The sequence below is a fragment of the Bordetella sp. genome (assembly GCF_057362025.1).
Genome location: NZ_JBMQQZ010000059.1, coordinates 1 through 115,343 on the forward strand (window position 1 = coordinate 1; position 115,343 = coordinate 115,343).

95 protein-coding genes and 1 pseudogene (1 of these 96 running past the window's edge) are annotated in these 115,343 nt (G+C 67.5%); 54 read left to right on the forward strand and 42 right to left on the reverse strand.

Translation table 11 applies throughout. The features are described 5' to 3' along the window. A partial coding sequence (locus ACO1P8_RS11205) for an ABC transporter permease subunit (RefSeq protein WP_486295964.1) occupies positions 1–372 on the forward strand: 372 nt, incomplete at its 5' end. A gap of 122 nt (positions 373–494) precedes the next feature. Here the strand turns inward: ACO1P8_RS11205 and ACO1P8_RS11210 are convergent. Further along, positions 495–1,013 carry a DUF2127 domain-containing protein gene (locus ACO1P8_RS11210; protein WP_486295965.1) on the reverse strand — a complete coding sequence of 173 codons (519 nt, stop codon included), beginning with the start codon at positions 1,011–1,013 and terminating at the stop codon, positions 495–497. 86 nt (positions 1,014–1,099) lie between these two features. Continuing rightward, entirely contained in the window at positions 1,100–1,798 is a 699-nt protein-coding gene (locus ACO1P8_RS11215) for a glutathione S-transferase family protein (RefSeq protein ID WP_486295966.1), read from the reverse strand. A 146-nt stretch (positions 1,799–1,944) separates the two neighbouring features. Here ACO1P8_RS11215 and ACO1P8_RS11220 point away from each other — a divergent pair, with 146 nt between their 5' ends. The 7 genes from ACO1P8_RS11220 (at position 1,945) to ACO1P8_RS11250 (ending at position 10,255) form a co-directional block, all read left to right on the forward strand. Then, entirely contained in the window at positions 1,945–2,427 is a 483-nt protein-coding gene (locus ACO1P8_RS11220; protein ID WP_486295967.1) for a YajQ family cyclic di-GMP-binding protein, read from the forward strand. 292 nt (positions 2,428–2,719) lie between these two features. Beyond that, a complete protein-coding gene (locus ACO1P8_RS11225; RefSeq protein WP_486295968.1) occupies positions 2,720–3,304 on the forward strand; it encodes a winged helix-turn-helix transcriptional regulator in 585 nt (194 codons plus the stop codon). A 152-nt stretch (positions 3,305–3,456) separates the two neighbouring features. Next, positions 3,457–4,563 carry an HlyD family secretion protein gene (locus tag ACO1P8_RS11230; protein WP_486295969.1) on the forward strand — a complete coding sequence of 369 codons (1,107 nt, stop codon included), beginning with the start codon at positions 3,457–3,459 and terminating at the stop codon, positions 4,561–4,563. Between the two features lie 116 nt (positions 4,564–4,679). Then, complete coding sequence (locus ACO1P8_RS11235) at positions 4,680–6,215, forward strand: DHA2 family efflux MFS transporter permease subunit (RefSeq protein WP_486296058.1); 1,536 nt, start codon at positions 4,680–4,682, stop codon at positions 6,213–6,215. A gap of 188 nt (positions 6,216–6,403) precedes the next feature. Continuing rightward, entirely contained in the window at positions 6,404–9,295 is a 2,892-nt protein-coding gene (locus tag ACO1P8_RS11240; protein WP_486295970.1) for a hypothetical protein, read from the forward strand. A gap of 50 nt (positions 9,296–9,345) precedes the next feature. Continuing rightward, positions 9,346–9,675, forward strand: coding sequence for a DHCW motif cupin fold protein (locus tag ACO1P8_RS11245; RefSeq protein ID WP_486295971.1), 330 nt, complete (start codon positions 9,346–9,348; stop codon positions 9,673–9,675). 163 nt (positions 9,676–9,838) lie between these two features. After that, positions 9,839–10,255: a hypothetical protein gene (locus tag ACO1P8_RS11250; RefSeq protein ID WP_486295972.1), complete on the forward strand. Its 417-nt coding sequence runs from the start codon at positions 9,839–9,841 to the stop codon at positions 10,253–10,255. Positions 10,256–10,313: 58 nt separating this feature from the next. On the opposite strand, the gene ACO1P8_RS11255 is transcribed toward ACO1P8_RS11250, so the two are convergent. The 4 genes from ACO1P8_RS11255 to ACO1P8_RS11270 all read right to left on the reverse strand — a co-directional run bounded on the left by ACO1P8_RS11255 (position 10,314) and on the right by ACO1P8_RS11270 (position 16,168). Continuing rightward, the gene (locus ACO1P8_RS11255) at positions 10,314–11,165 is read right to left on the reverse strand and encodes an oxidoreductase (protein WP_486295973.1); all 852 of its coding nucleotides are present in this window, start codon (positions 11,163–11,165) and stop codon (positions 10,314–10,316) included. A gap of 177 nt (positions 11,166–11,342) precedes the next feature. Next, positions 11,343–13,064 (reverse strand): hydantoinase B/oxoprolinase family protein, encoded by a 1,722-nt coding sequence (locus tag ACO1P8_RS11260; protein ID WP_486295974.1) that lies wholly within the window; start codon positions 13,062–13,064, stop codon positions 11,343–11,345. Further along, a complete protein-coding gene (locus ACO1P8_RS11265) occupies positions 13,057–15,114 on the reverse strand; it encodes a hydantoinase/oxoprolinase family protein (protein ID WP_486295975.1) in 2,058 nt (685 codons plus the stop codon). Before ACO1P8_RS11265 ends, ACO1P8_RS11260 begins: the two co-directional genes overlap by 8 nt. Positions 15,115–15,181: 67 nt before the next feature. Beyond that, on the reverse strand, positions 15,182–16,168 hold the full coding sequence (locus ACO1P8_RS11270) for a Bug family tripartite tricarboxylate transporter substrate binding protein (RefSeq protein WP_486295976.1): 987 nt from the start codon (positions 16,166–16,168) through the stop codon (positions 15,182–15,184). Between the two features lie 197 nt (positions 16,169–16,365). On the opposite strand from ACO1P8_RS11270, the gene ACO1P8_RS11275 reads away from it, so the two are divergent. Both ACO1P8_RS11275 and ACO1P8_RS11280 read left to right on the forward strand, forming a co-directional pair. After that, complete coding sequence (locus ACO1P8_RS11275; RefSeq protein ID WP_486295977.1) at positions 16,366–17,298, forward strand: LysR family transcriptional regulator; 933 nt, start codon at positions 16,366–16,368, stop codon at positions 17,296–17,298. Positions 17,299–17,405: 107 nt separating this feature from the next. After that, positions 17,406–19,403 carry a hybrid sensor histidine kinase/response regulator gene (locus ACO1P8_RS11280; protein WP_486295978.1) on the forward strand — a complete coding sequence of 666 codons (1,998 nt, stop codon included), beginning with the start codon at positions 17,406–17,408 and terminating at the stop codon, positions 19,401–19,403. Between the two features lie 99 nt (positions 19,404–19,502). Here the strand turns inward: ACO1P8_RS11280 and recD are convergent, their stop codons facing one another. From recD to recC, 3 genes are read right to left on the reverse strand one after another with little or no spacing between them, the layout of a single operon-like run. After that, on the reverse strand, positions 19,503–21,731 hold the full coding sequence (gene recD, locus ACO1P8_RS11285) for an exodeoxyribonuclease V subunit alpha (protein ID WP_486295979.1): 2,229 nt from the start codon (positions 21,729–21,731) through the stop codon (positions 19,503–19,505). Next, a complete protein-coding gene (gene recB, locus ACO1P8_RS11290; protein ID WP_486295980.1) occupies positions 21,731–25,696 on the reverse strand; it encodes an exodeoxyribonuclease V subunit beta in 3,966 nt (1,321 codons plus the stop codon). The genes recD and recB overlap by 1 nt, the downstream gene beginning before the upstream one ends. Further along, positions 25,689–29,453, reverse strand: coding sequence for an exodeoxyribonuclease V subunit gamma (gene recC / locus ACO1P8_RS11295; protein ID WP_486295981.1), 3,765 nt, complete (start codon positions 29,451–29,453; stop codon positions 25,689–25,691). The genes recB and recC overlap by 8 nt, the downstream gene beginning before the upstream one ends. Positions 29,454–29,566: 113 nt before the next feature. Here recC and ACO1P8_RS11300 point away from each other — a divergent pair, with 113 nt between their 5' ends. Further along, positions 29,567–30,490, forward strand: coding sequence for a LysR family transcriptional regulator (locus tag ACO1P8_RS11300; RefSeq protein WP_486296059.1), 924 nt, complete (start codon positions 29,567–29,569; stop codon positions 30,488–30,490). 38 nt (positions 30,491–30,528) lie between these two features. On the opposite strand, the gene ACO1P8_RS11305 is transcribed toward ACO1P8_RS11300, so the two are convergent. Further along, complete coding sequence (locus ACO1P8_RS11305; protein ID WP_486295982.1) at positions 30,529–31,305, reverse strand: GntR family transcriptional regulator; 777 nt, start codon at positions 31,303–31,305, stop codon at positions 30,529–30,531. Then, positions 31,302–32,195 (reverse strand): polysaccharide deacetylase family protein, encoded by an 894-nt coding sequence (locus ACO1P8_RS11310; protein WP_094840556.1) that lies wholly within the window; start codon positions 32,193–32,195, stop codon positions 31,302–31,304. Before ACO1P8_RS11310 ends, ACO1P8_RS11305 begins: the two co-directional genes overlap by 4 nt. A 370-nt stretch (positions 32,196–32,565) precedes the next feature. On the opposite strand from ACO1P8_RS11310, the gene ACO1P8_RS11315 reads away from it, so the two are divergent. The 9 genes from ACO1P8_RS11315 to ACO1P8_RS11355 all read left to right on the forward strand — a co-directional run bounded on the left by ACO1P8_RS11315 (position 32,566) and on the right by ACO1P8_RS11355 (position 45,129). Further along, on the forward strand, positions 32,566–33,753 hold the full coding sequence (locus ACO1P8_RS11315; RefSeq protein ID WP_486295983.1) for an ABC transporter substrate-binding protein: 1,188 nt from the start codon (positions 32,566–32,568) through the stop codon (positions 33,751–33,753). Positions 33,754–33,780: 27 nt separating this feature from the next. Next, positions 33,781–34,659, forward strand: coding sequence for a branched-chain amino acid ABC transporter permease (locus ACO1P8_RS11320; protein WP_486295984.1), 879 nt, complete (start codon positions 33,781–33,783; stop codon positions 34,657–34,659). Between the two features lie 61 nt (positions 34,660–34,720). Then, positions 34,721–37,243, forward strand: coding sequence for a branched-chain amino acid ABC transporter ATP-binding protein/permease (locus ACO1P8_RS11325; RefSeq protein ID WP_486295985.1), 2,523 nt, complete (start codon positions 34,721–34,723; stop codon positions 37,241–37,243). Continuing rightward, on the forward strand, positions 37,240–37,950 hold the full coding sequence (locus tag ACO1P8_RS11330; RefSeq protein WP_486295986.1) for an SDR family oxidoreductase: 711 nt from the start codon (positions 37,240–37,242) through the stop codon (positions 37,948–37,950). The genes ACO1P8_RS11325 and ACO1P8_RS11330 overlap by 4 nt, the downstream gene beginning before the upstream one ends. 32 nt (positions 37,951–37,982) lie before the next feature. Beyond that, a complete protein-coding gene (locus ACO1P8_RS11335) occupies positions 37,983–38,981 on the forward strand; it encodes an isopenicillin N synthase family dioxygenase (RefSeq protein WP_486295987.1) in 999 nt (332 codons plus the stop codon). A 132-nt stretch (positions 38,982–39,113) separates the two neighbouring features. After that, a complete protein-coding gene (locus ACO1P8_RS11340; RefSeq protein ID WP_486295988.1) occupies positions 39,114–40,124 on the forward strand; it encodes a Bug family tripartite tricarboxylate transporter substrate binding protein in 1,011 nt (336 codons plus the stop codon). 21 nt (positions 40,125–40,145) lie between these two features. After that, positions 40,146–41,753, forward strand: coding sequence for a gamma-glutamyltransferase family protein (locus tag ACO1P8_RS11345; RefSeq protein WP_486295989.1), 1,608 nt, complete (start codon positions 40,146–40,148; stop codon positions 41,751–41,753). A gap of 287 nt (positions 41,754–42,040) precedes the next feature. Next, positions 42,041–43,012, forward strand: a complete 972-nt coding sequence (locus tag ACO1P8_RS11350) for a TAXI family TRAP transporter solute-binding subunit (protein ID WP_486295990.1) — start codon at positions 42,041–42,043, stop codon at positions 43,010–43,012. Positions 43,013–43,080: 68 nt separating this feature from the next. Further along, complete coding sequence (locus ACO1P8_RS11355; protein ID WP_486295991.1) at positions 43,081–45,129, forward strand: TRAP transporter permease; 2,049 nt, start codon at positions 43,081–43,083, stop codon at positions 45,127–45,129. Here ACO1P8_RS11355 and ACO1P8_RS11360 read toward each other — a convergent pair. Beyond that, entirely contained in the window at positions 45,012–45,905 is an 894-nt protein-coding gene (locus ACO1P8_RS11360; protein ID WP_486295992.1) for a helix-turn-helix transcriptional regulator, read from the reverse strand. The two genes, ACO1P8_RS11355 and ACO1P8_RS11360, sit on opposite strands and share 118 nt — an antisense overlap. Positions 45,906–46,050: 145 nt before the next feature. Between ACO1P8_RS11360 and ACO1P8_RS11365 the strand changes: the two genes are divergently transcribed. Then, complete coding sequence (locus ACO1P8_RS11365) at positions 46,051–47,565, forward strand: MFS transporter (protein WP_486295993.1); 1,515 nt, start codon at positions 46,051–46,053, stop codon at positions 47,563–47,565. 31 nt (positions 47,566–47,596) lie between these two features. Here ACO1P8_RS11365 and ACO1P8_RS11370 read toward each other — a convergent pair whose 3' ends face one another. Then, on the reverse strand, positions 47,597–48,799 hold the full coding sequence (locus ACO1P8_RS11370) for a cytochrome P450 (RefSeq protein WP_486295994.1): 1,203 nt from the start codon (positions 48,797–48,799) through the stop codon (positions 47,597–47,599). Positions 48,800–49,302: 503 nt separating this feature from the next. Here ACO1P8_RS11370 and ACO1P8_RS11375 point away from each other — a divergent pair. The 4 genes and pseudogenes from ACO1P8_RS11375 to ACO1P8_RS11390 all read left to right on the forward strand — a co-directional run bounded on the left by ACO1P8_RS11375 (position 49,303) and on the right by ACO1P8_RS11390 (position 55,484). Further along, on the forward strand, positions 49,303–51,534 hold the full coding sequence (locus ACO1P8_RS11375) for an NADP-dependent isocitrate dehydrogenase (protein WP_486295995.1): 2,232 nt from the start codon (positions 49,303–49,305) through the stop codon (positions 51,532–51,534). 194 nt (positions 51,535–51,728) lie between these two features. Continuing rightward, positions 51,729–54,698, forward strand: coding sequence for an autotransporter outer membrane beta-barrel domain-containing protein (locus ACO1P8_RS11380; protein ID WP_486295996.1), 2,970 nt, complete (start codon positions 51,729–51,731; stop codon positions 54,696–54,698). Between the two features lie 102 nt (positions 54,699–54,800). Further along, positions 54,801–55,165 (forward strand): annotated as a pseudogene (locus ACO1P8_RS11385) (type II toxin-antitoxin system RelE/ParE family toxin). Beyond that, positions 55,158–55,484 carry an XRE family transcriptional regulator gene (locus tag ACO1P8_RS11390; RefSeq protein ID WP_094839625.1) on the forward strand — a complete coding sequence of 109 codons (327 nt, stop codon included), beginning with the start codon at positions 55,158–55,160 and terminating at the stop codon, positions 55,482–55,484. The pseudogene ACO1P8_RS11385 and the gene ACO1P8_RS11390 overlap by 8 nt, the downstream one beginning before the upstream one ends. Positions 55,485–55,583: 99 nt before the next feature. Here the strand turns inward: ACO1P8_RS11390 and ACO1P8_RS11395 are convergent, their stop codons facing one another. After that, the gene (locus tag ACO1P8_RS11395) at positions 55,584–56,357 is read right to left on the reverse strand and encodes an IclR family transcriptional regulator domain-containing protein (protein WP_486295997.1); all 774 of its coding nucleotides are present in this window, start codon (positions 56,355–56,357) and stop codon (positions 55,584–55,586) included. A 172-nt stretch (positions 56,358–56,529) separates the two neighbouring features. Here ACO1P8_RS11395 and ACO1P8_RS11400 point away from each other — a divergent pair, with 172 nt between their 5' ends. The 6 genes from ACO1P8_RS11400 (at position 56,530) to ACO1P8_RS11425 (ending at position 61,488) form a co-directional block, all read left to right on the forward strand. Continuing rightward, positions 56,530–57,003: a MaoC family dehydratase gene (locus tag ACO1P8_RS11400; RefSeq protein ID WP_486295998.1), complete on the forward strand. Its 474-nt coding sequence runs from the start codon at positions 56,530–56,532 to the stop codon at positions 57,001–57,003. A gap of 10 nt (positions 57,004–57,013) precedes the next feature. Continuing rightward, entirely contained in the window at positions 57,014–57,448 is a 435-nt protein-coding gene (locus ACO1P8_RS11405) for a MaoC family dehydratase (protein ID WP_486295999.1), read from the forward strand. Between the two features lie 166 nt (positions 57,449–57,614). Next, positions 57,615–58,601, forward strand: coding sequence for a Bug family tripartite tricarboxylate transporter substrate binding protein (locus ACO1P8_RS11410; protein WP_486296000.1), 987 nt, complete (start codon positions 57,615–57,617; stop codon positions 58,599–58,601). A gap of 7 nt (positions 58,602–58,608) precedes the next feature. After that, positions 58,609–59,874: a CaiB/BaiF CoA transferase family protein gene (locus ACO1P8_RS11415; RefSeq protein ID WP_486296001.1), complete on the forward strand. Its 1,266-nt coding sequence runs from the start codon at positions 58,609–58,611 to the stop codon at positions 59,872–59,874. Positions 59,875–59,905: 31 nt separating this feature from the next. Continuing rightward, a complete protein-coding gene (locus ACO1P8_RS11420) occupies positions 59,906–60,280 on the forward strand; it encodes a Zn-ribbon domain-containing OB-fold protein (RefSeq protein ID WP_486296002.1) in 375 nt (124 codons plus the stop codon). Then, the gene (locus tag ACO1P8_RS11425; protein WP_486296003.1) at positions 60,277–61,488 is read left to right on the forward strand and encodes an acetyl-CoA acetyltransferase; all 1,212 of its coding nucleotides are present in this window, start codon (positions 60,277–60,279) and stop codon (positions 61,486–61,488) included. Before ACO1P8_RS11420 ends, ACO1P8_RS11425 begins: the two co-directional genes overlap by 4 nt. 50 nt (positions 61,489–61,538) lie before the next feature. Here ACO1P8_RS11425 and ACO1P8_RS11430 read toward each other — a convergent pair whose 3' ends face one another. The 7 genes from ACO1P8_RS11430 to ACO1P8_RS11460 all read right to left on the reverse strand — a co-directional run bounded on the left by ACO1P8_RS11430 (position 61,539) and on the right by ACO1P8_RS11460 (position 69,408). Continuing rightward, positions 61,539–62,603, reverse strand: coding sequence for an ABC transporter substrate-binding protein (locus ACO1P8_RS11430; RefSeq protein WP_486296004.1), 1,065 nt, complete (start codon positions 62,601–62,603; stop codon positions 61,539–61,541). 82 nt (positions 62,604–62,685) lie between these two features. Beyond that, positions 62,686–63,789 carry a GTP-binding protein gene (locus tag ACO1P8_RS11435; RefSeq protein WP_486296005.1) on the reverse strand — a complete coding sequence of 368 codons (1,104 nt, stop codon included), beginning with the start codon at positions 63,787–63,789 and terminating at the stop codon, positions 62,686–62,688. Next, on the reverse strand, positions 63,767–65,380 hold the full coding sequence (locus ACO1P8_RS11440) for an amidohydrolase family protein (RefSeq protein WP_486296006.1): 1,614 nt from the start codon (positions 65,378–65,380) through the stop codon (positions 63,767–63,769). The genes ACO1P8_RS11435 and ACO1P8_RS11440 overlap by 23 nt, the downstream gene beginning before the upstream one ends. Before the next feature lie 3 nt (positions 65,381–65,383). Beyond that, complete coding sequence (locus ACO1P8_RS11445; protein WP_486296007.1) at positions 65,384–66,631, reverse strand: metal-dependent hydrolase family protein; 1,248 nt, start codon at positions 66,629–66,631, stop codon at positions 65,384–65,386. A 27-nt stretch (positions 66,632–66,658) separates the two neighbouring features. Then, positions 66,659–67,558 (reverse strand): ABC transporter permease, encoded by a 900-nt coding sequence (locus tag ACO1P8_RS11450; protein WP_486296008.1) that lies wholly within the window; start codon positions 67,556–67,558, stop codon positions 66,659–66,661. Between the two features lie 10 nt (positions 67,559–67,568). Beyond that, positions 67,569–68,645 carry an ABC transporter ATP-binding protein gene (locus ACO1P8_RS11455; protein WP_486296009.1) on the reverse strand — a complete coding sequence of 359 codons (1,077 nt, stop codon included), beginning with the start codon at positions 68,643–68,645 and terminating at the stop codon, positions 67,569–67,571. Between the two features lie 4 nt (positions 68,646–68,649). After that, positions 68,650–69,408 carry an ABC transporter permease gene (locus ACO1P8_RS11460; protein WP_486296060.1) on the reverse strand — a complete coding sequence of 253 codons (759 nt, stop codon included), beginning with the start codon at positions 69,406–69,408 and terminating at the stop codon, positions 68,650–68,652. Positions 69,409–69,962: 554 nt separating this feature from the next. On the opposite strand from ACO1P8_RS11460, the gene ACO1P8_RS11465 reads away from it, so the two are divergent. From ACO1P8_RS11465 to ACO1P8_RS11475, 3 genes are read left to right on the forward strand one after another with little or no spacing between them, the layout of a single operon-like run. Beyond that, entirely contained in the window at positions 69,963–71,117 is a 1,155-nt protein-coding gene (locus ACO1P8_RS11465; RefSeq protein WP_486296010.1) for a COG1470 family protein, read from the forward strand. Next, complete coding sequence (locus tag ACO1P8_RS11470) at positions 71,114–72,076, forward strand: ABC transporter ATP-binding protein (protein WP_486296011.1); 963 nt, start codon at positions 71,114–71,116, stop codon at positions 72,074–72,076. The genes ACO1P8_RS11465 and ACO1P8_RS11470 overlap by 4 nt, the downstream gene beginning before the upstream one ends. Further along, positions 72,063–73,028 (forward strand): ABC transporter permease, encoded by a 966-nt coding sequence (locus tag ACO1P8_RS11475; RefSeq protein WP_486296012.1) that lies wholly within the window; start codon positions 72,063–72,065, stop codon positions 73,026–73,028. The genes ACO1P8_RS11470 and ACO1P8_RS11475 overlap by 14 nt, the downstream gene beginning before the upstream one ends. Positions 73,029–73,656: 628 nt before the next feature. Here the strand turns inward: ACO1P8_RS11475 and ACO1P8_RS11480 are convergent. The 7 genes from ACO1P8_RS11480 to ACO1P8_RS11510 all read right to left on the reverse strand — a co-directional run bounded on the left by ACO1P8_RS11480 (position 73,657) and on the right by ACO1P8_RS11510 (position 80,716). Further along, the gene (locus ACO1P8_RS11480) at positions 73,657–75,006 is read right to left on the reverse strand and encodes an FAD-binding oxidoreductase (protein ID WP_486296013.1); all 1,350 of its coding nucleotides are present in this window, start codon (positions 75,004–75,006) and stop codon (positions 73,657–73,659) included. After that, on the reverse strand, positions 74,996–76,213 hold the full coding sequence (locus tag ACO1P8_RS11485; protein WP_486296014.1) for a class I SAM-dependent methyltransferase: 1,218 nt from the start codon (positions 76,211–76,213) through the stop codon (positions 74,996–74,998). Before ACO1P8_RS11485 ends, ACO1P8_RS11480 begins: the two co-directional genes overlap by 11 nt. 147 nt (positions 76,214–76,360) lie before the next feature. Continuing rightward, entirely contained in the window at positions 76,361–77,695 is a 1,335-nt protein-coding gene (locus ACO1P8_RS11490) for an NAD(P)/FAD-dependent oxidoreductase (protein ID WP_486296015.1), read from the reverse strand. A 9-nt stretch (positions 77,696–77,704) separates the two neighbouring features. Next, complete coding sequence (locus tag ACO1P8_RS11495; protein WP_094839605.1) at positions 77,705–78,436, reverse strand: amino acid ABC transporter ATP-binding protein; 732 nt, start codon at positions 78,434–78,436, stop codon at positions 77,705–77,707. Positions 78,437–78,449: 13 nt separating this feature from the next. Beyond that, on the reverse strand, positions 78,450–79,103 hold the full coding sequence (locus ACO1P8_RS11500; protein ID WP_486296016.1) for an amino acid ABC transporter permease: 654 nt from the start codon (positions 79,101–79,103) through the stop codon (positions 78,450–78,452). A 34-nt stretch (positions 79,104–79,137) separates the two neighbouring features. Beyond that, positions 79,138–79,902, reverse strand: coding sequence for an ABC transporter substrate-binding protein (locus ACO1P8_RS11505; RefSeq protein WP_486296017.1), 765 nt, complete (start codon positions 79,900–79,902; stop codon positions 79,138–79,140). Between the two features lie 109 nt (positions 79,903–80,011). After that, the gene (locus tag ACO1P8_RS11510) at positions 80,012–80,716 is read right to left on the reverse strand and encodes a helix-turn-helix domain-containing protein (protein WP_486296061.1); all 705 of its coding nucleotides are present in this window, start codon (positions 80,714–80,716) and stop codon (positions 80,012–80,014) included. Positions 80,717–80,944: 228 nt separating this feature from the next. Here ACO1P8_RS11510 and ACO1P8_RS11515 point away from each other — a divergent pair, with 228 nt between their 5' ends. Beyond that, the gene (locus ACO1P8_RS11515) at positions 80,945–81,265 is read left to right on the forward strand and encodes a PsiF family protein (protein WP_486296018.1); all 321 of its coding nucleotides are present in this window, start codon (positions 80,945–80,947) and stop codon (positions 81,263–81,265) included. A gap of 93 nt (positions 81,266–81,358) precedes the next feature. Here ACO1P8_RS11515 and ACO1P8_RS11520 read toward each other — a convergent pair whose 3' ends face one another. Then, complete coding sequence (locus ACO1P8_RS11520; RefSeq protein WP_486296019.1) at positions 81,359–82,474, reverse strand: VIT1/CCC1 transporter family protein; 1,116 nt, start codon at positions 82,472–82,474, stop codon at positions 81,359–81,361. A gap of 245 nt (positions 82,475–82,719) precedes the next feature. Here ACO1P8_RS11520 and ACO1P8_RS11525 point away from each other — a divergent pair, with 245 nt between their 5' ends. Beyond that, positions 82,720–83,454 carry a ribonuclease activity regulator RraA gene (locus tag ACO1P8_RS11525; protein ID WP_486296020.1) on the forward strand — a complete coding sequence of 245 codons (735 nt, stop codon included), beginning with the start codon at positions 82,720–82,722 and terminating at the stop codon, positions 83,452–83,454. 14 nt (positions 83,455–83,468) lie between these two features. Here the strand turns inward: ACO1P8_RS11525 and ACO1P8_RS11530 are convergent, their stop codons facing one another. Then, complete coding sequence (locus ACO1P8_RS11530; RefSeq protein WP_486296021.1) at positions 83,469–84,209, reverse strand: GntR family transcriptional regulator; 741 nt, start codon at positions 84,207–84,209, stop codon at positions 83,469–83,471. Positions 84,210–84,347: 138 nt separating this feature from the next. On the opposite strand from ACO1P8_RS11530, the gene ACO1P8_RS11535 reads away from it, so the two are divergent. Further along, a complete protein-coding gene (locus ACO1P8_RS11535; protein WP_094839598.1) occupies positions 84,348–84,779 on the forward strand; it encodes a VOC family protein in 432 nt (143 codons plus the stop codon). 31 nt (positions 84,780–84,810) lie between these two features. Here the strand turns inward: ACO1P8_RS11535 and ACO1P8_RS11540 are convergent, their stop codons facing one another. The 4 genes from ACO1P8_RS11540 to ACO1P8_RS11555 all read right to left on the reverse strand — a co-directional run bounded on the left by ACO1P8_RS11540 (position 84,811) and on the right by ACO1P8_RS11555 (position 89,497). Continuing rightward, positions 84,811–85,962 (reverse strand): HPP family protein, encoded by a 1,152-nt coding sequence (locus ACO1P8_RS11540; protein WP_486296022.1) that lies wholly within the window; start codon positions 85,960–85,962, stop codon positions 84,811–84,813. A gap of 120 nt (positions 85,963–86,082) precedes the next feature. Then, positions 86,083–87,123: a GlxA family transcriptional regulator gene (locus ACO1P8_RS11545; protein WP_486296023.1), complete on the reverse strand. Its 1,041-nt coding sequence runs from the start codon at positions 87,121–87,123 to the stop codon at positions 86,083–86,085. Between the two features lie 15 nt (positions 87,124–87,138). After that, positions 87,139–88,359 carry an MFS transporter gene (locus ACO1P8_RS11550; protein WP_486296024.1) on the reverse strand — a complete coding sequence of 407 codons (1,221 nt, stop codon included), beginning with the start codon at positions 88,357–88,359 and terminating at the stop codon, positions 87,139–87,141. Between the two features lie 253 nt (positions 88,360–88,612). Further along, the gene (locus ACO1P8_RS11555; RefSeq protein ID WP_486296025.1) at positions 88,613–89,497 is read right to left on the reverse strand and encodes a LysR family transcriptional regulator; all 885 of its coding nucleotides are present in this window, start codon (positions 89,495–89,497) and stop codon (positions 88,613–88,615) included. Positions 89,498–89,627: 130 nt separating this feature from the next. Between ACO1P8_RS11555 and ACO1P8_RS11560 the strand changes: the two genes are divergently transcribed. The 6 genes from ACO1P8_RS11560 (at position 89,628) to ACO1P8_RS11585 (ending at position 94,609) form a co-directional block, all read left to right on the forward strand. Next, positions 89,628–90,044: a carboxymuconolactone decarboxylase family protein gene (locus tag ACO1P8_RS11560; protein ID WP_486296026.1), complete on the forward strand. Its 417-nt coding sequence runs from the start codon at positions 89,628–89,630 to the stop codon at positions 90,042–90,044. An 87-nt stretch (positions 90,045–90,131) separates the two neighbouring features. After that, complete coding sequence (locus tag ACO1P8_RS11565; RefSeq protein ID WP_486296027.1) at positions 90,132–91,100, forward strand: tripartite tricarboxylate transporter substrate binding protein; 969 nt, start codon at positions 90,132–90,134, stop codon at positions 91,098–91,100. Positions 91,101–91,134: 34 nt separating this feature from the next. Further along, positions 91,135–91,908, forward strand: coding sequence for a GntR family transcriptional regulator (locus ACO1P8_RS11570; RefSeq protein WP_486296028.1), 774 nt, complete (start codon positions 91,135–91,137; stop codon positions 91,906–91,908). 66 nt (positions 91,909–91,974) lie between these two features. Next, the gene (locus tag ACO1P8_RS11575; RefSeq protein ID WP_486296029.1) at positions 91,975–93,240 is read left to right on the forward strand and encodes a 3-isopropylmalate dehydratase large subunit; all 1,266 of its coding nucleotides are present in this window, start codon (positions 91,975–91,977) and stop codon (positions 93,238–93,240) included. Next, the gene (locus tag ACO1P8_RS11580) at positions 93,237–93,749 is read left to right on the forward strand and encodes a LeuD/DmdB family oxidoreductase small subunit (protein WP_486296030.1); all 513 of its coding nucleotides are present in this window, start codon (positions 93,237–93,239) and stop codon (positions 93,747–93,749) included. The genes ACO1P8_RS11575 and ACO1P8_RS11580 overlap by 4 nt, the downstream gene beginning before the upstream one ends. Next, entirely contained in the window at positions 93,746–94,609 is an 864-nt protein-coding gene (locus ACO1P8_RS11585; RefSeq protein WP_486296031.1) for an isocitrate lyase/PEP mutase family protein, read from the forward strand. Before ACO1P8_RS11580 ends, ACO1P8_RS11585 begins: the two co-directional genes overlap by 4 nt. 12 nt (positions 94,610–94,621) lie before the next feature. Here the strand turns inward: ACO1P8_RS11585 and ACO1P8_RS11590 are convergent, their stop codons facing one another. Next, the gene (locus tag ACO1P8_RS11590) at positions 94,622–94,993 is read right to left on the reverse strand and encodes a DUF427 domain-containing protein (protein WP_486296032.1); all 372 of its coding nucleotides are present in this window, start codon (positions 94,991–94,993) and stop codon (positions 94,622–94,624) included. A 351-nt stretch (positions 94,994–95,344) separates the two neighbouring features. Between ACO1P8_RS11590 and ACO1P8_RS11595 the strand changes: the two genes are divergently transcribed. Continuing rightward, on the forward strand, positions 95,345–96,724 hold the full coding sequence (locus ACO1P8_RS11595) for an MFS transporter (RefSeq protein ID WP_486296033.1): 1,380 nt from the start codon (positions 95,345–95,347) through the stop codon (positions 96,722–96,724). Positions 96,725–96,801: 77 nt separating this feature from the next. On the opposite strand, the gene ACO1P8_RS11600 is transcribed toward ACO1P8_RS11595, so the two are convergent. Continuing rightward, the gene (locus ACO1P8_RS11600) at positions 96,802–97,197 is read right to left on the reverse strand and encodes a VOC family protein (protein ID WP_486296034.1); all 396 of its coding nucleotides are present in this window, start codon (positions 97,195–97,197) and stop codon (positions 96,802–96,804) included. A gap of 234 nt (positions 97,198–97,431) precedes the next feature. Between ACO1P8_RS11600 and ACO1P8_RS11605 the strand changes: the two genes are divergently transcribed. Beyond that, positions 97,432–98,826, forward strand: coding sequence for a hypothetical protein (locus tag ACO1P8_RS11605; RefSeq protein ID WP_486296035.1), 1,395 nt, complete (start codon positions 97,432–97,434; stop codon positions 98,824–98,826). 57 nt (positions 98,827–98,883) lie between these two features. Here the strand turns inward: ACO1P8_RS11605 and ACO1P8_RS11610 are convergent, their stop codons facing one another. Further along, positions 98,884–99,741, reverse strand: coding sequence for a DUF2242 domain-containing protein (locus ACO1P8_RS11610; protein WP_486296036.1), 858 nt, complete (start codon positions 99,739–99,741; stop codon positions 98,884–98,886). Between the two features lie 392 nt (positions 99,742–100,133). Between ACO1P8_RS11610 and ACO1P8_RS11615 the strand changes: the two genes are divergently transcribed. The 8 genes from ACO1P8_RS11615 (at position 100,134) to maiA (ending at position 108,481) form a co-directional block, all read left to right on the forward strand. Beyond that, a complete protein-coding gene (locus ACO1P8_RS11615) occupies positions 100,134–101,321 on the forward strand; it encodes a GGDEF domain-containing protein (protein ID WP_486296037.1) in 1,188 nt (395 codons plus the stop codon). A gap of 217 nt (positions 101,322–101,538) precedes the next feature. After that, positions 101,539–103,299, forward strand: a complete 1,761-nt coding sequence (locus ACO1P8_RS11620) for an MOSC domain-containing protein (protein WP_486296038.1) — start codon at positions 101,539–101,541, stop codon at positions 103,297–103,299. A gap of 136 nt (positions 103,300–103,435) precedes the next feature. Further along, complete coding sequence (locus ACO1P8_RS11625; protein ID WP_486296039.1) at positions 103,436–104,269, forward strand: alpha/beta fold hydrolase; 834 nt, start codon at positions 103,436–103,438, stop codon at positions 104,267–104,269. 142 nt (positions 104,270–104,411) lie between these two features. Continuing rightward, positions 104,412–104,879: a DUF305 domain-containing protein gene (locus ACO1P8_RS11630; protein ID WP_486296040.1), complete on the forward strand. Its 468-nt coding sequence runs from the start codon at positions 104,412–104,414 to the stop codon at positions 104,877–104,879. 22 nt (positions 104,880–104,901) lie between these two features. Beyond that, positions 104,902–106,377 (forward strand): YncE family protein, encoded by a 1,476-nt coding sequence (locus ACO1P8_RS11635; RefSeq protein ID WP_486296041.1) that lies wholly within the window; start codon positions 104,902–104,904, stop codon positions 106,375–106,377. A 19-nt stretch (positions 106,378–106,396) separates the two neighbouring features. After that, positions 106,397–106,936, forward strand: a complete 540-nt coding sequence (locus ACO1P8_RS11640) for a sigma-70 family RNA polymerase sigma factor (RefSeq protein WP_486296062.1) — start codon at positions 106,397–106,399, stop codon at positions 106,934–106,936. Next, positions 106,933–107,724 (forward strand): anti-sigma factor family protein, encoded by a 792-nt coding sequence (locus ACO1P8_RS11645; RefSeq protein WP_486296042.1) that lies wholly within the window; start codon positions 106,933–106,935, stop codon positions 107,722–107,724. Before ACO1P8_RS11640 ends, ACO1P8_RS11645 begins: the two co-directional genes overlap by 4 nt. A gap of 91 nt (positions 107,725–107,815) precedes the next feature. Beyond that, positions 107,816–108,481, forward strand: coding sequence for a maleylacetoacetate isomerase (gene maiA / locus ACO1P8_RS11650; protein WP_486296043.1), 666 nt, complete (start codon positions 107,816–107,818; stop codon positions 108,479–108,481). 113 nt (positions 108,482–108,594) lie between these two features. Here the strand turns inward: maiA and glmS are convergent, their stop codons facing one another. After that, positions 108,595–110,427 (reverse strand): glutamine--fructose-6-phosphate transaminase (isomerizing), encoded by a 1,833-nt coding sequence (gene glmS, locus ACO1P8_RS11655; protein WP_486296044.1) that lies wholly within the window; start codon positions 110,425–110,427, stop codon positions 108,595–108,597. Positions 110,428–110,602: 175 nt separating this feature from the next. Between glmS and ACO1P8_RS11660 the strand changes: the two genes are divergently transcribed. Then, the gene (locus ACO1P8_RS11660; RefSeq protein ID WP_486296045.1) at positions 110,603–111,082 is read left to right on the forward strand and encodes an Lrp/AsnC family transcriptional regulator; all 480 of its coding nucleotides are present in this window, start codon (positions 110,603–110,605) and stop codon (positions 111,080–111,082) included. A 14-nt stretch (positions 111,083–111,096) separates the two neighbouring features. Here the strand turns inward: ACO1P8_RS11660 and ACO1P8_RS11665 are convergent, their stop codons facing one another. From ACO1P8_RS11665 to glmU, 4 genes are all read right to left on the reverse strand, one after another. Further along, a complete protein-coding gene (locus tag ACO1P8_RS11665; RefSeq protein ID WP_486296046.1) occupies positions 111,097–112,185 on the reverse strand; it encodes a glycosyltransferase family 4 protein in 1,089 nt (362 codons plus the stop codon). Further along, positions 112,182–113,516 (reverse strand): UDP-glucose dehydrogenase family protein, encoded by a 1,335-nt coding sequence (locus ACO1P8_RS11670; RefSeq protein WP_486296047.1) that lies wholly within the window; start codon positions 113,514–113,516, stop codon positions 112,182–112,184. Before ACO1P8_RS11670 ends, ACO1P8_RS11665 begins: the two co-directional genes overlap by 4 nt. A gap of 239 nt (positions 113,517–113,755) precedes the next feature. Beyond that, positions 113,756–115,105, reverse strand: coding sequence for an MFS transporter (locus ACO1P8_RS11675; protein ID WP_486296063.1), 1,350 nt, complete (start codon positions 115,103–115,105; stop codon positions 113,756–113,758). Between the two features lie 89 nt (positions 115,106–115,194). Then, positions 115,195–115,343, reverse strand: partial view of a bifunctional UDP-N-acetylglucosamine diphosphorylase/glucosamine-1-phosphate N-acetyltransferase GlmU gene (glmU, locus tag ACO1P8_RS11680; RefSeq protein WP_486296048.1) — the end only. 1,222 nt of this gene lie beyond the right edge of the window; the window shows 149 of its 1,371 coding nt (coding positions 1,223–1,371); its start codon lies beyond the right edge, outside the window; it ends in the stop codon at positions 115,195–115,197.

Below are 115,343 nucleotides of genomic sequence, written 5' to 3' on the forward strand. Positions count from 1 at the left end.
CGCATTCTGATCCCGCTGATGCAGGCCCAGGGCTCGGACGAGGAATACGCCGCGCTGACGCTGGGCGCGAGCGGCTGGCAAATTTTCCGGCGCATTACGCTGCCCAACATCAAGTGGGCCCTGCTGTACGGCACCATCATCACGAATGCCCGCGCGGTGGGCGAATTCGGCGCGGTGTCCGTGGTATCCGGCGCGATCCGCGGCAAGACCGTGACCCTGCCCCTGCTGATCGAACAACTAAACGACGACTACAAGACGGTGGCCGCGTTTACGGCAGCAGGCTTGCTCGCCTGCCTGGCACTGCTGACCATGGTCGTGAAGACCGCCATGGAGTGGGGACAGCGCGTCACGGTGCGCGGGCCGGCGCATTGAAAACAAGGCCATGCGGGACACCGCCCGGCGCCACGAAGCGCAGCGCCATCGAGCGGTTGCGCGCCGGTTCCCGGCCCACGATCGCGCGGTGACGGCGCGGCATCGATGCCCGGGGAGATCGCTCAGCGCCGGACGAGCGCGGCGGGCTGGCGCCGGTGCCACAGTTGCCACGCCAGGAAAGCCACGATGGCCACATTGAACAGCACCACCGCCACGGCCAGCGCACCCGGCCGATGTATCAGGTGGCGGACTTCGAAGGGCACGTAGATGGCGCCTGACAGCGCGCCCAGCCATTCCCCCCACGCGCGGTCGCGCCACAGGCCGTAGGCCTCGGCCAGGCGCAGGATCACATAGCAGGAGGCCAGCGCGACCAGCGTGCGGACGCTGGTGTCCTGCAGCACCGTCGCGAAATGCAGGAGTTCCTCCGGATAATGGCCGCCGGGATCGAGGCCGAAATGGCCGATCAGTACCATGACGATACGCCGCAGGTCATGGTGCAGCAGGCTGAGCAGGCCGATACTGGCGGCCAGCGCGCCCACGCCCTTGGCGGCCTCGACCAGCGCGATCAGGCGCTGGGCGCGCTGGCGCGCCGACAACCTGCCGGCCGGCGCGGGATCAAGGACGGGGACGCGGTCGGTCATGGCCGGGGCCGGGCGGGCGGTTCAGGCACGACGCCAGGGGCCGCGGCGCAGCGCCGAACGCCACGGAAAGCGCCTCGGCGCCGGCATCACGCGGCACCCGCCTGCATGCGGGCCAGTTGCGGGAACATCTGCCGGCGCGCATCGTCGTCCATTTCCTTCTTGAAGGTAAAGCGCGTCTTCAGCGCTTCCGCCGCCACGCCCGCCGGCCGCGCGCTGATCTCGTTCAACAGCCGCTGCACCGCCGGAAAGCGCGACCATGGATCCTCGCCGCCGAAGATGTTGGGCATCATGCGCGCCCAGCCCCACATCGCCATATCGGCGATCGTGTAGGTATCCCCCAGCAGGTACGGGCGGCCGGCCAGGCGTTCGTCCAGGACCCGCCAGTGGCGCTCGGCCTCGAAGTCGTAGCGGTTGAGCGCGGCGGGATTGGGCTCCGGGGCGAAATTGCGGAAGTACACGGCCTGGCCGGAATAGGGCCCCACGCCGGTGGCGATGAACATCAGCCAGGACAGCAGCTGGGCACGGTCGGCGGGCGAGTCCGCGGGCAGGAAGCGGCCGGTCTTTTCAGCCAGGTACAGCAGGATGGCGTTACTGTCGAAAACGGTGGCATCGCCGTCGACCAGGGCCGGCACCTTGGCGTTGGGATTGATCGCCACGTACTCGGGACGATGCTGTTCCCCCTTGCGCATATCGACCGGCACGGTTTCGTAAGGCAGGCCCAGCTCTTCCAGCAGCAGGGCGACCTTCATGGGATTGGGGCCGGGATTGAAGTAGAACTTGATCATTTGCCTGGGACTCCTCGATGGCGGAACGGGATGCGCGTCCGGCGCGTCAGGCGAACGGGCCGGACCCTCCGGTAGCATAGCGGCTTTCCGTCCGGCCGTCGGCCGTGGGAAAATCGCGCCAGATATTCAGCAGAGAGGACTTCACCATGCCTTCCTTCGACGTCGTATCGGAAGTGGACAAGCACGAGTTGAGCAATGCCGTCGACCAGGCCAACCGCGAACTGGCGACGCGCTTCGACTTCAAGGGCACCGATGCCAAATTCGAACTCGAAGAATTCGTCGTGACGCAGACTGCGCCATCGGCCTTCCAGCTCAAGCAGATGATCGATATCCTGCGCGGGCGCCTGACCTCGCGCGGCATCGATCCGCGCAGCATGGACCCGGCCGACCCGCTGGTGAACCTGGGCGGCGCGCGCCAGAAGGTCACGATAAAACAGGGGATCGAACAGCCCATCGCCAAGAAACTGATCGCGGCCATCAAGGACGCCAAGCTCAAGGTGGAAACCCAGATCAACGGCGACAAATTGCGCGTCACGGGCAAGAAGCGCGACGATTTGCAGGCGGTCATCGCCCTGCTGCGCAAGACCGATGTGGACCTGCCGCTGCAATTCCAGAATTTCCGCGACTAGGTTTCCTTTTTCGGTAGAGATGCCCGGACGGCCCGCCTGCGCGCGGGCCGTTGCCATTCCTGGCGAGCTGCCGCGGGGGCGGTCTCGATCGGCGACTTGGCAACCAGCCTGGCGGCTTCGTATTTTTTTGCGCCGTTCGCGCCGATCGCGATCATCCGACACGGACCCCCACACCGATGCCGATGCCAGGCCGGGGCCGCCCCGCGCAGGCGTGCGACGGCGCGGGACCTATGACTTGCAAAATGCAAGTTAACTCCATTAGAATCACTTTCAACTTGAAAGTCACTACGCCATGACGCCCACCGATTTCGCCGAAATGCCCTGCCCCATCGCGCGCAGCCTTGCCCGGGTGGGCGAGCGCTGGACGATGCTGATCCTGCGCGATGCCTTCCAGGGCATGACGCGCTTCGACGAATTCCGTAAAAGCCTGGATATCGCGCCGAACATCCTGACGCGCAGGCTGGCGGAGCTGGTGCGGCTGGGCCTGCTGGAAAAGCGCGTCTATACGCGCCGCCCCACCCGCCATGAATACGTTCCGACGCCGATGGCGCACGATTTCCGCCCCGTCATGATGGCCATGATGGCCTGGGGCAATCGCTATTTCGCGCCGGAAGGCCCGGCCATGATGCTGGTCGCGCGCGACACCGGCGCGCCGGTCGAACAACGCTGGGTGGACACGTCCACGGGCCGCATCCTGGCGCCCGGCGAATACGCCGTGGTTGCCGGCCCCGCCGCGACGCCGCGAGCCCGTTACCGCATGGAATTCGCCGCGCGCAAACGCGAGGGGCTGGCGCCGGACGAACGCTTCGATCCGGAGGGGTATGACGACGCCGCGCCGGCCGCGTCCACCATTGCTGCCGCCGCCATCGGCGACTGAAGCGTTCCGCGCCCGAGCACATCCCATAACGTCCGCCCGCCTCTATCCGGAAACGTCCGCAGGGGCCTGCCCGGATACCCCGCCTGGACCTACCCGGAAACGCCGGCCGCCTTCACTATCCACCATCGACAAGCCCCCCAGAGAACGTCGTCATGCCTCCCCCCACCGCTGGCGCGGCCGCGCCCACGCTTACCCCGGGTTCCACCGCCATCCCCGCCGCGCGCGGTCGGGGGCGCCGGCTGGCCTATCTTGCCGCCATCCTGATCGCCGCCGCGGGCGCGACCGCGTATGGATACCGCTGGTGGACCGAAGGACGCTTCATCGAAGAGACGGACGACGCCTATGTCGGCGGCGACATCACCGTGCTGGGCACGAAAGTGCCGGGTTATATCGCGCAAGTGGCCGCGGGCGACAACCAGGCGGTGCGCGCGGGCGATCTGCTCGTCAAGCTGGACGACCGCGACTATCGGGCCGCCCTCGACAAATCGGATGGCACCGTGGCCGCGCAGCAGGCATTGCTGGCCAACCTGGACGCCAACCGGCGCCTGCAGGAAGCCATGATCCTGCAGGCGCGCGCGGGCGTGGCGGCGGCCGAAGCGGAGGCCGTGCGCACACGCCAGGACCAGGCGCGCTATAAGTCGCTGTCGACGAGCGCGGCGGTATCCATCCAAAGCTGGCAGAAGGCCGACTCCGACTACAAGCAGGCGGTGGCCAACCAGCAGAAGGCCGAAGCGGCGCTGGTGGCCGCGCAGCGCGAGCTGGACGTCATCGATACGCAGAAAGGCCAGGCACGCGCCGCGCTGGCGCAAGCCACCGCCGACCGCGAGCAGGCGCGCTTGAATCTTTCCTATACCGAAGTGCGCGCCCCCATGGACGGCACCGTGGGCAACCGCCGCGCGCGCCAGGGCGCCTATGTGCCGGCCGGGGCGCAGATGCTGTCGCTGGTGCCCGCCGCCGGGCTGTGGATCGATGCCAACTTTAAGGAAAGCCAGCTGGCGGGCATGGCGCCGGGCCAGCGCGCCATCATCGTCGCCGACGTCATGCCGGATCGCGTCTTCCATGGCCGCGTCGCCAGCCTGGCGCCCGCCACCGGTGCGCAGTTCAGCGTGTTGCCGCCGGAAAATGCCACGGGCAATTTCACGAAGATCGTGCAGCGCGTGCCGGTGCGCATCGTCCTGGACGACGCCGATGCGCGGCTGGGCCTGCTGCGTCCGGGCCTGTCCGTGCAGGCGGAGATCGACACGCGGCGGCGGCCATGAGCCCAACGGCCGCCGCCGGGCGGGACGACCGATTGCTGCCGGATGGCGGGGCCGCCACGGCCGCGCGCGCCCCCGCCGCCGGCCGTGGCGGCGCGGGACCGCGCTCTCCGGCCGATATGTCCACCGGCGAGAAGATCTTCGCGTTCTCGACCATGTGCGCGGGCATGTTCATCGCGCTGCTGGACATCCAGATCGTCTCGGCATCATTGAAGGACATCGGCGGCGGGCTGTCGGCCGGCGTCGATGAAACCGTCTGGGTGCAGACCGCCTACCTGATCGCCGAAATCATCGTCATCCCCTTGTCCGGCTGGCTGGCGCGCGTGATGTCGACCCGCTGGCTGTTCGCCGCATCGGCGGCCGGATTCACCGTGGCCAGCCTGCTGTGCGGATGGGCCTGGAACATCCAGAGCATGATCGCGTTCCGCGCATTGCAGGGTTTCCTGGGCGGCTCGATGATCCCGCTGGTCTTCACCACCGCCTTCGCCTTTTTCGCCGGCCCGCAACGCGTGCTGGCGGCCGCCACCGTGGGCGGGCTGGCATCGCTGGCGCCCACGCTCGGGCCGACGGTGGGCGGATGGATCACGGACCATTACTCCTGGCACTGGCTGTTCTTCGTGAACCTGGTGCCGGGCCTGTTCGTGACCGTCATGGTGCCCATGTTCGTGCGCGTCGACAGGCCCGACCCGTCGCTGCTGCGCGGCGCGGACTACCCGGGCATCGCCCTGATGGCGCTGTTCCTGGGTTGCCTGGAATACACGCTGGAGGAAGGCCCGCGCTGGGACTGGCTGAACGATCCCACCATCCTGACCACCGCCTGGATATCGGGGCTGGCCGGCGTGGGTTTCGTCTGGCGCAGCCTGACCTACGCCCAGCCCATCGTGGACTTGCGCGCGCTGAAGGACCGCAATTTCGCGCTGGGCTGCCTGTTCTCCTTCGTCAGCGGGGTCGGCATCTTCGCCACCATTTATCTCACGCCGCTGTTCCTGGGCCATGTGCGCGGCTACAGCGCCCTGCAGATCGGCACCGCCATCTTCTCGACCGGCCTGTTCCAGATCATGTCGATCCCGCTGTACACCCTGCTGGCCAACCGCGTCGACCTGCGCTGGCTGTTGATGGCGGGGCTGGCCTGCTTCGCTTTTTCGATGTGGAAATTCGTGCCCATCACGCATGACTGGGGCGGCGCCGAATTGCTACTGCCGCAGGCTTTCCGTGGCATAGCGCAGCAATTCGCCGTGGCGCCTACCGTTACGCTCACGCTGGGCAGCCTGCCGCCGGCCCGGCTGAAGCTGGCGTCCGGCTTGTTCAATCTGATGCGCAACCTGGGCGGCGCCATCGGCATCGCGGTCTGCGCGACGATACTGAACGACCGCACCAACCTGCATTTCTTTCGCATGGCCGAACACTTGAACATACGCAACGAAGCGATGGACGACGCGCTGGCCCGCATGACGGCGCAGGCAGCGGGCTGGTCGAACGACCCGGTCACGGCGGGACTGGCCCGGCTGTGGTCGCTGGCGTATCGCGAAGCGCAAACGCTGGCCTACTCGGATGCATTCCTGGCGGTCATGGCGTGTTTCGTCATGGCGACCGCGCTGGTGCCGCTCATGCGCAAGGTACAAGCGCCGAAAGCGCCTTCGGCCGACGCGCACTGACCGCGGCCGACGTCGCGCCGGCGGTGCAGACGTCCCCGGGGAAGGGAGAGGGGCGCGGACACGATAGGCAGGAACACCGGATGGTGCCCTGACACCTACGCACGTCGTAACGCGGTACGCAGTGCTTTCCTCTTCCTCCCTGCCGGTTCCCGCCCAGGATGCCGGTTCCCCTTCGGAGCAGGCACACCATGCCCATCGATGGCTGCAGCGACGCGCTGTCCGCTATGCTTTCCGCCAACGCGCGCGAGGCAACCGACGCCCATGCCGCCACGCTGCCGGCCCGGGCCCAAGCCGGTCCGGCCCGCCGCGCGTCGGATACGGGCCATCGGCCGGCCGCCACTGGCGGACTGAGCTATGCGATACGCTATATCGTGGCCGGCACCCAGCGGCGGGCCGCCATGCGGCAGGAGAAGGCCGAGACCCGCCTGGCCGACTCCACGCATCGCTTCATCGATCAATGGAGCCGGCGCCAGCTCGACGGGCTGTCCCCGCGCGATGGCGCAAGACTGCTCCAGGCCGTCTGCCAGGATGCAATGTCCGGCGGCATCGAACTGGAACAACCGGCGATCGTCGCCGTCCTGCAGCGCTGCCTGGATGCCATCAAGGACCCGGAACCGCTTTCGCAGCTGTACAACGACATGGCGGGAAGCGCGACGTGGACGCGCGCGCTCGCCGATCTTCAAACGGACAAACTGCGCCACACGGCCAACCGCTTCCTGGACACGCTGGAACAGGTCCTGGCGCGCACCCTCGCGGCGCGCATCGGTACGCCGTTGTTCGGACGGCTGTTCAAAACCAACGACTGCACGCCGGAAGCGGCGCACCAGGTGCGCGATACGCTGGAACAACTGCACGGCATCGGGCTATGGCTATCTTCGCCCACGCGTTCGGCCGCGCAGGTGCTGGGCGGCATGCTGGATATCCTGACCGACAAGGAACTGGGCAGGCTGGCGGCCCAGGCCTGGCCGGAGCTTTCCGTTCACGACGAGTTCTACGGCGCGTATCCGGACGAGGTGGACGCGGCCCTTGCGTTCAACGCCGTCTGCAGCGGCGACGCGTTGATGACGTGGCGCGCAGCCCTGCGCCTGCAGCTGGACAACCGTAAACGCGTGGCCGCCGTGCAAGCCGCGCGCACGATCGAGTGGCGCGCCGGCGGCCAACGGGTGGGCGAGGCCATGCAGGCGCTATACCATCGGCTGGACAGCGCGGCGTCCGAGTTGACCGGCTTTTTGCCCAACTCCAGCCTGTTGCGCGCCCGCATACGGACCGAAGCGCTGGCGCTGGTCATGAATCGCTTGCCGGACAGCTGGCGATCCGCGGGGTTGCGCGTGCTGCAGCCCCGCCAGTTGTCCTCTTTCAGGGCATCGCTGGATGCACGGCCCGATATGCCCGCGCTGAAGGAGGCGTCGATCACTGCGGCGGTGGCGGCGGTACAGGCCGATATGCTGGGTAGGGACCGGCGGGCAGTGGAAGAGGCGCTGGCCCGCCTGCACGAATCGATCGCCATGCAGGACAGGCCAGTGGCCTTGACCCATCTGGCGGCGCTTGGCCACGCGCTATGGGAACTGCGCAGGACGCTGGCGGCGTTCAATACCGCCATGCCGGATGAATTGGAAACATCCGTTCGACACGCCGTACGTTCCGTGCGCACCCTGTTGCACGGCGACGGCCACGATCCCCACGCGCATATCCTGCGCGGCATGTCCGATGCCGAACTGGGCAGGTTGCGTGACGCCAGCCGGACGCTATCCACCTTCGAAACCCTGGTGGACAAAGCGGCGTTGACATCGGCGATCGACGCGCGGCGCGCCATGCCGCCCAGGGCACGCGATTCCATGCGTCTATGGATCCGGACGCTGATGCGCGCCGACGCCGACATCCAGCAGGTCTGCTCGCAGCTGCGCGACGTGGCGGACATCCTGTTCCGGCATAGCCGGCGCCTCGCCGCCATGGGCGAGGACGTGTCCGCGGATACCAACTCCGCGCTCGCCCAGGATATGGTTTGGCCCGCGATCGAGAGCCTTGCAGGCCCCAAGTACGCGGGGACGGACGATCGCATGGACGCGGCGCTGGCGCGGGTCGGGCTGACGGTCCCATCCCTGCGCGAACCCATCGAGGCGCTGGCCGACTGGTCCACCGGGCAGCCCAAAGAACAATGCCAACGCCTGGACGCCTGCACGTCCACCCTGACGCTGGCGTGGTACGTGGAACGTAATCTGCGAGCCGCCGTCTCCACGGTTTACGCCCGCGCGCAGGCGGATGGCAGGCGCGATATCCACCGCCCGGACAGCCCGGCCATTCCGGAAGAAACCCATGCCGACGCATTGCGCGCCGCCATCGCCAGCCAGTTCGGCGTGGACTGGGATGCCGCGAACCAGGAGGCGAAACCCTGCATCGGATACGCCTTGCATTGCGCGTTCGACCGGTATCTGACCGCGCCGCCCGCCGGGGAGGTCCTGCTCTCGCGCCCCGTGGAACTGCATGCGCCGGACGGCGAGCCTTCCTGGTTCGTCGTCTGCGAAAGATTCGCGCGCGGCATGCTGGACCAACCGGGCATGGCGCTGGGCGTGGAGGGCATCGGGCCGCATGGACATGCGATATACAGCGCCGGTTTCCCGGCGACCCTGGACAAGGACGCCCGGCTTGCCGCCATGGGCAGGGCCATGCATGCGCTGCGTGAATTGGCGGGTGCGGCGATGCCCGCCCTGACGCGATGGATGCATCGCGGGATACCGGAAGGTTTCGTCGCCGCGCTCGCGTCGTCGACGGACACTTACGTGCTGCGCCTGCCGGACGGCTTGCAGGCACAAGGCCCGACGTCGGCGCCGAGCGCCACTGAATTCGTGGTGCGGCGGGAAGCAGACGGGCAATACAGCATCGCCACATCGCTGACATGGAGCGAGGTCAGAAGCCTGCCCTTGATCGCGGCGGATCCGGCGACGCCATCCGGCACGATCGCGCTGGATCCGTCGCGCAGCCGCATCACGGCGGCGTTCGACATGGGCGCGGATGCCCAGGGCGTTGTTTTCGGATTGCGAAGGGCGGTCGACATCCGCTATACGCTGACGCCTCTACAATAGCGATCCATCGTATCGTTTCCCGCCCACGCGCGCTTGCCCCCTGCCCCACGATGAAACTCTCCGACATTCCCTTTGGCACGACCGACTGGTCGACCGTAGAAACCACCGAACATGCCGGAACGACGGGCAAGGCGCTGTGGCGCACGCGCCAGTTCGGCGACATACGCGTGCGCATGGTGGAATACACGCCGGGGTATCTGGCGGACCATTGGTGCAGCAAGGGGCATATCCTGCTGTGCCTGTCGGGCTCGCTGGATACCGAACTGGAAGACGGGCGGCGATTCACCTTGCAGCCGGGGATGAGCTATCAGGTCGCGGACGGCGCCGAGGCGCACCGGTCTTCCACGTCCACCGGGGCGATGTTGTTCATCGTCGATTAAGGGTGTCGGCCGTCCACGTGCGGCCGGACGATAAGGATCGGCCCCGTCGACATGAATATCGTGCCGGCCCGCCGCTGTTTCATACGGCGCCAAAGAATTACTCCGGTCCATCCGTTGTGCACCCCTAGACTGTTCCGCGTTGCACGGCCAACCTGGAGACATCATGCGCATCGCTTACGGACTTGGTTCCATCGCTTGTTGTATTGCTCTGGCGGGAGTATTTCTGGCTTCCGACGGCTGGGCGGAAGACAAGCCTTCGTCGGCCCGAGAAAAAATACAAAACGCCGTAAAGTGCGACCTCGCTGTCACCTCGGTGACGTGCAAGGCCACCGACAACTCGTTCACCTTCCAGGCCGACATGGAACGGTCGGTATCCGCCGGCTCGAATGGCAACGGCACGATGACCTTTGAAAGCTCCGTCAACAACTATAAGAACGTTAACTGTTCGATAGATGTCGACCCCGACATCGGTGCCGTGGACGGCGATATCTGGTGCAACAGCCACCATGCCACGCTCGTTCAGCCCACATCCAGCCAGCTGTTTGCGAACCGGGTCCACGGCAACGGCGGTTTCCGGTAGGCCGCGGCCGCCCCCCGTAACCGATCCGCCATATACGTCGTGGGCCCGCCCGGCAAGCTTACGCCGGGAAATCGGCCGCCAGGCCGACATCCCGCCACGCCTCGATCTGATCGAGGCGTTCCTTCAGCTTATCGGTCACGGCCTTCACCCCGAAGGCGCCCAGGACCAGATGCCGCGGCGCCGTGTCGACTTCGGTGATATGAATCATCGCCTGCGCGGCGCGGTCCGGGTCGCCGATCTGCTTGCCGCTGTTTTCGCGCGTGGCCTGCATGCGTTTGGCCGAGCTTTCGGCATAGTCGGCGATCTGCGTAGGCGTCTGCCGCAGGGAACGCCCCGCCCAATCGGTACGGAAAGGGCCGGGCTCGACGCAGGTTACCCGGATGCCGAGCGAACCCGCTTCCGCCGCGAGCGAATCGGAAAACCCTTCGACGGCATGCTTGGAGGCCGCGTAATACGCGGAGCCCTGGAAGCCCACCAGGCCGGCCACCGATGTGATGTTGATGATGTGCCCCCGCCGCCGTTCCCGCATGCCGGGAAGCACCGCGCGGGTCATGGCGAACAAGCCGAACACGTTGGCGTCGAACTGCGCGCGGATCTCGGCTTCGACGCCCTCTTCCACCGTGGACTGGTAGCCATAGCCGGCGTTGTTGACCAGCACGTCGATGCGGCCGAAACGTTCCTGCGCCGCGCGCACCGCCGCGCTGATGGCGGCCGTGTCCGTCACGTCCAGGGATAATGCCAGTACGCGGTCCGGCGCCTGTTCCGCCAGGTCGGCGATGCGGGCCTGGTCGCGCGCGGTGGCCACGACCGGCCAGCCGCGGGCGATCACCGCCAGCGCCAGCGCGCGGCCGAAGCCGGTGGAGCAACCGGTGATGAACCAGACGGGAGGGGACTGCGGGGCGGTCGGCATGGCGGGATCTCCTGACGGGGCCGCGCGGGGCGGCGAACCCATCAAGGCTAGCGCACGCCCCTCCCCCACCGCAACCGCGCGTACGCGCATGCCGGGCCATCGCGGCCGCATCGGATCACATGTTGGACGCTCGTGGCCGAAGCCCCCCGCCCACGCAAGGAACTTGTCAGCAAACCGTCACGAAGACCGCACCGAGTCCACCACCACACCATAGACGTCCCGTGCCGCCCCTTCGCTGATCTTGCCATCCAGCAGATCGCGCCGCAGGCGCTCCGGCGCGCGGTGCGCGGGCCTGCCATAGCCACCGCCCCCAGGCGTTTCGATGCGCACGCTTTCGTCCGCGTCCAGCACGATGTTCGCGGTTTTGGAGAAGAGCTCTTCCTGGTTCGGCGTGCCGGGGTTGCGGACCAGGCGCGCGCGGCGTCCGTCCAGGCCGCCGTCGACGCCGGTGGCGACACCCACCGTATGGCTGTCCGAACGGGCGGAGAAGACGATGCCCGGCACCAGCGCGCGGATCTGTTTGGCGATGGCCAGGCCGCCGCGCGTGCGGCCCGCGCCGCCGGAATCCGCGATCATCGCGTACTCGTCCATCAGCAGCGGATATTCGTTTTCCAGCGCTTCCACGGGCAGGTTCGACGTATTGGTCATGTGCACGTGGATCGCATCCATGCCATCGCTGTCGTATCGCGCGCCTGCGCCGCCGCCCAGCGTTTCCAGGTACACGAACTGGCCCGGGCGCGTGGCCCATTTGCCGGAAAACACGATGGCCGGGCAGCAGTCGTTGCCCGAGGCCATGATTTTTTCAGGCGGCAGCAGGCCGCGAAACGCGCCGAAGATGGCGCCCGCCACTTTCTGCGCGGTGATCGAGCGCGCGCCGACGGCCGCGGGGTGTTCCGGATTGGTGATGGTGCCCAGCGGGGCGTAAATGTCGATGGGTTCGAACAGGCCCGCGTTGGGTGCGATGTCCGGGTCGAGCAGCGCCTTGACCGCGTAGTAGACGGAGGCGCGCAGCGCGTTCACCGGCAGATTCATCGCGCCGCGTGCCTGCCGCCCCGAACCGGTGAAGTCGAAATGCAGCCGCTCGGGGTGCACGGTCAGGGTGACCTGGAGGCGCACCGGGTCGCCGCCCAGGCCGTCGTCGTCCAGGTCGGAATGGAAGGTGTAGCTGCCCTGTTTCAGGTCGGCGATGCGATTGAGCAGCCGCCGGCGGGTATAGCGGATGACGTCGTCCACCGATCGCAGCACGGCATCCAGGCCCATCTGGCGGATCAGGCCCTGCATGGCCGCCGCGCCGCGCCGGTTGGTCGCCATCTGCACGCGCAGGTCCAGCAGGCGCTCTTCGGGATCGCGCGTGTTGGCGCAGATCAGGTTGAGCAGGTCGTCGTCCACCTTGCCGGCGCGCGCCAGGCGCGTGACCGGAATGCGGATGCCTTCGGCGAAGATGGAGTTCAAACCGCCGGCGATGGAGCCCGGCACCGGCCCGCCGACGTCGGCGTGATGCGCGATGTTGGCGGCGAAAAACCGCAGGCGGCCTTCCCAGAATACCGGCGTGACGATGTTGATGTCGGGCAGGTGGCTGCCGTTGGCCAGGTAGGGATCGTTGCAGATGAAAATGTCGCCGTCTTCGATCGTTTCCACCGCGTGGCGCTCGAGGATGGCCTGCATGGCGCCATTGAGCGAGCCCAGGTGCAAGGGGATCTGCGTGCCCTGCGCGACCAGGCGCCCGGCGGCGTCGAACAGCGCCACCGAACAATCCTTGCGTTCCTTGATGTTGGTGGAGAACGACGCGCGCACCAGCGTGTTGTTCATGTCTTCCGTAATCGACAGCAGCCGGTTGCAGAAGACCTCCATGCCGATGGGATCGGCCAAAGTGTCGTCGGTGCGGGAAGCTTCAGCCATTTGCGTTGCCTTGCAGGGTAATGATCAGGTTGCCGTAGTCGTCCACCACGGCATGGTGGCCGACGCCGACCACGGTGGAAGAACTCATTTCCTCGACCAGGGCCGGGCCATGGAAGGGAACGCCGGTGGGCAGGCGGCCGCGGTCGTAGACGGGCGTTTCCAGCCAGCCGTGCGCCGCGCCGAAATACGTATTGCGCGTGCCGACCCGGGCTTCGTCCACCGTGCCGCGCACGGTGCGCGGCGACAGGGGCGCCTTGATGACCTGGCCGGTGGCCTGCACGCGGCAGTTGATGATCTGGATGGCGCGGTCGTCGACGTCGTAGCCGTACTCGCGCAGATGCGCCTGGTTGAAACGCGACAGGAACTCCTGGAAACCGCTGGCGGCGGTGTCGTCCAGCGGTACCTGTACCTCGAAATTCTGCCCCTCGTAGCGCGCGTCGATGGCGCAATGGGCCGCGCGCAGGCCGGGCGCCACGCCTTCGGCGGCCAGCCAATCGTCCGCCTGCTGGCGCAGCGCGTCGAAGATGCCCGCCACGCGGGTCCAGTTATCCGCCGTGGCCAGCGCGATCTCGCTGCGCACGAAATCGAAAGAGATATCGCTGAGCAGGATGCCGCGCGCGCACATGGTGCCCGGCTCCTGCGGCACGATGACGCGCGGGATGCCGCATTCGGTCGCGACCTCCACGGCATGCAGGGGACCCGCGCCGCCGAAGGCGAACAACGCGAAGCGCGAGAGATCATGGCCGCGTTCGGTGGAGACGGCCCGGATGGCGCGGCTCATATTGGCGGTGGCGATACGCAGGATGCCTTCGGCGGCGTCCTCGATCCCCAGGCCCAGCGGACGCGCGACCTTGTCCTGGATGACCTGGCGCGCCGCTTCGGCGTGCACCGGCATGCGTCCGTTCAGCAGCGCGACGGGGTTCAGCCGCTGCAGCACGATTTCGGCATCGGTGATCGTGGGTTCCTCGCCGCCGCGGCCGTAGCCGACGGGACCGGGAACGGCGCCAGCGCTGTGCGGGCCCACTTTCAAGGCGCCGGCGTCGTCCATCCATGCGATGCTGCCGCCGCCCGCGCCGATGACGTGGATGTCCACCATGGGCGTCTTCACCGGATAGCCGGCGACGTGGCGGTGCGAGGTGAACAGCGGCTTGCCGTCGACGATCAGCGACACATCGGTGCTGGTGCCGCCGACGTCGAAGGTGATCAGGTTGGGGCTGCCGATCACGCGGCCCACGGCGGCGGCACCCACCACGCCGGCCGCGGGGCCGGACAGGCAGGTGCGTACCGGGAACTGGCGCACGCTCGCGATGGACATCAGACCGCCGTTCGAATGCACGGTGTGCGGCTCGTGCGCGATGCCCAGTTCGCGCACGCGCAGCAAAAAACGTTCGAGATAGCCGGCCATGCGCGGCCCGACCGCGGCATTCAGCACGGTCGTGGACAGGCGTTCGTATTCGCGGAACTCCGGCAGCACCTCGCTGGACAGGCTGATGTACGCATCCGGGATTTCCTCGGCGACGATGTCGCGGGCACGTCGTTCATGCACCGGATTGCGGTAGGAATGCAGGAAGCAGATGGTGATGGCGCCGATGCGATGTTCCCTGAAGTACCGCGCGGCCTGGCGCACGGCGTCCTCGTCCAGCGGCTCGCGAACCTCCCCCGTGGCCTGCACGCGCTCGGCCACTTCGATGCGGAACTGGCGCGGCACCGCGACGGGCGGCTTGCCGACGCCGTAGTCGTACAGGTGCGGACGGGTCTGGCGGCCGATCTCCAGCACATCGCGAAAACCCTTCGTGGTGATAAGGCCGACCGGCGCGCCCTTGCGCTCGATGATCAGGTTGGTCGCCACCGTCGTGCCGTGGCCCACGTGCGAAACCTGCGCGGGTTCGACACCATGCATCTCGAGCAGCCCCGCGATACCGGTCGCGATGGCGCGCGAGGGGTCGTCCGGCGTGGAAGGCACTTTGTGGAAATGCACCACGCCGGCGCTTTCGTCGATCATGGTGAAGTCGGTAAACGTCCCGCCGACGTCTATGCCGATCCGGTACATATCGTTGTCTTCCTGAAAGAGTGAATCTGGGCGCGGCGCGCAACGCGCCGCGCATGCGGGCGCAGGCCTAGTCGAGCTTGATCCCGGCCTGCTTGACGACCTTGCACCATTTGGCGTTGTCGTCCTTGATCATGGCGGCGAAGGCATCGCCGGTCACGGAAGACACCTGCGATCCGGTGCTTTCCAGGTATTGCTTCATATCGGGGCCGTTCTGCACGGCGACGATGGCCTTGCTCAGGCGCGCGGTGATGTCGGCGGGCAGATGGGCCGGCGCGAACATGCCGAACCACACGATGGCCTCGAAACCGGGGTAGCCGGATTCGGCGACGGTAGGCACGTCGGGCAGCATGGGACTGCGCTGCGCGGACGTGACCGCCAGCGCGTGCAACTTACCTTCCTTGATGTAGGGATAAGAGGTCATGATGACGTCCATCATCATGTCGACCTGTCCGCCCAGCAGATCGATCAGCGCCGGGCCCGATCCGCGATAGGGAACGTGGGTCATCGAGATGCCGGCCGCATTGGTGAAGAAGGCCGAAGCCAGGTGGTTCGAGGTCCCCGGCCCGTTGGAGGCATAGGTGTAGCGGTCGGGGTCCTTGCGGACCAGCGCGACGAAGGACTGCAGATCCGACACCTGCACCTTGTTGTTATTGACGACGATGACGTTGGGTATCGTCGCCACGACCGCCAGCGGCGTGAAGTCCTTGGCCGCGTTGTAGGGCAGGTTCGAATAGATGCAGGGGGCGCTGCCGTGGGTGCTGACCGAGCCCATCAGGATGGTGTAGCCGTCGGCGGGCTGGCGCGCGACGTAGTCGGTGCCGACGGTGCCGCCGGCACCGGGGCGGTTTTCGACGATCACGTTGGCGCCCAGGTTCTTGCCCAGCCCTTCGGCCAGCTTGCGGGCGATCAGGTCGGTGGAGCCGCCCGCCGCGAACGGCACGACCAGGCGGACGATCTTGTCGTGCGGCCAGGCCGCCATGGCGGTCGCCCCGGATAGCGCCATGATCGTGCCCGCCAGGAGCGCCCGGCACCTGCTTGGCGTAAGTAGTTTCATGTATCGATTCCCCTTGTCCGTGGTTGCCCGGGCGCGGATCGTGGTCCGCCGGAATCCGGGCGCTGTGTCCTGCAGGGGAAATCCTAGGACGGGCCGGGCGCGGACGGCAGTCATTTCCATTTATAGTGGTATCAATCGCATTGATGCCGCAGTGCGGTGGCCCCGGGGCCCGGCCCCTTCGATCCGACCACGCGCCCATGAAATCCCCGGACCTGAACCTGCTGATCCATTTCGACGCGCTGATGACATGGCGGACGATCTCGCGGGCGGCGGAACACGTCGGCGTCAGCCAGCCGGCCATGAGCGCGGCGCTGAGCCGCCTGCGCAAGCTGTTCAACGATCCCCTGCTGGAGCGCGACGGCAACCAGTGGCAGCCGACGCCGCACGCGCTGGCGCTGCACCAGGAGTTCCAGCCGCTGCTGGCGCGCTGGCAGCGTGCGACCGGCCCGCGCGAGGCATTCGACCCCCGTGTCACGGCGCGCACGTTTTCGCTGTACGCGACCGACTATATGCAGTTCACGCTGATGCCGCGCGTGCTGCCCGGGCTGGCGCGGGAGGCGCCGCACCTGCAGCTGCGCGTGATGCCGGCCCGCCTGCAGCACGGCCTGAGCATGCTGGAGACGAACCACGTCGAGTTGCTGGCGGGCTATTTTCCCGATCCGTCGCAGAACCTGCGCGCCCGCTTCCTGTACGACGAACCCGCGGTCTGCATCGTGCGCGAACAGCATCCCTGCCTGCGCCGGCGCTGGAACCTCGATGCCTACCTGCGCTATCCGCACGTCGACCTGGCCGCGCATACCGGCCACTTCAGCAGCGCCATCGATCGCATGCTGCGCGGGATGGGCCGCGAACGCACCGTGGCCGCGACATTGTCCAGCTATCTCGTGGGCCCCTACGTGGTGGCGGCGTCGGACCTGATATGCACCGTGCCCATGAGCGTGGCCAAGGCGGCGCCGCGCGGGGTGGGCCTGGCCGTGCTGGACGTTCCCTTGAAACTGCCGAAGCTGTCGGTGTCGCTGTATTGGCACGAACGCCACCAGGAGGATCCGGGGCACGGGTGGCTGCGGCAATACATCGCAGAACATGCCGCGCCGCTGCTCTACCATGCGCCAGATTTTTCCCCGCTTTGAGGATAGACTACGCCCCTATATCCTTGTGGTATCCCGGCGTCGCCGCGGTCCCAGGCAATGCCGGATGCGGCCGTGCGCCCCACGCCACGAAGGCCCCAGAGAGCGCCATGAACGATCCCAATTCACCGAATCCATCGGGCTCGCCCCTGCGGGCCCTCAGCCTTCAGCGCCGCACAGAACTGATGCTGCGCGCCATCCGCGACTATGCGATCTACCTGCTCGATACGGATGGATACATCGTCAGCTGGAACACCGGCGCCCAACGCTTCAAGGGCTATACCGCGGACGAGATCATCGGCCAGCATTTTTCGCGCTTCTATACCGAAGAAGACCGGCACAACGGCCTACCGCAGCGCGCCTTGCGCATCGCCGCGGAAAACGGCATCTACGAGGCCGAGGGCTGGCGGGTGCGCAAGGACGGCACACGTTTCTGGACCAGCGTGGTGATCGACCCCGTGCTCGACGACCATGGGGTGTTGATCGGCTACGCCAAGGTCACGCGCGATATCAGCGACAAGAAGTGCGCCCACGAAGAACTGTTCGCCGCCGAGCAGCGCTTCCGGCTGCTGGTGCAGGGCGTGCGCGACTACGCCATCTACATGCTGGACCAGGACGGCCGGATCACCAATTGGAACGCGGGCGCGCAGGCGATCAAGGGCTATATGGCGCACGAGGTCATTGGCAAGCACTTTTCGCACTTCTATACGCCAGAGGACCGCGAACGCGGCGAGCCGCAACGCGCGGTGGCAACCGCCCTGCGCGACGGCCGTTTCCTGGGCGAAGGCTGGCGCATACGCAAGGACGGCACGCGCTTCTGGGCCAGCGTGGTGCTCGATCCCATCCGCGACGAACAGGGCACCTTCATGGGTTTCGCGAAAATCACCCGCGATATGACCGAACGGCGGGAAGCCCAGCTGGCCCTGGACCGCAGCCGCGACGCCCTGAACCAGGCGCAGAAGATGGAGGCGATCGGCCGCATCACGGGCGGCGTGGCGCACGATTTCAATAACCTGCTGACCATCATCCGCTCTTCCGCGGAACTGCTGCGGCGCCCCGCGCTGGCCGAAGAAAAGCGCACGCGCTATATCAACGCCATCATCGATACCGCGGGCAAGGCGGCGCAGCTGACCCGGCAACTCCTGGCGTTCGCGCGCAAGCAGCCCCTGATGCCGGAAGTCTTCGACGTCCCGATACGGCTGCGCGGGATGGAGCAGATCATCCATACCTCGATCGGGTCGCCGATCAGGCTGAAACTGGATCTGCCGGAAGGCATGCGGCCGATCGAAGCGGATCCGAACCAGTTCGAGACCGCCATCCTGAACATCGTCATCAACGCCCGCGACGCGATGCCGCGCGGCGGGCGGCTGACCATCGCGGCGCGCCAGGTCGACCACATCCCGCCCGTGCGCGGCCATTCCGGCGCCAGCGGCGACTTCGTCGCGGTGTCGGTGACCGACACGGGCACGGGCATCGAGCCCGCCGCCTTGCGGCGGATATTCGAACCGTTCTTCACCACCAAGGCCGTGAACAAGGGCACCGGGCTGGGACTGAGCCAGGCCTACGGCTTCGCCAAGCAATCGGGCGGCGAAATCGCCGTGGCGACCGAACCCGGCAAGGGTTCCACCTTCACGCTTTACCTGCCTTGCGCGCGGGCCGGCGCGGTGGCCGACAGCGGCGCCGATGGCGACCCCATCGCCCTGTCCTCCACCGGCAAGCCCATATCGGTCCTGCTGGTCGAAGACAACGAAACCGTGGGGCGCTTCACCCTCGGGCTGCTGCACGAACTGGGGTTGACGGCGCACTGGGCCACCGACGGGGAATCGGCGCTGTCGCTGCTCAATGCCCGCAACGGCCGTTTCGACGTGGTGTTCTCGGACGTCGTCATGCCCGGGATGAACGGCATCGAACTCGCGTCCCGGGCACGCCGGCGCTGGCCCGACCTGCGCATCGTACTGACCAGCGGCTACAGCCACGTGCTTGCCGAGCAGGGCACCCACGGCTTCGAGTTCCTGGAAAAGCCGTATTCGGCCGAGGCGCTGGTCAAGACGCTGGGCCTGGAAAACCGCGTGCCGGCGCCCCCCGAAAGGCCGTTCCCCGCGGCCTGAGGCGCGCATCCAGGGTCCTGTCGACGCGCAGGGACCGAGCGCACGGGCCGCCGCGCAAGGGCGAAGGTCCCCGCCGCCGCCCGCGGGCGCGCGCCCCGCTTATGCCAGCAGGCCGCTGGCGCGCCGCACCTGGCGCGCGATACCTTGCTCCAGCACGTGGTCTCCACCCGGGCTGAGCAATGTCAGGAAGGCGCGTGCCCGCGTAATGCCGGTGTAAAGCAGTTCGCGCGTCAGGATGGGGCTGATGCGCTCGGGCAGCACCACGGCGGCGTGGTCGAACTCCGACCCCTGCGACTTGTGCACGGTCAGCGCGAACACGGTTTCGACGGCCTGCAGGCGGCTGGGCAGCACCCATTTGACCCGGCCGCTGCCGTCCGTCATGGGGAAGGCCACGCGCAGGACCGCCGCCTGCCCGGGCCCCGCCGGCAAGGCCAGCGTGATGCCGATGTCGCCGTTCATCAGCCCCAGCGCGTAATCGTTGCGCGTCACCAGCACCGGCCGTCCGGCGTACCAGCCGTCCGTGGCGTCGATCAACCCATGCTCGTGCAACAGCCGCGCCACGCGGCGATTCAAGCCATCCACGCCCCAGGGGCCCTGGCGCAGCGTGGTCAGCAACTGGAAAGCACCATGCGATCGCAGGACCTGGCGGGCCCAATCGTCCAGGTCTTCCTGCCCGGCACCCGGCGCGGGGCGGCACGCCTGCATCACGCGCAGATAACGCGCGTAGCCATGCGGGCCGGGCGCCGACGCGGGATCGCCGCGCCCGTCCAGGCCGCCATCGGTCGCGCCGTTGCGGCCCTCGTCCGGGCCGGAAGCGGCCAGGCCATGGCCGGCGGGGTCGCCCATCATCGCCAGTTCGAGTTCGGTGCGGGCCTGGCCATCCAGGACCAGCGCGGCGAAGTCGCGTTCGCATTCGCGGCCGGCCAGCCGCGTCACGCCGGCGTGGGGCTGGCGCCAGAATCGCGCCACCGCCTGCCGGTTGCCGGCGTTGATGGCGGACGCCAGGCGCCCGATGCCGCTATCGGCGGCGAAACGGTGGCTATGGCGCAGCATGACGATGGCCTGGTCCAGGGGCGTGCCGGCGGCATCGTCGAGCAGGTCCTCGCCGATGCGCTCGCCGCTGACCTGCTCCAGCCAGTCGCGCGTGCCGGACGTGTAGCGCCCGGCGTGCGCCTCGCGGCACAGATCGGCCAGCACGGCACCGGCCTCCACCGAGGCCAGCTGGTCCTTGTCGCCCAGCAGGATCAGCCGTCCCCGCGCCGGCAGCGCCTGCAGCAGGGCCGCCATGGTTTCCAGGTCGATCATCGACGCCTCGTCGACGACCAGCACGTCGAGCGCGAGAGGATGCTCGGCGTCGTGCCGGAACTTGCGCGAACCCGGGCGGCTGCCCAGCAGGCGATGCAGCGTCGATACGCTCGTGGGGATCGCCTGCCGCACGGCCGCGCCATCCGGCAGATCGCCGATCGGCAGGCGCGACACCGCGCCGGCGATGGATTCGCTCAGGCGCGCCGCCGCCTTGCCGGTGGGTGCGGCCAGCCGGATGCGCAAGGGCCGCGGGCTGCCGGCCGCCGGGGCATCGTCGGGCGCGACGGCGGCCGCCATCCCGCGCAGCGCCAGCGCCTGCAACACGGCGAGTACCTTGACCACCGTGGTCGTCTTGCCGGTGCCCGGGCCGCCGGTAATGATGGTGAACGCGCTGCGGGCGGCGGTGGCGCAGGCGATCTTCTGCCAATCGGTGCCCGGCGCAAGGCCGCCGGCCGTGTCGCGCGGAAACAAGGCGTCCAGCATGGCGCGCAGGCGCGACGGCGGCAACGCCGCCTGCAGACCGGGGTTGCGCGCCAGCCGCGCCGCGATGCCGGCGTTGATGTCCTGCTCGTATTGCCAGCAGCGCCGCAGGTAAAGGCGGCGTTCGACCAGCACCAGCGGCGTGCCGCCCGGCCCGCGCCCGACCAGCTGCGGCACGTCCAGCGCCGCCAGCCAGCGCGCGAGCGAGACCTGGGCCAGCAGGGTCGCGGGCGAACGCAGCGGCGCATCGGAGGCGGACAGGTCGGCGCCTTCCGGCGGCAGCGCCAGCGTCATTTCGGGGTCTTCCAGCGCCGCGCCCAGATCCAGGCAGGCATGGCCGTGCGCCAGCTGGTGGCTGGCGAGCAGCGCGCCCAGTATGGCCAGCGGCGGCGCATCGGGCACCTCTTCCCATAGGAAGCGGGCAAAGACGACATCGATGGGGCGTATCCACGCATGCGCCGCCCACGCGTCCATCAGGCCGAGCAGGTCGCGGCGCGCGTCGTCCGCCGTGGCCGGGGTATCCGCGATCGTCGACAGGAACATCAGGCAGCCTCCTCGCGCGCGCGCGCCGTGGCGAACAGGCGATCGAGGGCGTGCATCATCGCGGCGGGCGGCCGTTCGGCGAACACGCCGCCATCGGGGGCCCGCATGCCGCGCAGGAACACATACGCCGCGCCGCCGACATGGCGGTCGTAATCGTAATCGGGCAGGCGCGAGCGCAGCAGGCGATGCAGGGCGAACAGATACAACGCGTACTGCAGCTCGTAGCGATGACCGATGATGGCCCCGCGCATTGCCGTTCGCGTGTAGGCGGCATCGTCTTCGCCGAGCCGGTTGGATTTGTAGTCCAGCACGTAATAGCGGCCCTGGTGTTCGAAGACCAGGTCGATGAAGCCCTTCAGCATCCCGTTGATGCGGGTGGCCTCCAGGACCGGCCGCGGCGCGCCGTCCAGCGTATACGCGCGCACGATGCGGTCGAGCTCGGCCACGTCGACATTGTCGGCGCCCAGCCAGAATTCCATTTCGGCGATGTAGTCCGCCAGCCCGGCCAGCGCCACGCCGACGGCCGGGCCGTCGGGCAGGCCGGGCAGCATCATGGGCCGCTCGACCGCATCCAGCAGCCACGCGGTAAGCGGTTCGGTCCAGGCGGACCAATTGCGCACCTGGCAGCGGCGCGCCACGGCATCGCGGACGATTTCCGGTTTGCCGGCGATCGTGGCGAAGCCCTGCGCGGCGGCCCATTCGAGCAGCTCGTGAAAGAAGGTCCCCGCCTGGGCGCCCGACGGAAAGGCGTGCAGCGTGCCCGCGCTTCCGGCCGGCCCGGAGGTCCGCGATGCGGATGGGGCCGGCGGCGCCGGCGCGTCGCCCGCATCGTCCACGGCCTCGGGCGCGGTGTCGGTGCCCGCGGTTTCGAGGAAGACATCCTCGCGGGCGGTTTCGGGCTCGGTTTCCGGCGCGCCGGCGTCGCGCGCGGTACGCAGCAAGGAATAACTGGCGATCCACCAGGGATCGCGCACCCCGCGCCGCATCGTGCGCGCGTGGCCGGCGGGCGCCGTCGCGACATCGGGCAGATAGCGGATCCCGGACGGCGACGGCGCCTGCGCGACGTCGATGTCGGCGTGGCCGCCGCGCCAGGCTTCCAGTGTGCCGGGCAGCGACGAGGGCTCCGGGGCCAGGCCATGCCCGATCAGATAACCCAGGGCGCTGTCTTGCAGGTTGGCCACGGGCGCCACGCCGATCCAGGTGGCATAGCGCGCCCGCGTCAGCGCGACATAGAGCTTGCGCAGGTCCTCGCCCAGGCGCTCGCGGTCCGCGCGCGCATGACCCGCGGCATCGGGCACCAGCGATACCCGGAGCGCGCCGTTTTCATCGTGCCAGGACAGCGGCACCGCATCCGGCCGCACGGGCCGGAAGGCGGCGGCGTAAGGCAGGAATACCAGCGGGTATTCGAGACCCTTGGATTTATGGACGGTGATGACGCGTACCAGGTCGGCGTCGCTTTCCAGGCGGATGGTCAGCGCGTCGTTCTCGTCGCCCTGCCCGGCGGCATGGCGCATTTCGGCCAGATGGCGCAACAGCGCGTGCTCTCCATCCAGTTGCGTGCTGGCCTGTTGCAGCAGTTCCGCGATATGCAGGATGTCGGTCATCACGCGTTCGCCGTCGCCGCCATCCGGGCCGGCGCCGGGGGCCAGCTGGCGGCCGGGTACGCCGAAGTCGTCGAGCAGACGACGCAGCATGGGCAGCACGCCCTTGTCGCGCCACAGCCGGGCATAGCCGCGGAATTGCTGGACGCGCGCCTCCCATTCCAGTTCGTCCTGGCCGATGCGGTCCAGGTCCTGCCACGGCACGCCCAGCGTGGGCGTAGCCAGGGCCGCGCGCAGGGCGCGGGCATCGTCGGGTTCCGCGCAGGCGCGCAGCCAGAATTCGATTTCGCCGGCCTGCGCGCTGGCGAAGACGGACTGCCGCTCCGACAGATACACGCTGCGCACGCCGTGTCGCGACAAGGCGCGCCGCACGGCGCGCGCCTGCCGCCCGGTATCGACCAGCACGGCGATGTCGGCCGGCCGCAGCGGCGTCATGTCCGCTGGCGGCGCCGGCAGCGCGCCGCGCGGCGCGAAACCGGCGCGGCCTTGCTGGCCCAGCGTCAACAGCCGCGCGACTTCGCAGGCGCAGACGTCGGCCATGGTCTCCACATAGGCACCCGTACCCATGGCTTTGCCGTCCTCGGGCTGGGGCAGCCACCACATCGTCAGCGCCGGCATGGCGGCATCCGCCACGACCAGGCGATCCGGGCGATCGTTGGCGTGCACGGGGATGAACGGCACGGGATTGCCGTCGCCGCGGCGGAACAGGAAGGCGCCCTCGCCCTCGTGCCGCTGCTCGGCCGCCAGGAAGCAATGGTTCACGGCGTCGACCATCGGCAGGGTGGAACGGAAATTCCTGCCCAGCACGTAGAGGCGTCCGTCCACCGCCGCGCGCGCGCGCAGATAAGTGTAGATGTCCGCGCCGCGAAAGCCGTAGATCGCCTGCTTGGGATCGCCGATCAGGATCAGGGCGCTGCCGGCGTCGTTGTCCGCGACGCGGTACACGGCGTCGAAGATGCGGTATTGGACGGGGTCGGTATCCTGGAATTCGTCGATCAGCGCCACGGGGAACTGCTTGCGCAGCGTATCGGCCAGGCCTTCGCCGCCGGGGCCGGCCAGCGCGGCGTCCAACTGGTCCAGCAAGGCATCGAAGCTCATTTGCGCCCGTTGCGCCTGCTCGCCGGCAAAGCGGCGGCTGACCCAATCCGCGGCGTGGCGCAGCACGTCGTGGCGCGCTTCCGGCAGCGCGCGGGTCCGTTCGCGCAGTTCGGCCAGGGCCGCGAAGGCCGGATGGTCGGGCGGATCGCCCTTCCAGGCTTCGTCCAGGCCGGGGCCCAGGCGCAGCCAGGCCGTTTCGCTCAATTGCGGGATGCGGGCGTCCGCGTCCTCGCACCAGGCGCGCAGGTTCTCCAGCCACCCCAGGTAATAGCGCGCCTGTATCTGGCGGCCGTTGACCCGCTTGGCCGCGACGCCGTCGTCGAACAACTGGCGCAATTCCGGCAGCCACGCCTGCCACGGCTGCTTCAGCTCGCCCAGCACGGCCTGGCGATGCCGGCGCGCCATGTGCAGCAGATCGCACGGGGCGCGTACACCGCTTGCGTCGACGACGACGGCGGCGCCGTCATGCATCTCGTCGCCGGGTTCGCCGCGCGTGCCATCGCCGGTGCCACGGCCGGCCTCGGCGCCGCCGGCATCGTCCAGCCGCCGCGCCAATCCGTCATCGCGCGGCGCCTTCAGTTCTGGGGCGAAGCGCAGCACCGGCATCAATTGCGCCTGCAGCTCGTCCGGCCCGGGCCACCAGGCGCGCACCTCCGCCGCGGATATCGCATCCAGCGGCGCGATATGCGCACGCCAGTAATCGCGCACCACTTCCGCCATCAGCGGCGCGGCGTTCTCCTCCAGGGTTTGCTGGAACAGGCTGTTGCTGTCGAAGGCATGTTCGCGCAGCATGCGGTTGCACCAGCCGTGGATGGTGGAGACGGCTGCCTCGTCCATCCACTCGCCCGCGAGCTGGAGCTTGCGGGCGCAGGCCGTCCAGCTGTCCACGGGATAGTCGGCGCGCAGGTCGTGCAACGGATCCTCGCCGGGCGCGCGCGGCGCCACGCGATCGGGATCGGCCAGGAAGTACGCGGCCGCTTCCGCCAGCCGCGCGCGTATGCGGTCGCGCAGCTCCTGCGTGGCGGCCTCGGTGAAAGTCACGACCAGAATCTGCGGCGGCATCAGCGGGCGTTCGAAACCCGCGTCGCCGCCATGCCCCAGCACCAGCCGCACGTACAAGGTCGCGATGGTGAAGGTCTTGCCGGTCCCGGCGCTGGCTTCGATCAGCCGGCTGCCATGCAGCGGAAAGCGCAGCACATCCAGTGGCGTCGCCGGCACATCCTTGCCCTGTGTCGCCTTGCCCGCGCGGCGGCCGGATTCAGGCATGGTCGGTCTCCTGGCCGGCGGCGGCGGTCTTGCCCTTGTTGCGGTCGGCATATAGCGAGGCGCGCATCAGCCGCAGCCAGCCTTGCGCCAGCGCGAAGAATTCGCCGCTGCGCGCCAGTGACGCGAAGTCGGGGTACACGGCGCGCAGATACGGGCTGCCATCCACCTCGCCGCGCTGTTCCGCCGCCCCTTCGTACACTTTGCGCGCGGCCTGCCCGGCGGGCGCATCCAGCAGGGCCGGAATAGCGTCGCCGTCCGGGCCGTCCCAGGCCTGCGGCACGGTGTCGTCCTCGCCGCCGTCATCGCCAGGTCCGGCGAGCGATGCCGCCTGCGCATCCGTCTCCGGCGGCGTCGGATGGCGTGTCAGCCATTCGAAGGCGGCGGCCGTCGCCAGCGGCAGCGGACGCGACATCCCGGCCTGCCAGCCGCGCAGCCAGGCCCGCAGGCAGCGCATCGCCTCGCGCCGCGCCAAAGGCGGGAAGACCACGTCGCCGGCCTTGCTGACGACCACGGTGGTGACGGGGTCGCCCGCCAGCTGGGCCGCCACGTGCGCCACCCAATGCGGCACGATGCGCGCGGCACGGTATTTTCCCTTGGGGATCAGGCTGCTGCTGTCGACCAGCAGGCGGCAATACTGCCCGTCGTCGTCGCGGCGGAACGCCCCCAGGGTATCCTCCAGCGCCGGCGCGCCCCCGGCGCCGGAGACCGCCACGGGAAATTCCCGCTGTACCGCATGCGGCCAGCGCGCCAGCGCTTTGCCGTAGCGTTCCGCCATATCGTCCAGCGGCGCGATCAGGTCCTGCGCCGTCAGCGCGCCGAAGGCCCCATCGGCAAGCATGCCGGCGCGAGCGATGCGCGCGGCTTCGGCCTCGCGGCTGGCAAGGAAATCGCCGCCGGTTTCGAGCGCGCGCGACTGCGCGCGGATCAAGGCATCCTGCAATTGCCATTGTTCGAGCGCGTCCGGGACGAAGGGCTCGACGTCCTCGGTCGCGGCGTCCTCCAGCATGAAGCTGACCTGCAGCCGCTGCTTGAAGAAGGCATCCACCGGGGCACGGACGAAATCGGCCAGCTCGCGCAATGTCAGCGGCTCGTCTCGCGCCATCGGCGGCAGCGCCCGCATGGGCGGGGCATGATCGTCGCCACCGCGCCATTCGCGCGCATAGGTAAAGAAAGCGGACGACGGATCGGAGAAATACGCGGGGCTGAAAGGCTGCAGGCGATGTTCGGTGGTCAGGGCGGCCAGCAGCGCCTCGTCGGGCTGCGGTATCGCCGGTGGGAAAATACCCGCGTCGCTGTCCGCATCGGCGTCGATCGCGGCATCGGCATTGACATCGGCATCGGTGTCGAAGCCCGCGCGCGCGAGCCGCCAGCCCGCGGCCAGGTGATCGCGCAACTGGCCGACCAATACCGAAGGCGGCCGCGGCGTGTTGTCCCGCACGCTGCGGCCCACCCAGGAAATCAGCAGGCGGTCGCGCGCCGAAAGCAGCGCTTCAAGGAACAGATAGCGGTCGTCCTCGCGCCTGGAGCGGTCGCCCGGACGATAGTCGTAGGCCATCAGGTCGAAGTCCATGGGCATGCGGATGCGCGGGTATTCGCCGTCGTTCATGCCCAGCAGGCAGACGATGCGGAACGGGATGGCTCGCATCGGCATCAGCGTGGCGAAGGTGACCGCGCCGCCGAAAAAGCGCTGCGACAGGCCGCCTTCGTCCAGGCGCGCAAGCCAGTGTTCCGCCACCACGGACAGCGGCAGGTCTTCTTCCAGGCCCGCTTCCGCGCACACGTCCAGCCATTCGCGCAAAGCCGCGTTCAACTGCTGCACGGTATAGGCATCGGTGCTTTCGCCGGGCTGGAAGAAGCGCTCCAGCAGCGCGGCCAGGCGTTCCCCCCATACCGCCGGCGGCGCCGGCGAGGACATTTCCCGCCAGGTACGTTCCAGGCTGTCGACGATGGCGACCAGCGGCCCCAGCAGGGCCGCGTCCAGGCCGCCGATATCGTCATAGGGTTCGATACCCTGCCAGTTCGCGGCGCGCGCGCCCACCGCATAGCCCAGCAGCATGCGGCGCAGGCCGAACAGCCAGCTGTTCTGCGCGGCCGGTGTACCGCTGGCGGGCAGGCCCAGCGCCTGCCGCTGCGCATCGTGCAGCCCCCAGCGGATGTTGGCGCCGCGTATCCATGCGTGCAGCAGCGGCAGCTGGTCCTGGGAGATGCCGTAGCGTTCGCGCACCGCCGGCACTTCCAGGAGATCCATGAATTCGCTGACGGAAAAGCGCGCCCGCGACAGCTGCAGCAGTTGCTCCAGCGCGTGCAGCAAGGGATCGGCGTGGCGCTTGACGCGGTCGGCGATGGTGTAGGGGATGGCGCGCGCATCGTCGCGGTCGTGCAGGCCGAATACGGCCTGGATATGCGGCGCATAGGCTTCGATGTCCGGAACCATCACGATGACATCGCGCGGGCGCAGCGTCGCGTCCTGATCGAAGGCCGCCAGCAGCTGGTCGTGCAGGATTTCGACCTCGCGCTGACGGCTGTGCGCGACATGGAAGCGGATCGACGCATCGCGGCCGGGATCCACGCCGGGCCAGCGCGCGCGCGTCTCCCGCAAGGGCCTGAGGTCGCGGATGTCGTCCTGCAGCTGGCGCAGCAGCGTATCGTCGCCGGCCGATTCGAACAGGTCCAGGCGGCGCGCTTCGCCGCCCAGCGCGGCGGCCAGGCGCTCGCGCGCGTCGGCGCTATCGTGTTCGTCGAGCAGCCCAATGAAATCGCGGCCCTGCTTGCCCCAGGCCGCGAGCAGCGGATGCGCATGCAGGTGCAGTTCGTTATCGTCGATGCGCGCCGGACTGCCGCTGCGCCGCCGTTGCCGCGCCTGCCCCGCGCGCAGCAGGTCCTTGCCTTCGATGATGTCCGCCCAATAATGCTCGCAAGGGTTGTTCACGCACATCAGCACCTGGGTCCAGCGCGACAGCACCGCCAGTACCTCCAGCGATTGGCGCGGCAGCGTCGAAATACCGAAAACGATGATTCGGCGCGGCAGGCCGGGCACCGGCGTGTCGTCCGGCCAGGCGGCGGCGCGGCGCAGGAAAGCGTCGTGCACGGCGGCACGGCCGTCCGAGGAAGGCGCCGCGCCGATGGGCGCGGCCAGCGCCTTGACGTCGTCCAGGACGGCGCGCCACAGCGCCGCCTGCCAGCGCTGCGAAGGCGGCAAGGGCTGATCGGCGCCGCCGTCGCGCGGCAAGGTATCGCGGCCGGAGGCCCACGCCGCCAGCCAGTCGGCGCGATAGACCTGGTACTGGTCGAATACGTCGGCCAGCCTTTCGGCCAGCTGGTAGCGCTTGCGGCAGTCCGCATCGTCGCGCAGGAAGCGCCGCAAGGGCGCGTACACCGGCTGGTCCATGACTTCCGGCAACAGGCGCAACAGGCGCCACATCAAGCGCGGCTTGTCGAAGGGCGACACTTCCGGCACCGCGGCGGCGCCCAGGACCGCCCGGTAGGCGCGCCACAGGAAACGGGACGGCAGCAGGAATTCGAAGGCGGCGGCGATGCCCGCGCCGCCGCCCGCCGCGCCATCCGCGGGATCCGCCGCCAGCGCCAGCTTCAGCCATTGCGCGATGCCGCTGCTTTGCACCAGCACGACCTCGCGCTCCAGCGGGCCCAGCGGATGGGCGCGCGTCCAGCCGACCAGCACATCGCGCAGCGACTCGGACAGGTTGCTGTGGATGACGATCAGGCCGGGCGGGAGGGAGGGCGGGGACGGTCGGGACACCGGGATGCTGGCTCAGTGATTCAACCCGAGACGATAACTCGGATCCGCCGGTGGCGGAGCGGCCCGCGCGGAAACGCGGCACAATGCGCCAACGCTCATACAAGCACGGAAACATGATCCGCCTGGACGACCTTACGCTATTCGTGCGCGCCGCGGCGCTGGGCAGTTTCTCGCATGCCGCCCGCGAAGTCGACCTGCTGCCCGGCCAGGTCAGCGCGGCGATCAAGCGGCTGGAAGCGGAGCTGGGCATCCGCCTGTTCGCCCGCTCCACGCGCAGCCTGCGCCTGACGGCCGAGGGCGAACAGTATCTGCCCTATGCGGTCGGCGCCCTGGACACGTTGCGCGAAGGCGGCGAGCGCCTGCAGCCGTGCGATGCGGCGCTGCAGGGCACGCTGCAGATCGCCGCCCCCTCGGACATCGGCCGCAATCTGATCCTGCCCTGGCTGGCGGGCTTTCGGCGGCAGCATCCCGGGCTGGTCCTGCGGCTGTACCTGTCCGATCAAATCACCGACGTCTTTCGCGATCCCGTGGACGTGGCACTGCGCTACGGCCGCGTCGGCGACGCCAGCTTCGTCGCCTTGCCGCTGGCGCCCGCCAACCGGCGCGTGCTGGTCGCCGCGCCGGACTACCTGGCCCGCCATGGCCGGCCGCACAGCGTGGACGACCTTGCCGCCCACGCCTGCCTGGTCTACATGATGCACGGCCGCCCGTACGACAAATGGCGTTTCGGCGAAGGCGACGGCCGCCGCACCGTGGCGGTGTCCGGGCCGATGCAATGCGACGACGGCGACGCGGTGCACCGCTGGGCCCTGGCCGGCCAGGGCATCGCGTACAAGTCCTGGCTGGATGTCGGTGCCGACGTCCGCGCCGGGCGGCTGGAAGTGATCCTGCCGCATGTCGCCGGCGAGCCCGCGCCCCTCAACCTGATCTGCCCGCATCGCAAGCAGTTTTCGCCGGCCGTGCGCCTGCTGCACGCCGGACTGCGCGAGGTCTGCGAGCCCCTCGCCGAAGACATGCCGGCGATCGCCGGCGATTGACCCGCCGACGCCGGCATGTCCGCCGGCGTCGAGCGAACCTAGGCCAGGCCCAGCATGTCCGCCAGGCTGGCCGACACGGTTTCCGTGACGATGTTGATATGCGCCTCCAGGTCGCGCAGGTGCTGATCCATCGCGCGCACGGCGGCGGCCGTCTCGCCGCGTTCGATCAGGTCGACCACGTGCGCATGCTCGTCATGCTCGCACGTCGCATTGCCAGGGGGCTGGTAGATCGCCACCACCAGCGCGCAGCGCGATACGGTTTCCATCAAATACCGCTGCAGCAGGGGATTGCGCGACAGCTCCGCCAGCTTGGTATGGAACGCGCTGGCCAGCAAAGCCCATTGCGCCTGCCCGCTACGCCGCATGGCCTGGTGCTCCTGGCGCAGATGCCGGCGCAGCATGGCGTAGTCCGTCCGCGTGGCATGCCGCACCACCAAAGGCACGATGGCGGCCTCCAGCGCGCGCCGGGCCTCGAACAGCTTGCCGACTTCCTCCGGCGTAGGCACTGCCACGACGGCGCCGCGGTTGGGCCGCAGTTCGACGACGTGATCGCGCGCCAGCCGCTGCAGCACCCGCTGCACCAGGGAGCGGCCGACGCCGAACAGTTCGCACAGCGCGGCCTCCGGCAGCTTGGTGCCCGGCTTCAGCCGCTGGCCCAGCACGCTTTGCAGGACGGCCTGGTAGACCCGCTCCTCGCCGTCGTTGGGCTGCTCGTCGCCCCTGGCCGCGGCCCTGGCCGATACCAGCCGGGCGGGACGCACCTTGGGCCGGCCGCGGGGCCGCGGCGCGGCGGATTTCCTCGCCGCGGCCGTCATGGCAGCGCGTCGACGTGGCGGCAGATGGCGCCCGGCGTCGTGATCCAGATATCGCCGTCGTCGCGCGCCCGCGCGATGTGCTCCAGCGCCCGGCGCAAATGCAGCAGCCGATACGGCTGGCCGACCAGATAGGGATGCAGCGCGATGCCCATCACCAGCGGCTGGCGCCGCGACTGCCGCCGCATCTCGTCGAAGTTGTCGACGATCATGCCGGCGAAGTCCTTGGCGTCCATCTGGCGCGCGACGATCATCGGGATGTCGTTCAGTTCCTGCGGATAGGGAATCGACCAGAAGCGCTGGCCGCCGCGCGTACGCATGCGCACCGGCTGGTCGTCGTGGGCCCAGTTCAAGGTGTAGCGGTAACCGGTTTCCGCCAGCAGGTCGGTAGTGACGCGCGATTCGGCGATCCAGGGCGACAGCCATCCGTCGGCGCGGCCGCCCAGCGCGGCGATGCGATCGCGGCAATGCTCCAGGAGCGCGCGCTCCTGGTCTTCGGATAGCGTGCTCTGGTGATCCGAATTGGTGTGGCCGTGGCCGATCAATTCGTCGCCGCGCCGCATGCAGGCTTCGATCAGCCCTTCGCAATGGTCGAACACGGAGGTATTGGCGATGATGCCGGCGGGAAAGCCCAGCGCGTCGAACAGCTCCAGGCAGCGCCACGCGCCCACGCGGTTGCCGTACTCGCGCCACGAATAATTCAGCACGTCCGGCTCCGCCAGCGCGGCGCCGAGTTTCGCGCCCAGTCCTTCGCCGAAGGCGAAATGCTCGATGTTGAACCCCAGGTAGACCGCCAGCCGCGCACCGCCGGGCCAATGGTAGTCGGGACGCTGATGGATGGGCGAATAGTCGAACCGGTCGTGCGTGGCCGGTTTGTCGAAGCGGGAAACCATCGTCATCGGAAAGACCTCTAGCTTGGCTCGGAAGGGCGTGGCGCGCGCCGCGACGGCGGCACGCCCATGGCCGCGGCGCCGCATCGTCCCCGATGCGACAAAGCGGTGCGTCATGCACGTATCGCGTCATGCGCCGCACCGTGTTGGCGCATCGATGCGCCCGGCACGCGTTCGCGCGCGCCGCGCGATGCAGCGACATTATCTCCAACCGGCTATTTTTTGCCGACAAAAATTAACGCCGATCGACGACAAAAATTTTGGCGTGTGGCGGATCGCATACGCAACCGATGTTGGCATGGATGTTGCATTTACACCCTGGCGCCACGCACGGCGATACGCCAACCGCATCCGGACCAGCACAGGGGAAACCATGATCCGTCCATCCCGCCGCACCTTCACCGCAGCCACCGCCGCCATCATGTTCGGCCTGGGCTGGCTGCCCGCCGTCCAGGGCGCCGAACCCATCAAGATCGGTCTCGTCGCCGCGCTCTCGGGCCAGTCCGCGCTGTCGGGCGAGGCGATCACGCGCGGCCTGCAGACGGCCATCGACGAGATCAATGCGCAAGGCGGCCTGCTGGGCGGGCGGCAGCTGGTGCTGGTGCGGCGCGACGATGAATCCAATCCCGCCAAGGGCGTGACCGCCGCGCGCGAGCTGATCTACCGCGAGAAGGTCGCCGTGTTCTTCGGCGGCATCGATACGCCGGTGGCGCTGGCGATCGCGCCGCTGGCCAACCAGGCCAAGGTGCCCTTCATGAATCCCTGGGCCGCGGGCACCGCCATCACGCGCAACGGCGCGAATCCCAACTACGTCTTCCGCGTGTCGGCCGTCGATGAACTGGTCGACAAGGGCATGCTCGCCTACGCCCAAAAGACCTTCCACACGTCGAAGTTCGGGCTGCTGATGATCAACAACCCATGGGGCGAATCGAACCAGAAAGGCCTGGTCGCCGCGCTCAAGGAAAAAGGCATGGCCCCCGTGGCCAGCGAGAAGTTCGAAGCCACCGACGTCGACATCGTGCCCCAGCTGACCCGCCTGAAGGCGGCCGGTGCCGATACGATCTTCCTGGTGGCCAACGTCGGCCCCGCCGCGCAGGTGGTGAAGTCCATGGACCGCATGGGCTGGAAGGTGCCGGTCGTCTCGCACTGGGGCGTGGCCGGCGGCCGCTTCACCGAACTGGGCGGCCCCAACGCCAGCAACGTGCATTTCGTCCAGACCTATAGCTTCTACGGCAAACTCTCGCCCGTGGGCGAGCAGGTCGTGAAGGAACTGAAGGCCAAGTACCCCGACATCAAGCAGCCCAGCGATATCACGCCCGCGGTGGGCGTGGCCAATGCCTACGACGGCATGCGCCTGACCGCGCTGGCGATCGCAAAGGCCGGATCGACCGACGGCGATGCCATCCGCAAGGGCTATTACGCCATCGATCAATACCAGGGCCTGATCAAGACTTACTCCCATCCCTTCAGCCCCACCCAGCACGATGCCCTCACGGAAAACGACTATGTCTGGGCGCAATTCATCGACAACCGCATCGTGCCCGTCGGCATGAAGCCCTGACCGGCCCGCACGCGCGCAGGACCGCCGATGCAGCTACTTTCCGCGCTCATTACCGGGATCAGCCTGGGCAGCATGTATGGCGTGGTCGCGCTGGGCTTCACCATGACCTACGCGGTGTCGGGCACGGTCAACTTCGCCCAGGGCAGTTCGGTCATGCTGGGCGCGGTGCTGTGCTTCGCTTTCTCGCAGTCCGCGGGCGCGCCCATGTGGCTGGCCGTGCCGCTGGCCCTTGCCGTCTGCGCGGTCTACGGCATGGCGGTGGAGGCGCTGGCCGTCCGACCCTTCGCCAGCCGGGGCTCCAATGCGTGGCTGATGTCCACGGTCGCGCTGGGCATCGTGCTCGACAACGTGGTCATGCACACCTTCGGCAAGGAACCGCGCAGCCTGCCCTCGCCGCTGGTGGGCGAACAGATTTCGCTGGGCGGCGTCGGCCTGGGCGTGTATGCGCTGCATCTGGTGATCCCCGCCGTCGGCCTCGCCATGGCGGCCGCGCTGCATGTGGTGTCGCGCCGTACGCGATGGGGCAAGGCCCTGCTGGCCGTGGCACAGAACCGCGATGCCGCGCGCTTGATGGGCATCCCGATACGGCGCGCCATCACCGCGTCGTTCGCCCTTTCCACCTGCTTCGCCGGCATCGCCGGCATCCTGATCGCGCCGCTGTTCAACGTCAGCGCGGAGATGGGAACGCTGTTCGGCATCAAGGCGTTCGCCGTCGCCATCCTGGGCGGTATCGGCAGCGCCTGGGGCGTGATGGCGGCCGGCCTGCTGTTCGGCATCGCCGAAGCGCTGATCGTCACCTACATCAGTTCCGGCTACACCCAGATCATCACCTTCGGCCTGGTGATCGTGCTGCTGGCGATGCGGCCGGACGGCCTGCTGGGCCAGGCGGGAGTACGCAAGGTATGAGCATCGCATTCCACCCGGCATTCCATCCCTACCGGGCGCGCCGCGCCGGGAGCCTCGCCCCATGAAGCGCGCGGGTATCCCCATCGCCGTACTGGCCGCGGTACTGTGCATGGTGCTGGCCGCGACGCTGAACAGCTACTACGTGTTCGTGCTGGCCAACGTGGCGCTGGTCGCGATCGTGGGCATCGGCCTGAACGTGCTGCTGGGGCTGACCGGCCAGGTTTCCTTCGGCCACGTCGGTTTCTACGCGCTGGGCGCCTACACCGTCGCCGTCCTGACGACGCAGGCCGGCTGGAGCTTCTGGCCCGCCTGGGGCGTGGGCGCGCTGCTGTCGGCGGCCGCGGGGGCGCTGCTGGCGCTGCCCGCGCTGCGCGTCAAGGGCCCCTACCTGGCGATGATCACCATCGCCTTCAGTTTCATCGTGCAGCACGCCATCGTCGAAATGCCCGCGCTGACCGGCGGCCAGAACGGCATCATGGGCATCCCGCCGCTGGCGCTGGCCGGCTTCGCGCCGGAACAGGCCGTGGCGATGGTGGCCATCGCCACGGTGCTGGCGCTGCTGGGCGCTTATGCCCTGCTGGCGCACGGCATTTGGGGCGCCGCCATGCGTGCCACCATGGATAGCGAGACCGCCACCGAATCCATCGGCCTGAACCCGCTGGTCATCAAGACCGCGGCCTTCGCCGTCTCCGCCGCGCTGGCGGGACTGGCGGGCGGATTATTCGCGCCGCTGTCCGGCTTCGTCACGCCGGACACTTTCAGCTTCATGCAGTCCATCCTGTTCGTACTGGTCGTCGTCATCGGCGGGGCCGGTACGGTGAGCGGTCCGATCGCCGGCGCCATCGTGGTCGGCGTGCTGCCCGAACTGCTGGCGTCGCTGGAGTCGTACCGCCTGCTGTTCTTCGGCGCCTTGCTGCTGGTGGTGCTGTGGCTGGCGCCGGAAGGCATCGCCGGCCTGGCGCATCGCTGGCTGGGCGCGCGCGGCCGGGCTGGCCGGCACCCCGCCCGGGACACCGACACGGCGCTGCCCGCCCTGCCCGCACGCGACCGCCACGCCCTGCGCGTGCGGGCGCTGGGCATGGCCTTCGGCGGCGTGCGCGCCGTCAGCGAACTGGACCTGGACGTGGCGCCGGCGCGCGTCACATCGCTGATCGGCCCCAACGGCGCGGGCAAGACCACGGCGCTGAATATGTTCAGCGGCTTCTACGTCCCCACGAGCGGCCGCATCGCCCTGGCCGAACGCGAACTGCAAGGCCTGCCCGCCTACCGTATCGCGCGTTACGGTATCGCCCGCACCTACCAGACCTCGCAGTTGTTCGGCAGCCTCAGCGTCCTGGACAACGTCACGCTGGCGATGGCGCGGGGCCGCCTGGGCGGCCTGCTCTCGGGCGGCGCCCGCGCGGCGGCGGCCCAGCGCGGGCAAGCGCGCAGCCTCTTGGCCTTTTGCGGCTATCTGGGCGACCCCGACGCGCCGGCCGCGAGCCTGGCCCACGTGGACCGCCGCCTGGTGGAGATCACCCGCGCGCTGGCTACCGATCCCGACGTGCTGCTGCTGGACGAACCGGCCGCCGGCCTGAGCCGCGAGGACAAGGAAGGCCTGGCGACGCTGCTGCGGCGCATTGCCGATGCGGGGCCCGGCGTGGTCGTGGTCGAACACGATATGGCCCTGGTCATGGGCATCTCCGACCACATCGTGGTACTGGATGCCGGCCGCCGCCTCGCCGCCGGCACGCCGGCACTGATCCAGGCCGACCCGGCCGTCCGCCAGGCCTACCTGGGCGAACAGCACGACACCCGGCCGCCCGCGGCAACGGCGGCCGGCCGCACGGCCGGGCACGAGATGCTGGGCATCGGCGAGCTGGTGGCCGGCTACGGCGCCGACCCCGTCCTGCACGGCATCGACCTGCAGGTGCGCGAGGGCGAAATGGTGGCGCTGCTGGGGGCCAACGGCGCGGGCAAGTCCACGCTGATGCGCACGCTCGCCGGCCTGCATCCCGCCACGGATGGCGGCCTGCATTTCGAAGGACGCCCGCTGAACGGACTGGACGCCGAGGCCATCGTCAAGCTGGGCATCGTCCTCGTCCCCGAGGGCCGGCAGGTCTTTCCCGATCTTTCGGTACTGGACAACATCCGCCTGGGTGCCTTCCTGCATCCGCACGGCAGCGAGGCCCGCGTGCAAGCCATGCTGCAGCGCTTCCCGCGGCTGCGCGAGCGACTGCACCAGCGCGCGGGCCTGCTGTCCGGCGGCGAACAGCAGATGCTCGCCCTGGCGCGCGGCCTGATGGCGCAGCCGCGCCTGCTGCTGCTGGACGAACCGTCGCTCGGACTGGCTCCGCGCATCATCGCCGAACTCTTCGAATCGCTGGATGGATTGCGGCGCGAGCGCATGACGCTGCTGCTGGTCGACCAGATGGCCGGGCTGGCGCTGGCACTGGCCGACCGCGCCTACGTCATGGAAGCCGGGCGCATCGTCGCGCAGGGCACGGCAAAGGATATCGCCGGCAACGAGATGCTGGCCCGCGCGTATCTGGGGGCCGCGCCCGCCAGCCCGCATGGCATGGCCACGCAAGGAAAGAAACCATGAACGATCTCCAAGGCCAGCGCATCGCCGTCCTGGGCGGCAGCAGCGGTATCGGACTGGCCACCGCCGCCCTGGCCAGCCGCGGCGCGCATGTTCTGATCGCGGGACGCTCGCGCGACAAGCTGGCGGCGGCGCGCACGGCGCACCCCGCCATCGCGGCCAGCGCCTGCCTGGACATGACCGACGACGCGGCCGTGCGTGATTTCTTCGCCGCCCATGACGCCTGGGACCACGTCGTCGTATCCGGATCGCAGACGCGCACCGGCCCGGTCCGCACCCTGGACCTGGACGACGCCTACGACGCCATGCGCAGCAAGTTCTGGGGCGCCTACCACGTCGCGCGCGCCTGCCTCATCCGTCCGGGCGGATCGCTGACCCTGGTTTCCGGCGTCTTCAGCGTGCGGCCCGACCGCAACGCGGTCCTGCAGGGCGCCATCAATGCCGCCCTGGAAGGACTGGCGCGGGGCCTGGCGCTGGAACTGCGCCCGATCCGCGTCAACGCGATATCGCCCAGCGTCACCGACACCCCGCTTTGGAACAAGCTGGACGAGGCCGACCGGCACCGCAAGTTCCAGTCCTTTGCGGACCACGTGCCCGCCGGCCGCGTGGCCGATCCCACCGCCATCGCCCACGCCATTCTTGCCGTCGCGCTGAATCCCAGCATCAGCGGCTCCACCCTGCTGGTGGACGGCGGCGACGCCATTGCCTGAGCAGTCCTGACCAGCCCCCGGAGACCCGCGCCATGAAGCTCCTGCATGTTCCCGTCATCGATATCTCGCGCTTCGCATCCGGCGGCGACGCGGACAAGCAGGCGATCGCGCGCTCGGTCGACCAGGCCTGCCGCGACATCGGCTTCCTGATCATCTCCGGCCACGGCATCGACCCGGCGCTGATCGAGCGCATGCGCGACGTATCGCGCCGTTTCTTCGACCTGCCCCTGGCGCGCAAGATGGAGGTCGCGCGTCCCGGCATGGACGTCGCGCGCGGCTACATCGGCCTGGAAGACGAATCGGTGGGCCGATCGCGCGACGCGGCTGCCACGGCGGGCGACCTCAACGAAAGCCTGATGATCGGCCCGGTGGACATGCCCGACGCGGGCTACGCGCACGCAGCGGCCGCCGGCCGGCATTTCGCGCCCAACATCTGGCCCGAAGAGCCGGCCGACCTGCGGCCGACGTGGACGGCCTACTACCGCGCCATGGGCGACCTGGCCCGCACGCTGATGCGCATCTTCGCGCTGGCGCTGGGCCTGGACGAGCGCTACTTCGACGACAAGGTCGACCGCCACATCAGCCGCCTGCGGCTGCGCAACTACCCGGCGCAGGACACACCGCCCCTGCCCGGGCAGATCCGCGCCGGCGCGCATTCCGACTACGGCAGCCTGACCATCCTCGCCACCGAGGACCGCCCCGGCGGCCTGCAGGTGTTCAATGCCGACGGCCAATGGGTGGACGTCCCCATCGTGCCCGACTGCTTCATCATCAATATCGGCGACCTGATGGCGCGCTGGACCAACGACCGCTGGGTGTCCACCCTGCACCGCGTGGTCAACCCGCCCCTGGACGCGCGCGCGGAAAGCCGGCGCCAGTCCATCGTGTTTTTCCACAACCCCAACTACGACGCGCGCATCGAATGCCTGCCGACCTGCCGGCAAGCCGGCGCGCCGGACAAATATCCGCCCACCACCTCCGGCGAACACCTGCGCGCCATGTTCGTCGCCACGCAGAACGCCACCATGTAGCCGCGCGGCGCCGAAATTGGCATGGGTATTGCTTTACCCGGTATGGCTTGCACGGGGCGCCCCCGCGCCCACGGCAAGCCGCGCCCGGCGGTGCACGCCGCCCGGCGCGTTCCCCAACTTGGAAGATCTCGCATGCACAACCACTACGCTTTCGCCACGCCCCGCCGCCTCGCCACCCGCCTGCTGGGCATGCTGGCGCTGACGCTCGGACTCGCCGTCTCCCCCATCGGCGCGGCGCGTGCCGCCTATCCCGACCATGCCATCCAGGTCATCATCTCCTTCCCGCCCGCCGGCGCCACGGACGTGCTGGCGCGCGCCATCGGGCAGAAGCTGTCCGCTGAACTCAAGCAATCGGTCATCGTCGAAAATCGCCCCGGCGCCGGCGGCGCCATCGGCCTGCAGGCCGCGGCCAAGGCGCCAGCCGACGGCTATACGGTCTATTTCGCCGCCGTCACCAACGTGGCCGTCGCGGCCGCGCTGTATCCCAACTGGCCGGCGGACCTCCGCAAGGACTTCACCCCGATCGCGGGCGTGGGCATCGTGCCGCACATCCTGGTCGTGCCCACAACCCTGCCGGTGAACAATGTCGGCGAACTGGTTTCCTACCTGAAGGCCAAGCCCGGCCAGTACAACTTCGCCTCGCAAGGCACGGGCACCCTCTCGCACCTGGAAGCGGAATTGTTCGCGCTGAAGACGGATGTCAAGGTGACGCACATCCCGTACAAGGGCAGCAGCCAGGCCTTGCCCGAACTGGCCTCCGGTTCGTCCAGCTTCATGTTCGACAGCATCCCCGGATCCATGCCGCTGATCCAGGCCAAGAAGCTCAAGGTGCTGGCGGTTGCCTCCGGTGCGCGCGTCGGCCTGTTGCCCGACGTCCCCACGATGAAGGAAGCCGGCATCGCCGGCGTGCAGGCGGATAATCTGTTCGGCTTCGTCGCGCCCAAGGGCACGCCGCAGGCAGCCATCGATACGATTTCGCAGGCGCTGCAAAAGGTGCTGGCCATGCCGGAGCTGAAAGCCGCCATGGTGGCGCAAGGGGCGGAATTGATGTACACCCCAGCACAGCCTTTCGCCGAAGCCATCGCGAAAGAACACAAGACTTGGGCCGACGTCGTCAAGCAAGCCCATATCTCCATCGAGTAAACCACCGAGACACCCAGCGCCATGTCCCCGTCCACGCCGGAATTCTGGTCCTTCCCCTACACGTCGCAGCGCATGCCGGTCCTGGCCGACAACGTGGTCAGTACGTCGCAGCCGCTGGCGGCCAGCGCCGGGCTGGGCATGCTGATGCGCGGCGGCAACGCGATGGACGCGGCGCTGGCCACGGCCATCGCGCTGACGGTGGTGGAGCCCTGCATGAACGGCATCGGCGGCGACGCCTTCGCGCTGGTCTGGGACGGCAAGGATCTGCACGGCCTGAACGCCAGCGGCCGCGCGCCGGCCGCCTGGACGCCGGATCGCTTCGCCCACCTGGACAGCATGCCTTTTCGGGGCTGGGACGCGGTGACGGTGCCGGGCACCGTATCGGCATGGCGGGCCGCCAGCGAACGCTTCGGCTCGCTGCCCTTCGAAGATCTGTTCGAGCCCGCCATCCGGCTGGCGCGCGACGGCTACCTGGTGTCGCCGACGGTGCAGCGGCAATGGCAGGCGCAGGTGCCCGGCCTGATCTCGCAACCGGGCTACGCCGAAGCCTTCGCCCCGAACGGCCGCGCCCCGCTGCCGGGCGAGCGCTTCGTCTGCCCCGGGCAGGCGCAGACCCTGGAAAAAATCGCCCGCAGCAAGGGCGACGCCTTCTACCACGGCGAGCTGGCGGCGGCCATCGCGGCCCACGCCCGCGCCACCGGCGGCAGCATCACCGAGGCGGACCTGGCGGCCCACCGCGCCGACTGGGTCGAGCCCATCCGCATGAAGTACCGCGACGTGGAGCTGGCCGAAATCGGGCCCAACGGCCAGGGCATCGGCGCCCTGATGGCGCTGGGCATGCTCGACACGCTGGACCTGGGCGCGCTGCCGGTGGATTCCGCCGCCAGCGTGCACCTGCAACTGGAAGCCATGAAGCTGGCCTTCGCGGACATGTACGCCTACGTCGGCGATCCGGCCGCGATGACGGCAGTCACCGCCGCGCATTTGCTGGACCGCGACTACCTGGCCCGCCGCGCCCGCGCCATCGATCCGCGCCGCGCCGCCTATCCCGGCCCGGGCAATCCGCACGGCGGCGGCACGGTCTACCTGACCGCCGCCGATCGCAACGGCATGATGGTGTCCTTCATCCAATCGAATTTCAAAGGCTTCGGCTCGGGCGTCGTGGTGCCCGGCACCGGCATCGCGCTGCACAACCGTGGCTGGGGCTTCAGCACGCGCGCCGGCCATCCGAACCAGGTCGGCCCGGGCAAGCGGCCCTTCCACACCATCATTCCCGGCTTCGTGATGCGCGGCGGCCAACCGCTGATGACCCTGGGCCTGATGGGCGGCTCGATGCAGGCGCAGGGCCACGCGCAGGTACTCTGCCGCCTGGCCGACTACGGCCAAAACCCCCAGGCCGCCAGTGACGCGCCGCGCTGGCGCGTCAAGGACGACAACCGCGGTGTCGCGATGGAATGGAATACGCCGGCGCAGACCCTGCAAGGCCTGAAGGACCTGGGCCACGACATCAGCCTGTCGCCGCGCTTCGATACCGAATTCGGCTGCGCGCAGATGGCTTTGCGGCTGGACGCCGGCGGCTATCTCGCGGCGTCCGACCATCGCAAGGACGGCTACGCGGTCGGCTGCTGAAGCCGCGCCCGCGCGGCGCGATGCCGCCGCGCGGGCACCCGATGCGGCGGCGCGCCCGTTCCGGGAATCGCCCATGCCCGCACAAAACCCGATTGACGCCCGCAGCACCGGCGGGTAAACCTGGGCCGTCCGGCTTCGCTCGCATCGGCCGGACCGACAAATAGCCACGCCACGCGATCGGCCGGGCCGCCCCCCACGGGGCCATCCGCCCATGACCGCCGGCGCCGGAACTACAAAAAGGCATCCCCGCGCCAACGGGGCGATCATGCCTACCCAGGAGACAGACAATGAAAACCCCGTTCGTGCGGTTTGCCTTGCTGCTGTGCCTTGTCGCCGTTGCCTCGCTGTTCCATACGACCAGCCATGCCCAGAACATCTCCATCGCCACCGGCGGGACGGGCGGGGTGTACTACCCCATAGGCGGCGGCATCGCCGCCGTACTGTCAAAGAAAGTCTCCGGCATGGAAGCGACCGCCGAAGTCACCGGCGGTTCCGTCGACAACCTGAAACTGATCGACGGCGACGCCACCTACATCGGCATGAGCATGGCGGACGCCGCGCTGGATGCCTACCGCGGCCAGGACAAATTCAAGAGCGGCAAGGTGCCCCTGCGCACGCTGATGATCATGTATCCCAACCGTATGCATGTGGTCACCGTGCAGGGCAAGGGCATCGAGACCATGGCCGACCTGAAGGGCAAGCGCGTGTCCACCGGCGCGCCCGGCAGCGCCACCGAGGTCATGGCCTTCAGGGAGCTCGAAGCGGCCGGACTGGACAAGGACAAGGACGTCAAGCGCGAACGCCTTAGCGTCGCCGAATCGGTCAACGCCATCAAGGACAACAAGATCGACGCCTTCTTCTGGGTCGGCGGGCTGCCCACCGCCGCGGTCACCGACCTGGCCAATACACCCGGCACTACGCTGAAGATGATCGACAACGCCGATCTGGTGCCCGCGATGAACAGAAAGTACGGCGAACTGTACGTCACCGACACCATTGCCAAGACCACCTATCGCGGCATGGACAAGGACAATGCACAGGCGACGGTCATGAACATCCTGGTCGCCAACGAAAAAATGCCCGACCAGGTTGCCTACAACATCGTCAAGACCATTTTCGAAAGCCGCGAGGAACTGATCGCCGTCCACAAGGACACGGCCGACTTCAAGCTGGAGAACCAGAAGTCCGCCGCCACGCCTGTGCCTTTCCATCCGGGCGCGGTCAAGTACTACAAGGAACGGGGCTTCAACGTCGACTGAACCGTCGGCGGCGGCTGGCCGCGCGCCGGCCGCCATCCTTCCGTCCACCCCTTCCAGGGAGCCGTCGCATGAGCGATGCCGCACGATCGGAAGCGCCCGCCGCCGTCGATGACGAAGCGCTGCGCAAGGCCGAGGAATATATCGAACAGGAAGAAGGCGCGGCCAACCGGCTGACCGGCCCGCTGGGGGCCTTCCTGGCCATCGTCGCCGTGGCGATGTCGCTGTTTCATCTGTACGCCGCCTATGCCATCGTGCCGACGCAGATTCTGCGGCCCGTGCACGTGGCCTTCGTGCTGTTTCTCTGCTTCCTGGTATTCCCGGTGTCGCCGCGCTTCCGCCATCGCGTCATGGCCTGGGACTGGGCGCTGGCGCTGCTGGCCATCGCCATCGTCGTGTACCTGATCCTGGGCGGCGACGACTTCACCGACCGCAATACGCGGCCGCAGCCCTGGGACATCTTCTTCGGCGTGGCGCTGATCCTGCTGGTCATGGAGGCCATGCGCCGCACAATAGGGTGGATCCTGCCGGTTATCTGCATCTGCTTCCTGCTGTACGCCTTCCTGGGGCCCTACCTGCCCCACCCCTGGACGCATCGTGGCTACAGCATCGCCCGGCTGGTGGGCTTCATGTACATGACGCTGGAAGGCATCTTCGGCGTGGCGGTGGACGTGTCTTCGTCGCTGATTATCCTGTTCACCATCTTCGGCGCGTTTCTGCAGCTGTCGGGGGCCGGACGCTTCTATATCGATTTCTCGTTTTCCGCCATGGGCGGCAAGCCGGCCGGCGCGGGCCGCACGGTAGTGCTGGCCTCGTTCCTGCTGGGCGGGCCGTCCGGGTCCGGCGTGGCGACCACCGTCACGCTGGGAACGGTGGCCTGGCCCATGCTGGCCAAGGTCGGCTACGCGCGCGATGCCGCCGGCGGCCTGCTGGCGGCCGGCGGGCTGGGCGCCATCATCTCGCCGCCCGTCATGGGCGCGGCCGCTTTCATCATCGCCGAGTTCCTGAAGATCTCGTACCTGGACGTGCTGCTGATGGCGGTGATCCCCACTTTGCTGTTCTACCTGGCGCTGTTCATGATGGTGGAGATCGATGTGCGCAAGTACGGCATGGGCCAGACCGTTTTCGCCAAGGTCGACACGGTATGGAACCTGACGCGCCGATACTGGTTTCACTTCCTGTCGCTGGTGTCGATCGTCGTCTTCATGCTGATGGGGTTTTCCCCGGTGCTCTCGGTGTTCTGGGCCATCGTCGTGTCCTTCCTGACCAGTTTCCTGCGCGCGGACACGGCGATGATTTCCTATGACCTATTCCGCCGTCGTGGCCCGGCGGCGCCGCTGCTGCTGCGATCGCCGCTGGTCGAAGCGCTGCGCGCCGGCTCGATCGGCATGCTGGGCGTGGGCGCTACCTGCGCCGGCGCGGGCATCATCGTCGGCGTGGTGACCCTGACGGGGCTGGGGCTGAAGTTCAGCGGCATCGTCATCGACTACGCGGCAGGCTCGCTGCTGCTGACGGCCATCTACACCGCGCTCGTGGTCTGGGTGATCGGCCTGGCCGTGCCCGTCACCGCGTCGTACATCATCTGCGCGGTCATCGCCGCGCCCGCGCTGATCAAGCTCGGCGTACCCGACTACGCCGCCCATATGTTCATCTTCTACTACGCAGTATTGTCGGAAGTCTCGCCGCCCACCGCCCTGTCGCCCTTCGCGGCGGCGGCCATCACCGGCGCCGATCCCTATCGCACCACCATGCAATGCTGGAAGTACACCATCCCGGCTTTCCTGGTGCCGTTCATATTCGTGCTGGCGCCCAGCGGGCAGGGCCTGTTGCTGATGGGATCGGCCAAGGCGCTGGCGTCGGAAAACCTCTGGGACATCGCCGGGGTCGCCTTCACTGCCGCGGCGGGGATCTTCGCGCTGGCCGCGGGATTCCAGGGCTGGCTGCTGGTGAAAGCGTCGGCCCTGCAGCGCGCGATGTTCATCGTGGCGGGCTTCGCGCTGGTCTACCCAGGGCCGGTATCCAACGGCATCGGATTCGCGCTGGTACTGCTCGCGCTGGCGATGCAATGGCGCGGCAATTCACGCAGCAATGCGGCATCCTCCGGTGTCGCCGGCGGATAAACCACCAGCCGCAGGTCGGGCGCGCCTTCCAGGCTGAAGGCCGTATGCGCCAGGCCGATTTCGCCGATGCGCGGATGGCGCAGGCGTTTGTAGCCTTCCGCCATTCCCCATAGATCCTGGCGCGGCCACCATTGCCGGAACTCGGGACTGCGGCACAGCATGTCGCCGACCAGCGCCTCGAAGGACGGATCGCGCTGCGCGCGCCCATAATCGAGCCGGAATTTGTTCAGGACCCGGCGCGCGTCGCCCTCCCAGTCCACCATCAGTTCCCGATAGGCCGGAACGGTGAACACCAGCTTCAGGACATTGCGGTCCTCGGGCGGCAACAGCCCATAGTCGCCGAACAGCGCGGCGGCGGTATCGTTCCAGGCAACCACATCCCAGCGCGGCGTGCGGATGTAGGCGGGATGCGGCAGCGCGGCCAGCACCGCGCGCACCGCGCCGGAGACATCGTCATGGCGCAGCGGCGGATGCGGCGGCGGGCGGTCCTGCGCCAGCGTATACAGGTGATTGCGCTGCACGCCATCCAGCCGGAAGCCGCGGCACAGGCGCTCCAGGAAATCCACCGATACCCGGATGTCCCGTCCCTGTTCGAACCAGGTGTACCAGGTGATGCCCACACCCGCGAGTTGCGCCACCTCTTCGCGGCGCAATCCCGGCGTGCGGCGCCGCGGGCCGGCAGGCAGGCCGACGTCCTCCGGCCGTGTGCGCTCGCGCAGGGCACGCACAAAATCGGCAAGTGGCCGGCGATGATCGACACGTTCCAGATTCACCATGCGGGCATGCCTCCGCAATATCCGTTAGCGCTACTAATAGGATAAAGACTTATCTATACCTATTATTCGCGGCTTCCTATTCTACCCGCCAGGGTCGGCATCCCGCCGGCGGGGAACGAGGGACGGAAAGATGGCGAGTACGCGGATGGAGCAAGGGCCCCGAACGCCTGCAGGCGATCCGGCGCCGGGCGGGCAGGCCCTGACAGGGCGGCAGTGGGTCGCATTGTGCGTGATGTTGACGGGTGTCGTGATGACGGTAATGGATGTGTTTATCGTCAATGTCGCGGTGCCCAGCATCGTCCGCACGCTCGGGGCCAGTTTCGCGCAGGTGCAATGGATTCTGGCCGGCTATGCGCTGGTGTACGCCGTGGGACTGGTCACGGCCGGCCGACTCGGGGATATCCATGGCAGGCGCCGCATGTTCATGATCGGCCTGGCGTGCTTCACGGCGGCTTCCGTGCTGTGCGGACTCGCACCCGACGCGCGGGCCCTTGTGGCGGCGCGCCTGATCCAGGGCCTGGCCGCGGCGTCGCTGTTCCCGCAGGTATTGTCCCTGCTGCGCGTCGCGTATGGCGACCCGCGCCAGCGGGCCACCGCCTTCGCCGCGCTCGGCGTTTCGCTGGGCCTGGCCTGCATTGCCGGGCAGCTGCTGGGCGGCGTCCTGATATCGGCGGACCTGTGGGGGCTGGCGTGGCGGCCGATTTTTCTGCTGAATTTGCCGCTGGGCCTGGCCGCGCTGTGCGCGACCCCGTTCTTTGTCGCCGAATCGCGCTCTCCGGCGGCGCCGCGCGCCGACTTTGCCGGCATGGCGCTGAGCGGCGCCGGCCTCGGCTTGCTGCTGTATCCGCTTGTGCACGGCCGCGAATCGGGCTGGACGACCGCGGACGCATGCATGCTGGCGGCAGCCCTTCCAGTGCTGTGGGGATTCGTCATCCACCAGCGGGCCCGCACCGCGGCCGGTCGTTCGCCCCTGGTGGACATGCGATTGTTCCGCGCCCCCTCGTTCACGCTGGGACTGTGCATCGTGCTGCTGCTCTATTCCACCTTCAACGTGACCTACCTGGCGTTCGCGCTACTGGTGCAGACCGGACTGGGCGATACGCCCGTGCAGGCCGGTTTGGTATTGGCCTGCAATGCGTTCGCCTTCATGGTGGCCTCGGTGGCGGCGCGCCGCCTGGCTTTGCGCTGGCGCTACGCCCTGCTGCGCCATGGCGCGGCGATCGCCGCCATCGCCTGCATGATGGGGGCCGGCATCGCGCACTGGGACGATGCGCTATCGCCGGCGGCGCTGGTGCCGTTCCTGCTCGCCTGGGGCATCGGCCAGGGCTTGCTGATGACGCCATTGCTGGACGCCATCCTGGGCGGCGTGGCGGACAGCCATGCCGGCGCCGCCGCCGGCGTATTAAGCACCATGCAGCAGGTGGGAGGCGCATTGGGTGTCGCGCTGGTGGGCATGATGTTCGACGCGGTGCTCGACCGAAGCAAAGCCACGGGCGCCGATGCCGCCCATGCCTACGCCCATGCCTTCGCGGCGGCGGCGCTATATGCCGCGCTGGCCAACCTGGCCATCGGCGCCATGCTGCGGCGCCTGGCCGCCCTGAACCGGCTGGCGGCCGCGGAAACCGGGCCGACGATCCGCACAGGCGCCCGTCAGGCGTAACGATGTCATGCCTGACGGGCGCCCGCGAGGATCAGGCCGCGACCACCAGGGCCTCCACCCCCCTTACCGTATTGCGCTTGCGCCACTGCAACGCATCCAGGTCGACCAAGCGCAGGCCGGGCAGGCGGGCCAGCAAGGTCCCCAGGCCGATCTGCAACTCCATCGCCGCCAGCCGCGCGCCCAGGCAGTAATGGATCCCGCCCCCGAAGGCGATCAGCCGGTTGCCGCCCTCGTTGCGTTCGATCAGCAGCCGGTCCGCGTCGGCGAAGCGCCCGGGATCGCGGTTGGCGGCGCCCAGACTCATGAAGACGATGGTCCCCTTGGGTAGCGCGATACCGCCGGCTTCGGTGTCCTCCAGCGCCATGCGCGTGATGAACTGGACCGAACTGTCGTAGCGCATGCATTCGTTGATGGCCTTGGGCAGCAGCTCCGGCTGCTCGGCGAGCAGGCGCAATTGGTCCGGATGCCGGTGCAGGGCGATCAGCGCGTTGCCGATCATGTTGGCCGTGGTCTCGTGGCCGGCCACGAACAGCAGGATCACGTTCGAGACGATTTCGTCTTCCGTCAATCCCTGTCCATCCTCTTCGACCGACAGCAGCACGGAGATCAGGTCGTCCCCCGGCTGCCGGCGACGCGCCTCCACCACGCGGCGGAAATAATCCTCGACGTTGCGCATGGCCGCATTGACTTTCTCCAGGGACGGCGCGTCCAGGGGCGCGGCTTCCAGCGCCTGCACCAGCTGGCTGACGTCGCGCTCCAGCATGTCCGCATCCGCCACCGGGATGTCCAGCAGGCGGCAGATGATGCGCACCGGCAGGGGCTGGCTGTAGGCCGGCACAAGGTCGAAGGCCTGGTCACGGGGAAAAGCCTCGATCAGCCCGTCGGCAACGTCCTGGCAGATCTTGCGCAGGCCGTCCACCCGCCGCGCGTCGAAGGCTTTCATCAGCAGCGCCCGCAGGCGCGTGTGCGTCGGCGGGTTCATCATCAGGAACATGCGCGCCAGGCCCTGGAAGATCGGCTGGGCCGGGCCGTCCTCGCCGTAGCGGGCGCGGATGCTTTCCATATAACCCTTGCCCATGCGGCGATCCAGCAGGATGGCGTCGATCATGTCGTAATGACCGGTCATCAGGATATGCGGCGCGACATCGAACAGTTTGCCGCGCGCGCGCATTTTCTCGTAAAGCGGGTAGGGATCGCGATAGAACTCGGGGGTAGACAGGTCCTGCAGATTCATGACAACTCCAACATCGAATCACGGCGCGCCGCGGCTTGCGGCCTTGCGTCGACCACAAGGGCCTGTTAACGCTAGAAGGAGCCTCGCATGAGTACGCAAACCGGTGGATGGCAAGGCACGAAGCGCAGGCGTGGGGGTGCCACGGCGAGCATTCGTAACGCGGCCAGGCGCCGGTTTGCGTACTCACCCTTCGGCCAGTGCGAGGCTCCTTCTAGCGTTAACAGGCCCTAGGAATAACACGCCGGCGGTGACATTTATTCCATTCCCAGCCTCACGCGCAGCTGAACGGCGGGCGCCGCGCGGCCGGGGCCGGGCGGCGCGGGGTCCCGGGGGCGCCGGTGCTAAACTCTGTAACGACCCCCGCCCGTACGCGACCACGGCGCATTCGCCGCAGCCCCCGGCGCGCCGCAGGCCCTCCCGCGCGCGATCGCCGGAGACGTCGCAGGGACCGGACACATCCAGACTTTCCGCTATTCCACCGTTTGAGTGAGGTTCACGAGCAAATGTCTACCACGTCGAAGATCATCTACACGCTGACCGACGAAGCCCCGGCCCTGGCCACGTATTCGCTGCTGCCCATCGTCCAGGCCTACACCCGCTCGTCGGGCGTCGCCGTCGAAACCCGCGATATCTCGCTGTCCGGCCGCATCATCGCCACCTTCCCCGACTTCCTGACCGACGCCCAGAAGATCTCCGACGACCTGGCGGAACTGGGCCGGCTGGCGACCACGCCGGAAGCCAACATCATCAAGCTGCCCAACATCAGCGCGTCCATCCCGCAGCTGAAGGCCGCCATCAAGGAACTGCAGCAGCAAGGCTACAAGCTGCCGGACTATCCGGACGAGCCCGCCAGCGACAAGGAAAAGGACATCAAGGCGCGCTACGACAAGATCAAGGGCAGCGCCGTCAACCCGGTGCTGCGCGAAGGCAATTCCGATCGCCGCGCGCCGCTGTCGGTGAAGAACTACGCGCGCAAGCATCCGCACAAGATGGGTGCCTGGTCCGCCGACTCGAAGACCCACGTCGCCCACATGGACGGCGGCGACTTCTACGGCAGCGAGAAATCCGCGCTGATCGCCAACCCGGGCACCGTCCGCATCGAACTGGCCGCCGCCGACGGCAGCACCAAGGTCCTGAAGGAAAAGACCAACGTCAAGGCCGGTGAAATCATCGACGCCGCCGTGCTGAGCAAGGACAAGCTGCGCAGCTTCCTGCAGGCGCAGATCGACGATGCGCGCCAGAAGGACGTACTGTTCTCGGTGCACCTGAAGGCGACGATGATGAAGGTCTCCGACCCGATCATCTTCGGCCATGTCGTCTCCGTCTTCTACAAGGACGTCCTGGCCAAGCACGCCGACACGCTCAAGCAGATCGGCTTCGATCCCAACAACGGCATCGGCGACCTGTACGCCAAGATCGCCACGCTGCCGGCCGACAAGCGCGCCGCCATCGAAGCCGACCTGCAGGCGGAATACGCCCAGCGTCCGCGGCTGGCCATGGTGAACTCCGACAAGGGCATCACCAACCTGCACGTTCCCAGCGACGTCATCGTCGACGCCTCCATGCCGGCCATGATCCGCGAAGGCGGCAAGATGTGGGGCCCGGACGGCAAGGCATACGACGCCAAGGCCGTGATCCCGGACCGCAGCTACGCCGACATCTACCAGGCCGTCATCGACGACTGCAAGAAGAACGGCCCCTTCGACCCGGTCACCATGGGCAGCGTGCCCAATGTCGGCCTGATGGCGCAAGCCGCCGAAGAATACGGCTCGCACGACAAGACCTTCCAGATCCCCGCCAACGGCACGGTGCGCGTCGTCGACGAAGCCGGCAAGGTGCTGCTGGAACAACCGGTGCAGTCCGGCGACATCTGGCGCATGTGCCAGACCAAGGACGCCCCGGTGCAGGATTGGGTCAAGCTGGCGGTCAACCGCGCCCGCGCCAGCGGCACCCCGGCCGTCTTCTGGCTGGACAAGGGTCGCGCCCATGACGCCCAGATCATCGCCAAGGTCGAGCGCTACCTGAAAGACCACGACACCAACGGCCTGGACATCCGCATCATGACGCCCACCGATGCGTGCAAGTTCTCGCTGGAGCGCATCCGCCAGGGCAAGGACACCATCTCGGTCACCGGCAATGTGCTGCGCGACTACCTGACCGACCTCTTCCCCATCATGGAACTGGGCACCAGCGCCAAGATGCTGTCCATCGTCCCGCTGATGGCCGGCGGCGGCCTGTTCGAAACCGGCGCGGGCGGTTCGGCGCCCAAGCACGTGCAGCAGTTCGTGGAAGAAGGCTTCCTGCGCTGGGACTCGCTGGGCGAATTCCTGGCCCTGGCCGCCTCGCTGGAACACCTGGCGGACGTCCACGGCAACGCCGGCGCCCGCGTGCTCGCCAAGACCCTGGACGAAGCCACCGGCAAATTCCTGGACACCGACAAATCGCCCGCCCGCAAGGTCGGCGGCCTGGACAACCGCGGCAGCCACTTCTATCTGGCGCTGTACTGGGCCCAGGCACTGGCCGCCCAAACGGAAGACAAGGCCCTGCAGGCCAGGTTCGCCGGCATCGCCAAGACCCTGACGGACAACGAAGCCAGGATCGTGCAGGAACTCGGCGCGTCGCAAGGCAAGCCGCAGGACATCGGCGGCTACTACCGTCCGAACGCCGATAAGACCAGCAAGGCCATGCGGCCCAGCGCGACGTTCAACGACGCGTTGAAGCAGCTGGACGCCTGATCGCCCGATCGGTTCCCGCGCGGAATAGCCGGCCCTGGGTGGTACCAGGGCCGGTTTTTTTATTTGCCGTCTGCCGGATACCCTTCACGCGGATTCAATAAACAGTCAGCCTTTAACAGCAAAGTCATAATCGTCACGTAGCGTGACAGCCCTTTGACCGTACCCGCAAAGAGGGGCTGTAAAGCATGCCGACGATGAAGAACCCCATGGCGCCCGCCGCCCTGGCCGCCGCCCTGGCATCCGTGATGACCTCGCTGGCCGCGCAAGCCGCCGGTCCTATCGTGATAGGAAGCGGCGTCACCGACACCACCCGCCGCACGATATCCGGTAGCGACAGCGTCACCATCGAAAGCGGCGGAACGCTCGACACGTCGGGCACGTCCCTGACCATGAACTCGTCCGTGCCGGCCCCCGGCATTTCCATCACGAACTCCGGCACGCTGAAGTCCGGCAACCGCGGTATCGATACCAGCGGCAGCACCGCCGGTTCGCCGTTCAACTTTACGTTGACCAACAATGCCGGCGCGATCATCTCCACCAGCGACGACAGCGTCCGCATCAACAACGATGTCCCGGCCGGCCGCATCGTGATCGAGAACGCCGGCACCATCACCTCGCAAAGCGGACAGGCCATCGACTTCGACAAGATAGTCACCGCCGGCAATGTCGTCATCAACAACCGCGCCGGCGGCCTGATCCAGGCCATGGATGCCGACGCCGTCCGGCCAGGGGAAGGGGGCCAGGTCAACAACTGGGGCGCTATCGTCTCGTCGGCCCCGGCCAACACATCGGGCGACCCCGAGGACGATCCCTCCAACGACGGCGTCGACATGCAGGGCCACGCGGCCGCCGTCCACAACTATGCAGGCGGCCTGATCTCCGGTGCCCGCCACGGCATTACCAGCGACGTCAACGTCGACGTCGTCAACGAAGCCGGCGGCGTCATCGTCGGCCGCAACGGCTCCGGCGTCGGCTCCGACGGCGACGGTACCGTGGTGAACCACGGCATCATTACCGGTGCCATCGACGCCACGTCGGTGAACGGCGACGGCGACGGCGTCGACATCGACGGCAAGGCGGACATCACCAATACCGGAACCATCCAGGGCGTCGGCGCCAAAGGCGAGAAAGACGGTTCGCCCAATAACAGCGAAGGCATCGCCGCGGGCGGCGGCATCATCCGCAACCTGACGGCGCAATCCCTGATCAGCGGCCAGGCCAACGGCATCCTCATCGATGACAGCGCCGAAGGCGCCGCGCCGCATGCGACCACGCTGGTCAACGAAGGCACGATACGCGGCGTCACCGGTTTCGGCGTCAGGATCATCGGCAACCAGGCCGACACAGTGACGAACTCTGGGCTGATCGAAGGCGGCAACGGCCTGGCCCTGGACCTGGGCGGTGGCGACGATACGCTGAACATCCTGACCGGCTCGCGCATCGTCGGCCTGGTCGACGGCGGCGCCGGCAACGATACGGTCAACCTGCTGGGCAGCGGCACTTTCGCCGGCGCCGTCAACGTCGAGAACCTTACCGTCAGCGGCAGCTGGGTGCTGACGGGCCAGCAGCAGTATGCAAATGGCGTCACCATCGCGCAGGGCGGCAGCCTGGACGTGCAAGGCACGCTCGGCGGCACGCTGACGATCGCGCAAGGCGCCCTGCTGGACGGCAACGGCACGCTGGGCAGCGCCAATGTGGCCGGCACCATCGCGCCCGGGCATTCGATCGGCACGCTGACTTTCACGGGCAACTACGCACAACTGGCCGGCTCGACCTACCGGGTCGAAGTCGCCGACGGCGGTCAATCCGACCTGATCCAGGTGGCGGGCACGGCATCCCTGGCGGGCAATGTCATCGTCACCCCCATGCCCGGCACGCGGATCGCTCCGGGCCTGCGCTACACCATCCTGTCCGCGGGACAGGGCATCGGCGGCGCCTACGGTTCGGTCTCCGGCGCGACGCGGATGCTGTTCCTGCACCCCGTGCTGTCGTACGACCCCAACCACGTGTACCTGGCCTTCGACCGCAATGCCACGCGCTATGCGGATGTGGCGCAAACCCGCAACCAGCGCGCCGCGGCCCAGGGCGCCGACAGCCAGCCCGACGGCCAACCGGTGCACGACACGATCGCGTCGATGAACGACCCGGCCGCTGCGCGCGCCGCCTTCGACAGCCTGTCCGGCGAAATCCAGGCCAGCCTGAAGACCTCGCTGCTGGAAGACAGCCACTTCGCCCGCGACGCGATCAACGATCGCCTGCGCATGGCGTTCACGGACAACGCGGCCGCGCCGGCACGGCTGGCCAGCGCGAATGGCGCCGCCACGCCGGTTCCCGCGCCCGGCCGCGCGGCGATGTGGGGCCAGGCCTATGGCGCCTGGGGCGACATCGACGGCAACGGCAATGCCGCCAGGCTGGAACGCAGCATCGGCGGCTTCATGGTAGGCGCGGACTTCCCGGTGGCCGCCAACTGGCGGGCCGGCGTGGCCGCAGGCTACGACCGCACGGACCTGAACGTGGACGGGCGCTCCAGCAGCGCGGATATCGACAGCTATACCCTGGCCGCGTATGCGGGCACGCGGTGGGGCGCGCTGGGGCTGCGCTTCGGCGCCGCCAATACCTGGCATCGCATAGACACGCAGCGGGACGTGGCTTTCGCCGGTTTCGCGGGCGCCACCGACAAGACCTCTTATGACGGCAATACCGCCCAAGTGTTTGGCGAAGCCGGCTATGCCTTGAACTACGGCGCCACCACGTTCGAGCCCTTTGCCGGCCTGGCCTATGCGAATCTGCACACCCAGGGTTTCGACGAGGGCGGCGACACCGGGCTTTCCGGCCGCAGCGACAACACCGGCGTGACCTACACCACGCTCGGCTTGCGCGCCTCCACGCGCTTGGACGCGGGCGGTACCACGGCCGTCCTGCACGGCATGCTGGGCTGGCGCCATGCCTTCGGCGACACGACCCCCACGGCCACCCAGTCGCTGCCGTCGGGCTCGCCCTTCACCGTGTCAGGCGTGCCGATCGCCAAGGACGCCGCCATCCTGCAGGCCGGGCTGAATGTGCAGGTGGCCAAAAACGTGCGGATGGACCTGTCTTACCAAGGCCAGCTGGGCGACGGCGTGCGGCAGAACGGCGTCATGGCCAATGTGAAGGTGCGGTTCTGAGTACGCTTCACCGATAGCGGCCGCTACACGATACGGGAACTTTGCATAGCTTGGACGCCACCCATATTCCCTTGACAGAATATTCCCTTGAAGGAATATTTGATGCCATGGGCAGTTGAATATACAGACCAATTCGGCGAATGGTGGTCTTCACTAGACGAGGCCGAGCGAGAATCGTTGGACGCGAGTGTCGAGTTGCTCATAGCGAACGGACCGTTATTGGGATTCCCGCACAGCCGTGGAATAAAGGGCTCTAAACATCGCCATATGCGAGAACTGCGAACCCAGCATGCAGGCCGTTCCTTTAGAACGCTGTACGCTTTCGATCCTAGACGATGCGCGATCTGCTTATTGGGGCAGATAAGACTGGAGATGACCGGTGGTATGAAACCCATATCCCGGTTGCCGATCGCCTATACGATGAACATCTAAGGCAGCTAATTCGAGAAGGGCTTATCGATGGCTAATAAATATTCGATCCTACGGGAAACGATGTCCCCGGAATCGCGGGCACGTGCGAAGGCCAAGGCGGATGCAATGTTGGCGGAAATGCCTTTGCACGAACTGCGTCAGGCGCGCGGCTTATCACAGAAGATGCTCGCCGAATTGCTTCATGTCCAACAGCCTTCCATCGCGAAGCTCGAAAAACGCACCGATATGTATATCTCTACGCTGCGCAGCCATATCGAGGCCATGGGCGGACAGCTTGAGGTCATCGCGCGCTTCCCGGACGGCTCGGTAAGGATCAGCAACTTCGCGGAGCTTGATGAAAACGTCGCGGCATGAAGTCAGCGGCCCTCGTCGTCCACCGCTGCCGGGACGGCGCGCTCCGACTTTGGCGACGTAACGCTGCTGATACGAGCCTTTTCCCACCGACGTACCGGCCTACCGCAAGCCCACCATCGTGGCGCGCAGCTGCGACGCGGTCTGCCGCAGGGGCTGCAGGAATTCCGCCACCGCCGCTTCTTCCTGGTAGGCGCCCGCCGTCAGGCTGACGTTGATGGCCGCGACGATCGCGCCGTCCTGGTCGCGCACCGGCACCGCCATCCCGGCGATGGATTCATCCAGTTCGCTGTCCACCCAGGCGTAGCCCTGCTCGCGCGCCAGCAAAATGGCCTGCCGCAAGCGATCGCGGTCCACCACGGTGGCCGGGGTCAGCTTTTTCAGCCTGGCCGTTTCCAGGTAAGTGTCCAGCGCGGCATCGTCCAGGCCGGACAGCAGGACGCGCCCCATGGACACCGCATGCGCCGGAAGACGGCTGCCCAGCGAAGGGCTCATGGGCAGGATGCGCTTGGTATGCAGGCGCTGCACATAGACGATGTCTTCTTCGTCCAGCACCGATACCGCGCACGATTGCCCGATGCGCGCGCCCAGTTCTTCCAGCGCCAGCTGCGACTGCCGCCAGAAAGGCAGCGTGTACAGATAGGACAACCCCAGTCGCAGCACCTTGGGCGTCAGCCAGTAATGCTTGCCGTCGGTCTTCACGAACGACAGCTCGATCAGCGTCATCAGGAAGCGGCGCACCGCCGTACGCGGCAGCTCCACCGCCGCGGCGACGTCGGCCAGCGTCTGGCGGGCCTCGCCCTGACCCATCGCCTCGATGATCTTGAGTCCGCGCGCGAAGGTGCGGACGAAGGTTTCGCTTTCCGGCGTTGCCATGAGTGCTCCCGTGCACCGGGGCGCGCGGGCTTGACACGTGCGCCCTGGCTGGCCACAATGACCGTATAGCGGATGACAATATCCGCTTAGCGGTCATTATAAGCAAGGCGACCGCGCTGCGCAAGTCCGGGCCCGGCGATGCGCGCCCACCCCAACCCGCCCTGGAAAGGCCATGACACAAACGACATTCGAGACAGATTTCTGGAAAGACGCCGCCGCGCGCAAAATCTGGGACGACATCGTCCCCGGCGAACCGCGCAAAACCATCCCGTACACCCTGACGCTGGAAGCCATCCAGAAATACTGCCGCGTCGTGGGCGACATGCACCCGCTGTACTTCGACGAGGCCTACGCGAAGAAATCACCCTACAAGGGCCTGATCGCGCCGCCCGCCATCCACATCCTGCTGATGTTCGCGTGCACGCCGACCGACGACTGGATGCGCAGCCCGGGCACGGTCAACGCCGGCCAATCCTGGAGCTATAACCTGCCCGCCCGGCCGGGCGACGTCATCCGCCTGGAGGCTCGCGCGCTGGACAAGTTCATCCGCAAGGACCGCCTGTTCGTCGTGCACGACAACGTCTTCTTCAACCAGAACGACGAAGTGATCTGCTCCGGCCGCGGCTGGACCATCCGCCCCATGTAAGGAGACAACGATGACCCACGTATTCGACACGCTCGCGGCCGGCCACAAAATCGGGGGCCAGCCCTTCACGCCCACGCGCGAATCCATCCGCGCGTTCTGCGAGGCCTCGCTGGACTACAACCCCCTGCACTGGGACGACAACTACATGCAGGGCAGTTTCGGCAAGACCAATTTCGGCGGCATCATCATGCACGGCATGAACAATTTCGGCGTGATCACGCGCATGCTGACGGACTGGCTGCACGAGCACGGCGGCACGCAGCGCCGCCTGGAAACGCGCTGGAAAGCACCCGTGAAGCCGGGCGATACCATCACGCCCCAGGCCGTCGTCACCGCCACGCGCAAGACGGAGAAAAGCCGTTGGGCCACGCTGGATGTGCAGGTGCTGAACCAGCGCGGCGAAACCGTGGCGGTGGGTGAAGCCATGGTGGAATTCCCGCACTGAGGTTAGCCGGCACCCCGGCGGCACGTTTTCGTGCCTGGCAACGGTACGGGGTCTATCCGAACCGCGGCAATGCACGAACAGGTACCAGGCTTGAAAGCCAACCGGTACCGGAAGTTGCAGTACCAGAAGCACGAGCAATACACGAGGACCAACGAGGAGACACAAAATGAAGACATGGTTGCGCAACGCGGCCGCCCTGTTGCTGGGCGCTGCGAGCGTGGGGCCCCTGGCGGCCGCCGCGCAGACTTTCCCCGATCACGCCGTACGCATCGTCGTGCCCTTCCCGCCCGGCGGCACCACGGACATCCTGGCGCGCATGCTGGGCAACGCGCTGGGCGCGGAATGGAAACAGCCGGTGGTGATCGAAAACAAGCCGGGCGCCAGCGGCACCATCTTCTCCGAACAGCTGGCCCGCACGCCGGCCGACGGCTATACCCTGATGGTGACGGCCACGCATCACGTCATCAATCCGGCGCTGTACAAGAACCTGCGCTACGACAGCAGAACCGACTTCACTCCCATCGCGCAGGTGGCGGCCGTGCCCAACGTGCTGGTGGTCAACACCGAATTCGCCAAACGCAACCACATCGACACCGTGGCGGACCTGGTCGCCTATGCCAGGGCCAATCCCGGCAAAGTCAATTTCGGGTCGGCGGGCACCGGCGGCGCCAACCATCTGTCCGGCGAACTGTTCAAGTCGATGACGGGCGTGAAGATGGTTCATATCCCTTACAAGGGCGCGGCCCCCGCGCTGAACGACCTGCTGGGAGGACAGATTCCCGTCATGTTCGATTCGGTGCCGGGCGTGCTGCAACACATCAAAGCCGGCAAGCTGCGCGCGCTTGGCGTGACCTCGCTGACGCGCTCGCCCGCGCTGCCGGACGTGCCGACGCTGGACGAAGCCGGCATCAAGGGATTCGAGGCCACCGCCTGGTTCGGGCTGTACGCGCCCGGGCATATGGATCCCAAGCTCGCCGCCAGGCTGTCGCAGGATGTGCTGGCCGCGCTGCGCTCGCCGTCCATCCAGGAACAGTTCGCGCAGCAGGGCGCCGCGCCCGGCACCATGACGCAGCCGCAGTTCGCGCGCTTCGTCGACACGGAAATGGACAAGTGGGCCAAGGTCATCCACGACGCCCACATCACTATCCAATAGAGGCAGCATGACCGCAACAACCGCAGACAAGGCGCCGGTGCGCGGCGCGCTCTCGCACATCCGGGTCCTGGACCTGTCGCGCATCCTGGCCGGCCCCTGGTGCACGCAGAACCTGGCCGACCTGGGCGCCGACGTCATCAAGGTCGAGCGGCCGGGCACCGGCGACGACACGCGTGCCTGGGGCCCGCCCTGGATACGCGACGGCGCCGGCCAGGACACGCGCGACTCCACCTACTACGCGGCCGCCAACCGCGGCAAGAAGTCCGTCACGCTGGATATCTCCACGCCGCAGGGCCAGCGCATCGCACGCGAACTGGCGGCGAAGAGCGATGTGGTCATCGAGAACTACAAGCTCGGCGACCTCAAGCGCTACGGCCTGGACTACGACAGCCTGCGGGCCGTCAATCCGCGCCTGGTGTATTGCTCCATCACCGGCTACGGCCAGGACGGGCCCAGCGCCAGCAAGCCGGGCTACGACTTCGTCTTCCAGGCCACCGGCGGGCTGATGAGCATCACCGGGGAACGCGACGACCTGCCCGGCGGCGGGCCGCAGAAGGCCGGCATCGCGATCGCCGACGTCATCACGGGCATGTACGCCACCATCGCCATCCTGGCGGCGCTGAACCATCGCGAGGTCTCGGGCCGGGGACAGTACATCGACATGGCGCTGCTCGATTGCATCGTCGCCCTCGGCGGCAACCAGATCACCGGGTATTTCGTCAACGGCAAAGCGCCCCGGCGCTACGGCAATGCGCACGCCAGCCTGGTCCCCTACCAGGTATTCGCCGTGGCCGACGGCGAAATCGTCGTCGCGGTGGGCAACGACGACCAGTGGCAGCGCTACTGCGCGGCCATCGAACGGCCGGACCTGGCGGCCGATCCGCGCTGGCACAAGGTCACCGGCCGCATCGAGGGCCGCGACGCGCTGGTCCCGCTGCTCGCGCGCGCCATGCTGGAGCGCCCGGCGGCGGACTGGCTGCAGCGCCTGGAGGCGCACGGCGTTCCCTGCGGCCGCATCAACGATTACGAACAGGTCTTCCAGGATCCGCAGGTCATGCATCGCGGACTGCGCGTGGACATCCCGCGCCCCGCCGGCGCCGACATCGATGGCATGGTGTCGACCATCGCGAGCCCGCTGCGGCTGCGCGATACGCCGCCCCGCTACGACCTGCCGCCGCCGCGCCTGGGCGACAGCACGGACGCGGTGCTCGCCGATGTACTGGGCTACAGCGCCGAATGCATCGCCGAACTGCGCGGGCAGCGCATCGTCTGATCCGACCCGTTCCGACAGCACGGAGCCTTCCATGCATGAATCCCCCCTGGCGACCTACCGTCGCCATCTATCGGCGGGCCAGCTCGCCTATCAATACGATCCGGTGGCGCGCCGCGCCGTCTTCCCGCCGCGCGTCGCGGCCCCGCAGACCGGCGCCACGGAACTGGAATGGCGCATCAGCGCGGGACTGGGTACGGTGCACGCCGTTACGGTCGTGCACCCGCGCGATCAGGCCCCGTACAACGTAGTCCTGGTGGACATGGACGAAGGCTTTCGCCTGATGAGCCGGGTCGAGGGAGATCCGGCGCGGCCGCCGCGCATCGGCATGCGGGTCAAGGCGCGCGCCTGCCTCGCGCCGGACGGTGGCGATCCCTATCCCGTATTCGACGCCCTGGAGGCCGCATGAACACCATCGCAAGCCGGCCTGCGATACCGTCGCCGACGATCGCCGGCGACGCATCCTCGCCGCTGAAACGCGGTGCCGTCGCCATCGTGGGCGCAGCCGAATCCGACCTGGGCAAGGTCGCGCCCGGCCTCGGCCCCATCGACCTCATGGCCCAGGCCGCGACGCGCGCCCTGGGCGATTGCGGTCTGTCGCTGCGCGACGTCGACGGCGTCTTCGCCACCACGTCGCAAAGCCGCATGCCCACGCTGGCGCTATGCGAATACCTGGGCATCCAGCCGCGCCATCACGATGCCACGAACATGGGCGGCGCCTCCTTCATGACCATGGTCGCGCGCGCCCAGGCCGCCATCGAAGCGGGCCTGTGCGAAGTCGCGGTCATCGCCTACGGCAGCACCCAGCGCAGCATGGGGCGCGCCAATGTCGCGGCGCCGGATATCAATCCCCACGAAGCCCCCTACCGGCCGCTGTACACGGCCAGCTCCTATGCGCTGGCCGCCTCGCGCCATATGCACGAGTACGGCACCACGCGGCGGCAACTGGCGGAAATCGCCGTGGCCGCCCGGCAATGGGCCTTGCGCAACCCGGCGGCATGGGAGAAAAAGCCCCTGGCCATCGAAGACGTACTGGCCTCGCCCATGATCAGCGAACCGCTGACCTTGCGCGATTGCTGCCTCGTCACCGACGGCGGCGGTGCGCTGGTCGTCACCAGCGCCGCGCGTGCGCGCGACCTGCGCCGTCCGCCGGCCTACGTGCTGGGCGTGGGCGAAGCGATCGGACATTATTCGATCTCGGCCATGCCGGACCTGACGACCACCGCCGCCACGCGATCCGGTGCCCTGGCCTACCGCATGGCCGGCCTGTCCGCCCGGGAAATGGACGTGGCGCAGCTGTACGACGCCTTCACCATTACGACGCTGCTGTTCCTGGAGGACCTGGGTTTCTGCCCCAAGGGCGAAGGCGGCCGCTTCGTGCAAGACGGCCGCATCGCGCCGGGCGGCGAGCTGCCCGTCAATACCAGCGGCGGCGGCCTGTCCTATTGCCATCCCGGGATGTACGGCATCTTCGCGCTGATCGAAGCGGTCCGCCAGCTGCGCGGCGAATGCGGCGAGCGCCAGGTGCCCGCGTGCAATACCGCGCTCGCCCACGGCAACGGCGGCACGCTATCCAGCCAGAGCACCGTCATCCTGGGGAATGCGCAGGCGCTCTGACATGGCCGCCGCAGCCGATGCGGCGGCCATTTGCCGGCGTACGGCGCGCTTTACAGCGCGCCCTTGAACGACTTCGTCCAGTAGTCCAGGAACTCCGGCTTGCCGGTCACGAGCTTGTCCAGGTCATAGGGATACACGCGCTTCAGCTCGACGTCGGTAAAGCCGACGCGCTGTTGCAGGTCGGGCGGCAGCGGCGCGTTATGGACGGTGGGCGCGTAGCCCATCGCCCGCGCGAAATGCACCTGGCCCTCCGGCTCCAGCAACGCGTTCATATACGCCCACGCCGCGTCGGGATTGCGCGCGTTCTTGGGGACCGCGCCTTCGAAAGTCACCGGTATCGTGCCTTCCTTCGGGATCACGAAACCCAGCGGCAGGCCGGCATCCCGCCACTGCAGCGCGCGCGCCTTCCACATGCAGGCCATCCAGATCTCGCCGGATTTGAACGCCGTGGCCACCGCCTCGTTGGACGGATACACGCGCGGCTTGTTCTTCACCAGTTCCTGCAGGAACTTCTTGCCCGGCTCGAAGCTTTCGAAGCGGCCACCGCTCTGCCCGGCGCCGACGAACAAACCGTTGTATAGGTAAAGGATGTCCGAAAAGCCGACCCGCCCCTTGTATTTCGGATCCAGCATGACTTGAACGGAATCCGGCGGCGAGGAAAAGTGCTCGGTGTTGTAGACCAGCGTCATCGCGCTGAAGATGTGCGGGATGGAATACGGGGTCTTGAACTGGTCGTACACGTTTGCCAGGTTGGGCATCGCGGCCTGGTGTTCCTGGATCGGCGCCAGTGCGCCGGAACGCGACGCATCGTACATATCGACTTCGCCCAGCAAGGCCACATCCATGCTGCCGCGCCGCGAATTGCGCTCGGACCGCAGCTTGGTCAGCCGCGGCACCGCGTTGCCGGTATCGAACACCACATCGATATCCTGTTTGGCGACCAGCGGCGATATGTATTGCTGGAGCAGGTTCTGGTAATCGCCTCCCCAGGTTCCCACCACGACCTCCTTGCCGGCCGCGCGGGCCAGGCCTGGCATCAGCGGCAGCGCGGGCGCCAGCGCCAGGCCGCCGGCGGTCTTCAGGAAGCGGCGGCGCCGCGGATTCTCATGGTTCATAGGACGACCCCCAATCCGGAAAGTTAGGTTGACGAGACAGAAGGAAAAACAGCACACGCTTCACGCGTGGAGCAGGAAAACATCATGCACAGGCCTCCAGCACGACGGGCGAGGCGGGCGGCAGGTCGCGCAGCGCCGCGGCATCCAGGTCGCGCGTAATGACGATCAGCACATCTTCGCGCGGCGACAGGGAAGCCATGCGGCGGGGCATGCCGAAGGTGGTGCCCACGCTCTGGATCAGCACCGGTTCGGCGCAATCCGTGACGCGCAGCAAGGCCTTCAAGCGCAACAACCGGTCGCCGCACAGTCCCGCCAGGTCGTCCAGCCAGGCGGCGAACGCCGGCCATGCCATGGGCTGGCGCACCGTGCCGCGCCATACATGGATGCGCGGATGGCGCAGCGATCCTTCGCGGGCGCGAGCGGCTGCGCCGGCAGCCGACAGCGCGCCAAGCGCCATGTCCACGGCCGACGCGCCCGGCAAGGGCGCGAAGGCGCGCTCGACCGCCACGGCGCGATCGCTTTCGGCGACGATCTCCGCCAGCGGATTCAAGGCGCGGGCGCGCCGCGCGTGCAGCGCGAGGGCCGCGGCCGGGTCGTCGGCGCTTTCTTCCGCCGCGGGTCCGCCGCGTGCCGAACCGGCGACCGCGGCCCCGGCGACGCCATCGCCGCCCCCGGCCGGCCGCGCCGCCAGGTCCGTCTTCGTCAACACGATGCGCTGCGCGGCCGCGAACTGCGCGGCGGCCTCTTCGAACTGTTCGTCGCCCAGCGGACCGCGCGCGCAGTCATAGGCGGTCACGACGGACAGCCGCAGGTGATGCGAGGCCAGTTCCGGATCGGCCAGCGAGGCGATGATGGGCCCGGGCCGCGACAAACCGCTGGTTTCCAGGATGATGCGCGCGAGCGGCCTGCCGTCGGGACGCGGCGCGTTCAGCAGCGCGTTCACCGTATCCACCAGGCCGCTGCGCAGCGAGCAGCAGACGCAGCCGTTGGCCAGCAGGGTCATGGGCACCCCGCCGCCGCCGTCGGCCACGATGGCGCCGTCCACGCCGATCTCGCCCACCTCGTTGACGATCACCCCGGTGTCGCCGGCATCCGCGCGCCGCAGGAAATCCACCAGCAGCGTCGTCTTGCCGCTGCCCAGGAAGCCGGACAGCACGATCAGGTCAACGGGCGTGGGGCGGTCCATCGGGGTCTCCTTCCCAGCTGTCCTTGACCAGGGCACGCACGTCGGCCAGCAACTGCTCCGTGTCGTACACCACGCCGCCCTTGACGGTATGCCGCAGCGACCGCTTCCATTCCACCTTGCCGGTCTCGTCGTTCAGGCGCATGGCGCCCGTGCCGTACAGCAGCTTGAAATCCTCCAGCGGATTCTGGTCGTGCACCAGCAGGTCCGCGCGCTTGCCGACATCCACCGAGCCGGTATCGTCGCCCACGCCCAGCAGATCCGCGCCCAGCGAAGTGGCCGCGCGCAGTACTTCCAGCGGATGGAAGCCCGCTTCCTGCAAAAGCTCCAGCTCGCGCACGAAGCCGAAGCCGTAGATCTGGAAGATGAATCCGGAATCGCTGCCCGCGCACACGCGGCCGCCCAGGTTCTTGTACTCGTTGATGAACTGCATCCACAGGCGGTAGTTCTGCTTCCACTCGATCTCGTTGGTGGTGCTCCAGCGGTACCAGTAGGCGCCGTGTCCGCCGCGCTGCGGCTGGAAGTACTTCCAGATGGCGTTCCAGGTGTAGTCGTCGTGCCAGTCGGCGCGGCGCGCGCGCATCAGGTCGCGATTGGCGTCATAGATATTGAACGTCGGTACGAAGGTGTGGTCCAGTTCCAGGAAGCGGTCCATGACCTCGCGCCACTTCGCGCTGCCGGGCTGGGCGGCCTGCATGAAGGTCTGGCCGGCCAGGGCGAAGCGGAAATACTCGTCGCCATAGTTGTAATCGGTGGGGAAATCCTGCACCACCCGATTCTCGAACAGCGCCTCGGGCAGGCCGTAGTAGTGTTCGGAACTGGTCAGCCCCCATTGCGCGGATTTCAGCGCGTTCACGCGGGTCACCGCCATCTGCGCGTGGTGGCAGCCGGACCGCAGGCCGACCTTGGCGGCCTCGTCCAGCGCGGCCTGCATGATGGCGGGCGGCGCGCCGAAGAACTTGATCCCGTCGGCGCCGCGCGCCTTGATCTTGCGCACCCATTCGCGCCCCTGTTCCGGCGTATGGATGGTCTTGACGCGGTCGTTCACGGCAGGGAAAACCACATGCGCCAGGATGCGCGGCGCGGCAATCTCGTTGCGCTCGGATTTCTCTTTCTGGTCCAGGTTCCACCCCAGGCCGTTCATCGAACCCATCTCGCGCACCGTGGTCACGCCATGCGCCAGCCACAGCTTGTAGATGTAGTCGGCCGGCGGCGCGACGCCGCTCATGGTGTGATACGGCGTACCGATGTGCGCGTGCGAATCGACGAAACCCGGCGTGACGAACTTGCCGTGGCAATCCACCTCGTGGTCGCCGGCCGGCGGGCGGCGCGCGGGGTTGATCGGCTTGTGCGGCGTGCCCACCGGCACCAGGGCGGCGATGCGGTCGTTTTCCACCACGATGTCGACCGGGCCCCATGGCGGCGCACCGGTGCCGTCGATAATGGTCGCGCCGCGCAGCACCAGCCGCTTGAAGGGACCGTCGCCGCGGTCGCGCGCGGTGGCCGCCGACGGCGGATGCCAGCCCTTGGCCGCGTTCAGCGCGCGCGATTCCTCGCCGACGTCCACACCGGCATAGGGATTGTCGATAGCCATCGCTCAGGCCTCCATCGCGTCGTGGAAGATTTTCCCGTCCTTCATGACGAACGGAATATGGTCGCCCTGGCCCAGCAGGCAGGAGACGTCCTTGTACGGGTTGCCGTCCACCACCAGGACGTCGGCGATCGCCCCGGGCACGATGCGGCCCAGGCGATTGTCCATGCGCAGGACTTCGGCGGCGACGCTGGTCGCGCTCTGGATGACTTCATGCGGCGTCAGCACTTGCGCGCGCAGGCGGAATTCGTCGCTCTGCAACCGCTGCGACGGCCCCAGCAGATCCGATCCGAAACCCATCTTCACACCGGCCCGCCTGTAGATCTCCAGCGAGTGCAGGCCCGCCGTGCGCACCGTGGCGATCTTGGCGACGCTGTCGGGCGGCAGGCCGTAGTCGGCGCCTTCGTTGGCCAGCGCCTCGTAGGTAACCAGGGTGGGCACCACATAGGCGCCATGCGTGGCCATCACGGCGGCCGTGTCGTCGTCGATCAGGTTGCCATGCTCGATGGTGCGCACGCCGCATTTCACCGCGCGGCCGATGGCCTGCGCCGTGTATGCGTGCGCCAGCACGTAGGTCTGCCGGCCGCGCGCCTCTTCCACAATGGCGCGGATCTCGTCTTCCGAATAGCCGAACGAGGCGATCGGGTCCGTGGGCGACGCCACGCCGCCCGACGCCATGATCTTGATCTGGTCCGCGCCCATCTGCAGTTCCTGCCGCACCGCCTTGCGCACATCGTCGACACCGTCGGCCACGAGGCCGATGTCGCCGGCGCGGAAGCAGCAGCCGCAGAAGCTCATGGGGCGCAGATGGTCCGAGCGCGGGCGCGGGTCGCCGTGCCCGCCGGTCTGGCTGATGGCGCGCCCGGAAATGAACAGCCGCGGCCCGACCACCGTCCCTTCCTCCACCGCGCACTTCAGGCCCCACCCCGCCCCGCCGGCGTCGCGCACCGTCGTGAAACCCCGCCGCAGCATCGCCGCCATGATGGGCACGGAACGCATCATCACCAGCGCGTCCGGCAGCATGCCCTGCGTGCTCAGGTTCAGCTGCGTCGCCATGACATGCGCGTGCAGGTCGATCAGGCCCGGCATCAGCGTGCGCCCGCGCACGTCGATCGCGCGCGCGGACTGCGCGCCGATCGGCCGGTCCGAGACCTCCTTGATCGCGCCGTCTTCCACCAGCACGTGCATGCCTTCGCGCAGTTCCGGGACATCCGGATCCAGCAGGTTGGCGTTCTTGAACAGAAAAGCGGTCATATCGGGCTCCGTGCGGAGGATAAGATGTCAGGACGCCATGGTTTTCACATAGCGGCGATGGATCAGCCAGTTCGACAGCAAGGCAATCAGCAGGGTGGCGCAGACCAGGATCAGCGCCATCGCCGATCCGAAAGGCCAGTTCGATGCCCGCGTGATCTGGTCGTACAGGGCCGGCGCCATCATGGTCAGGCCGGTACCGCCCAGCAGCACCGGGGTCGCATAGGCGTTCATGCACAGGATGAAGACGAGCATGGTGCCGGCGGCAACGCCGGGCGCGGCGATGGGCAGTACCACGCGGCGAAAGGTCGTGAAGAAGCCCGCGCCCAGGTTGCGCGCCGCCTCCTCCACCGAGAAATCCATGCCCTCCAGGACGCTTTGCAGCGTCAGGATCAGGTACGGCATGACCACGGCCGTGGTGCCGACGACCACGGCCGTCGGTGTGTACATCAGTTGCAGGGAACGGTCGATCAGGCCCAGGCCCTTCAGCACGGCATTGACGATGCCGGCGTTGCCCAGTATCACCATCCAGCCGGCCGCGCGCACCACGCTGCCCACCATCAGGGGGAACACCAGCAGGATGACGAACAGGCTCTTGTGGCGGCTGTCCGTCCGCGCCAGGAAATAGGCGACGGGAAAGCCCAGGACCAGCGCCAGCACCGTACACAGCGCGGCCACACCGACCGTGGTCAGGAACACACCGCGATAGTAGGGATCGGCGAAGAACTTCGCGTAGTTCTCCAGCGTGAACGCCGCCTGCATCATATCGGCGGGATCGAAGTGATTGAAGCTGTAGCGCACCAGCTGCAACAGCGGGACGACGATGATCAGCAGCACCACCAGGGATGCCGGGAACGCCAGCCCGGCGCCCAGGCGCGCGGGCCGCGCGGCGGTGGAAACGGGCGCCGTAGCGCTGGCCGATGAACTCATGACCGCCGCCTCAATCCGCGAACATCACGCAATCCGCCGGCTCGAAGCAGGCATACACCCGCGCGCCGGCCTGCGGCGGCCGGCCGTGCGGAACGCCATCGGCATCCGCCGACCGGCTGAAGTCGTTGGACAACTGGCTGACGATGGCCTCGCCGCTTTCGAGCTTGACGCGCACCTCGAGCTGGGCGCCCAGGTACACCGTGGATTCCACCGTGCCGGCCAGCGCGTTGACGCCGCCGGGTTGCGCGGCCAGGCGCACCCGTTCGGGCCGCACGCCCACATGACGGGCGCCGGACATCCCGCCATCGACACGGATGCGCGCGCCCTGCTCGCTGCCGAACACGCCGTCCTCGGCCAGGCTGCCGCGGAAGAAATTCATCTTGCCCAGGAAGTCCGCCACGAAGCGATTCGCGGGCCGGTCGTACAAGGTATCCGGCGCACCCACCTGCTGCACCTTGCCGTCATGCATGATGGCCATGCGGTCGGCCACGGCCAGCGCTTCCTCCTGGTCGTGCGTCACGAAAACCGTGGTCAGGCCCAGCCGCTGCTGCAGCGCGCGGATCTCCTCGCGCACTTCCAGCCGCAACTTGGCGTCCAGGTTGGACAGCGGCTCGTCCAGCAGGAACACCTTGGGCTGAATGGCCAGGGCCCGTGCGATCGCCACCCGCTGCTGTTGCCCGCCCGACAGCTGGCGCGGATAGCGGTCGCGCAAGGCCGTCATGCGCACCATATCGAGCACCTCGCGGATGCGCCCATCGCGCTGGGCCACGGGCATCTTGTGCATCTCCAGGCCGAAAGCGACGTTCTGCGCCACCGTCATGTGCGGGAACAAGGCATAGCGCTGGAACACCATGCCGGTATCCCGCTTGTGCACCGGCAGGTCCGTCACATCCATGCCGCCGATGCGGATGGTACCCGCCGAGGGCGCCAGGAAGCCGGCGATCATGCGCAGGGTGGTCGTCTTGCCGCAGCCGCTGGGGCCCAGGAAAGCGACCAGTTCGCCATCGGCGATTTCCAGCGAAAAGTCGGCCACCGCGACCGAGCCGCCGAACTGCTTGTGCAGATTTTCCAAAGACACCTTGGCCATGTGTTCACACTACCTGGCTGAGTTTGACGAAACGGTCGGTCACCAGCATGAGCAGCCCCAGCAGCACGATCTGCACGGACGACACCGCGGCAATGGTCGGGTCGAGATTGAATTCCAGGTACTGCATGATGGCGATCGGCAGCGTGGTATGGCCCGGCCCCACCAGCGACAGCGACAGTTCCAGGTTCTCGAACGACACGATGAAACTGAACAGTCCCGCGGCGACGATCGTGGGCCGCAGCATGGGCAGCGTGATGCGCAGGAAGGCCACCGGGCCGCTGGCGCCCAGGTTGCGCGCCGCCTCCTCGATGGAAGGATCCAGTCCCGCCATGCTGGCGGTGACCAGGCGCACCGTCCAGGGAATGGTCAGGCACACATGGGCGATCACCAGCCCGCCGTACGTGCCGACGATGTCGCGATCCAGCAGGTTTTCCGCGCGCAGATAGAACAGATAGATGGCGATGCCCGCCACGATGCCCGGCACCAGCAGCGGCGACAGCAGCATGGCATTCACCGGCCCCGCACCGGCGAAGCGGTAGCGCATCAGGCCAAGCGCCGCGGCCACGCCCAGCGCGACGCCGCACACGCCCGCCAGCAGCGCCACTTGCAGGCTGAAGACGAAGCCGTTGGCGAACGCATCGTTGGCCCAGGCCTTGACATACCACTGCAGCGTATAGCCGGAGGGAGGGAAGTAGAGAATCGCGTCCTTGAAGAAACTCAGCCACACCACGACGATCAGCGGGCACAGCATGAACAGGTACATCAGCGCGACAAAGGTCCGGTGCAGGAGCCGGGCCCACGGAAAGCGGTTGCGGCGCCCGGCCGCGGCGTGCCCCGCGTCCACGGCCGAAGTTGCTGTCGTAGCCAAAAAGCGTGTCCTCAATGCAGCTCGCGTCGAAGGCGGACAAAGTCTCGCGAAAAAAGCATCGACGGCGATGGTGGAACCCGCATCTTAGGAAGCTGGCCTGCCGGTTGGAATAATGGTTAACCTCAATAGCCGCGCGGTCACTACCTGGCACATGGACGCGGTGACACCCCCGGCCCGCGATCCTGAGGTTTTCCCTGAACCGGCACGGCCCGCTCCCCGTACGTAGCCTTCCGTAGCATTTAAGGAAGGAACTTCCCACCCCCGAAGACGGCCCCTTACATCGCGCGACGGGACGCGCCGGTCCGCGAACGAATAGCAAGTCAGGACAGGCGCGATCCCGCGCGGGTATCCGTGTTCGACCACGCCCGCGCACGCCGTCCTTTGCATTGCCGTTCATCCGGCAGGCAGGGAATGCGCGGGCTCTCTGCTCCAGACCGATTATGCGAAAAATGTTATCCCGTCTGGCCTGCGTGGCCGCCCTGCTGGTTTCCTTCGGCGCATTCGCCCAGAACGCGCGCGACATCAAGGGACTCTACCTACTGACCGACTATCCGGCCGTCACCGTGCAACCCGGCACGACCTCCACGATCGACCTGCGCCTGCGCAACTTCGGCTTGCCGCCAGCACGCCTGAACCTGCAGGTACAGGATGTCCCCAAGGGCTGGACCGCCACGCTGCTGGGCGGCGGCCAGCCGGTCGGCGCGGCGATGGCGATCGCGGACGATACCGTCTCGCTGCAACTGCGCCTGGCGGTGCCCGCCGACGCCGGCACCCAGCCCCACACCTTCACCGTCGTCGCGGACGGCAGCGGCCAGCACGTCACACTGCCGGTCGAGGTCATGCTCTCCAAACAGCTGCCCGCCAAGCTCACCCTCGACACTCCGCTGCCGTCGATCAAAGGCGGCGCGCACTCGTCCTTCGACTACCAGTTCACGGTGAAGAACGACAGCGGCAAGGATCTCAACGTCGCCCTCGACGCCAAGACACCGCAGTACTTCGACGCCACCTTCACCGAAGGCTACGGCAGCCAGCAGATCAGCACCCTGCCGATCAAGGCCGGCCAATCCAAGGACGTCAAGCTGAGCGTGCGGCCGCCGGGCAACGCCAAGCCGGGCGACTACCCCATCGGCGTCACCGCCTCGGCCGACGGCGTGCAGGCATCCAGCGCGCTGCAACTGCAGATCACCGGCCAGCCCGCCCTGCACATCGCGGGCCGCGACGGCCTGATGAGCGGCAGCGCCGAAGCCGGCAAAACCTCCACGCTGCCCGTCATCGTCGCCAATGACGGCGGCGCCGACGCCGATGCGGTGCAACTCAGCGCGCAGGCGCCCTCGGGATGGCGTGTCGACTTCGAACCCAAAACCATCCCCCACGTCGCCGCCGGACAGCAGGTCGAAGTCCAGGCGCACATCACCCCTTCGCCGCGCTCGCTGGCCGGCGACTATATGGCCACCCTGAACGCCAACGCCGGAAGCCAGAGCGCGACCGGAGAATTCCGGGTCACCGTTGCCACATCCAGCCTGTGGGGCATCATCGGCGCGGTCATCATCGCCGTGGCGCTGTTGATCCTGGTGGGCGCCGTCGCGAGGTTCGGACGGCGATGAACGGCGCAATCATCGAAGCCACGCGGCTGACCAAGCGCTATGGCGCCGCGGTGGCGGTCAACGACATTTCTTTCTCCGTCGGTGCCGGCGAAATCTTCGGCCTGCTCGGCCCCAACGGCGCTGGCAAAACCACCACCATCCTGATGCTCCTGGGCCTGACGGACCTCAGCGCCGGCCAGGTGCGCGTCATGGATCGCGACCCCCAGCGCGAACCCCTGGCCGTCAAGCGCCAGCTGGGCTACCTGCCCGACGCCGTCGGCTTCTACGACCAGCTATCGGCCCGCGACAACCTTGCCTATACCGCGCGCCTGCTCGGCCTGCCGGCCGGCGAGCGCGACAGGCGCATCGATGCCGCGCTCGCGCGCATGCGCCTGTCCGACGTCGCGGACCAGCGCGTCGCCACGTACTCGCGCGGCATGCGGCAGCGCCTGGGCCTGGCGGAAATCGTCGTCAAGCAGGCCCGCGTCGCCATCCTCGACGAACCCACCTCCGGGCTGGACCCGCAGGCCACCGAAGAATTCCTCGATCTGATCCGCTCGCTCAAAACCGACGGCGTCACCGTACTGCTCTCTTCACACCTGCTCGACCACATGCAGCGCGTCTGCGACCGCGTCGCCCTATTCCGCGGCGGACGCATCGCCCTCATGGGCACCGTGGCCGAACTCGCGCGGCAGGTACTGGGCGCCGGTGCGACGGTGGAAGTCGAAGCCGACGGACCGGCACTGCTGGAACACCTGTCTTCCGTACCCGGCGTCCAGGCCGTACAGGCCATCGCCCCCGATCGCTTCCGCCTCCTGGCCCAGGACGACGTCCGCGCCGACGCCGCCCGCGCCGTCGTGCAAGCCGGCGGCAACCTGCGCCGGCTCTCCGTGGACCTGCCCAGTCTGGACACCATCTACAACCGCTTCTTCCAGAACGAAGCCATGCAATCCGGGGAGGCCGCTCATGCGACAGCGTGAAGGTTCGCCGTGGACGGGAGTCGGCACCGTCGCCTTGAAAGAACTCGCCGACCATCTTTCCAGCGCCCGCATGCGGGTCCTGGAATGGCTCATCATCCTGACCGCCGCCGCGGCGCTGTACGGCGCCTTCACGCAAATACGCAGCACCACGGCGGAAGACCCCTTCGTCTTCCTGCGGCTATTCACCGTCGCGCGCGCGCCCATGCCATCGTTCGCCGCCATCCTGGGATTCCTCATCCCGCTGGTCGCGATCGGCCTGGGCTTCGACGCCATCAACGGCGAATACAGCAGACGCACCATGAGCCGCCTCCTCGCGCAGCCCATCTACCGGGATGCGCTCCTGCTCGGCAAATTCCTCGCCGGCCTGGGCACACTCGCCATCTGCCTGCTCTGCCTCTGGCTCCTCGTCATCGGCCTGGGCCTGCTCCTGCTCGGCGTGCCCCCCAGCGCTGCGGAAATCGCCCGCTCGCTCATCTTCCTGGCGCTCGCGCTGCTCTACGCCGGCGTCTGGCTGGCCGTATCGATGCTGCTATCGGTCATCTTCCGCTCGGCCGCGACATCGGCGCTCATCGCCCTGGGCCTCTGGCTATTCATGGCCCTGCTCTGGCCCATGCTCGCCCCCGCCATCGCCCAGGCCATCGCCCCGCCCAGCCTCGCATCCCAACTGCTGGGGCAGCCCGACCTGCACACCCTGCAATGGATACACGCCCTGCAGCGCCTATCGCCCACGCAGCTATTCAGCGAATCGGTCATCGGCGTCCTCAGCCCCATGACACGCACGCTGGGCCCCATCTTCCTGGACCAGCTGGAAGGCGCGGTCATGGGCACCCCCCTCGCGCTAAGCCAAAGCCTGGGCATCATCTGGCCCGAGGCAGTCGGCCTGATCGCCGCGGTCATCCTGCTCTTCGCGCTGGCATACGTAGCCTTCCAAAGACAGGAGGTCCGCGCCTGATCCCACAAACGCCACCGCCGCCGCAAGTAACGACGGCGGCGGTGGCGATGGCGATGGCGGCAGCGACAACGATGGCGGCAATGGCGGGCCAGTGGCAGTAGCAGTGGCAGCAGTGGCAGCAGTGGCAGCGGCGGCGGCAGAGGCAGACGACAACAGCAGCACCGCCCCCCCAAGCCGCCGCTCCCCAACCCACCACGTAGCTGCATCGAGGCCGCGCAGGGCGGCCTCGATGCAGCGGGCGCCAGCAAATCTTCCACCGGCAGCACCCACCACCCACGAAGCGCAAGAACCCAACTCTCGCCAGCGCCCGTAATTAAGGCAAACCGGAGTCCGGCGGGGGTGGTGCCTGTCGGGGCCAGCCCGTTGAGGCCGAGCGAGCGGAATCGAAGGAAGGCGAGGCGCGGACGCCCTCGCCAAGAACACGACACGCCACCGCCCGCCGGACGAGATCAGCGACGCGGTGCCCGGCGCCCGGGCGCCGGGACGGCCGATCGGGCTGGCCCCGACAGGCGCCACCCCCGCCGGACGGGATCAACAAGACATCGACCGACGGCAGCCATCAACGGACGGCATCAGCAAAATACCCACCAACAGCAACCATCAACAGACAGCACGAGCAAGAGCCCCCCTACCCCCTCCCCACACACTTCTCATAAAGCCCCAACATCTCCCCCCCCGGGTCATACCGCGCCTTCAACCCCGCATACGCCCCCATCCCATAAGCCCGCTCGAACTCCTCCCAAGTCATATAAACATCCGAATACAGCGACTTAATCCCCCCACACCGCAACACCTCCCGCTCGATCAGCCGGTTGTAATGCCCCGCCGGATGCGCGGCACGACTCTCCACCACATCCCAAAACCCGAAATTGACATAAAGCTCCCCCGGCCGCACCGGATACAGCGTAAAACTCCCCTGCGAACCCGGCACCCGAATCGGACACACCCAAATCGGCAGCACCCCGATCTCGCGCAGCAGGAACTCCAAAAACCGCCCCACCTCCCCGATCGGAACATCCACATCCTGGATCACCGACTCCGTATGCACCCCGCGCCATCGCGCCAGCCCGCGAGTCAGCCCCAACCGCGAATTCAAACGCATCAACCGCGTATACGTCCGCGAATTCAACCGCGATCGCCCATACAGCCGCCGCAGCAAAGGATGCTGCGCGCCCAAATTCTTCGAACACCAGAACCAATCCGTATCCCATCGCCAGAGATACCCGTAAGTACTCAGATAATCGACCCGCTTCTCCAACAGCGAGCGATAGTAAATATGCTCGTAGGTATAGTCGCTCACCCGCTCGGCGCGCGCCGCGAACCTGCCGGTACTCAGCACCAGCGTATCGCCGCCGAACACCACCCCATCGACGAAATCGGCATCGCCATCGCACGCCAGCGCTAACGCATCGAAAAACGCATCGGCCGATCCATAACGCGCATGCTCCACCCGCACATACGGCTGCACGGGTATTGTCCGCATCACCAGCCGCAGCGCATACCCCAGCGTCCCGTAGGAATTGGCGAACCCGTAGAACAGATCGCGGTGCTCGTTATAGGGCGTACACGTCACGACATCGCCGCGCGGCAGCAGCACATCCAGCGCCAGCATCGTGTCGTGCGCCAACCCATGGCGGAAAGACGTCGCCTCGATCCCAACGCCCGCCACCGCCCCGCCCACCGTAATCGTCTTCAACTGCGGCACCACCGCCGGCATCACCCCGTGCGGCAACGTCGCATCCACCAGCGTCTCGTACGTCGCCAGCCCCTCCACCTCTACCGTCCCGGCGGCGGCATCGACGCGGTTCACATGGGTGAACGCGCTCAGGTCCAGGCGGCGCTTCTCGCCTTCCGCCCGATCGCGAAACAGATTGGAGGTCCGCTTGGCCAGCCCCAGCGGCGCGCCCGCGCCATCCGGCGCGCGCCGCAGCGCCGCGCGCAATGCATCGAGGCGCCGGCCATAAGCGTCAACGGTCATACAGGTGCGCACGCGACATGGGATAGTTCGCCCGCGTAATGTTGCCCTTGCTGAAAACGATCTGGAACAAATGTGTATAACCCTTGGGCAGCCGGAACATCTCGGCGCAGCCGACCAGATAAGTCATCCAGATGCGCCGGAAACGCTCGTCGAAACGGCGGGTATCCGTCGCGCGTATGGCGTCCCAATTGCTTTCGAAGCGGCTTGCCCAGGCATCCAGCGTCGGCGCATAGTGCCGGCGCAGATTCTCGATATCCACCACCTCCAGCCCCGCCCGTTCCATCTCCACGATGACGTCGGCCAGACTGGGGATCCAGCCGCCCGGGAACACGTGCTTGCGAATGAAAAGCTCGGTCTCGAACCGGCCCACATGGCCGATGAAATGCAGCATCCCCAGCCCGCCCGGCTTCAGGAAATCCGCGTGCGCGCGCACCACATCGCGCAACTGGTCGCGTCCCGCGTGCTCCAGCACACCGATCGACACCACCTTGTCGTACTGCCCGTCGACCTCGCGGAAATCCGCCTCGCGTACCGCCAGCTGCCCGCCCAATTGCCGGCGGCCGATCTCCTCGCGCAGCCAGTCCACCTGCTCCGTGGTGGTATTCAGGCCCACGCCCGATGCCTGGTGATGCTCCGCCGCATGGAACATGAAACCGCCAAAGCCGCAGCCGATGTCGATGAAGCGGTCGCCCGGCGACAGCCGGATCTTGCGGCACACGTGTTCGACCTTGTTGCGCTGCGCCTGCTCCAGCGTGCGCGTATGTTCGTCCCAATAGCCGCAGGTGTACATCATCAGGGCCTCGTCCAGCCACGGCTTGTAGAACGGCGTGCCCAGTCCGTAATGGAAGCGCGCGTTCGCCTTGGCACGGCCGATGTCGCTGTTCGCATACCGCACTTCATGCAACCGGTTTTCGGCCATATTCAATAGCCTTGGGCGGGTATCGAAGCCGCCGGACATGGCGGCGGCCAGGGCGGCATCCAGCTTATCGACATCGACCTGCTGGTCGAAATACGCCTCCAGCAATCCCATATGACCGCGCATCGCGGTGGCCGCCAGGGCGGCGCGCGTATGGAACGTCAGGGTAAAAGCGGGATCGCCGGTGCCCATGGCGTGCCTGATGCCACCGGGCATCTGCACCGCGAAGGGCGAGCCGGCCAGCATGCTCAGGTTTTCCAATGCACCGTTTAGAGCGAGAGACAGCGCCATCCGGAAATCCCTTACCCGGCGTAGGCCCCCGGGCCGTCGGGTCATTAGTCCAGGAAACAACCTGAACAACTCTACCCGGCCGCGGCGAGACGGCAAACACCCCTCATGGGGGGTTTACGTACCACCTGGCTACAAGTCGCTACCAGTTCATACGCCGCCATCCGTCAGGCGATACCAGCTCACCACGGCGTTCACGTACAGGCGCCGCAGGCCGTAAAGGGGGAAGGGCCGGATCTCCGACAGCGGCACCGGCAGGGCGTTGGCATCGCCGGTCGCGACATAGTCCGCCATGGCCTTGCCCATCGCCGTCTGCAGGCCCACGCCGCGCCCCTGACAGCCGATGTCGATCAACAGGCCAGGCGCGGGCTCATGCAAATGGGGCAGATAGTCCCGCGTAATGGCAACGCGCCCGCACCAGCGGAATTCGAAAGGCACCCCGGCCACCTGGGGAAACATCTTCACCATCACACGCTCGAGATGGCGCCAGTCCGCCACGCCGCGCGGCTCCCGGAAAGGACCGCGGCCGCCCATCAGCAGGCGTCCCTGGTGATCCAGGCGGAAATACAGCAGCAGGTTGCGGGTGTCGGAACATACCTGGCCTTGCGGCAGGATGCCGGCGCGCACCGCGTCGGGCAGCGGACGCGTGGCGACCTGGAAGGTATTGGCATCGATGATGGAGGGTTTCAGGCCGGGCCACAGATCCGCGCCATAGGCGTTGGTGCACATCACCACGCGGTCGGCGGTGACGGTCGAGCCGGACGCCGTGGTGGCAATCCACTTGCCGCCGTCGCGCTTCAGGGCGACGACCGGGCTGCCGGTATGCACCCTCGCCCCCGCGTTCATCGCGGCGCGGGCCAGGCCGCGCACATAGCTCAGGGGCTGTATGGTGCCGGCGCGGCCGTCTATCCAACCGCCCAGATATTTGTCGGTGCCGAGCAGGGCGGCCACCTGGCCGCGGTCCAGCGGACGCGCGTCGACGCCGCGCCGGGCCCATTGCGCCGCCCGCCGGTGCGCGACCTCCAGCGCCTGGGGTGTATGCGCGCCCTGGATCCATCCCGCCCGCACGCGCGGCACATCCATGCCGTGGCGTTCGATCAGGTCGAAAACGACATCGGCAGTGCGTCCGGCGAAGTCGATGACCCGCTCGCCATGCTCGGGTCCATATCGCGACAGCAGCTCGTCCGGGTCGTATTTCAGGCCGGGGATGACCTGGCCGCCGTTGCGGCCCGAACCGCCGAAGCCTATCTCGCGGCCTTCCAGCACCACCGCCTGGATACCGCGCTCGGCCAGGTGCAGGGCGGTGCTCAGGCCGGCGTAGCCGCCGCCGATCACCGCCACGTCGGCACGCGCGGCGCCGGCCAGCGCATCGGTAGGGGGCGGCGCGCCGGCCGTCGCGGCCCACAGCGAAGGCGACAGGGGGAACGGTTCCTTCCCGCCGCGATACGGCGCGGCGGGGTTTCCCAGGAGAGCATCGTGCGACATGCGTAGTCCTTACATGGGATGCAGCACGCGCCGCAGGAAATCCTGCGTGCGCGGATGATTGGGGTGGTTCAGCACCTCGCGCGCGGCGCCCTGTTCCACCACCACGCCGGCGTCGAAGAACAACACGCGATCGGCCACTTCGCGGGCGAAGCTGATCTCGTGCGTGACGACGACCATGGTCATGCCGTCGTCCGCCAGCTTGCGCATGACACCCAGCACATCGCCCACCAGTTCGGGATCGAGCGCCGACGTCGGTTCGTCGAACAGGATCGCCTTGGGCTGCATCGCCAGCGCCCGCGCGATGGCCACGCGCTGCTGCTGTCCGCCCGACAGCTGCGGCGGGTGGGCGTGTTCCTTGTCCGCCAGCCCGACACTGGCCAGCAGCTCGCGGCCGCGCTCGGTGGCCTGTTTGCGCGGCTCTCCCTTGACGTAGATCGGCCCTTCGATCACGTTCTCCAGCGCCGTTCGATGCGGGAACAGATTGAAGCGCTGGAACACCATGGCTACCTGGGTGCGTATCGACACGATGGACGCCGCGTCGCAGTCCACCCGCTGGCCGTCGATCGAGATCTCGCCTTCCTCGTAGCGCTCCAGTCCGTTGATGCAGCGCAGGATGGTGGACTTGCCGGACCCGGACGGCCCGATCACGCACACCACTTCCCCCTTGCTGATCTCCGCGTCGATGCCCTTGAGCACCTCCAGGGCGCCGAAACGCTTATGTACGCCTCGCATCGTAATCATCGGTCGGCTTTCCTCATTTCGCGGCGTTTCTCTTTTCCAGATGCCGGACCAGCAGAATGAGCGGCACGCACATCACCAGGTACATCAGCGCGACCAGCGTGAACACGGTGGCGTTCTTGAACGTCGATACCGCGATCAGCTTGCCCTGCAGGGCCAGTTCCGCCACCGTGATGGTGGACGCCTGCGACGAGTCCTTCAGCATCATGATCATGATGTTGCCGTAGGGCGGCAGCACGATGCGCACCGCCTGCGGCAACACCACGCGCCGCATCGTCAGGCTCCAGCTCATGCCCATCGACATGGCCGCCTCGATCTGCCCGCGATCGATCGCCTCGATGCCGGCGCGGAAGTTTTCGGCCTGGTACGCCGAATAGGCGATGCCCAGGCCGATGATGGCGGCCTGCACCGCCGTCAGCGATATGCCGGCGTCCGGCATCACGAAGTAGATGTAGAACAGCAGCACGATGATGGGGATGCCGCGCAGCACGTTGATCAGCCCCGCGCTGAACCGGGCCAGCGCCTTGATGCCGGAGACCCGCATCAAGGCCCACACCAGGCCCAGCACCGTCGACAAGGCCAGCGATCCCACCGTGACCAGGATGGTCAGCTTGGCGCCCTGCAACAGGATGGGAAGGTATTCCCTCGCATCCTGGAAAAATTCCATCATCGTGTTATCCCCTATCGGCCACGGCTACCGGGCTTCAGGCCAGGCCCCATTTCTTCAGGATGGCGTCTATCGTGCCGTCGCTCTTCAGCTTCTTCAGCGCCGTGTCGATCTTGTTCATCAAGGCCGTGTCATCCTTGCGGGTCGCGATACCCACGCTGCCGGTGACGGCGGGCTTGTAGCTCTTGACCATGCGCAGATTGCCGAAGGCGCCGCCGGTGTTCTGATTGATCGTATAGGCCGCGATCGGGTAATCCATGAAGCCGCCCTGGATGCGGCCGGCATTGACGTCGCGCATCATGTCGGGCGGATTGTCATACAGCTTCACTTCCTTGAACACGCCGCTGTCCTGGATGGGCTTGACGAACGCCGTGCCGACCTGCACGCCCACGGTCATGCCTTTCATGTCGGCGAAACTCGTGTATTCCTTGGTATCGCTCTTGGGCACCATCAGGCCTTCGCCATAGGTGTAGACCGGGTCGGAGAATGCCACCACCTTCTGGCGCTCGGGCGTGATGAACATCGCCGCGGAAATCACATCGATGCGCTTGGACTGCAGCGAGCCGATCAGCGCGGAAAACGCCATCGGTTCGATTTCCACCTTGAGCCCGGTCTCCTTGCCCACCGCCTTCATGATGTCCACCATCACGCCTTCGATGCTGTTGGTCTTGGTATCCAGGAAGGTGAAGGGGCTGCCGGTAGGCGTGGAGCCGACCTTCACCGTGGTTTGCGCGACGGCGCCGGCGGCCATGGCCAGCGACAGCGTGGCGAAGGCGGATAGGGCAATGGATCTTAGCTTCATGAGTCGTCCTTGATCGATGAGGTGGAATGGAACCGCGTGACGTTGCTGCCGATACGTTTATGCCGATACCTTGCTGCCCGATGCCTGTGCCGATGCCGCGGCGGGCGGCCTAGCGCCGCCGCCCTCCTTCCCGCGGGCGGGGCGGCGATGCACCGGCATCCTCGCCGGCATCGGCCGCGATATTACTGATGGCCCAGATCACTTCCGTGCGGGTATCGCCGGGATTGCGCCAGCGCCGCGGCGTGCGGCTGGCATAGCAGAAACTGTCGCCCGCGCGCAGCAGCATGACGCGGTCTTCGATGCGCAGCTCCAGCAGTCCGCTCAGCACCACGCCCACCTGCTCGCCCTTGTCCGTCACGAACAGATCGTCGCCGGTGGAGCCGCCGGGGGCGATGGAGATGCGGCACAGATCCATGGTGCGCGCCGCGGGCGGCGTAACGACTTCCTTGGCTATGCCCTTCTCGTCGATGCGCACCATGCGATGCGCGCCGGCGCGCTCGACATTGCCGCCGGACGCCGTCTCGTCCCACTCCGAATTGCGCAGCAGCGTATCGGGCGACACATTCAGCTCGCGCGAGAGCGCATGCAGCGTTTTGACGGAAATCGAGCTCAGGCCGCGTTCGATCTGGCTCAACAAGCCCAGGGACATGCCGCAGGCCTGCGCGACGTCGGCCAGCGACCGGCCCTGGCCTTTGCGCAATTGCCGCAGTTGCTCTCCCAGCCACAAATCCACCAGCGAATGCGCCTGGCGCACCGGCTGCGGACGGGCCGCCGCCTGGGCGACCGGCGATGCGCGCGGTTTACGGGTGGCCATCGATATGGGCATGGGAATGAAAATTTCACGATTTTGCAATTTTCAATGCTAGTGGCGCCCCACTGCCGGCCACAACCTAGGGACATCCCGCGCTTGCCCCTTGCGGCCGCACTGGCTTTGGAACATCATCGCGGCACCGGCGAAATGCGCCGGCGTGTGCAGGGGCGGCAAGGCGGTCGCGCGAGCATGCAAGACGGCACGCAGCCGGCCCTCGTATCGGAGGACATCATGCTTTTTCGACATCGCACGTTGATCATCGCGGCTTGCGCCCTGGCATTGAGCGCATCCGCCGCCATGGCCCAGACCACCGCGCCCGCCAAAGCCCCCACCCCGCAACAAAAGCGCATGAGCGAATGCAGCGCGGCCAACAAAGGCAAGACCGGGGATGCCTACAAATCGGCGATGAGCGCCTGCCTGAAAGGCGAAAAGCCCGCGGCCACGCTGACGCCGCAGCAACAGAAAATGAAAGACTGCAATGCCGAGGCCACCAAGCAGTCGCTGAAAGGCGACAAGCGCAAGGCCTTTATGAGTACCTGCCTGAAGGGCTAGGGACGGCGATAGCACCGCCTGCCGGCCGTGCTATCCGCTTGCCCGGCGCGCCGCGCCGGCCTGGCGCGAAGCGCGCTTCGGCGGCGACAGGCTTCAGCCTATCGATGTTCCCACGATGGCGCCCGCGCCATAGGTAATCCCGGCCGCGGCCAGGCCGATAATAAGCTGGCGCACCGCCGAAAACAGCGCGCTCCGTCCCGTGAACAGGCTGGTTCCCGCCCCGATGACGGCCAGCGCCAGGCCGCTCGCGGCAAGGCTGGCGACCAGCGCGGTGCGTCCGGATAGAAACAGGAACGGCGCGACGGGAACGATGGCGCCCGCCGAAAAAAGCAGGAAGGACCAAATCGCGGCGGTCCACGCGGAACCCCCGAGTTGATCGGGATCGATCCCAAGCTCCTCCCGCGCCAGCGTATCGAGCGCGGTGTCCTCATTGCCAAGCAGCTTGTCCGCCAGCGCCCGCGCCTGCGGTTCGGCGATGCCTTTGGCCTGGTAGATAAGGACCAGCTCCTCGCGCTCCTCGTCGGGCACCTCTCGCAGTTCTTCTGCCTCGGTGGCGATCTGGCTCTGATAGAGCTCGCGCGAGCTGGTAACCGATAGCCACTCGCCCATCGCCATCGAACAGGCGCCGGCGAGCAGGCCCGCCAGACCGGTAAGCAGCAGCGTCTGCTGGGCGGCCGCCGCGCCGGCGACGCCCATGACCAGGCTCATGTTCGAGACAAGCCCGTCATTCGCGCCGAGCACCGCGGCGCGCAGCGTATTGCCGCCACCGCGATGGCGGCCTTCCAGCAGCGCCAGCGTGGGGCCGGAGAGGCCGCCCTTGCCGGCGGCCGCGCGCATCAGAAGCGCGTGCGAGCGTTCGTCCGCCGGCAGGCCCGCGCCCCGCGCTTCCGGCTGGTCGTCATAGGCGGCGCTGTCGCGCGTCTCGTTCGCGGCCAGCGTCGGCAGCACGAAAGCGGGGCCGAACCGCCGCGCCAGCCACGCCAGGATACGTGCCCGCGCGGAAGGCGTTGGACGGAATTGCGCCCCTTGCGCCTCGATCCGCTTGCGCCAGAAATCGCCATGCGCCTGTTCGACGGCGGCGAGCCGGCGAAATACCTCGGCGAGCTTGGGATCGGCTTCGCTCTCCGCGAGCGCCGCGTAGATCGCCGCGCCGTCGACCTCGCCCTGAAGATTGGAACGATAGCGCGGAAGGGCATTGGGTTTGGCCATGGTCGATATGCCTCGATGTGCGGTTTGACGGGACATAAGCCTGAGAGGCTGCCCGGGAAGGTTATTTTGGATTGCACGGCTTGCGCAACATCAGCCGGACACGCGCAAGCTCGAGGAAGGCGAGCGCCATGCCGGCCCCCAACGGGCCCCGCCGGCGGGGAACGACTTGCCCGCCGACGCTGGATGGGCCTATCGTTGCGTGGGCGCCAGGCCCGCCACCGCACCGAACCCTTCCAGGAATTCCCATGACCGCACAACCCGTCCCGCTGGATCCGCGCATCGTCCAGGCCCTGTCCCACGTGACCACCGCCACCCTGACCACGGTCCTGCTGAAGAAAGGTTTGCGCAACGTCTGGATCCGCGGCGCCGCGCCCCTGCGCGGCGACAGCCCGCGCATCGTCGGGCGCGCCTTTACCCTGCGCTTCGTGCCCGCACGCGAAGACCTGGCCACACCGGCTTCCTGGGCCTCGCCCATCTCCACGCGCGCTGCCATCGAAGCCATGCCCGCCGACTGCATCGCCGTCGTCGATGCCCTGGGCGTGACCGACGCCGGCATATTCGGCGACATCCTGTGCGCGCGCATGCGCAAGCGCGGCGTGGCGGCGCTGGTCACCGACGGCGTGGTACGCGACGTCGCGGGGGTCCTCGGCACGGAGCTGCCCGTCTGGTGCCGCGGCGCGGCTGCGCCCCCTTCCGTGGCCGGGCTGACTTTCGTCGGCTGGCAGGAACCGATCAGTTGCGGCGGCGTCGCGGTCTTTCCCAACGACGTCATCGTGCTGGATGCCGACGGTGCGGTACTGATCCCCGACGCCTTGCTGGACGATGTGGTGCAGGCCGCCGTCGAACAGGAACAGCAGGAAACCTGGATCATGGAACAGGTGGAAAGCGGCGCCCCCTTGCCGGGCCTGTATCCCCCCAACGCCGACAACCAGGCCCGCTACCAGGCATGGCGCGCGCAACGCGCCGCCAAGCCATCCTGAGGGGGCGGCGCGCGTCAGTCCTGCAAGCCGCGCACGTTGCGATACGCGCAGTGGCGCGTATCGACATAGCGCCGGCGAAATTCCACCGGTTGGTCCTGGAAGGTATATGCCGTGCGCTCCACCTGCAGGACGGCCGCCCCAGGCTTCAGGCCGAAGGCACCGGCCACGGCATCGTCGGCCTCCGCGGCCGTCAGGTCTTCCGACACGCGGACCACCGAGACGCCATAGCGTTCCTGGTAGTAGCCGTAGATGGAGCCGCGCCGCGCCGCGAAGTCCTGCGCCGATAGATCGGCGAAGACCTTCGTAGGTATCCACAGGCGGTCCAGCATCACGGGCACGCCATCCATCCGCCGCAGGTTCTCCACGCGGACGATCGAGCCGCCGCGCTCGATGCCGAACAGGGCGGCGAAACGCGCCGTGGCGCGTTCCTTGGCGAAGGACAGCAGTTCCGCCGTTACCTTCACCGGCGTTCCCGCCGCGTCGACATAGTTGAAATACAGATCGAATGCGTGGTCGTCGGTGAAGCGCGCCACTTCGGTACCGCGGCCGGCCCGCCGCGTCAGCAGGCGTTCGGCCACCAGCTGTTCCACCGCGCGCCGGATGGTGCCGATCCCCACGCCGAACAGCCGGGCCAGTTCGGGCTCCGGCGGCAGGCGGTCGCCGGCGACCCAGACGCCGGTGCGCAGGCGATCGACGATGCCGGCACGGACGATTTCATAAAGGGGCTGGTCGAAAGAGGGCGCGCTGGCGGGCATGGCGGGGATGGCACAAAGGGGCAAGCCGGCATTCTACCAATTCGAATCATTCGAATGATTCGCTTGACCACGCCACGACATCGATCCTACACTTGCCGCAGGACATGCCGGCCGGCATGCGCCCCAAGGAGGACGAAAATGCCAAATCCCATCAAACATATCGCCTTCCGGGTAGAAGACCTGGACAAGGAAAGCGCGTTCTACGAGAACGTATTCGGCTACACGCACGTCAATACTGTGCGGCGCAAGGGCAAGCGCGGCGACCATATTTCGCGCCATCTGACCGACGGCTACATGGACCTGACGCTGATCCACTACGAATCGGCCGACGCGGACGAGGCGGAGTTCGCGGGCCCCTCGCCCTGCATCCATCACATCGGCATGGAAGTCGACGATCTGGACGCCTTCATCAAGTCGATCGCCGAAAACGGCGGGGAAATCCTGACCGAGCCCGGCCATCTGCCGGTGAAGTTCCGCTCACCGGGCGGTCCGGTGGCCGAGGTCGTGCCGCGCAAGCGCTGGGAAAGCGAAACACTGGCCGCCGGCGTGCACGGCGAAGTCCTGCGCTAGGGCGTATCGGGCGCGCGGGCCGGGCCGCCCTTCAGGCGGCCGCGTCCAGCGCGGGCACGTCGGCGGGCGCGGCCGATGCCAGTGTCATCTGGTACAACGCATCGATCAGGTGCGACGGATAGATGGCGCCGACCAGGATGCGCGTGTCATCGACCACCGGTACGCAGGCGATGCCGCGCGCCATGGGCTTGGCCAATTCGATCGCGGGCATGGCGGGCGTCGCGAAGGCGATCTCCGAACGCATGCAATCGCGCACGGTCAGGGCCGGCGCCGCCAGACCCGGCACGGGTGCCAATTCCAGCCGCGCCTTGCGGGCGACGGCATCGCCATGCGATAGCAATCCCAGCAATTTCCCTTGCCCGTCCACGACGGGCAGCGCGGAAAGGCGGTGCCGATCCAGCGCGCGCATCGCCTGGTCCAGGGCCTCATCATCGCGCACGACCGCGACGTCCTGCGCCATGACATGGCCGCAGTCCAGAGAGCCGAAGCGCCGCAGGCTGGCACGGCGCTCCGCTTCCAGGACGATGTCGGCCAGGTCTTCCCTGCTGATGTCCAGCAGCTGGCCATGGCTGCGCAATGCGTCATCCAGATCGGCGCCGGTAAAGCCCAGCCGGGTGGCCGCCGCGGCGTTCAGCGCGGCCGGCGCCATGCCGACATGGCGGTGGGGATAGTTGCGGCGGAACACGCCATTGAAGACGATCGCGATGCACAGCAGCACCGCGGAATTCAGCGCGACGGGATACAGTGCATAGGCATAGCCCAGCTTGGCGATGGACGGGCCGCCCAGCACGGCGGTCAGCGCCACGGCACCGCTGGGCGGATGCAGGCACCGCAGCGAGAACATCACCGCGATGGCGGCGGCGGCCGCGCACGCGGCCGCCAGCCCGGGATCGGGCAACCATTGCGCGAAGAACACGCCCACCAGGGCCGCGCTGACGTTGCCGGCCATCAGCGACCAGGGCTGCGCCAGGGGACTGGCCGGCGCGGCAAAGACCAGCACGGCCGACGCCCCCATCGGCGCGATGAACCACGGATTGGCCTCACCCAGCGCGTGGCGGGCGATCCATTCCGTGCATAGCAGGCCCAGCAGCGCCCCCACGGCGCCAAGGAACTTATCGCGTGCGCTGGCGCCAAGCGGCGCGGGCGCGAATGCGCTCAATCCATGCTTCAACCAGCTCGACACGTGGCGTCTCCAAGCCGCACGCCGATTGATCGATAAACGGAATCCAACGGGATGGCACGCGGGCAGCCGGCAAATCTAGCACGGTCCTTCATGCCTGGAAGGCATGTGCTTATGCGGCCTTCACGCGGGTATCGGGTGGTTCGGCGCGAAGCGCGCGCGGTACTGCTGCGGCGTGACGCGCAGGCGGCGCAGGAACAGGCGACGCAGGTTCTGCTCGCTGCCGTGCCCGGTATCGGCCGCGATGCGTTTCAGCGGAGCCGGACTGGCTTCCAGCGCCCGGCACGCCGCCTCGAAACGCATGCATTCCACTGTTTTCGCTGGTGTGCGGCCCACCGCCGCCGCATACGCCCGCGCGAAGGTGCGCGGCGCCATGCCGGCCTGTTCGGCCAGGCGCTCCACCCGCAGATCCTCGTGCAGGTGGGCGACCATCCATGCATGCAGTTCGGCGAACTGCGCCTGTCCCGCGCCATGCTGCGCCAGCAGGGGCACACTGAACTGCGATTGTCCGCCCGGCCGCTTGATGAACATCACCATGTCGCGCGCCGCGGCCAGGGCGGTGCGATGGCCCAGATCCGCCTCGACCAGGGCCAGGGCCAGGTCGATGCCCGCGGTCACGCCCGCCGACGTCCATATCCGGCCCTGGCGGATGAAGATCGGTTCGGCATCGACGAGCAGACCCGGGTGCATGACCTGCAGGCGCTGCGCCCAACGCCAGTGCGTAGTCACGCGCAGTCCCTGGAGCAGGCCGGCTTCGGCCAGAAGAAAGGTGCCGGTGCACACCGAACAGACCCGGCGGGCCGCCGCGGCCCGGCCGGCGATCCAGCGGACCAGGGCGGGTTCCGCCACGGGCTGGCCGTCCGGGCTGCCGCCCGGCACGATCAGCGTATCGATGTCGCGTCCGTCCAGCGCGGCCAGCGGCACGGTGTCGATCGCGACCCCCGCGCCCGTCAATACCGGTCCGCCGGTCTCCGACGCGACGACGGTCCGGTAAGGCGTGGCGGCCCATTCGCCGGATGCCACCGCCTGTCTTGCGGCGGTCTCGAACGCCTGCACCGGGCCGGAGATATCCAGCAGGTTCGCGCCACGGTAGCTCAGCATCACCACCAGGCGGCGATCCGCCGGCCATGCATCGTCATGCGGGTCCTGCCTATCGCCTGTCATCTTCCCTCGATTCCGTCATGCCGCCACCCCTGCCGCGCGGACCCGCCGCGTCGCCATATGCCACCACAAGGTCATGCCGGTGGCCAGGGCGATCACCGGCAGCATAGCGGCATTCAGGGCAAACCATCCGAATCGATCCAGCGCCGGTCCCGCCGCCAGCGTGGCCAAGGCCGTCGCGATATAGCGCACCAACTCCGCGCAGCCCTGGGTGGCGGCGCGTTCGGCCGGACGATAGGAGCGCGCCAGCAGCGTGGTCCCGCCCACGAACATGAAATTCCAGCCGACGCCCAGCGCGAACAGCGAGACGTCGAACGCGGCCAGGCTGGTGGACGCCATGGCGGCCAGTGCGCTGATGACGTTCAGCGCCATGCCGGCATAAAGCACCGGCGCCAACCCGGCGCGCGCGATCAGCGCGCCGGCGAAGAACGACGGGGCGTACATACCCACCAGGTGCCACTGGATGATGCCGGCTCCCTGGTCCATCGTGTGCGAACAGGCCACGGCCGCCAGCGGCGCCGCCGTCATGACGGCCATCATGGACACGGAGCCGACCACGTTGTTGGCCACGGCAGCCACGAACACCGGTTGTCGCGCGATCTCCGCCAGCGGACGCGCCGGCGGGGCGGCCGCGTCCGTGCCGGCCGCCTCGGCCGTCGGCGCGTCCCGATATCCCAGCAGCAGGATCGCCGCCGATGCACCGCCCAGCAACGCGACCATCAGATAGGCCCCCGCGAACAACGCCGCGGGAAACAGATCCTTGGCCCAGGCCGCCAGCGCGGGGCCAAGTATGGCCGCCACGACACCCCCTGCCAGCACCATGGAAATCGCGCGGCTCTTCGCGGCGTCGCCGACGGCGTCGGCCGCCGCCAGCCGGTAGTACTGAGCGAAAGCCTGGAAGACGCCCACGGCCGCGGTGCCGCAGCAGAACGCCCAGAAATCGCCGTGGAAAACGGCCCAGACGGATACCAGCCCGCCCACGCCGCCGGTCAAGGCGCCCAGCACGAATCCCGCGCGCCGCCCCCAGCGCTGCAACAGGAAGGACGCGAACCAGGTCGTCACCGCGCCGGCTACCGTGATCAGGGCGAAGGGCAGGGTGGCCAGCGCCTTGTCCGGCGCCAATTGGTAGCCCGTCAAGCCGGTCAGCGTCAGGTCGATGGATATCGCGCAGGTGAACAACCCCTGGCACATCGCCAGGACGCGGGCGTTGCGCGCCCCCCGGACAGCGGTCGTGGACATCGTGGAAGCATTCCGTTCATGCGGCGCCGGCATGGCGCCGCCCACGAACAAGACTATCGGCCGGACCGCGCGCACGTGCGACAACAAACCTTCTTTTCCTGCCAAAACGGGGCCGGTCCACGGCACCCGATAGTTCGCCGCGCGCCGGGTGGACGCGCGGTAACCGTCACGCCGTCCGGCCAGCTGGCCGGACGCGAGGCCTTCGGACTGGATTGACCCTGGCGCCCCCCCCGCAGCGGATCGCGCGCGTCGATCAACGCCGGCCGGACGCGTATCGGGAAAGCAGATCCCGCAGCCCGGCGCGGTCCTGCTGCGTGGCCAGCCCCACCGATACCGCGAGTTCTTCCCCTTCCTTCAGCGGCCGGTAGCTGACGCCGGCACGCTTCAAGGATGTGAAAGAGCGCGGCAGCAAGGCAAACGCTTCGCCGTTGGCCACCCCCGCCAGCAGAACATGGTGATCGGCGGGTTCGCGCAGCGTGCGCGGCTCGAAGCCGTGGCGGCGGAACACTGCATGGCAATGGTCGAAGAATGCAGGCTGGCGCGCGCGTTCGAACATGAATAGCCTTTCCTGGGCAAGATCGGCCAATGACAAGGTCCTGCGCCGGGCCAGGCGATGCGAGCTGGACAGGGCGACCACCATGGACTGGCGGTCCAGCACGGTGACGGCCAGGCCTTCCGTCTCGGTAGGCAGCGCGATCAGCGCGGCATCCAGCTGGCGGGCGCGCAATCGCCGCACCAGCCTGGGCGAGGTATCGGACACCGCGATCACCGTATCGAAACGCCCCGACGCTTCGATGCGCGCCACGAGCCCATGAAACCACGGCGGCTCCACTGCGCTCGTCATCCCCAGCCGCAGGCGGGTGGGCAAGGCGGGCGCCGCCACGCTGGCCTGCGCCTGCACCAGCAGCGACATGATCTTGCGGGCATAGGGCAGCAGGCGTTCGCCCGCCGCCGTCAGCCGCACCGATCGGGTATCGCGCAGGAAAAGCGGCGTCCCCAAGCGGTCCTCCAGCTGGCGTATGGCCCGGCTCAACGGCGGCTGCGAAATATGCAGGCGTTCCGCCGCCTGACGGAAGCTCAAGGTATCCGCCACCGCCAGGAACAATTCGACGCCACGCGAATCGAGCGCTTTATTCATACCGAAAAGGTATCACGAAAACGGTCATTCCCGTCCGCCGCGCCTGCCCATAGAGTTGCTCCCACGGCTGCGCGCATCCCCGCGCCGGCTTCCGGTAAACGCGCATGCACATGCAAAAAGGACAGGAACCATGACCTCCCAGCGATACATCACAGGATTGGAGCAACTGCGCAAGGTGGACGGCGACACGGGCGTTGCGGTCGTCGAGACCTTGCGGCAGGCCTTCCCCGACTTCGCGACCTATGTGGTCGAATTTCCATTTGGCGACATTTACGCGCGGCCCGGTGTGGGCCTGCGCGAACGGGAACTTGCCGTGGTCGCCGCGCTGTGCGCACTGGGCAACGCCGCGGCGCAACTACGCGTGCACCTGCACGCCGCCCTGCATGTGGGCTGCACACCGGCCGAGATCGTGGAGATCGTCATGCAGACGGCGGTCTATGCGGGCTTTCCGGCCGCGCTGAACGGCCTGAGCGAAGTCCGGCACGTCTTCGGCGAACGCGGGATCGCGCTGCCGCTGGCCGCCGGCGGGCACGATACCGGCGTGTGACGGGCGCGACGCGACCGCTCGACAAGGTGAGTACTCCGGCGTTATTCTACTTGTATTGTTATCAATACAACTATACAGGAGACAACCATGCGGCCTTCCCGTCGTGCCCTCGCTTTCGCCCTCGCGGCCTTCGCCGCCGGCGCCCATGCCATCCCCGTCGCCGCGCAGACCGCGCCTCCCATCCGGCTGGTGGTCGGCGCCCCGCCCGGCGGCACCACCGACACCGTGGCGCGCAGCATCGGCGCCACCATGGGCAAGGAATTGGCACGCACCGTCATCGTGGAAAACCGGCCTGGCGCTGGCGGCAATATCGCCGCGGACTACGTCGCCAAAAGCGCGGCCGACGGCAACACGCTACTGGTCAGCTTCAGCAGCTTCTCGATCAACGCCAGTCTCTACAAAAACCTGCCGTTCGATCCACGCACGGATTTCACGCCCATCAGCATGCTGGCGACCGTCCCCAGCGTGCTGGTCACCCGCAAGGATTTCCCCGCCAACAACATGGCGGATCTCATCAAACTGGCGAAGGCGTCGCCCGGCAAATACACCATGGCCCTGGGCGGCATCGGCTCGTCCCTGCACATGGCGGGAGAACGCATGAAGATGATGTCGGGCCTGGACATCGTCAACGTCCCCTACAAAGGCACGACGCCGGCGCTTACCGACCTGCTCGGCGGCCAGGTGGACATGATGTTCGGCAGCACGCTCAACGTCATTCCCCATATCAAGAGCGGCGCCCTGAAAGCCATGGGCGTCAGCAGCGCCAAGCCGCTGGATTCGCTGCCCGGCGTGCCTCCGATCGGCGATACCATCAAGGGTTTCGAGTCCAACGCCTGGTTCGCGCTGTTCGGGCCGGCCAAACTGCCGGCGGACACGCTGGCCAGGCTGAACGACGCCGCGCGCAAGGCCGTCGCCGCACCGGATTTCCGCCGCCTGCTGGAAAAGGAATCCGCGTCCGCCGTCAGCAGCACGCCCGCGGAACTGAAGCAATTCGTCGACGAGGACATCGACCGCTACGCAGAAGTGGTGAAATTCACCGGCGCCAAGGTCGAATGACACCCGGCGCGCGGACCGACACCTGGCAACCGGAATGAACAGCCCGCTACCGCTTTATCACAAGGTCTATCTGTTGCTGCGCCAGCGCCTGCTGGACGGCGTCTACGGTACCGAGGAACCGCTGCCCGGAGAAAACGCGCTGGCGCAGGAATACGCCGTATCGCGCCTGACCGTGCGGCGGGCCCTGGACGCGCTGGCCCAGGAAGGCCTCGTCTCGCGGCGCCAGGGCCGCGGCACCTTCGCCCAGGCGCCGTCGCAGTTGTCGGCGCCGCAGCAAGGCGCCACGGTGGACGCGCTGATGGCGCATCTTGCGCGCATGGGCATGCGCACGCAGGTCAAGCTGCTGGAACTGGCGGTGGAACCCGCCACGCCGGCGATCGCCGCGCGCCTGGAAGTGGAGGCGGGCTCCGCCGTGCATCGGTCGCTACGCGTGCGCAGCCACCAGGGCGAGCCGTTTTCCTACCTGCAGACCTACGTCCCGGACGCCATCGGGCGCCGCATCTCGCGCAAGGCGCTGGGCAGCAAACCCTTGCTGCAGATCTTCGGCGAACTCGGTATCCGCGTATCGGGCGCCGAACAAAGCATCAACGCCGTGCTGGCCGAGCCGGCTGTCGCGCAGGCGCTGGACGTGCCGGTAGCCTCCCCGCTACTGAACATCCGTCGCGTGGTCCGCGACGCTGCCGGGCGCCCGGTCGAATACCTGGACGCGCGCTACCGGCCGGACCGGTTCGAGTATCGCCTGGACATGGCCGCGCACGAAACCGCGGGCGCGCCGGTGTGGCTGCCCGCCGGCCCGGGCGCGCCCTGAGGCCCCGCCACGACCGCCGCCGCCCTGCCCCCCCCGCCACAACGCCCTGACATCGTAGAGGCCCCCATGCCTGCCCAGACCCTGGCCCAAAAACTGCTTGCCGCCGCCAGCGGCCGCGACGCCGTCGCGACCGGCGACATCGTGACCTGCCGCGTGGACCTGGCCATGTTCCACGACTCCAGCGGCCCGCGCCGCCTCAAACCCATGCTGGAGTCCCTGGGCACCGGCATCTGGGACCGCGACAAGGTGGTCCTGGTGATGGATCACTATGTGCCGGAAGCCGACGACGAATCGCGCCGGATCGTACGCATCGCGCGCGACTGGGCGGCCGAACAGGCATTGCCGCACGTCTACGACTCGGTGGGCATCTGCCACGTGGTCGTGCCGGAACACGGCCATATCCGTCCCGGCATGCTGTGCGTAGGCGGCGACTCCCACTCGCCCACCGGTGGGGCATTCGGCGCGTATATGTTCGGCGTCGGCAGCACCGAGATGCTGGGCGTGGTGGCCAGCGGCGAGATCTGGATCCAGGTGCCGCGGACGCTGATGATGCACTGGGACGGCATGCTTGCGCCCGGCGTGACCGCGAAGGACATGATGCTGCACATGATAGGCCGCTTCGGCATGAACGGGGGCCGCTACCAGGCCGTGGAGTTCTGCGGCCCCGCCGTGCGCGCCCTTTCCATGCAAGAGCGCATGACGCTGTCGAACATGTCGGCGGAGATCGGTTCGCAGGTCGGCCTGGTCGCGCCCGACGAGAAGACCGTCGCCTACCTGGAGCAGGCCGGCGTGGCGCGAACCGTGGAGATCGAGCGCTGGCAGTCCGACCCCGAAGCAGACGCGGAACGCTACCGTTTCGATGCATCCACGCTGGCGCCACATGTCGCCGCGCCGCACAGCCCCGCCAATTCGCGGCCGGTCACGGACTATCCGCAAACGCCCATGCACGTGGCCTACATCGGCGCCTGTACCGGCGCCAAGCTGGAAGACCTGCGCGCCGCCGCCAGCGTGCTGCGCGGGCGGCGTGTCGCGCCCGGCGTCACGCTGATGGTCGCGCCGGCAAGCGCACGCGACCAGCGGCAGGCGGAAAGCGAAGGCGTCATGGCCGCGCTGGTGGACGCCGGCGCAGCGGTGCTGCCCAATTCCTGCGGTGCCTGTTCCGGCTACGGCGGATCCATCCCGGAAGGCGCCAACGTCATCGCCAGCACGGCGCGCAATTTCCAGGGCCGCATGGGGGCGCGCACGGCACAGGTCTATCTGGCCTCGCCCTATACCGTGGCCGCGGCCGCCGTGGCCGGACACCTTATCGATCCCAGGGAGATGCTGCAATGACCACCCACCGAGTCTGGCGCCTGGGCGCCGACATCGACACCGACCAGCTCGCGCCGGGCGCGTACATGAAATTCGCGCTCGATGAAATCGCTCGCCACTGCCTGGAGCGCGTGCGGCCGGAATTCGCCGCGACCGTCAGGCCGGGCGACGTTATCGTCGCCGGCCCCAACTTCGGCATCGGCTCGTCGCGCGAACAGGCCGCCTCGGCCCTGGTGGCGCTGGGGCTGCGCGCCGTCATCGCCCCCAGCTTCAGCGGCCTGTACTTCCGCAACGCGTTCAATGTGGGCCTGCTGCTGCTGACCTGCCCCGACGCCGAAGCCATCCAGGAGGGCGAACCGATCGCCATCGACCTGGATGCCGGGCACATCACGCGCGCCGACGGTACCCTCCTGGCCTGCGAACCCATCCCGGATTTCCTGCAAGACATGGTACGCGCCGGCGGCCTGCTCAATCTGCTCAAGCGCAGGCTGGCCGACGGCACGCTCAAACCCAATCCCATGAGGGCATGATGCCGAATACCCTGAAACAGCAACTCGCCGCTGGCCAATCCATCCTGGCGCCGGGCATCTATGACGCGCTGTCGGCCCTGATCGCCGAGCAGGCCGGGTTCGATGCGCTTTACCTGTCGGGCGCATCGATCGCCTACACGCGGCTGGGGCGTTCCGACGTGGGCCTGACCACCTATACCGAAGTCGAACAGACGCTGGCCCGCATTACCGAACGCGTCGCCTGCCCCGTCATCGTCGACGGCGACACCGGCTTCGGCAACGCGCTGAATGTACAGCGCACGGTGCGCGGCTTCGAGCGTGCCGGCGCGGCGATGATCCAGCTGGAAGACCAGGGCTTTCCCAAGCGCTGCGGCCACCTGAACGGCAAGGGCGTCGTGCCGGCGACGGAAATGCGCGGCAAGCTGCGCGCGGCCCTGGATGCGCGCCATAGCGCCGACACCCTGATCCTGGCACGCACCGATGCGCTCGCGGTCGAGGGGCTGGACGCCGCCCTGGACCGCGCCGAACAATACCTGGAATGCGGCGCCGACGCGATCTTCGTCGAGGCCCTGCGCACCGACGAGCAAATGGAAGCGGCCTGCAAGCGCTTCGGCAAGCGCGTGCCGCTGCTGGCGAATATGGTCGAGGGCGGCATGACGCCCGTGAAAAGCGCCGCCGAGCTCGCGGCCAAGGGATTTTCCATCGTCATATTCCCCGGCGGCACGGCGCGCGCCGTATCGCACATGCTGCAGCGCTACTACGGCAGCCTGCGCGAACACGGCACCACCGCGCCGTGGCGCGACGCCATGCTGGACTTCGACCAGCTCAACGCGCTGATCGGCACGCCGGAGCTGCTGGCCCTGGGCAAACGCTACGAGTAGTCGCGGCGCCGCTCAGTCGCGTTGCTCGATGGCGTCGACGCGATCCGGATAGAAGGCCAGGTGGCCCGCAATCTGCGTGACCGCGGGATACGGATGCTCGTAGGTCCATACGGCGTTGACGGCGCGCTCGCCGCCCTCGGCGATGCTGTAGTAGGCGCAATCGCCTTTGTAGGGGCAATACGTCGCGTGATCCGTGCGCCGCAGCAGCGACATGTCCACATCCTTGCGCGGGATGTACTGCACCGCGGGATAGGCGGCCTCGCGCAGGGTCAGCGCTTCGCGCGTATCGGCGATCACGCGCCCGGCCAGCGATACGACGACGCGCGCGGGGTTGCGCTCGATCGTGATGGGATGATCGGGGCCGGGCGTTTTAATGGGTTTCATGGGGCTTGTTCCTTCGCGAGGCGGATGAATATCGGCTGGATGTGCATCAGGCATGGGGGCGGAAGGGATACCGCCGTGCATGCGGAAAGGGTCATGGAACGCGGCCGTGCAAGCGTAAAAGTTCTTGTAGCGCAATTCGCAGAAGGGGCAGCCGCTCCCTTGGCACGACTCATGCATGGCGCCGCGCCAGAAGAAACATAATTTTTCATTTATGGCCCTATGCCCTTGTGTGCTCGGTTGCACTTCGATACCCTGATATACGCGAGCAGGGCAAATCGGTTGCATGCCCATCCATCGTAAGGCCTGGCAGCTTCATCCTGCGGCAAATCCACGAGAACAACAGGAGAATCGATGGCGATATCCACAGCCACTGAGCGTCCCCCCAAACACGTATTGAACCGCGCTATCGCCGCATCGGCGATCGGCAACGCGACGGAATGGTTCGATTACGGTATCTACGCCTACGGCGTGTCATACATTTCCGCCGCATTCTTTCCGGGCGACATGCAGCAAGCCACGCTATTCGCGCTGGCCACTTTCGCCATCTCTTTCCTGGTGCGCCCTTTCGGGGGACTGTTCTGGGGCCCGCTGGGCGATCGCCTGGGCCGCAAGGCTGTCCTGGCGCTGACGATCCTGCTGATGTCGGGCGCCACCGTGTGCATCGGCCTGATTCCCTCGCATCAAACCATCGGCCTATGGGCGCCCGCCCTGCTGATCCTGCTGCGCATGGTGCAGGGCTTTTCCACCGGCGGCGAATATGGCGGCGCGGCGACGTTCATGGCGGAATATGCGCCGGACAAGCAACGCGGCTTCTGCGGCAGCTTCCTGGAACTGGGCACGCTGGGCGGCTTCTCTTTGGGAGCGCTGCTGATGCTGGGCTTTTCCATGGCGCTGGACGATGCGGCCATGCATGCATGGGGCTGGCGCGTCCCGTTCTTCCTGGCGCTGCCCATGGGCATGATAGGCATGTACCTGCGTTCGCGCCTGAAGGAAACGCCGGTCTTCTGCGAAGCGGAGGAAGTGCTGAACGAACGCGCCGAACAGGAACAGAAAGGCAGCGTCAAGGACGTGTGCACCGACTACAAGGGCCAGGTGCTGGCACTGGCTGGGCTGGTGGTGGCGCTTAACGTCGTCAATTACACACTGCTCAGCTTCTCGCCCACCTATTTCGCCAACCAGCTCGGCTTGACCACGCAGGAGGCGCTGATCGTTCCCATCATCGGCATGCTGTTCATGATGGTCTTCCTGCCCTTCATCGGCCGGCTATCCGATCGGGTGGGCCGCAAGCCCGTATGGTGGGCATCGCTGATCGGCTTGTTCGTGATGGCGATTCCCATGTTCCACCTGATGGCCACCGGCCTGATGGGCGCCATCGTCGGGTATGCGGTACTGGGCCTGCTGTACGCGCCGCAGCTGGCGACCATATCCGCCACTTTTCCGGCGATGTTTCCCACCCACGTGCGCTTCGCGGGCTTCGCCATCGCCTACAACGTGTCGACTTCGCTGTTCGGCGGCACGGCGCCCGCCATCAACGACTGGCTGATCTCCGCGACCGGCAACAATATGGTCCCCGCGTACTACATGATGGGCGCATGCGTGATCGGTGCGTGGGCGCTGCGGCACGTGGTGGAAACCGCCGGCCATTCGCTGCGCGGTTCCGAGATTCCCGGCACGCGCGCGTCGGTCCAGGAACTGCGCCAGCTGGACGCGCACGGCGCCGGCGGCGAATAAGGGCACCTGATGGGACCGGCGATGGACGATGGCGGACATGCCGTCGTTTATCGCCGGAGCCGGACCGAGGCCGCGAGCTAGGGCAGGTTCAGTTGCCAGGACACGCCGAAGCGATCGTTCATCCAGGCGAAACGGCGGCTGAACCCGTAATTGTCCGGTTCCATCAGCATCATGCCGTCGCGCGACAGGGCCGTCGCCAGCCGCTCGAACTCGTCTTCCGAATCGCATTCGACGAACAGGGAAAACGCCGGCGTGAAGGTGAATTCGTGCTTCACGGGGCTGTCGATGCACATCAGCGTCTGGCCGATGATGCGCATGGTGGCGCGCATGATCGATCCCTGCGGGCCCGCCTCCCCGGCCTGGTAGCGTTGCACGTGCACGACCTCGCTATCCGGGAACAGCGTCGTATAGAAATCCATCGCGGCGCTCGCATCGCCCTGGAACATCAGAAACGGCGTAACGGTGGTAACCATGGAGTCTCCTTTCGAAGGGCCCACCTCGCGGTGGATAAGGAAGGGATCGGGACGGCCATTCTTACGTTAAAGCACCGGTGCGCGTTTGTACGCGGCAAGATGTAAGCGCCGGCCAGGAAGGACCCGTCCGAATAAGCGCGCGGACCTTCCGTCCCGCATGCCCCTGGGCCCTATCGTCGCGGCTTTGCGCGCGGCACCGGGTCCGCGCGCCGACCCGCTCGATAGGACATCCGCATGCAGATCCATGGATCAGGCACCGCTATGCAAACGGCGGCCGGTACGCCGGCGGCTACCAGCCGGCCGCCCCACCATCCATTGCAAGGAGGGCGCGACAGCCCCACACCCGGACGCGCCACCGAGGCCTGCGCGCACGCACGCCATACGGCCGACGCGGTTCTTCCAAGAAGCGTCAAACTGATCGCTGCCGCGCCGCGGGACCACGTGGGAGACCGCGGCCAGGCGCGCGCGGTCGCGGCGGAAACTATGCGCGCCCTGGTGCGGGCGGGTCTTCATCTACCCGGCGAGATCTCGTGCGACAACCTGCTGCTCGCCGGGCGCGATCGCATGGGACTCGAACGCGCGCTGACGGTGGCCCTGAAGGGATGGATGGACCGGATAGACTTCAGCGACTACAAGCGGCTGATCTTCATCCTGGCGGGCTCCGACCATGCGTTGGGCGGCGCGCTGGGCGACGTCCCCACCGACGATATCGTCGTCACGGCCTACACCGGCCATAAGCTGACCGACGACATCATCAAGGCCCGGCATCTGCCCTCGGTGGTCGCATTGCCCGCATCGACGATCACGGACGCACAGCGCGACGCGCTGGCGTCGAAGACGACGCTGGAGCTGCTTCCCGGGGTGGCGCACGACGTGGACGAGGCCTCCATCGCCACCGCCGCGCGCGACTACAGGGCGCGGGGCTACCCGCCCTTGCCGCCCATCGATGGCGATACCGTATCGATCCTGCTGGGCGGCGATGTCGTCGAAGAAAGCGAGGACACCGTCACGCCGACCCTACGCCGCCTTAGCGCCGAGGACGCGCGCATGCAGGCCCATCGCATCGCCAAACTGGAATTGGCCGGACGCGAACGGTGCCGCTTCGTGATCGTCAGCAGCCCTCGCACTGGCAAGTTCGGGCCGGACGGCGTCGAAATCAGCCCCAACCCGCATCGCGCCGGCATCCGCGACGAAGTCACCCGGGCCTTCGAGAAAGCCTTGCGGGGATATCCCAACGTCGAGGTACAGGTTTTCGATTTCCAGCACCGGGACTCGCCCAGCGCATACCGCCCGCTGCTGCACGCATACCGGGAGGCAGCCGGCCCCGCCGGCCGTATCCACGTCCCGGGCGACTCGGTATCGATGGTCAGCGAGGTCGCGTCGCTGCTACCGGGCACCATGGTCATCGATGAAACCGCCTCGATGGCCGATGCCCATCGCCGCGCGGCCGAGGCCATCGCGGCCGCGAGCGGAATCGCGATCCTGCGAGGCGACGGCAGCTTGCAGCCGGGCAAGGGCGCGCAGGCGACGCCGCCGGTATCCGCCGCCAGGCGCATCGCCGACGCCATCGTGGCGCATATACGCGACAGCGCCGTCGGAGGGCGCGATCCGGAAGTCGGAGCGAATTAGGCCCTGCTGCGCCGGAAAATGCCGCGCAGGCTGGCGCGGGCCTCGCGAAACGAAGCGCTACGGGGTCGCGGTGGTCCCACCCGAGCCGCCATCGCCGGACGTCGCGGGCCCGGACGAGGGGGCCGATGCGGGAGCCGGCGGCGGGGTCGAAGATGAGGTTGAAGAGGGCGGCGAAGGCGCAGGCGCCGCGGCAGGCGTGGGCATTTTCGCGGCCGGCGAGCTCGCGCCGGACGGCGCCGGCGCCGCGCCGCCCGCCGATCCGCTTTGCGGCAGATACCGCTGCAGCAGGTCGAAAAAGCCTTCGTAGAAGGACGACGCCGAAATCGTTTCGCTGCTGACCTTGGCCAGCGAATCGTCGGAGGAGCCGAACGGCATCGAAACCGACCCCAGCACGCTCAAGCCCACGCCCGCCGAACTGCTGGTCTTCTTGATGACGTACCTGTCCTGCACCGCGTTCACGAAGACGGTGGTCTTCGGCGACGCCTGGTGATCCGAGGCGCATACCACGTGGAAGGAGATCACCTGGTGCTGCTGGTTCTCGTCCTGGACCTGGAAGTTTTTCTGTCCCTCCACGCCGTCGGTCTGCGCCTTGCCGATCGTATAGCCCTGGCTCAATAGCGCCCGCCGCGCGGCTTCGCAGGTCGCCGCGTCGGAGGCCGCATACGAGCGAGAATACGTGCTCGTATCCTTGAAGGTCTCGGGGTAAGCCTGCCGGGGTGTGCTGGTACATCCAGCCAGCGCCATGCATCCCGCGGCGACGACAAAAAGGGCGGGGGCCGCGCCCCTGGCGGCGCGCCGGACGGGCCTGGCACCGGCGGACGCGCCGCCGATCCGGGCGGCGTAGCCTTGCGCGCCGGCTAAAGCCGAAGGCGCGGAAACGAGGTAATCGGGCTGCGGGAACTGCGTGTATGCCATCGGTGCGTCACCATGTCTTGAACGGGTTCGGCCCACCGGCAATCGGCAGGATCGGCGGATCGGCAAGCGGAACGATCGGACAGCGTAACGTCGATCGCTCCGGCTGCATCGCGCCCGGGCGTTTCACATGTGTCGCGCGGTAATCAGGGGCAGGGCGGATATAAGGGGACGGGTCGACATCGTCATCCCGCCGGCATGGCCGTGCCGCCGTCTCCGTCCTGGCACGGCCGGCCTGTGCCGCCGGCAGGAAAATTTGTCTGAACGCAAATGTTTACAAGTGTTTACGCGTAATAATGGACGCGGGCCGCCCGCGCCTGCCTGCGGCCCCCGCCAGCCCGGGCCCGGGCAGCCCAAGACTCGCCCGCACGCCCTTTCGATCCGCCCAGGAATCCATGTTCAGCCCTGTCGCCCTCTATGTGATCGGCATCATGTCCGGCGCGGTAAGCACCGCGGTGCTGGGCTCGCTGTTGCGCACGCGGATCCCGGGCGTGGCGTCGTGGATCGGCGCGCACTCCCTCATCGTGCTGTCCATGCTCTTGCTGGCGCTGAACAGCATTTCGCCGCCGCCCCTGATCATCGCCGCCGCCGGCGTGCTGTTCCTTACCGCGGGATGGCTGGTATTGCACGGATACCGGCGCTTCTTCGGCCTGCACGCGATACGGCTCGACGAGATGGCGGTCTACGCGATCGCCATTGGCGGGCTGGCGTACTTCACCTGCGTCACGCCCAGCGTTAATGCGCGCATCGTGATCGTCTCGACCTTTCTGGGATATGTGCGCATGGCCGTAAGCTGGACGGCCTGCAGCCACCGCCCGCGCCATCGGCCCGCCTACAGCTATTTCTTCGTGGCGGCCGTCGCCGCGGCGGGCGGCCTGGTGCATGCGGCGCGCGCCCTCGCCGTCGTCTTCGGCCTCGAAACCCACACGCACTTCATGGAGCCCAGCGCCTCCAACATAGCTTTCATCGCGACGGGCATCGTCACCCTGCCATGCCTGGCCATCGGCGCGGTCATGCTCGCATACGACCGCATGGCCGAACTGATGGAACGCCTGGCAACCATCGATGAGATGACCGGCGCGCTCACGCGACGCGAATTCATGGCGCAGGCCGAGGCGCATCTGGAACGCGCGCGGCGCAGCCAGTCCACATTCGCGATCGCCATCCTGGACATCGATCACTTCAAGGCGATCAACGACGCGCATGGACACGCCGCGGGCGATCTGGCGCTGTCGTACTTTTCGTCCATCGTCGCCCGGCACATCCGCGCGGGCGACATCTTCGGCCGCCTGGGCGGCGAAGAATTCGCCCTCCTGCTGCCGGACACCCGCGGTGAAGAGGCCGAAGCGCTGCTCAACCGCCTGCGCGTGCGCGTCGCCGAGTCCCGGCTGTCCGCGCACTGCGGGGATATATCGTGCACCTTCAGCGCCGGCGTGGACGAATGCCACCCCGGCGACACGCTGGCCGATCTGATGGCGCGCGCGGACGCGGCGCTGTACTCGGCGAAAGCGATGGGCAGGAATCTGGTGGTGTCGGCGATACCGACCGAAGAGCAGGCACCGCGCCTGGTCAATCGGCGATAGCGGCGTGGTCGGCACACATGGTCCCTGTCGACGGGTGTGCCCGCCCGATGTTTATGCCTATTGCGACTTCTGCCGCTGAGGAATCCGCCGCTTCCCGGCGGAAGTGTCTATGATCGGGAAAGTCGCGGCCACCATGGGCGCTGCCCAGGCTTGAACCCCGACAGCCGCCGCGCAGGCGGGAACCTCGAAACGAGTCCGCTCGGCCTCGGAGACGATCATGGCGAGACTGGTATCGGTAAACGTCGGCTTGCCGCGCGACGTCGCATGGAAGGGCCGCACCGTCCATACCGGCATCTGGAAGTACCCCGTTTACGGGCGCTGCCGCGTCGGCCGCCTGAATCTGGAGGGTGACGGCCAGGGAGACCTGGCCGGCCACGGCGGCGAGCAGCGCGCCGTCCTGGTCTATCAGGTAGAGGCCTATCGCCACTGGGAAGCGCAGCTGGGCAGGAAAGACCTGGTGCACGGACAGTTCGGCGAAAACTTCACCGTCGAAGGACTGCCCGACGCCGAGGTGTGCATCGGCGATCGCTATCGCATCGGTACCGCCCTGTTCGAGGTCACCCAGCCCCGCGTCACCTGTTATCGCGTCGGCATCCGGATGAACGAACCCAGGATGCCGGCCCTGCTGACCGCCAGCGGACTGCCCGGCTTTTATTTGCGCGTCCTCCGCGAAGGCGAAGTCGGCCCCGGCGACGACATCGCCAAGGTCGGTGAAGCGACGGACCGATTGACCGTCGCGGCCGTCAACGCCTTGCTTTACTCGCCGCATCATCCGCGCGAGCAACTGGAGCGCGCGTTGCGCGTCGACGCGCTCTCGCCAGGATGGCGCGGATCTTTCAAGGCGCTGCTGGAAGAGTCGAACGCGCTACCGGGCGGCAACGCCGGGCTTGCGCCAGCGGCGGCACGGCGTCCGGTCGCGCCGGGATTCCGTCCTCTGGCGGTGACCGCGATGGACAACGAATGCGACGACGTGGTCTCGTTGACGCTGCGCGCCACGGATGGCCAGCCCTTGCCGGCCCACCTGCCCGGACAATACGTCGTGCTGCGGCTGAGAACCGCCGCCGACGCGCCGCCGCTGTTCCGCAGCTATTCGCTGTCCGGCACGGGTTCGACGCAAAGCTATCGCATCAGCGTGAAAGTGGAGACCAACGGCGTAGCCGGAAACTACCTGCGCACCCGGATCGAAGAGGGCGCCATCCTCGATGTCAGCGCGCCGCGCGGCACCTTCACGCTGCAACCGGGCGACGGACCGGTGGTATTCCTGAGCGCGGGAATCGGCGCGACGCCGGTGCTGGCGATGCTGCATGCCTTGGCCGCGGCTCGCACGAAGCGGCGGGTGCTGTGGCTGTATGCGGCCCGCGACGGACGCCACCATCCTTTTGCCGCCGAAGCCCGTGGGCTGGTGCGCTCGCTGCCTCACGCCAGCAGCCATGTCCGCTATAGCCGGCCGGGGCCGGCGGATCGGGCGGGACAGGACTTCGATGCGACGGGCAGGCTATCGGCCGAGACCTTGCGCGAACTCGGTATTCCGCCGGAGTCCGATATCTACCTTTGCGGCCCGCCCGCGTTCATGACCGACATGAAGGTAGCGCTTGCCTCGCTGCAAATACCGCCAGCGCGGATTCATGCCGAAACCTTCAACGGCGGGGATGCGCTGACACCCGGCATCGCGCCGGCCGCCGCGCGGATGCCGCATCCGCCGGAAAATGCGTCCGCCAGCGAGCCGCTGATCTCTTTCGCGCGCAGCGGAATCGCGACGCACTGGGACCCATCGGCCTATCAAAGCATCCTGGAATTGGCGGAGGCCTGCGACGTGCCGGTCCGCTGGTCCTGCAGGGCCGGGGTTTGCCATAACTGCGAAAGCGGCCTGGTGTCGGGCGACGTTGCCTATCAGCCCGCACCGCTCGACGCACCCGCCGCCGGCAACGTGCTTATCTGCTGCGCGAGGCCGCGGGATGATGTCGTGATCGATCTCTGATGCATCCGTTCCATGTGCAAGATGGCGGATCCATTCCGACGAAAAGCCATTATTCTTTCGCAGGCGCCGATGGCCGATCCCGGCAAGGAAACCGCGCGCGTCATCGGATTCCCTCCACGCGAACCAGGACCCGGATATGCCCGCCCTTCATCGAATTGTCTCCGGACGCGCCGCGCTGGCGGCGGAAGTGGCCGGCACCGGCCATCCGGTCGTGTTCCTGCATGCCGCCGTTGGCGATCGGCGCATGTGGCGGGCGCAGCTGGAGGCCGTCGGCGGCGGATACCAGGCCATCGCCTACGACAGGCGCGGCTTCGGCGAGACACGCGCGGAAGAAGAGGATGCCTCGCCGGTCGCGGACCTGATGGCGGTCATCGATGGCATCGCGGGCGGCGCGCCGGCCATCCTGGTCGGCTGCTCGCAAGGCGGCAGGATCGCGCTGGACGCGGCCCTGCGGCACCCGTCCCGCGTGCGCGCCCTGGTGCTGGTTGCGCCCAGCGTCAGCGGCGCGCCCGATCCCACGGACTATCCCGCCGGAATCCAGCCGGTGCTGGACCGGCAACGGCTGGCCGAGCAGGCCGGCGACCTCGACAGGCTGAACGAAATCAAGGCGCGACTCTGGCTGGACGGCCCCCTGGCGCCGGAAGGACGGGTCGCGGGCGCGGCAAGAGCGCTTTTCCATGACATGAACGCCATCGCGCTGCGGTCTCCGCCCGTCGGGTCCAACCTGGATACCGAACCCGCCTTTCCGCGCCTTGGCGAAATCCGGGCGCCGTCCCTGCTGATATGGGGAGATCTCGACTTCCCGCACATCCAGGCGCGGGCCCGGCATATCGCGGCAACGATACCCGGTGCGCAAGGACACGAAATACCGGGCGCGGCCCACCTGCCCAGCCTGGAGCGTCCGCAGGACGTCACGCGGCCGGTGCTGGACTTCCTTCAGCGCGTCACGGGAAGCATCGCCGGCGCCTGAGGGCATCCGGCAATACCGGTACGCGCGTCATGGTCCCGGTGGTGCCACGGCCGCCGCCGTAAAAAAATTTTGCGGGATGGGAAGGATTCACGCCTTCCCGACGTCTACCCCTGTATCGACGACTTTTCCGACAGGGGATGCGATGACGCTTCCATTCTTCCGCGGCCGGCGCGGGCACGCCGTGTTGCTCGCCCTCGCGACCGCCGCCGCCGCGCCCGCCTGGGCCGCTGACGGCAACGAGGCCGCCTTTCTCGCCGAAAACAATGCCGCCATGGACCGCATGATGGCCGGCATGGAGGCCAAGCCCACCGGCGACATCGACCAGGACTTCACCGCCATGATGATCCCGCATCATCAAGGGGCCATCGACATGGCCCAGGCGGAGCTGCGCTACGGCAGGAATGAACAGCTGCGCCGCATCGCACAGGAAATCATTGTCGAGCAGCAGCAGGAAATCGCCGCCATGCGGCTGGCGCTGGGCCAGCCGCTGCCGCCCTCGGCACCGGCGCCGACCCAGCCCGATGCCGCGCCGGCCCCCCGGCAGCCACACGCCGCACCGGACGCACCGCCATCCATGTCCATGGACATGTCCCGCCATCACCACGACTAACGCTCACTGGAGCCCATCAACCATGAAGCGCATGTTTGTCCTGAATATGCTGGCCGCCGCCATACTCGGCGCGGCAAGCCTGCCATCGAACGCCGGCCAGGCGCCCGGCGCCGCCGCCAGCGCGGATATCCCCATCACCCATGCAGACCGCGTCTACGCCGCGGAACAGTTTTCCAATACGGTTTCGGTGACCGACCCTGTCGATGGCAAGCTGCTGGGGGTCATCCGCCTGGGCGATCCGGCACCGGGCAACTTCAGCCCGCTCTACCGGGGCCAGGTGCTGGTGCATGGCATGGGCTACTCGCCAGACCACCGCACCCTGGCGGTGGTCTCGATCGGCTCGAACTCGGTCACCTTCATCGACACCGCCACCAATAGCGTGAAGCACACCACCTATGTCGGCCGCTCGCCGCACGAGGCGTTCTTCACCCCCGACGGCAAAGAGGTATGGGTAACCGTGCGCGGGGAGAACTACGTGTCGGTCATAGACGCGGCAACCTATCGGGAAAAGACCCGCATCACCACCGCGGCGGGACCGGGCATGCAGATTTTTTCGCCGGACGGCAAGTACGGCTATATCTGTTCCTCTTTCAACCCGGAAACCGTGGTGGTTCAGGTTTCCAACCACACCATCGTCGGCAAGGTGCCGCAGGCCAGTCCCTTCTGCCCGAACATCGCCGCGACGCCGGACGGCAAGCAGGTCTGGTTCACACTGAAGGACGTCGGCAAGACGCAGGTGTTCGAGGCGCGGCCGCCGTTCAAATTGCTGAAGACCCTGGACACCGGTCCCATCACCAATCACGTGAACTTCGCCCGCACGAAGGCCGGTACCTTCGCGTACGTGACGATAGGCGGCCTGAACGAGGTCAAGGTGTTCCGTACCGACGACTACTCCCAGGTGGCGACGATACCGGTAGGCAAGCTTCCCCACGGGGTGTGGCCGTCCGGCGACGGCTCGCGCATCTATGTCGGCGAGGAAAACGCCGACGCCCTGGCCGCCATCGACACGGCCACCAATACGGTGGTAGGCACCGTGGCCATCGGACAGGCGCCGCAGGCGATCGCCTACGTGCCGAACGCGGTGCCCAAGGGGGACGGCACTCAGAACCTGCAGCCGCTGGGCGTGGCCGGCCAGGCCGCGCACCTGGCCCTGCGCGCGGTACGGGCAGACAAGCCGCTCCCCTCCGACATGCCGCCCACCTCCGTCACTCTGTTCGACCAGGGCCTGCTCCAGGTCCTGCAGGCATCGGCGACAGGCCTCGAACCCAAACGAGCCTACGTGCTGGCCCTTTCGGAACAGGAGGACGGCGGCGGCGCCCTGCAGCCGCTGGCCGCCTTCATGACCAATCCGGCCGGATCGGCTATCGTCAACGCCATCGGCCCGATTCGGCAAGTGGTGCAGGCGGATGCCGCGAGCGCGGGCGCCCGGCGCTATCTGGTGATCGCTCCGCAACAGGACGGCAAGCCCGGCACTCCCGTACAGGTTCAGTCTCTCTGAGGACACTTGCTTGGATGACATGGTGCGGCTCGTAGAGCCCCTGATCCCCGCGCTGCGTCGCTATGCCAGGGCGCTGCTGCGCGATCGTCACGTCGCCGACGACCTCGTGCAGGATTGCCTGGAGCGCGCCATCGCCCGCTGGCATCAGCGGCGCGACGGCGGCGACACGCGCAAATGGATCTTTGCGATCATGCACAACCTCGCCATGGACCAGCTGCGGCGCACGCGTGCCCGTGCCGCGGACATACCGCTGGATGCGGCGGATGACACCCTGCTGTCCGTGCCGCCCGCGCAGGAAGATCAATTGCGCTACGGCGACGTACTGCGCGCGCTGGAACAATTGCCGGATGAACAGCGCAGCGTCGTGTTGCTGGTGTCCGTGGAAGATATGTCATACGAGGAAGCCGCGAAGGTGCTGGACATCCCGACAGGGACGGTCACATCGCGCCTGGCACGGGCCAGGGAAAAGCTGCTGCGCATCATGCGAGGCGCCGGCAGGGATACCGGTGCCGATGGGCGGCATGCCGACGGCAAGCCGGTATTGCGGAGAGTGAAATGAATACTGGCGGTTCCCCCATCCGGGAAGAAGACCTCCACGCCTACGTGGATGGCGCGCTCGCGGGGCCCGAGCGGGCCCGGATCGAAGAATACCTGGCCCGCCATCCCGATGTCGCGGCTCGCTTGCGCCGCCATGGCGAGCTGCGCCAGCGCCTGCGCGAACAACTGGCGCCCATCATGGATGAACCCATTCCGCCGGAGCTGAACCTCGCGCGCATGGTCGAGGCGCATCGGCGGCGCCGCCACATCCCGTGGCGCATCGCCGCGTCCGTCGTGCTGGCCCTGGGAATCGGCGGCGTGGGCGGTTGGCACATGCGCGGCGCCACCGAATCGCCGAACACCGGCCTGGCGGCCCTGGCCCGCGAGGCGGCAGCGAGCTACCAGGTGTATGCCGCCGATTCGACACGGCCTGTGGAAATGCCGGCCAGCGACAGCGCGCAACTGGTGTCCTGGATTTCGCAGCGCCTGGCCCGCCCGATCGCGCTGCCGAACCTGGCGTCGGCCGGCTACCGCTTCATGGGCGGCCGGCTGGTCGCCACCGAGCATGGCCCGGCGGGACTGTTCCTGTACGACGACGCGCAGGGCACCCGAATCGCCATGATGGTGCGTCCGATGGCCAGGAAAGGCGATATGCCCATGTCCGCGCACAACGCACCGGGACTTTCCGGCTATGCCTGGGTCGACCAGGGCCTGGGCTACAGCTTGATCGGCCCTGCCTCGGTACCGGATATCCATCCTGTCGCCAATGAAGTCCGGCGGCAGGTCGACGCCCCGCCGGTGCGCGGATAGCACCCGGTTCGAAGCCGAGCGGCGCGCTACGCCGCAACGGTTCCGCGCTTGTGCCGACCGGCCCCAAACCCACCATTTTCGGGACGACAAGATGTCCACCCTCCAGCTCTATACGTTCTATCAGTCCGGGTCCGCGTACCGGGTCCGAATCGCACTGAATCTGAAAGGCTTGCCTTATGAAGCGATATTCATACAGGGCGGCCGGAACTCCGCCGCCCTGCGGTCAGCGGAATTCCTGGCGCTGAATCCGCAAGGCGCGATACCCGCCTTGATACATCACGGCCAGGTCTTCACCCAGTCCACCGCGATCATCGAGTATCTTGACGAGGTCTATCCCGAGACGTCCCTGCTGCCTGTCAGGCCCGCGCAGCGGCAGCGCGTCCGCGCGCTTGCCCAGCTGGTCGCCAGCGACATACATCCCCTGATCACCGCGCGTGTCGCCGAGTACCTGGAAACCACGCTCGATCTTCCACTTACCCGGCAAGAAGCCTGGCAACGGCACTGGATCTCCCATGGCTTATGTGCGTTGGAAAAGCTGCTTGCCGCAAGCCCCGACACCGGCGACTACTGCCACGGCAATACACCCACGCTCGCCGACATCTGCCTGATACCGCAGCTCTATACGGCACGGCGCTTCGGCTGCGATGTTTCGGGCTTTCCCACCATACTGCGCATCGATGCCCATTGCCGGCAACACCTGGCGTTTCAACGTGCGGCCCCAGAGAATCAGCCGGACGCCCCGACCGCGCGCGCCTGACCCGGCATAGGTAGCGGGCGCTGGAAACCGAGTCCAGCGCCAGGGGGCGAACCGCGCGCTTCGCCGCGCGACACCTGGCGACCGAACCGCCGACGGCTTCGACGCCCCGCCCGTCACTCCACCGTCACGCTCTTGGCCAGATTGCGAGGCTTGTCGACGTCCGTGCCTCGCGCGCATGCCGTGTGATACGCCAGCAATTGCAGCGGGATCGTGTGCAGGATGGGCGACAGCCTGCCGTAGTGCTCGGGCATGCGGATCACATGGGTGCCGTCGCCGCTGGAAATATGGCTGTCCGCGTCCGCGAACACATACAGTTCGCCGCCGCGCGCGCGCACTTCCTGCATATTGGATTTCAGCTTCTCCAATAGGGCGTCGTTCGGCGCGATGGTGACGACCGGCATCTGCTCGGTCACCAGGGCGAGCGGGCCATGCTTCAGTTCGCCCGCGGGATAGGCTTCGGCGTGGATGTAGCTGATCTCCTTCAGCTTCAACGCGCCTTCCAGTGCAATGGGATAGTGCAACCCGCGGCCCAGGAACAAGGCGTTTTCCTTGCTGGCGAAGCGCTCGGCCCAACTGATGATCTGCGGCTCCAGCGCCAGCACCGAACCGATGGCGACGGGCAGATGGCGCAATGCCTTGATGTGATCGGCTTCCTGGTCGTCCGTCAGGCGGCCATGGGTCTGCGCCAGCGCCAGGGTCAGCATGAACAGCGCCGTCAGCTGCGTGGTGAAGGCCTTGGTCGAGGCGACGCCGATTTCCACCCCGGCGCGCGTGATGAAGGCCAGCTTGCATTCGCGCACCATCGCGCTGGTGGCGACATTGCAAATGGTCAGCGTATTTTCCATCCCCAGGTTGCGCGCATGCTTCAGCGCCGCCAGGGTATCCGCCGTCTCGCCGGATTGCGAGATGGTCACCACCAGGGTACGCGGATTCGGCACGCTGTCGCGATAACGGTATTCGCTGGCGATTTCCACCGCGGCGGGGATCCGGGCCAGCGACTCGATCCAGTACTTCGCGGTCAGTCCCGCGTAATAGCTGGTGCCGCAGGCCAGGATCAGCACCGACTCCGTATCCTTGAAGACGCGATACGCGCCGTCGCCGAACAGCTCCGGCGTGATGGTTTCGATATCCTGCAAGGTATCGCCTACGGCGCGCGGCTGCTCGAAGATTTCCTTCTGCATGAAATGCCGGTACGGGCCCAGTTCGGCCTCGCCGGTGTGCACCTGCACGGTGTTCACCTTGCGTTCGACCGGCCGGCCCTGCTCGTCGACGATCCACACGCGCGTCAGCTGCAGGTCGACGACGTCGCCGTCTTCCAGGTAGATGATGCGATCCGTGGTGCCGGCCAGCGCCAGCGCGTCCGACGCGAGGAAGTTCTCGTTGTTGCCGACGCCCACCACCAGCGGCGAACCCTGGCGCGCACCGACCACGCGGTGCGGTTCGTCGCGGCAGAACACCGCGATGGCGTAGGCGCCATGCAGGCGGCGCACGGCCTGCTGCACGGCTTCGAACAGGTCGCCGGCATACAGGTGATTGACCAGGTGCGCGATGACTTCGGTGTCGGTCTGGCTTTCGAATACATAGCCGGCGGCCTGCAGTTCCGCCCGCAGCTCGTCGTGGTTCTCGATGATGCCGTTGTGGACCAGCGCGATGCGCGGCGCGTCCTTGCCGAAGCTGGAGAAATGCGGATGCGCGTTATGCGTCGCGGGGGCGCCGTGGGTCGCCCATCGCGTATGCGAGATGCCCGTGAAGCCGGACAGATGATCCCGTTGGATCTGCTCGCACAGTTCGGCGACACGCTCCGTGCTGCGGGTGCGGCGCAACTCGCCGTCGGCATAGACGGCCACGCCGCAGGAGTCGTAGCCCCGGTACTCCAGGCGCCGCAAGCCCTCGACCAGGATGGGGGTGATGTCGCGCTGGGCGACGGCGCCGACGATTCCGCACATGGAAAGCTCCAGGAAATGCTTACGATGGCGGGATTGTGCGGGCGATGCGAAGAAATCGGATTTCTTTATCTGATAGAAAATGAAATTTTCTTATCGACCCCTAATTTTGTGAAATTATATTCCCAATCGGCTATTCTCGTAACTCACCAATTTCATTACTCGTCATCAAATCGCCATGACCGAGTCGGATGAACTACCCCACCTGGACGAACTGGACCGCCGCATCCTGGAGCAGCTCCAGGCGGACGCCTCATTGACCAACCAGGAATTGGCCGCCCGCGTGCATGCATCGCCGCCGACCTGCCTGCGCCGCGTCCGCCGCCTGACCGAAACCGGCGTGATCCAGAAACAGGTCGCCATCCTCGATCCCGCACGGCTGGGCAGCACCCTGACCGCGCTGGTGGAGGTTACGCTGGATGTCCAGGCGGCGGAACGCCTGGACGAATTCGAGGCCCGCATGCGCGACGAACCCGCCGTCCTGCAGTGCTACCGCGTATCGCCGGGGCCGGACTTTCTGCTGGTCGCTCAGGTCAAGGACATGCCGGCCTACCATGCGCTGGTGCATCGTGCGTTCACCGCGCAGGCCAACGTCCGCAACGTGCGCACCTTCTTTTCGGTGCATCGGGCGAAATTCGAAACCCGGCTGGCGATATAGCGGGCAGGCCGCGCTCAGGAGGCCTCGATCCGCCGGGCTTCGCCGCGTTCCCGCAGCACCCGCTCGAACTGCGCCAGATAGCGATCGCCCATGCCGCGCACATCATGTTCCGCGCGCACATAGTCATACGCGCGCCGGACGATGTCCTGCCGCAACTGCGCATCGTCCAGCAGGCGCCCCATGCCCTGCGCCAGGGCATGATGGTCTTCCACGGGACACAGGATGCCACGCCCATCGGCAAGGCTTTCCTTCAGTCCCCCGGCGTCGGTCGACACCACCGGGACGCGATGCAGGAAGGCGTCGAACACGCTGCTGCCCAGGGCTTCCTCGCGCGAACTCATGGCGAACACGTCCATGGCGGCATAGAAATCTTCCACGCCCTTGCGAAAGCCGGCAAACAGGTACACCGATTCCAGGCCCAGTTCCGCGACCAGCGCGCGCGCCTGCGCTTCGTTGTTCCCGCCCGCGCCGAAATGCACGAAGATGAAGTCCAGGCGCGTGTCGGCCAGTTCGCCCACCGCGCGGATCATCGTCAAGGGATCCTTGTCGTGGATCAGCGCGGCCGACGTCGCGACGATCTTCTTGCCTGGCAGCTTGAATTCCGAAGACAGGCGCGCAAGGTTGTCCGTATCGACCGGCGCCGGCAACACAGCGCTGCGGATGATGACAGGCTCGATGCCCAGGCGCCGCGGTTCGCCCGCGGCCATCTCGCTGATGGCCACGAACAGATCCACGCGCCGCCACTTGGCGCCCGTCTTCCATTCTTCGCCGGGCTTGACCACGAACGACGTGCGCCGCGAAAACGCGACGGGACGCCCGTGCAGCGGCTTGGTCAGGACCGCCCAGGTAACCGTATTGGCCGTCTGCGCGTGGATGATGTCGTAGCGCCGTCCGCGCGTGGCCAGGAAGCCCAGCTGCGCCGGCACATGCTTGACGGCATGCACGGTGAACCCCTGTTCCAACGCGCGCTGCGCCAGGGGAGCGCCGGCTCGCGCCAGCAGCTCGACCTGGTGCCCAGCATCGCGAAAGGCCATCATGCAGTACAGGGTTTGCCGCTCCCCGCCACGCCAGCCCTTCTCGAAATTGAGCTGCAGGATTTTCATGCGCGGCCGATGCCCTCGTAGTCGAAGCCCAGGGCTTTCAGTTCGGAGGCGTTGTACTGGTTGCGGCCGTCCAGGATCAAGGGCGACTTCATCAAGCCGAGGATGCGCTCGAAATCCGGCGCGCGGAAGGCTTTCCATTCCGTGACCAGCAGCAAACCGTCCGCGCCATCCACCGCCTCGTACATGTCCGCCACGAATTCCACCTGTGCCAGCAGATCGTCGCGGCGGTCCAGTACCTTGCGCGCCTCGTCCATGGCGACGGGATCGTAGGCGCGGATGCGGGCGCCGCGCCGCGTCAGCTCTTCGATCACCGTCAGGCTGGGCGCCTCGCGCATATCGTCCGTGTTGGGCTTGAACGCCAGGCCCCACAGCGCGAAGGTACGGCCCGCCAGGTCTTCGCCGTAGCGGCGCGCGATCTTCTGCGACAGGCGGTATTTCTGCGCTTCGTTGGCGGCTTCGACCGCCTGGATGACGCGCATGGGCAGGCCATGCTGCTCCGCCGTCCGCACCAGCGCCTGCACGTCCTTCGGAAAGCACGAGCCCCCGTAACCCGGACCCGGATACAGGAATTGATAGCCGATACGCGGGTCCGCGCCGATGCCGCGGCGCACCTGTTCGATATCGGCGTTCAGTATCTCGGCCAGGTTGGCCATTTCGTTCATGAAGGAAATGCGCGCGGCCAGCATGGCGTTGGCGGCGTATTTGGTCAGCTCCGCCGACCGCACGTCCATCACCATGAGCCGGTCGTGGGTGCGCTGGAAGGGTTCGTAGATGCGCCGCATGACGCCGACGGCATAGTCGTCGTCCGCGCCGACGATCACACGGTCGGGGCTCATGAAATCCTGGATCGCCGCGCCTTCCTTCAGGAACTCGGGATTGGAAGCGACGCTGAACGGATAATCGACGCCGCGCTGCGCCAGCACGTCGGTCACTACCTGGCGTACTTTGTCCGCCGTTCCCACCGGCACGGTGGACTTGTCGACGATGACCTTGCGGCCGGCCATGTGCCGGGCGATATTGCGGGCCGCTTCAAGCACGTATTGCAAATCGGCCGATCCGTCTTCGCCGGGCGGCGTGCCGACGGCGATGAACTGCACGTCGCCATGGCGCACGCTCTCGGCGACGTCGGTGGTGAAATGCAGTCGCCCGCCCCCGGCGTTACGGCGCACCAGATCTTCCAGGCCGGGTTCGTAGATGGGAATGTCGTTTTGCCGCAGGCGCTCGACCTTGCCGGCATCGACGTCCAGACACATGACATCGTTGCCCATTTCCGCCAGACAGGCGCCCGAAACGAGGCCGACGTAGCCGGTACCCACCACGGTGATCTTCATTGATTGCCCTTCATTGATTCATCGCGCGCAGGACACGCGGCCATGGCGCCATTATAGGAGTCGGCGATGACTATCCCCGCCGCGCCGCGCTGGCGCCGGGTCGATCGGACAATCATGAAATAAACGCGGGGCCCGGACGGTCATGCCAGCCGGCGACACCGGTGGCGATGTGCGATTTCATCCTGGCGACGCGGGCAGACCGGCCCGGACCGTCGCGCCAGCGCCAAGGCTGCCCGGTCCTAGCGCCGGCGGCCGGACGAGGATGCCGCCACGCGGGAGAACCGCACCGTATTGACCAGGACGGCCATGCCGGCGCATATCGCCCCCAGGATAATCGCCACCAGCGGCCCGCGCGACGGCGCCAGGCCGAAGGCGGTGGCCACCAGCGCGGTACCGAAACTCTGGCCGAAAACCCGGGTGGTGGCCTGCACGCCGCCGATGGCGCCGCTGCGGGTGCGGGGCGCGGCCGAAATCATGGAACGGTTGTTCGGCGTCTGGAAAAAACCGAAACCCAGGCCGCAGATCAGCATGCCCGCGACGATCCACGCGTTGGAGGCACTGTGCGGCAAAACCGCCAGCCACACCAGGCCGAACGTCATGCAGCCCGCCCCCACGCCGCTGAGCGCGGCGGCCGAATAGCGGTCGGACAGGCGTCCGGCCAGCGGCGCCACGACGGCGGTGCCGACGGGCCAGGCGGCCAGCAGCATGCCGACCTCCAGATGCGGCCGGCCCAGCACGGACTGGAAATAGAAGGGCAGCGAAACATAGGCGCTCATCTGCGCCGCGAACGTGCACGCCGATGCGGCGACCGCATAGGCAACCGCCTGGATGCGCAGCAGGTCGACCGGCACCAGCGGCGCGGCCTGGCGGTTGGCGCGGCGCACCAGCAGGATGCCGGCGAGCACGGAAATCGCCACCATGCCCAGGCCGCGGATCAGGTCTTCGTGCAGATTGTCCACACCCGTAATGAACACGCCCAGCACCACCATGCAAAGCAAGGCGCTGATCACATCGAAAGGCGTCGTATTGCGCGGCGGGTCGGGCAGGAACCGGACGAGGAAGAGCCCGAAAATGCCGATGGGCACGTTCACCGCGAATATCCACGGCCAGTCGGCAACCGACAGGATCACCGATCCCAGCGTCGGCCCGAGCACCGACATCACGGCCACCAGGGTGGCATTCAGGCTGATGCCCCGGCCCAGCTTGGCCAGAGGATAGATATTGCGCACAAGCCCGCCGAACATGCACATCAAGGATGCCGCCCCCACGCCCTGGAACATGCGCGCGAGTATCAGCGTCGTCAGCGAACTGGCCATGGCGCAGCCCAACGACGCCAGCGTGAACAACGCCAGGCCCAGGCCGAACATGCGGCGAAAGCCGACCCGTTCGGCCAGCGCCGACAGCGGCAGCAGCATGACGACGACGGACACGCTATAGGCATTGACGATCCACACCGCGCTGGCCGGATCGATGTTCAGGTCCGCGGAGATCGTCGGCAGCGCCACGTTGGCGATGGTGGCGTCCAGCACCGCCAGCGTCATGCCCAGCATGACCACACCGGCGGCCCAATAGCGGCGCGGCGTGGGCAGCCCCTCGAAGACGGGCTTGGGTGCGTCGGCGCCGGATCCCCCCGGTGCCGGACCGGATTGGGCGCTGGCGGGCGAGCTGCTCTGGTCCTTCACGATTTCTTGACCGGACGTTGCCAGTTATCGATGGTGGCCTGCCGGGCGCGCGATACCGTCAGCTTGCCGGCTGGCGCATCGCGGGTCAGCGTGGTGCCCGCGCCCAGCGTGGCCCCCTGGCCCACGCGCACCGGCGCGACCAGCT

Coding starts and splice junctions, on each gene's coding strand:
- ACO1P8_RS11210 (WP_486295965.1), bottom strand. CDS start 1,013: ATGACCGACCGCGTCCCCGTCCTTGATCCCGCGCCGGCCGGCAGGTTG.
- ACO1P8_RS11215 (WP_486295966.1), bottom strand. CDS start 1,798: ATGATCAAGTTCTACTTCAATCCCGGCCCCAATCCCATGAAGGTCGCC.
- ACO1P8_RS11220 (WP_486295967.1), top strand. CDS start 1,945: ATGCCTTCCTTCGACGTCGTATCGGAAGTGGACAAGCACGAGTTGAGC.
- ACO1P8_RS11225 (WP_486295968.1), top strand. CDS start 2,720: ATGACGCCCACCGATTTCGCCGAAATGCCCTGCCCCATCGCGCGCAGC.
- ACO1P8_RS11230 (WP_486295969.1), top strand. CDS start 3,457: ATGCCTCCCCCCACCGCTGGCGCGGCCGCGCCCACGCTTACCCCGGGT.
- ACO1P8_RS11235 (WP_486296058.1), top strand. CDS start 4,680: ATGTCCACCGGCGAGAAGATCTTCGCGTTCTCGACCATGTGCGCGGGC.
- ACO1P8_RS11240 (WP_486295970.1), top strand. CDS start 6,404: ATGCCCATCGATGGCTGCAGCGACGCGCTGTCCGCTATGCTTTCCGCC.
- ACO1P8_RS11245 (WP_486295971.1), top strand. CDS start 9,346: ATGAAACTCTCCGACATTCCCTTTGGCACGACCGACTGGTCGACCGTA.
- ACO1P8_RS11250 (WP_486295972.1), top strand. CDS start 9,839: ATGCGCATCGCTTACGGACTTGGTTCCATCGCTTGTTGTATTGCTCTG.
- ACO1P8_RS11255 (WP_486295973.1), bottom strand. CDS start 11,165: ATGCCGACCGCCCCGCAGTCCCCTCCCGTCTGGTTCATCACCGGTTGC.
- ACO1P8_RS11260 (WP_486295974.1), bottom strand. CDS start 13,064: ATGGCTGAAGCTTCCCGCACCGACGACACTTTGGCCGATCCCATCGGC.
- ACO1P8_RS11265 (WP_486295975.1), bottom strand. CDS start 15,114: ATGTACCGGATCGGCATAGACGTCGGCGGGACGTTTACCGACTTCACC.
- ACO1P8_RS11270 (WP_486295976.1), bottom strand. CDS start 16,168: ATGAAACTACTTACGCCAAGCAGGTGCCGGGCGCTCCTGGCGGGCACG.
- ACO1P8_RS11275 (WP_486295977.1), top strand. CDS start 16,366: ATGAAATCCCCGGACCTGAACCTGCTGATCCATTTCGACGCGCTGATG.
- ACO1P8_RS11280 (WP_486295978.1), top strand. CDS start 17,406: ATGAACGATCCCAATTCACCGAATCCATCGGGCTCGCCCCTGCGGGCC.
- recD (WP_486295979.1), bottom strand. CDS start 21,731: ATGTTCCTGTCGACGATCGCGGATACCCCGGCCACGGCGGACGACGCG.
- recB (WP_486295980.1), bottom strand. CDS start 25,696: ATGCCTGAATCCGGCCGCCGCGCGGGCAAGGCGACACAGGGCAAGGAT.
- ACO1P8_RS11300 (WP_486296059.1), top strand. CDS start 29,567: ATGATCCGCCTGGACGACCTTACGCTATTCGTGCGCGCCGCGGCGCTG.
- ACO1P8_RS11305 (WP_486295982.1), bottom strand. CDS start 31,305: ATGACGGCCGCGGCGAGGAAATCCGCCGCGCCGCGGCCCCGCGGCCGG.
- ACO1P8_RS11310 (WP_094840556.1), bottom strand. CDS start 32,195: ATGGTTTCCCGCTTCGACAAACCGGCCACGCACGACCGGTTCGACTAT.
- ACO1P8_RS11315 (WP_486295983.1), top strand. CDS start 32,566: ATGATCCGTCCATCCCGCCGCACCTTCACCGCAGCCACCGCCGCCATC.
- ACO1P8_RS11320 (WP_486295984.1), top strand. CDS start 33,781: ATGCAGCTACTTTCCGCGCTCATTACCGGGATCAGCCTGGGCAGCATG.
- ACO1P8_RS11325 (WP_486295985.1), top strand. CDS start 34,721: ATGAAGCGCGCGGGTATCCCCATCGCCGTACTGGCCGCGGTACTGTGC.
- ACO1P8_RS11330 (WP_486295986.1), top strand. CDS start 37,240: ATGAACGATCTCCAAGGCCAGCGCATCGCCGTCCTGGGCGGCAGCAGC.
- ACO1P8_RS11335 (WP_486295987.1), top strand. CDS start 37,983: ATGAAGCTCCTGCATGTTCCCGTCATCGATATCTCGCGCTTCGCATCC.
- ACO1P8_RS11340 (WP_486295988.1), top strand. CDS start 39,114: ATGCACAACCACTACGCTTTCGCCACGCCCCGCCGCCTCGCCACCCGC.
- ACO1P8_RS11345 (WP_486295989.1), top strand. CDS start 40,146: ATGTCCCCGTCCACGCCGGAATTCTGGTCCTTCCCCTACACGTCGCAG.
- ACO1P8_RS11350 (WP_486295990.1), top strand. CDS start 42,041: ATGAAAACCCCGTTCGTGCGGTTTGCCTTGCTGCTGTGCCTTGTCGCC.
- ACO1P8_RS11355 (WP_486295991.1), top strand. CDS start 43,081: ATGAGCGATGCCGCACGATCGGAAGCGCCCGCCGCCGTCGATGACGAA.
- ACO1P8_RS11360 (WP_486295992.1), bottom strand. CDS start 45,905: ATGGTGAATCTGGAACGTGTCGATCATCGCCGGCCACTTGCCGATTTT.
- ACO1P8_RS11365 (WP_486295993.1), top strand. CDS start 46,051: ATGGAGCAAGGGCCCCGAACGCCTGCAGGCGATCCGGCGCCGGGCGGG.
- ACO1P8_RS11370 (WP_486295994.1), bottom strand. CDS start 48,799: ATGAATCTGCAGGACCTGTCTACCCCCGAGTTCTATCGCGATCCCTAC.
- ACO1P8_RS11375 (WP_486295995.1), top strand. CDS start 49,303: ATGTCTACCACGTCGAAGATCATCTACACGCTGACCGACGAAGCCCCG.
- ACO1P8_RS11380 (WP_486295996.1), top strand. CDS start 51,729: ATGAAGAACCCCATGGCGCCCGCCGCCCTGGCCGCCGCCCTGGCATCC.
- ACO1P8_RS11390 (WP_094839625.1), top strand. CDS start 55,158: ATGGCTAATAAATATTCGATCCTACGGGAAACGATGTCCCCGGAATCG.
- ACO1P8_RS11395 (WP_486295997.1), bottom strand. CDS start 56,357: ATGGCAACGCCGGAAAGCGAAACCTTCGTCCGCACCTTCGCGCGCGGA.
- ACO1P8_RS11400 (WP_486295998.1), top strand. CDS start 56,530: ATGACACAAACGACATTCGAGACAGATTTCTGGAAAGACGCCGCCGCG.
- ACO1P8_RS11405 (WP_486295999.1), top strand. CDS start 57,014: ATGACCCACGTATTCGACACGCTCGCGGCCGGCCACAAAATCGGGGGC.
- ACO1P8_RS11410 (WP_486296000.1), top strand. CDS start 57,615: ATGAAGACATGGTTGCGCAACGCGGCCGCCCTGTTGCTGGGCGCTGCG.
- ACO1P8_RS11415 (WP_486296001.1), top strand. CDS start 58,609: ATGACCGCAACAACCGCAGACAAGGCGCCGGTGCGCGGCGCGCTCTCG.
- ACO1P8_RS11420 (WP_486296002.1), top strand. CDS start 59,906: ATGCATGAATCCCCCCTGGCGACCTACCGTCGCCATCTATCGGCGGGC.
- ACO1P8_RS11425 (WP_486296003.1), top strand. CDS start 60,277: ATGAACACCATCGCAAGCCGGCCTGCGATACCGTCGCCGACGATCGCC.
- ACO1P8_RS11430 (WP_486296004.1), bottom strand. CDS start 62,603: ATGAACCATGAGAATCCGCGGCGCCGCCGCTTCCTGAAGACCGCCGGC.
- ACO1P8_RS11435 (WP_486296005.1), bottom strand. CDS start 63,789: ATGGACCGCCCCACGCCCGTTGACCTGATCGTGCTGTCCGGCTTCCTG.
- ACO1P8_RS11440 (WP_486296006.1), bottom strand. CDS start 65,380: ATGGCTATCGACAATCCCTATGCCGGTGTGGACGTCGGCGAGGAATCG.
- ACO1P8_RS11445 (WP_486296007.1), bottom strand. CDS start 66,631: ATGACCGCTTTTCTGTTCAAGAACGCCAACCTGCTGGATCCGGATGTC.
- ACO1P8_RS11450 (WP_486296008.1), bottom strand. CDS start 67,558: ATGAGTTCATCGGCCAGCGCTACGGCGCCCGTTTCCACCGCCGCGCGG.
- ACO1P8_RS11455 (WP_486296009.1), bottom strand. CDS start 68,645: ATGGCCAAGGTGTCTTTGGAAAATCTGCACAAGCAGTTCGGCGGCTCG.
- ACO1P8_RS11460 (WP_486296060.1), bottom strand. CDS start 69,408: ATGTACCTGTTCATGCTGTGCCCGCTGATCGTCGTGGTGTGGCTGAGT.
- ACO1P8_RS11465 (WP_486296010.1), top strand. CDS start 69,963: ATGTTATCCCGTCTGGCCTGCGTGGCCGCCCTGCTGGTTTCCTTCGGC.
- ACO1P8_RS11470 (WP_486296011.1), top strand. CDS start 71,114: ATGAACGGCGCAATCATCGAAGCCACGCGGCTGACCAAGCGCTATGGC.
- ACO1P8_RS11475 (WP_486296012.1), top strand. CDS start 72,063: ATGCGACAGCGTGAAGGTTCGCCGTGGACGGGAGTCGGCACCGTCGCC.
- ACO1P8_RS11480 (WP_486296013.1), bottom strand. CDS start 75,006: ATGACCGTTGACGCTTATGGCCGGCGCCTCGATGCATTGCGCGCGGCG.
- ACO1P8_RS11485 (WP_486296014.1), bottom strand. CDS start 76,213: ATGGCGCTGTCTCTCGCTCTAAACGGTGCATTGGAAAACCTGAGCATG.
- ACO1P8_RS11490 (WP_486296015.1), bottom strand. CDS start 77,695: ATGTCGCACGATGCTCTCCTGGGAAACCCCGCCGCGCCGTATCGCGGC.
- ACO1P8_RS11495 (WP_094839605.1), bottom strand. CDS start 78,436: ATGATTACGATGCGAGGCGTACATAAGCGTTTCGGCGCCCTGGAGGTG.
- ACO1P8_RS11500 (WP_486296016.1), bottom strand. CDS start 79,103: ATGATGGAATTTTTCCAGGATGCGAGGGAATACCTTCCCATCCTGTTG.
- ACO1P8_RS11505 (WP_486296017.1), bottom strand. CDS start 79,902: ATGAAGCTAAGATCCATTGCCCTATCCGCCTTCGCCACGCTGTCGCTG.
- ACO1P8_RS11510 (WP_486296061.1), bottom strand. CDS start 80,716: ATGGCCACCCGTAAACCGCGCGCATCGCCGGTCGCCCAGGCGGCGGCC.
- ACO1P8_RS11515 (WP_486296018.1), top strand. CDS start 80,945: ATGCTTTTTCGACATCGCACGTTGATCATCGCGGCTTGCGCCCTGGCA.
- ACO1P8_RS11520 (WP_486296019.1), bottom strand. CDS start 82,474: ATGGCCAAACCCAATGCCCTTCCGCGCTATCGTTCCAATCTTCAGGGC.
- ACO1P8_RS11525 (WP_486296020.1), top strand. CDS start 82,720: ATGACCGCACAACCCGTCCCGCTGGATCCGCGCATCGTCCAGGCCCTG.
- ACO1P8_RS11530 (WP_486296021.1), bottom strand. CDS start 84,209: ATGCCCGCCAGCGCGCCCTCTTTCGACCAGCCCCTTTATGAAATCGTC.
- ACO1P8_RS11535 (WP_094839598.1), top strand. CDS start 84,348: ATGCCAAATCCCATCAAACATATCGCCTTCCGGGTAGAAGACCTGGAC.
- ACO1P8_RS11545 (WP_486296023.1), bottom strand. CDS start 87,123: ATGACAGGCGATAGGCAGGACCCGCATGACGATGCATGGCCGGCGGAT.
- ACO1P8_RS11550 (WP_486296024.1), bottom strand. CDS start 88,359: ATGTCCACGACCGCTGTCCGGGGGGCGCGCAACGCCCGCGTCCTGGCG.
- ACO1P8_RS11555 (WP_486296025.1), bottom strand. CDS start 89,497: ATGAATAAAGCGCTCGATTCGCGTGGCGTCGAATTGTTCCTGGCGGTG.
- ACO1P8_RS11560 (WP_486296026.1), top strand. CDS start 89,628: ATGACCTCCCAGCGATACATCACAGGATTGGAGCAACTGCGCAAGGTG.
- ACO1P8_RS11565 (WP_486296027.1), top strand. CDS start 90,132: ATGCGGCCTTCCCGTCGTGCCCTCGCTTTCGCCCTCGCGGCCTTCGCC.
- ACO1P8_RS11570 (WP_486296028.1), top strand. CDS start 91,135: ATGAACAGCCCGCTACCGCTTTATCACAAGGTCTATCTGTTGCTGCGC.
- ACO1P8_RS11575 (WP_486296029.1), top strand. CDS start 91,975: ATGCCTGCCCAGACCCTGGCCCAAAAACTGCTTGCCGCCGCCAGCGGC.
- ACO1P8_RS11580 (WP_486296030.1), top strand. CDS start 93,237: ATGACCACCCACCGAGTCTGGCGCCTGGGCGCCGACATCGACACCGAC.
- ACO1P8_RS11585 (WP_486296031.1), top strand. CDS start 93,746: ATGATGCCGAATACCCTGAAACAGCAACTCGCCGCTGGCCAATCCATC.
- ACO1P8_RS11590 (WP_486296032.1), bottom strand. CDS start 94,993: ATGAAACCCATTAAAACGCCCGGCCCCGATCATCCCATCACGATCGAG.
- ACO1P8_RS11595 (WP_486296033.1), top strand. CDS start 95,345: ATGGCGATATCCACAGCCACTGAGCGTCCCCCCAAACACGTATTGAAC.
- ACO1P8_RS11600 (WP_486296034.1), bottom strand. CDS start 97,197: ATGGTTACCACCGTTACGCCGTTTCTGATGTTCCAGGGCGATGCGAGC.
- ACO1P8_RS11605 (WP_486296035.1), top strand. CDS start 97,432: ATGCAGATCCATGGATCAGGCACCGCTATGCAAACGGCGGCCGGTACG.
- ACO1P8_RS11610 (WP_486296036.1), bottom strand. CDS start 99,741: ATGGCATACACGCAGTTCCCGCAGCCCGATTACCTCGTTTCCGCGCCT.
- ACO1P8_RS11615 (WP_486296037.1), top strand. CDS start 100,134: ATGTTCAGCCCTGTCGCCCTCTATGTGATCGGCATCATGTCCGGCGCG.
- ACO1P8_RS11620 (WP_486296038.1), top strand. CDS start 101,539: ATGGCGAGACTGGTATCGGTAAACGTCGGCTTGCCGCGCGACGTCGCA.
- ACO1P8_RS11625 (WP_486296039.1), top strand. CDS start 103,436: ATGCCCGCCCTTCATCGAATTGTCTCCGGACGCGCCGCGCTGGCGGCG.
- ACO1P8_RS11630 (WP_486296040.1), top strand. CDS start 104,412: ATGACGCTTCCATTCTTCCGCGGCCGGCGCGGGCACGCCGTGTTGCTC.
- ACO1P8_RS11635 (WP_486296041.1), top strand. CDS start 104,902: ATGAAGCGCATGTTTGTCCTGAATATGCTGGCCGCCGCCATACTCGGC.
- ACO1P8_RS11640 (WP_486296062.1), top strand. CDS start 106,397: ATGGTGCGGCTCGTAGAGCCCCTGATCCCCGCGCTGCGTCGCTATGCC.
- ACO1P8_RS11645 (WP_486296042.1), top strand. CDS start 106,933: ATGAATACTGGCGGTTCCCCCATCCGGGAAGAAGACCTCCACGCCTAC.
- maiA (WP_486296043.1), top strand. CDS start 107,816: ATGTCCACCCTCCAGCTCTATACGTTCTATCAGTCCGGGTCCGCGTAC.
- glmS (WP_486296044.1), bottom strand. CDS start 110,427: ATGTGCGGAATCGTCGGCGCCGTCGCCCAGCGCGACATCACCCCCATC.
- ACO1P8_RS11660 (WP_486296045.1), top strand. CDS start 110,603: ATGACCGAGTCGGATGAACTACCCCACCTGGACGAACTGGACCGCCGC.
- ACO1P8_RS11665 (WP_486296046.1), bottom strand. CDS start 112,185: ATGAAAATCCTGCAGCTCAATTTCGAGAAGGGCTGGCGTGGCGGGGAG.
- ACO1P8_RS11670 (WP_486296047.1), bottom strand. CDS start 113,516: ATGAAGATCACCGTGGTGGGTACCGGCTACGTCGGCCTCGTTTCGGGC.